At 72.8% G+C, this 110467-nt stretch carries 112 protein-coding genes, 1 tRNA gene, 1 pseudogene and 1 riboswitch (1 of these 115 only partly in view); of the genes and pseudogenes, 67 read left to right on the plus strand and 47 right to left on the minus strand.

Going from position 1 to position 110467, the window contains the following annotated elements; genetic code table 11:
- Window positions 1–1177, minus strand: partial view of an ROK family protein gene (locus ACFOVU_RS20965; RefSeq protein ID WP_378536219.1) — the 5' portion only. 86 nt of this gene lie to the left of the window's left edge; only the first 1177 of its 1263 coding nucleotides appear in the window; its start codon is at window positions 1175–1177; its stop codon lies beyond the left edge, outside the window.
- Between the two features lie 405 nt (window positions 1178–1582).
- Here ACFOVU_RS20965 and ACFOVU_RS20970 point away from each other — a divergent pair, with 405 nt between their 5' ends.
- From ACFOVU_RS20970 to ACFOVU_RS20980, 3 genes are all read left to right on the plus strand, one after another.
- Window positions 1583–2377, plus strand: a complete 795-nt coding sequence (locus tag ACFOVU_RS20970; RefSeq protein ID WP_378536478.1) for an ABC transporter permease — start codon at window positions 1583–1585, stop codon at window positions 2375–2377.
- A 178-nt stretch (window positions 2378–2555) separates the two neighbouring features.
- Window positions 2556–3437 (plus strand): ATP-binding cassette domain-containing protein, encoded by an 882-nt coding sequence (locus ACFOVU_RS20975; RefSeq protein ID WP_378536220.1) that lies wholly within the window; start codon window positions 2556–2558, stop codon window positions 3435–3437.
- Window positions 3434–4174: an ABC transporter ATP-binding protein gene (locus ACFOVU_RS20980; protein WP_378536223.1), complete on the plus strand. Its 741-nt coding sequence runs from the start codon at window positions 3434–3436 to the stop codon at window positions 4172–4174. The genes ACFOVU_RS20975 and ACFOVU_RS20980 overlap by 4 nt, the downstream gene beginning before the upstream one ends.
- A gap of 268 nt (window positions 4175–4442) precedes the next feature.
- On the opposite strand, the gene bldC is transcribed toward ACFOVU_RS20980, so the two are convergent.
- Together bldC and ACFOVU_RS20990 are read right to left on the minus strand one after the other, a co-directional pair.
- Window positions 4443–4646, minus strand: a complete 204-nt coding sequence (gene bldC, locus ACFOVU_RS20985; protein ID WP_017621302.1) for a developmental transcriptional regulator BldC — start codon at window positions 4644–4646, stop codon at window positions 4443–4445.
- A gap of 775 nt (window positions 4647–5421) precedes the next feature.
- A complete protein-coding gene (locus ACFOVU_RS20990; protein WP_378536225.1) occupies window positions 5422–6333 on the minus strand; it encodes a hypothetical protein in 912 nt (303 codons plus the stop codon).
- Window positions 6334–6591: 258 nt separating this feature from the next.
- On the opposite strand from ACFOVU_RS20990, the gene ACFOVU_RS20995 reads away from it, so the two are divergent.
- The gene (locus ACFOVU_RS20995; RefSeq protein ID WP_378536227.1) at window positions 6592–6858 is read left to right on the plus strand and encodes a DUF3073 domain-containing protein; all 267 of its coding nucleotides are present in this window, start codon (window positions 6592–6594) and stop codon (window positions 6856–6858) included.
- Between the two features lie 158 nt (window positions 6859–7016).
- Here the strand turns inward: ACFOVU_RS20995 and purM are convergent, their stop codons facing one another.
- The 3 genes from purM to ACFOVU_RS21010 all read right to left on the minus strand — a co-directional run bounded on the left by purM (window position 7017) and on the right by ACFOVU_RS21010 (window position 10184).
- Complete coding sequence (purM, locus tag ACFOVU_RS21000) at window positions 7017–8075, minus strand: phosphoribosylformylglycinamidine cyclo-ligase (RefSeq protein WP_378536228.1); 1059 nt, start codon at window positions 8073–8075, stop codon at window positions 7017–7019.
- Between the two features lie 95 nt (window positions 8076–8170).
- A complete protein-coding gene (gene purF, locus ACFOVU_RS21005) occupies window positions 8171–9619 on the minus strand; it encodes an amidophosphoribosyltransferase (RefSeq protein ID WP_378536480.1) in 1449 nt (482 codons plus the stop codon).
- A gap of 97 nt (window positions 9620–9716) precedes the next feature.
- Entirely contained in the window at window positions 9717–10184 is a 468-nt protein-coding gene (locus ACFOVU_RS21010) for a sterol carrier family protein (RefSeq protein WP_378536230.1), read from the minus strand.
- A gap of 565 nt (window positions 10185–10749) precedes the next feature.
- On the opposite strand from ACFOVU_RS21010, the gene ACFOVU_RS21015 reads away from it, so the two are divergent.
- Both ACFOVU_RS21015 and ACFOVU_RS21020 read left to right on the plus strand, forming a co-directional pair.
- Entirely contained in the window at window positions 10750–11367 is a 618-nt protein-coding gene (locus tag ACFOVU_RS21015) for a DUF47 domain-containing protein (protein WP_378536232.1), read from the plus strand.
- Between the two features lie 24 nt (window positions 11368–11391).
- Complete coding sequence (locus ACFOVU_RS21020) at window positions 11392–12393, plus strand: inorganic phosphate transporter (RefSeq protein WP_378536234.1); 1002 nt, start codon at window positions 11392–11394, stop codon at window positions 12391–12393.
- Window positions 12394–12487: 94 nt separating this feature from the next.
- On the opposite strand, the gene pstB is transcribed toward ACFOVU_RS21020, so the two are convergent.
- From pstB to ACFOVU_RS21055, 7 genes are all read right to left on the minus strand, one after another.
- Window positions 12488–13267, minus strand: coding sequence for a phosphate ABC transporter ATP-binding protein PstB (gene pstB / locus ACFOVU_RS21025; RefSeq protein WP_378536236.1), 780 nt, complete (start codon window positions 13265–13267; stop codon window positions 12488–12490).
- Window positions 13268–13319: 52 nt separating this feature from the next.
- Entirely contained in the window at window positions 13320–14429 is a 1110-nt protein-coding gene (pstA, locus tag ACFOVU_RS21030) for a phosphate ABC transporter permease PstA (protein WP_378536238.1), read from the minus strand.
- On the minus strand, window positions 14430–15392 hold the full coding sequence (pstC, locus tag ACFOVU_RS21035; protein WP_378536240.1) for a phosphate ABC transporter permease subunit PstC: 963 nt from the start codon (window positions 15390–15392) through the stop codon (window positions 14430–14432).
- Window positions 15393–15657: 265 nt separating this feature from the next.
- Window positions 15658–16770, minus strand: coding sequence for a phosphate ABC transporter substrate-binding protein PstS (gene pstS, locus ACFOVU_RS21040; RefSeq protein WP_378536242.1), 1113 nt, complete (start codon window positions 16768–16770; stop codon window positions 15658–15660).
- Between the two features lie 243 nt (window positions 16771–17013).
- Entirely contained in the window at window positions 17014–18000 is a 987-nt protein-coding gene (gene mshD / locus ACFOVU_RS21045; protein ID WP_378536244.1) for a mycothiol synthase, read from the minus strand.
- A gap of 66 nt (window positions 18001–18066) precedes the next feature.
- Window positions 18067–19119 carry a hypothetical protein gene (locus tag ACFOVU_RS21050; protein ID WP_378536245.1) on the minus strand — a complete coding sequence of 351 codons (1053 nt, stop codon included), beginning with the start codon at window positions 19117–19119 and terminating at the stop codon, window positions 18067–18069.
- Window positions 19120–19307: 188 nt separating this feature from the next.
- Window positions 19308–20075, minus strand: a complete 768-nt coding sequence (locus ACFOVU_RS21055; protein ID WP_378536247.1) for a winged helix-turn-helix transcriptional regulator — start codon at window positions 20073–20075, stop codon at window positions 19308–19310.
- 108 nt (window positions 20076–20183) lie between these two features.
- Between ACFOVU_RS21055 and ACFOVU_RS21060 the strand changes: the two genes are divergently transcribed.
- From ACFOVU_RS21060 to ACFOVU_RS21095, 8 genes are all read left to right on the plus strand, one after another.
- Complete coding sequence (locus tag ACFOVU_RS21060) at window positions 20184–20444, plus strand: MoaD/ThiS family protein (protein ID WP_378536249.1); 261 nt, start codon at window positions 20184–20186, stop codon at window positions 20442–20444.
- 190 nt (window positions 20445–20634) lie between these two features.
- Window positions 20635–20859 (plus strand): glutaredoxin family protein, encoded by a 225-nt coding sequence (locus tag ACFOVU_RS21065; RefSeq protein WP_378536482.1) that lies wholly within the window; start codon window positions 20635–20637, stop codon window positions 20857–20859.
- A 299-nt stretch (window positions 20860–21158) separates the two neighbouring features.
- On the plus strand, window positions 21159–21857 hold the full coding sequence (locus tag ACFOVU_RS21070) for a redox-sensing transcriptional repressor Rex (RefSeq protein ID WP_378536251.1): 699 nt from the start codon (window positions 21159–21161) through the stop codon (window positions 21855–21857).
- A 106-nt stretch (window positions 21858–21963) separates the two neighbouring features.
- Window positions 21964–23493, plus strand: coding sequence for a glutamyl-tRNA reductase (locus ACFOVU_RS21075; RefSeq protein ID WP_378536253.1), 1530 nt, complete (start codon window positions 21964–21966; stop codon window positions 23491–23493).
- On the plus strand, window positions 23490–24467 hold the full coding sequence (gene hemC / locus ACFOVU_RS21080; protein ID WP_378536255.1) for a hydroxymethylbilane synthase: 978 nt from the start codon (window positions 23490–23492) through the stop codon (window positions 24465–24467). Before ACFOVU_RS21075 ends, hemC begins: the two co-directional genes overlap by 4 nt.
- Window positions 24468–24571: 104 nt before the next feature.
- Window positions 24572–26257 (plus strand): bifunctional uroporphyrinogen-III C-methyltransferase/uroporphyrinogen-III synthase, encoded by a 1686-nt coding sequence (locus ACFOVU_RS21085; RefSeq protein WP_378536257.1) that lies wholly within the window; start codon window positions 24572–24574, stop codon window positions 26255–26257.
- A gap of 106 nt (window positions 26258–26363) precedes the next feature.
- Entirely contained in the window at window positions 26364–27347 is a 984-nt protein-coding gene (gene hemB / locus ACFOVU_RS21090) for a porphobilinogen synthase (protein WP_378536259.1), read from the plus strand.
- A gap of 85 nt (window positions 27348–27432) precedes the next feature.
- Entirely contained in the window at window positions 27433–28095 is a 663-nt protein-coding gene (locus tag ACFOVU_RS21095; protein WP_378536261.1) for a bifunctional DNA primase/polymerase, read from the plus strand.
- Window positions 28096–28114: 19 nt separating this feature from the next.
- Here ACFOVU_RS21095 and rraA read toward each other — a convergent pair whose 3' ends face one another.
- On the minus strand, window positions 28115–28606 hold the full coding sequence (gene rraA, locus ACFOVU_RS21100) for a ribonuclease E activity regulator RraA (protein ID WP_378536263.1): 492 nt from the start codon (window positions 28604–28606) through the stop codon (window positions 28115–28117).
- Window positions 28607–28783: 177 nt separating this feature from the next.
- On the opposite strand from rraA, the gene hemL reads away from it, so the two are divergent.
- From hemL to ACFOVU_RS21120, 4 genes are all read left to right on the plus strand, one after another.
- Window positions 28784–30085, plus strand: a complete 1302-nt coding sequence (gene hemL / locus ACFOVU_RS21105; protein ID WP_378536265.1) for a glutamate-1-semialdehyde 2,1-aminomutase — start codon at window positions 28784–28786, stop codon at window positions 30083–30085.
- A gap of 190 nt (window positions 30086–30275) precedes the next feature.
- Window positions 30276–30911 (plus strand): histidine phosphatase family protein, encoded by a 636-nt coding sequence (locus tag ACFOVU_RS21110; protein WP_378536267.1) that lies wholly within the window; start codon window positions 30276–30278, stop codon window positions 30909–30911.
- A gap of 251 nt (window positions 30912–31162) precedes the next feature.
- Window positions 31163–31261 (plus strand): 30S ribosomal protein bS22, encoded by a 99-nt coding sequence (locus tag ACFOVU_RS21115; RefSeq protein ID WP_017621272.1) that lies wholly within the window; start codon window positions 31163–31165, stop codon window positions 31259–31261.
- Window positions 31262–31359: 98 nt separating this feature from the next.
- Window positions 31360–32379: an NAD-dependent epimerase/dehydratase family protein gene (locus ACFOVU_RS21120; RefSeq protein WP_378536269.1), complete on the plus strand. Its 1020-nt coding sequence runs from the start codon at window positions 31360–31362 to the stop codon at window positions 32377–32379.
- Between the two features lie 231 nt (window positions 32380–32610).
- Here ACFOVU_RS21120 and ACFOVU_RS21125 read toward each other — a convergent pair whose 3' ends face one another.
- Window positions 32611–33561: an HAD family hydrolase gene (locus ACFOVU_RS21125; RefSeq protein WP_378536271.1), complete on the minus strand. Its 951-nt coding sequence runs from the start codon at window positions 33559–33561 to the stop codon at window positions 32611–32613.
- 185 nt (window positions 33562–33746) lie between these two features.
- Between ACFOVU_RS21125 and ACFOVU_RS21130 the strand changes: the two genes are divergently transcribed.
- The 10 genes from ACFOVU_RS21130 to ACFOVU_RS21175 all read left to right on the plus strand — a co-directional run bounded on the left by ACFOVU_RS21130 (window position 33747) and on the right by ACFOVU_RS21175 (window position 43953).
- A complete protein-coding gene (locus ACFOVU_RS21130; RefSeq protein ID WP_378536273.1) occupies window positions 33747–34928 on the plus strand; it encodes a putative quinol monooxygenase in 1182 nt (393 codons plus the stop codon).
- Window positions 34929–35130: 202 nt separating this feature from the next.
- Window positions 35131–35823 carry an LmeA family phospholipid-binding protein gene (locus ACFOVU_RS21135; protein WP_378536275.1) on the plus strand — a complete coding sequence of 231 codons (693 nt, stop codon included), beginning with the start codon at window positions 35131–35133 and terminating at the stop codon, window positions 35821–35823.
- A 189-nt stretch (window positions 35824–36012) separates the two neighbouring features.
- A complete protein-coding gene (locus ACFOVU_RS21140) occupies window positions 36013–36366 on the plus strand; it encodes a TlpA family protein disulfide reductase (protein ID WP_378536484.1) in 354 nt (117 codons plus the stop codon).
- Window positions 36367–36691: 325 nt separating this feature from the next.
- Complete coding sequence (locus ACFOVU_RS21145) at window positions 36692–37114, plus strand: DUF4395 domain-containing protein (RefSeq protein WP_378536276.1); 423 nt, start codon at window positions 36692–36694, stop codon at window positions 37112–37114.
- A gap of 82 nt (window positions 37115–37196) precedes the next feature.
- Window positions 37197–38036, plus strand: coding sequence for a sulfurtransferase (locus ACFOVU_RS21150; RefSeq protein WP_378536278.1), 840 nt, complete (start codon window positions 37197–37199; stop codon window positions 38034–38036).
- Window positions 38033–38341 (plus strand): DUF1416 domain-containing protein, encoded by a 309-nt coding sequence (locus ACFOVU_RS21155; protein ID WP_378536280.1) that lies wholly within the window; start codon window positions 38033–38035, stop codon window positions 38339–38341. Before ACFOVU_RS21150 ends, ACFOVU_RS21155 begins: the two co-directional genes overlap by 4 nt.
- A gap of 223 nt (window positions 38342–38564) precedes the next feature.
- Window positions 38565–39404 (plus strand): EamA family transporter, encoded by an 840-nt coding sequence (locus ACFOVU_RS21160; RefSeq protein WP_378536282.1) that lies wholly within the window; start codon window positions 38565–38567, stop codon window positions 39402–39404.
- Window positions 39405–39579: 175 nt separating this feature from the next.
- Window positions 39580–41529 carry a hypothetical protein gene (locus tag ACFOVU_RS21165; protein ID WP_378536283.1) on the plus strand — a complete coding sequence of 650 codons (1950 nt, stop codon included), beginning with the start codon at window positions 39580–39582 and terminating at the stop codon, window positions 41527–41529.
- A gap of 443 nt (window positions 41530–41972) precedes the next feature.
- On the plus strand, window positions 41973–43229 hold the full coding sequence (locus ACFOVU_RS21170; protein ID WP_378536284.1) for a MurT ligase domain-containing protein: 1257 nt from the start codon (window positions 41973–41975) through the stop codon (window positions 43227–43229).
- Window positions 43230–43242: 13 nt separating this feature from the next.
- Window positions 43243–43953 carry a type 1 glutamine amidotransferase gene (locus ACFOVU_RS21175; protein WP_378536285.1) on the plus strand — a complete coding sequence of 237 codons (711 nt, stop codon included), beginning with the start codon at window positions 43243–43245 and terminating at the stop codon, window positions 43951–43953.
- 80 nt (window positions 43954–44033) lie between these two features.
- Here the strand turns inward: ACFOVU_RS21175 and ACFOVU_RS21180 are convergent, their stop codons facing one another.
- The 4 genes from ACFOVU_RS21180 to ACFOVU_RS21195 form a co-directional block, all read right to left on the minus strand.
- The gene (locus ACFOVU_RS21180; RefSeq protein WP_378536287.1) at window positions 44034–45503 is read right to left on the minus strand and encodes an AAA family ATPase; all 1470 of its coding nucleotides are present in this window, start codon (window positions 45501–45503) and stop codon (window positions 44034–44036) included.
- A 58-nt stretch (window positions 45504–45561) separates the two neighbouring features.
- Complete coding sequence (gene ygfZ, locus ACFOVU_RS21185; RefSeq protein WP_378536289.1) at window positions 45562–46629, minus strand: CAF17-like 4Fe-4S cluster assembly/insertion protein YgfZ; 1068 nt, start codon at window positions 46627–46629, stop codon at window positions 45562–45564.
- A gap of 102 nt (window positions 46630–46731) precedes the next feature.
- Complete coding sequence (locus tag ACFOVU_RS21190; protein WP_378536291.1) at window positions 46732–47151, minus strand: Fur family transcriptional regulator; 420 nt, start codon at window positions 47149–47151, stop codon at window positions 46732–46734.
- Between the two features lie 514 nt (window positions 47152–47665).
- Entirely contained in the window at window positions 47666–48214 is a 549-nt protein-coding gene (locus tag ACFOVU_RS21195; protein WP_378536293.1) for a nitrobindin family protein, read from the minus strand.
- Window positions 48215–48552: 338 nt separating this feature from the next.
- Here ACFOVU_RS21195 and ACFOVU_RS21200 point away from each other — a divergent pair, with 338 nt between their 5' ends.
- The 3 genes from ACFOVU_RS21200 to ACFOVU_RS21210 all read left to right on the plus strand — a co-directional run bounded on the left by ACFOVU_RS21200 (window position 48553) and on the right by ACFOVU_RS21210 (window position 50533).
- A complete protein-coding gene (locus ACFOVU_RS21200; protein WP_378536295.1) occupies window positions 48553–49332 on the plus strand; it encodes a GIDE domain-containing protein in 780 nt (259 codons plus the stop codon).
- Window positions 49333–49467: 135 nt separating this feature from the next.
- Window positions 49468–49830, plus strand: a complete 363-nt coding sequence (locus ACFOVU_RS21205; RefSeq protein ID WP_378536297.1) for a DsrE family protein — start codon at window positions 49468–49470, stop codon at window positions 49828–49830.
- Window positions 49831–49897: 67 nt separating this feature from the next.
- Window positions 49898–50533 (plus strand): SMI1/KNR4 family protein, encoded by a 636-nt coding sequence (locus tag ACFOVU_RS21210; protein ID WP_378536298.1) that lies wholly within the window; start codon window positions 49898–49900, stop codon window positions 50531–50533.
- A 71-nt stretch (window positions 50534–50604) separates the two neighbouring features.
- Here ACFOVU_RS21210 and ACFOVU_RS21215 read toward each other — a convergent pair whose 3' ends face one another.
- The 5 genes from ACFOVU_RS21215 to ACFOVU_RS21235 form a co-directional block, all read right to left on the minus strand.
- On the minus strand, window positions 50605–51351 hold the full coding sequence (locus ACFOVU_RS21215) for a phosphoglyceromutase (RefSeq protein ID WP_378536300.1): 747 nt from the start codon (window positions 51349–51351) through the stop codon (window positions 50605–50607).
- 102 nt (window positions 51352–51453) lie between these two features.
- On the minus strand, window positions 51454–52065 hold the full coding sequence (locus ACFOVU_RS21220) for a type III secretion system chaperone family protein (RefSeq protein WP_378536302.1): 612 nt from the start codon (window positions 52063–52065) through the stop codon (window positions 51454–51456).
- A gap of 53 nt (window positions 52066–52118) precedes the next feature.
- Window positions 52119–53420 carry a D-inositol-3-phosphate glycosyltransferase gene (mshA, locus tag ACFOVU_RS21225; protein ID WP_378536486.1) on the minus strand — a complete coding sequence of 434 codons (1302 nt, stop codon included), beginning with the start codon at window positions 53418–53420 and terminating at the stop codon, window positions 52119–52121.
- Window positions 53421–53672: 252 nt separating this feature from the next.
- Window positions 53673–54674: an alpha/beta hydrolase gene (locus tag ACFOVU_RS21230; RefSeq protein ID WP_378536304.1), complete on the minus strand. Its 1002-nt coding sequence runs from the start codon at window positions 54672–54674 to the stop codon at window positions 53673–53675.
- 15 nt (window positions 54675–54689) lie between these two features.
- Window positions 54690–55220, minus strand: a complete 531-nt coding sequence (locus tag ACFOVU_RS21235; RefSeq protein WP_378536306.1) for an O-acetyl-ADP-ribose deacetylase — start codon at window positions 55218–55220, stop codon at window positions 54690–54692.
- 185 nt (window positions 55221–55405) lie between these two features.
- Here ACFOVU_RS21235 and ACFOVU_RS21240 point away from each other — a divergent pair, with 185 nt between their 5' ends.
- The 4 genes from ACFOVU_RS21240 to ACFOVU_RS21255 all read left to right on the plus strand — a co-directional run bounded on the left by ACFOVU_RS21240 (window position 55406) and on the right by ACFOVU_RS21255 (window position 57567).
- Window positions 55406–55750: a hypothetical protein gene (locus ACFOVU_RS21240; protein WP_378536307.1), complete on the plus strand. Its 345-nt coding sequence runs from the start codon at window positions 55406–55408 to the stop codon at window positions 55748–55750.
- 98 nt (window positions 55751–55848) lie between these two features.
- The gene (locus ACFOVU_RS21245; RefSeq protein ID WP_378536309.1) at window positions 55849–56211 is read left to right on the plus strand and encodes a BlaI/MecI/CopY family transcriptional regulator; all 363 of its coding nucleotides are present in this window, start codon (window positions 55849–55851) and stop codon (window positions 56209–56211) included.
- A 4-nt stretch (window positions 56212–56215) separates the two neighbouring features.
- On the plus strand, window positions 56216–57160 hold the full coding sequence (locus ACFOVU_RS21250; protein WP_378536311.1) for a M56 family metallopeptidase: 945 nt from the start codon (window positions 56216–56218) through the stop codon (window positions 57158–57160).
- 116 nt (window positions 57161–57276) lie between these two features.
- On the plus strand, window positions 57277–57567 hold the full coding sequence (locus ACFOVU_RS21255; protein ID WP_378536488.1) for a DUF2516 family protein: 291 nt from the start codon (window positions 57277–57279) through the stop codon (window positions 57565–57567).
- 549 nt (window positions 57568–58116) lie between these two features.
- Here the strand turns inward: ACFOVU_RS21255 and ACFOVU_RS21260 are convergent.
- From ACFOVU_RS21260 to ACFOVU_RS21270, 3 genes and pseudogenes are all read right to left on the minus strand, one after another.
- Window positions 58117–60372: pseudogene (locus tag ACFOVU_RS21260) on the minus strand (hypothetical protein); the annotation flags it as partial.
- 166 nt (window positions 60373–60538) lie between these two features.
- Window positions 60539–61531 (minus strand): neutral zinc metallopeptidase, encoded by a 993-nt coding sequence (locus tag ACFOVU_RS21265; protein ID WP_378536313.1) that lies wholly within the window; start codon window positions 61529–61531, stop codon window positions 60539–60541.
- 57 nt (window positions 61532–61588) lie between these two features.
- Window positions 61589–62572, minus strand: a complete 984-nt coding sequence (locus ACFOVU_RS21270) for a neutral zinc metallopeptidase (protein WP_378536315.1) — start codon at window positions 62570–62572, stop codon at window positions 61589–61591.
- A 205-nt stretch (window positions 62573–62777) separates the two neighbouring features.
- On the opposite strand from ACFOVU_RS21270, the gene ACFOVU_RS21275 reads away from it, so the two are divergent.
- The gene (locus tag ACFOVU_RS21275; protein ID WP_378536317.1) at window positions 62778–64547 is read left to right on the plus strand and encodes a DUF2207 domain-containing protein; all 1770 of its coding nucleotides are present in this window, start codon (window positions 62778–62780) and stop codon (window positions 64545–64547) included.
- Window positions 64548–64568: 21 nt separating this feature from the next.
- Window positions 64569–64994, plus strand: coding sequence for a D-aminoacyl-tRNA deacylase (gene dtd, locus ACFOVU_RS21280; RefSeq protein WP_378536319.1), 426 nt, complete (start codon window positions 64569–64571; stop codon window positions 64992–64994).
- 60 nt (window positions 64995–65054) lie between these two features.
- Here dtd and ACFOVU_RS21285 read toward each other — a convergent pair whose 3' ends face one another.
- Together ACFOVU_RS21285 and ACFOVU_RS21290 are read right to left on the minus strand one after the other, a co-directional pair.
- Window positions 65055–65747: a response regulator gene (locus tag ACFOVU_RS21285; RefSeq protein ID WP_378536321.1), complete on the minus strand. Its 693-nt coding sequence runs from the start codon at window positions 65745–65747 to the stop codon at window positions 65055–65057.
- Entirely contained in the window at window positions 65744–66925 is a 1182-nt protein-coding gene (locus tag ACFOVU_RS21290) for a sensor histidine kinase (protein WP_378536323.1), read from the minus strand. The genes ACFOVU_RS21285 and ACFOVU_RS21290 overlap by 4 nt, the downstream gene beginning before the upstream one ends.
- 123 nt (window positions 66926–67048) lie before the next feature.
- Here ACFOVU_RS21290 and phoU point away from each other — a divergent pair, with 123 nt between their 5' ends.
- From phoU to ispF, 3 genes are all read left to right on the plus strand, one after another.
- Entirely contained in the window at window positions 67049–67711 is a 663-nt protein-coding gene (gene phoU / locus ACFOVU_RS21295; RefSeq protein WP_378536325.1) for a phosphate signaling complex protein PhoU, read from the plus strand.
- 330 nt (window positions 67712–68041) lie between these two features.
- Window positions 68042–68524: a CarD family transcriptional regulator gene (locus ACFOVU_RS21300; RefSeq protein WP_378536327.1), complete on the plus strand. Its 483-nt coding sequence runs from the start codon at window positions 68042–68044 to the stop codon at window positions 68522–68524.
- A gap of 27 nt (window positions 68525–68551) precedes the next feature.
- Window positions 68552–69052 carry a 2-C-methyl-D-erythritol 2,4-cyclodiphosphate synthase gene (ispF, locus tag ACFOVU_RS21305; RefSeq protein WP_378536328.1) on the plus strand — a complete coding sequence of 167 codons (501 nt, stop codon included), beginning with the start codon at window positions 68552–68554 and terminating at the stop codon, window positions 69050–69052.
- 85 nt (window positions 69053–69137) lie between these two features.
- On the opposite strand, the gene ACFOVU_RS21310 is transcribed toward ispF, so the two are convergent.
- Complete coding sequence (locus ACFOVU_RS21310; RefSeq protein ID WP_378536329.1) at window positions 69138–70958, minus strand: DUF2637 domain-containing protein; 1821 nt, start codon at window positions 70956–70958, stop codon at window positions 69138–69140.
- A gap of 329 nt (window positions 70959–71287) precedes the next feature.
- Here ACFOVU_RS21310 and cysS point away from each other — a divergent pair, with 329 nt between their 5' ends.
- The 3 genes from cysS to ACFOVU_RS21325 all read left to right on the plus strand — a co-directional run bounded on the left by cysS (window position 71288) and on the right by ACFOVU_RS21325 (window position 73920).
- Window positions 71288–72691 (plus strand): cysteine--tRNA ligase, encoded by a 1404-nt coding sequence (gene cysS, locus ACFOVU_RS21315; protein ID WP_378536330.1) that lies wholly within the window; start codon window positions 71288–71290, stop codon window positions 72689–72691.
- A gap of 141 nt (window positions 72692–72832) precedes the next feature.
- On the plus strand, window positions 72833–73807 hold the full coding sequence (gene rlmB / locus ACFOVU_RS21320) for a 23S rRNA (guanosine(2251)-2'-O)-methyltransferase RlmB (protein WP_378536331.1): 975 nt from the start codon (window positions 72833–72835) through the stop codon (window positions 73805–73807).
- Window positions 73808–73847: 40 nt separating this feature from the next.
- A tRNA-Thr gene (locus tag ACFOVU_RS21325) sits at window positions 73848–73920 on the plus strand.
- 99 nt (window positions 73921–74019) lie between these two features.
- Here ACFOVU_RS21325 and ACFOVU_RS21330 read toward each other — a convergent pair.
- Window positions 74020–74481 carry a hypothetical protein gene (locus ACFOVU_RS21330; RefSeq protein ID WP_378536333.1) on the minus strand — a complete coding sequence of 154 codons (462 nt, stop codon included), beginning with the start codon at window positions 74479–74481 and terminating at the stop codon, window positions 74020–74022.
- Between the two features lie 17 nt (window positions 74482–74498).
- Between ACFOVU_RS21330 and ACFOVU_RS21335 the strand changes: the two genes are divergently transcribed.
- Complete coding sequence (locus ACFOVU_RS21335; RefSeq protein ID WP_378536335.1) at window positions 74499–75164, plus strand: TetR/AcrR family transcriptional regulator; 666 nt, start codon at window positions 74499–74501, stop codon at window positions 75162–75164.
- Window positions 75165–75397: 233 nt separating this feature from the next.
- Entirely contained in the window at window positions 75398–75982 is a 585-nt protein-coding gene (locus ACFOVU_RS21340; RefSeq protein WP_378536336.1) for a hypothetical protein, read from the plus strand.
- Window positions 75983–76061: 79 nt separating this feature from the next.
- On the opposite strand, the gene ACFOVU_RS21345 is transcribed toward ACFOVU_RS21340, so the two are convergent.
- Together ACFOVU_RS21345 and ACFOVU_RS21350 are read right to left on the minus strand one after the other, a co-directional pair.
- Window positions 76062–76298: a hypothetical protein gene (locus ACFOVU_RS21345; RefSeq protein WP_378536338.1), complete on the minus strand. Its 237-nt coding sequence runs from the start codon at window positions 76296–76298 to the stop codon at window positions 76062–76064.
- A gap of 130 nt (window positions 76299–76428) precedes the next feature.
- On the minus strand, window positions 76429–77214 hold the full coding sequence (locus tag ACFOVU_RS21350) for a GntR family transcriptional regulator (protein WP_378536340.1): 786 nt from the start codon (window positions 77212–77214) through the stop codon (window positions 76429–76431).
- A 132-nt stretch (window positions 77215–77346) separates the two neighbouring features.
- Between ACFOVU_RS21350 and ACFOVU_RS21355 the strand changes: the two genes are divergently transcribed.
- The 5 genes from ACFOVU_RS21355 (at window position 77347) to ACFOVU_RS21375 (ending at window position 81152) form a co-directional block, all read left to right on the plus strand.
- Window positions 77347–78030, plus strand: a complete 684-nt coding sequence (locus tag ACFOVU_RS21355) for a phytanoyl-CoA dioxygenase family protein (RefSeq protein ID WP_378536342.1) — start codon at window positions 77347–77349, stop codon at window positions 78028–78030.
- 487 nt (window positions 78031–78517) lie between these two features.
- Entirely contained in the window at window positions 78518–78784 is a 267-nt protein-coding gene (locus ACFOVU_RS21360; RefSeq protein ID WP_378536344.1) for a hypothetical protein, read from the plus strand.
- A 245-nt stretch (window positions 78785–79029) separates the two neighbouring features.
- On the plus strand, window positions 79030–79380 hold the full coding sequence (locus ACFOVU_RS21365) for a hypothetical protein (RefSeq protein ID WP_378536346.1): 351 nt from the start codon (window positions 79030–79032) through the stop codon (window positions 79378–79380).
- 122 nt (window positions 79381–79502) lie between these two features.
- The gene (locus ACFOVU_RS21370; RefSeq protein WP_378536348.1) at window positions 79503–79970 is read left to right on the plus strand and encodes a hypothetical protein; all 468 of its coding nucleotides are present in this window, start codon (window positions 79503–79505) and stop codon (window positions 79968–79970) included.
- A 153-nt stretch (window positions 79971–80123) separates the two neighbouring features.
- Entirely contained in the window at window positions 80124–81152 is a 1029-nt protein-coding gene (locus ACFOVU_RS21375; RefSeq protein ID WP_378536350.1) for a serine hydrolase domain-containing protein, read from the plus strand.
- Here ACFOVU_RS21375 and otsB read toward each other — a convergent pair.
- Window positions 81149–81973: a trehalose-phosphatase gene (gene otsB / locus ACFOVU_RS21380; protein WP_378536352.1), complete on the minus strand. Its 825-nt coding sequence runs from the start codon at window positions 81971–81973 to the stop codon at window positions 81149–81151. The two genes, ACFOVU_RS21375 and otsB, sit on opposite strands and share 4 nt — an antisense overlap.
- A 101-nt stretch (window positions 81974–82074) precedes the next feature.
- Window positions 82075–82398, minus strand: a complete 324-nt coding sequence (locus ACFOVU_RS21385) for a DUF3263 domain-containing protein (RefSeq protein WP_378536354.1) — start codon at window positions 82396–82398, stop codon at window positions 82075–82077.
- A gap of 254 nt (window positions 82399–82652) precedes the next feature.
- On the opposite strand from ACFOVU_RS21385, the gene ACFOVU_RS21390 reads away from it, so the two are divergent.
- Entirely contained in the window at window positions 82653–83942 is a 1290-nt protein-coding gene (locus ACFOVU_RS21390; protein WP_378536356.1) for a S8 family serine peptidase, read from the plus strand.
- A 120-nt stretch (window positions 83943–84062) separates the two neighbouring features.
- The gene (locus ACFOVU_RS21395; protein ID WP_378536358.1) at window positions 84063–84629 is read left to right on the plus strand and encodes a GrpB family protein; all 567 of its coding nucleotides are present in this window, start codon (window positions 84063–84065) and stop codon (window positions 84627–84629) included.
- 85 nt (window positions 84630–84714) lie between these two features.
- Here the strand turns inward: ACFOVU_RS21395 and ACFOVU_RS21400 are convergent, their stop codons facing one another.
- Complete coding sequence (locus tag ACFOVU_RS21400) at window positions 84715–86154, minus strand: alpha,alpha-trehalose-phosphate synthase (UDP-forming) (protein WP_378536489.1); 1440 nt, start codon at window positions 86152–86154, stop codon at window positions 84715–84717.
- 371 nt (window positions 86155–86525) lie between these two features.
- Window positions 86526–86667: riboswitch (SAM riboswitch) on the plus strand.
- A 12-nt stretch (window positions 86668–86679) separates the two neighbouring features.
- On the opposite strand from ACFOVU_RS21400, the gene thrC reads away from it, so the two are divergent.
- From thrC to ACFOVU_RS21430, 6 genes are all read left to right on the plus strand, one after another.
- Window positions 86680–87945, plus strand: coding sequence for a threonine synthase (gene thrC / locus ACFOVU_RS21405; RefSeq protein ID WP_378536360.1), 1266 nt, complete (start codon window positions 86680–86682; stop codon window positions 87943–87945).
- A 94-nt stretch (window positions 87946–88039) separates the two neighbouring features.
- Window positions 88040–88315 carry a ubiquitin-like small modifier protein 1 gene (locus ACFOVU_RS21410; protein ID WP_378536362.1) on the plus strand — a complete coding sequence of 92 codons (276 nt, stop codon included), beginning with the start codon at window positions 88040–88042 and terminating at the stop codon, window positions 88313–88315.
- 331 nt (window positions 88316–88646) lie between these two features.
- A complete protein-coding gene (groL, locus tag ACFOVU_RS21415) occupies window positions 88647–90272 on the plus strand; it encodes a chaperonin GroEL (protein WP_378536364.1) in 1626 nt (541 codons plus the stop codon).
- Window positions 90273–90899: 627 nt separating this feature from the next.
- Window positions 90900–91421: a septum formation family protein gene (locus ACFOVU_RS21420; RefSeq protein ID WP_378536366.1), complete on the plus strand. Its 522-nt coding sequence runs from the start codon at window positions 90900–90902 to the stop codon at window positions 91419–91421.
- Between the two features lie 176 nt (window positions 91422–91597).
- The gene (locus ACFOVU_RS21425) at window positions 91598–92161 is read left to right on the plus strand and encodes a septum formation family protein (protein ID WP_378536368.1); all 564 of its coding nucleotides are present in this window, start codon (window positions 91598–91600) and stop codon (window positions 92159–92161) included.
- A gap of 130 nt (window positions 92162–92291) precedes the next feature.
- Window positions 92292–93335, plus strand: a complete 1044-nt coding sequence (locus ACFOVU_RS21430; protein WP_378536370.1) for an MsnO8 family LLM class oxidoreductase — start codon at window positions 92292–92294, stop codon at window positions 93333–93335.
- A 15-nt stretch (window positions 93336–93350) separates the two neighbouring features.
- On the opposite strand, the gene ACFOVU_RS21435 is transcribed toward ACFOVU_RS21430, so the two are convergent.
- Window positions 93351–93773, minus strand: a complete 423-nt coding sequence (locus ACFOVU_RS21435; protein WP_378536372.1) for an NUDIX hydrolase — start codon at window positions 93771–93773, stop codon at window positions 93351–93353.
- A 34-nt stretch (window positions 93774–93807) separates the two neighbouring features.
- Complete coding sequence (locus ACFOVU_RS21440) at window positions 93808–94794, minus strand: R2-like ligand-binding oxidase (protein WP_378536374.1); 987 nt, start codon at window positions 94792–94794, stop codon at window positions 93808–93810.
- Window positions 94795–95043: 249 nt separating this feature from the next.
- Between ACFOVU_RS21440 and ACFOVU_RS21445 the strand changes: the two genes are divergently transcribed.
- Both ACFOVU_RS21445 and ACFOVU_RS21450 read left to right on the plus strand, forming a co-directional pair.
- Window positions 95044–95280, plus strand: coding sequence for a hypothetical protein (locus ACFOVU_RS21445; protein WP_378536376.1), 237 nt, complete (start codon window positions 95044–95046; stop codon window positions 95278–95280).
- A 77-nt stretch (window positions 95281–95357) separates the two neighbouring features.
- Window positions 95358–95771 carry a TIGR03667 family PPOX class F420-dependent oxidoreductase gene (locus ACFOVU_RS21450; protein WP_378536378.1) on the plus strand — a complete coding sequence of 138 codons (414 nt, stop codon included), beginning with the start codon at window positions 95358–95360 and terminating at the stop codon, window positions 95769–95771.
- A 67-nt stretch (window positions 95772–95838) separates the two neighbouring features.
- On the opposite strand, the gene ACFOVU_RS21455 is transcribed toward ACFOVU_RS21450, so the two are convergent.
- Window positions 95839–97485, minus strand: coding sequence for a DNA repair helicase XPB (locus ACFOVU_RS21455; protein WP_378536380.1), 1647 nt, complete (start codon window positions 97483–97485; stop codon window positions 95839–95841).
- Window positions 97486–97797: 312 nt separating this feature from the next.
- On the opposite strand from ACFOVU_RS21455, the gene ACFOVU_RS21460 reads away from it, so the two are divergent.
- The 3 genes from ACFOVU_RS21460 to ACFOVU_RS21470 are packed head-to-tail and all read left to right on the plus strand — an operon-like array spanning window position 97798 to window position 101506.
- The gene (locus ACFOVU_RS21460; protein ID WP_378536382.1) at window positions 97798–99036 is read left to right on the plus strand and encodes an acyl-CoA dehydrogenase family protein; all 1239 of its coding nucleotides are present in this window, start codon (window positions 97798–97800) and stop codon (window positions 99034–99036) included.
- On the plus strand, window positions 99033–100301 hold the full coding sequence (locus tag ACFOVU_RS21465; protein ID WP_378536384.1) for a beta-ketoacyl-[acyl-carrier-protein] synthase family protein: 1269 nt from the start codon (window positions 99033–99035) through the stop codon (window positions 100299–100301). The genes ACFOVU_RS21460 and ACFOVU_RS21465 overlap by 4 nt, the downstream gene beginning before the upstream one ends.
- Window positions 100298–101506 carry a ketosynthase chain-length factor gene (locus ACFOVU_RS21470; protein ID WP_378536386.1) on the plus strand — a complete coding sequence of 403 codons (1209 nt, stop codon included), beginning with the start codon at window positions 100298–100300 and terminating at the stop codon, window positions 101504–101506. Before ACFOVU_RS21465 ends, ACFOVU_RS21470 begins: the two co-directional genes overlap by 4 nt.
- A gap of 14 nt (window positions 101507–101520) precedes the next feature.
- Here the strand turns inward: ACFOVU_RS21470 and ACFOVU_RS21475 are convergent, their stop codons facing one another.
- Genes ACFOVU_RS21475 through ACFOVU_RS21485 form a run of 3 tightly spaced genes read right to left on the minus strand, consistent with a single transcriptional unit; the run spans window position 101521 to window position 103153 of the window.
- The gene (locus ACFOVU_RS21475; RefSeq protein WP_378536388.1) at window positions 101521–102090 is read right to left on the minus strand and encodes a GntR family transcriptional regulator; all 570 of its coding nucleotides are present in this window, start codon (window positions 102088–102090) and stop codon (window positions 101521–101523) included.
- Window positions 102091–102294, minus strand: a complete 204-nt coding sequence (locus tag ACFOVU_RS21480; RefSeq protein WP_378536390.1) for a DUF397 domain-containing protein — start codon at window positions 102292–102294, stop codon at window positions 102091–102093.
- A 16-nt stretch (window positions 102295–102310) separates the two neighbouring features.
- A complete protein-coding gene (locus ACFOVU_RS21485) occupies window positions 102311–103153 on the minus strand; it encodes a helix-turn-helix domain-containing protein (protein WP_378536392.1) in 843 nt (280 codons plus the stop codon).
- A 318-nt stretch (window positions 103154–103471) separates the two neighbouring features.
- Here ACFOVU_RS21485 and ACFOVU_RS21490 point away from each other — a divergent pair, with 318 nt between their 5' ends.
- Window positions 103472–103897: an ATP-binding protein gene (locus ACFOVU_RS21490; protein WP_378536394.1), complete on the plus strand. Its 426-nt coding sequence runs from the start codon at window positions 103472–103474 to the stop codon at window positions 103895–103897.
- 84 nt (window positions 103898–103981) lie between these two features.
- Here ACFOVU_RS21490 and ACFOVU_RS21495 read toward each other — a convergent pair whose 3' ends face one another.
- Together ACFOVU_RS21495 and ACFOVU_RS21500 are read right to left on the minus strand one after the other, a co-directional pair.
- Window positions 103982–104266, minus strand: a complete 285-nt coding sequence (locus ACFOVU_RS21495) for an antibiotic biosynthesis monooxygenase family protein (protein ID WP_378536396.1) — start codon at window positions 104264–104266, stop codon at window positions 103982–103984.
- 142 nt (window positions 104267–104408) lie between these two features.
- Window positions 104409–104852 (minus strand): nuclear transport factor 2 family protein, encoded by a 444-nt coding sequence (locus ACFOVU_RS21500; protein WP_378536398.1) that lies wholly within the window; start codon window positions 104850–104852, stop codon window positions 104409–104411.
- A gap of 254 nt (window positions 104853–105106) precedes the next feature.
- Here ACFOVU_RS21500 and ACFOVU_RS21505 point away from each other — a divergent pair, with 254 nt between their 5' ends.
- The 3 genes from ACFOVU_RS21505 to ACFOVU_RS21515 all read left to right on the plus strand — a co-directional run bounded on the left by ACFOVU_RS21505 (window position 105107) and on the right by ACFOVU_RS21515 (window position 107789).
- On the plus strand, window positions 105107–105898 hold the full coding sequence (locus ACFOVU_RS21505; RefSeq protein ID WP_378536400.1) for an SDR family NAD(P)-dependent oxidoreductase: 792 nt from the start codon (window positions 105107–105109) through the stop codon (window positions 105896–105898).
- Window positions 105899–105940: 42 nt separating this feature from the next.
- Window positions 105941–106879, plus strand: a complete 939-nt coding sequence (locus ACFOVU_RS21510; protein WP_378536402.1) for an aromatase/cyclase — start codon at window positions 105941–105943, stop codon at window positions 106877–106879.
- A gap of 133 nt (window positions 106880–107012) precedes the next feature.
- Window positions 107013–107789, plus strand: coding sequence for a cyclase family protein (locus tag ACFOVU_RS21515; RefSeq protein WP_378536404.1), 777 nt, complete (start codon window positions 107013–107015; stop codon window positions 107787–107789).
- A gap of 77 nt (window positions 107790–107866) precedes the next feature.
- Here ACFOVU_RS21515 and ACFOVU_RS21520 read toward each other — a convergent pair whose 3' ends face one another.
- The 3 genes from ACFOVU_RS21520 to ACFOVU_RS21530 form a co-directional block, all read right to left on the minus strand.
- Window positions 107867–108847 carry a dTDP-glucose 4,6-dehydratase gene (locus ACFOVU_RS21520; protein ID WP_378536406.1) on the minus strand — a complete coding sequence of 327 codons (981 nt, stop codon included), beginning with the start codon at window positions 108845–108847 and terminating at the stop codon, window positions 107867–107869.
- Window positions 108848–108892: 45 nt separating this feature from the next.
- On the minus strand, window positions 108893–109150 hold the full coding sequence (locus ACFOVU_RS21525) for an acyl carrier protein (protein WP_378536408.1): 258 nt from the start codon (window positions 109148–109150) through the stop codon (window positions 108893–108895).
- A 428-nt stretch (window positions 109151–109578) separates the two neighbouring features.
- Entirely contained in the window at window positions 109579–110373 is a 795-nt protein-coding gene (locus ACFOVU_RS21530; RefSeq protein ID WP_378536410.1) for an AfsR/SARP family transcriptional regulator, read from the minus strand.
- Between the last annotated feature and the right edge of the window lie 94 nt (window positions 110374–110467).

Raw genomic sequence — 110467 nt, forward strand, 5'->3', positions numbered from 1 at the left:
GGGCCGCGGCGCCGAGGCCCAGCTCGGAGGCCTCCACCCGGCAGCCGCCCGACTCTGCGGCGAACGCGTCCTCGGCCAGCGCCGCACGGCAGGCCGGCAGCAGCCAGGGGGACAGCGGGACGAAGTGGCCGCCCAGCACCACCGCGCGGGGCGCCACGATGTTGACCAGGACCGCCGCCCCGCGCCCAAGGTGGGTGCCCGCGTCCTCCAGGGCCGCCACCGCGACGGGGTCGTCCGCCTCGGCGCGGCCGGCGGCGGCCGCCACCAGCTCACCGATGGCGGCACCCGACAGCGGGCCGGACGGCACCAGGTCCGGGACGGCGCCGCGCAGAACGGCGCCGAGCCCGGCCACCGCCTCCAGGCAGCCCCGGCGCCCGCACGCGCACTCCGGGCCGTCGGCGACCACACGGATGTGGCCGATCTCCCCGGCGAAGCCGGTCGCGCCCCGCACCGGGGCGCCGCCCATCAGCACGCCCGCGCCGATGCCGACCTCCCCGGTGATGTACACGAGGTCGGGGGTCCCGCGCAGGTGGCCGCTCCGGTACTCGGCGACGGCGCCGAGGTTGGCGTCGTTGTCGACGAGGACCGGCATCGGTACGGCGCCCGCCTCGGCCAGCAGTGCGGTGAGGCGGTCGCGCAGCGGGACGTCGCGCCAGCCCAGGTTGGGGGCGCGGATGACGGTGCCGCTCGGCGCGTCGACGAGCCCGGGGACGGCCGTGCCGGCGCCGATGACCGTGCGGCCGCGCAGCTCAGGGGTGTCGAGGACGGTCGTGAGCGTGTCGGCGATGCGGCGGGCGCAGGCGTCGGGCCCGGCCGCGCGCGCGTCGAAGGGGACGTGGGTGCGCAGCAGCTCCCGCTCGACCAGGTCGACGGCCGCCACCGCCAGGTAGTCGACGTTGACCTCCACCCCGACGGCGGCGATCGCGCGGTCGTCCAGCGCGAGCATGACCCCGGGGCGGCCCACCCGGCGCTCGGCGGCCCCCTCGCCGGTCTCGCGCACCAGCCGCCGGGCGATGAGGTCGGCGACCAGGCTGGAGACGGTGGACTTGTTGAGCCCGGTCGCGGCGGCCACTGCTGCACGCGAGCACGGGGCGAGCTCGCGCACGGCGCGCAGCACCACCCCGAGGTTGGTCTCCCGCACCGCCTGGAACCCGGCGGGCCCCGAATGGGCGCTCACCGCGTCGTCTCCCCCTCGTCCCTCGCTCGGCCCCTCCACCGGGCCCGCAGCGGAGCGCCGCCCGCCGTGGCCGCCGCCATCGCCGCCGCCCGCCACCCGGCCCCGGCGACACTCCACGGGCCGCGCGGTCCGAGCCCACGCAACGGCCCTGCACCCCGCGCCCCCGCCCGTCCACAGTAGGCGATCCCACCGAACCCACCGCGCAGCCCAGCAGCGCACCCCCGTGGCCGGGGCTCGCTCTGGCCGAGGGCGGGGCTGCCGGTGCGAAGGGGCGGAGCTTAAGCTACGCAGATGCGAATGATTCGCAGTAGGGTGCCTTCTCTCCGGCGGCTCCGGTGGGGGCGACCGGGCGATGCCGCGGGTGGTCCCCCTGACCTTCCGGATCGCGGGGCCCGCGGAGCGGCCATCGCGGGTGGGGTGCTCGTCGTCATGGGGGCGGCGGCCCTGGGGGCGCCTTGGCTGGCGCCGTACGATCCGGTGGCCACCGACACCGCAGCGATCTCGTTGCCGCCGGGGTCGCCGGGGCACGTGCTGGGCACCGATTCCCTTGGGCGTGACCTCTTCTCCCGGATGCTGCACGGTGCGCGGCTGTCCTTGCTGGTCGGGCTCGGGGCCGCGGCCCTCACGGTGGCGGCCGGGACGGCGCTCGGGGCGGTGGCGGCAGTCGGGCCGCGCTGGCTGGACGCGCTCATCACCCGGACCGCCGACGCGCTCTTGGCGCTGCCGATGGTGCTGATGGCGCTCACCCTCGCCGCTGTCGCGGGGCCCTCGGTGGCCACCGTCGTGGGGGCCATCGCCATCACCGCCTGGATGCCGGTCGCGCTGGTCGCCCGCGCCGAGGTCGCCGCGCTCCGAGAGCGCCCCTTCGTGCGCGCCGCCACCTCGCTCGGCCTCTCGCGCACCCGCGTGTTCGTGCGCCACCTGGTGCCCAACGCCCTGCCGCCGATCGCGGCCATCGCGGCGTTCGAGGCCGGCCACGCGATCCTGACGGAGTCGACGCTGAGCTTCCTCGGCGTCGGCATCCCGGTCAACCGGCCCAGCTGGGGCAACCTGCTCACCGACGCGCGCGCCCACCTGCTCACCGGCCAGTGGTACACCGTCGCGTTCCCGGCGGCGGCGATCGTGGCCACCATCGTCGCGCTCAACGCCGTCGCCGCCGGGTTGGACCGCCGCGGCCCGGTCGAGGGGCGGACCTGGTGACCTCCGGCGCTCACGGCGCCCGGGTTCCGGTCATGCCGCGCGACTCGTTGCGGGCCGGTCGGCGATGGGGGGTTGCGGGCCAGGAGACCGCCTCCGGACGTCCTGGCCCTCGCGGGTCTCGGGTTCCGGTCATGCCGCGTGCCGTGTCCCGGGCTGCTCGGGGATCGGGGGCGGACCGGTGACCGGCCCGGAACGCGCGGGGCCCGTTCTCGACGTGGCCGGGCTCGGCGTGCGGGTCGGCGGGCGGGACGTCGTCGCCGGGCTCGGCCTCCGGCTGGCCGCCGGGGAGGTCACCGCGCTGGTCGGGCGCAGCGGCAGCGGGAAGAGCCTCACCGCGCGGGCGCTGATCGGCCTGCTGCCCGACGGCGCCCGCGCCCGGGGCAGCGCGCTGCTGGACACCGGCGCGGGCGTCCACGACCTGCTCGGCCTGCCCGCGCATCGGCTGCGCACGCTGCGCGGGAGCGGAATCGGCTACGTCTTCCAGGAGGCGCAGGCGAGCCTGAACCCCACGGTGACCGTCGGCACCCACGTGCGCGAGACGCTCGCGGCCCACGGGGTCCCGCGGGCGCTGCGGCGCGGGCGCGGGCTCGCGGCGCTGAGCGAGGCCGGGATCGCCGGGCCCGAGCGGATATGGGCCGCCCGCCCCTTCGAGCTGTCGGGCGGCCAGGCCCAACGGGTGGCGCTCGCACTGGCGTGCGTGCTGGACCCGCGGCTGCTGATCGCCGACGAGGTCACCTCGGCCCTCGATCCCGTGACCCAGGCCCGGGTGCTCGACCTGCTCCGCGACCGGACCGCGGGCACCGGCCGGGCGCTGCTGCTCATCACGCACGACCTCGCGGTCGCCGGGCGCTGGGCGGACCGGGTGGCGGTGCTCGACGGCGGCCGGATCGTCGAGAACGGGCCCGCGGACGCGGTCCTCGGCGCCCCCGCCCACCCGTTCACCGCGGCACTGGTGCGCGCCGCAGGCGGCCTCGGCCGGCCCGGGGACGGGGGAGAGGCGTGCGACGAGGGACGCCGCCGCCTCGAAGCCGCCCCGCAGGCCGAGCGGGGTGCGTCGTGAGCGCCGTGGTCGCCTGCCGCGGGGTGGGCCGGACTTTGGGGCGGCGGGGCCGGTGGGTCGAGGCGTTGCGCGGGGTGGACCTCGACATCGGTGCCGGGGAGTCGGTGGCGGTGGTGGGCGCCAGCGGGTCGGGGAAGTCGACGCTGCTCGGGGTGCTGGCGGCCCTGGACCGGCCGCAGGAGGGGCGGCTGATCGTCGGCGGGGTGGACGTGTGGGCGGCGCCCGAACGCGCGCGCAGAGCGGTCAGGCGCCGTTTCGGGTGGATCCCCCAGGACGCGCTGACGTCGTTCGACCCCCGCTACCGGGCGGGCGACGTCGTGGCCGAGGCGCTGCCGCGCGGGACCGCCGACCCCCGCGGGGCGGTCGCCGGGCTATTGGAGCACGTGGGGCTGCCCGCTCACCTGGCGGACCGGCGTCCCGCCACGCTCTCGGGCGGGGAGCGGCAGAGGGTGGCCGTGGCCCGGGCTCTGGCCGTGCAGCCCGATGTGCTGCTGGCCGACGAGCCCACCGCCGGCCTCGACGCCCCTGCTCAGGAGCGCGTGCTCGACGCGATCGCCTCGGCCGGCCGGGACCGCGCCCTCGTCCTGGTCACCCACGATCTCCGGGTGGCCCGCCGGATGGCCGGGCGGGTGGTGGTCCTCGATGCCGGCCGGGTGGTCGACGACGTGCGGGCGGACGGCCTGGAATCGGGCGGCCCGGTGCTCGCCCGGCTGCTGGCGGCGACGCCGTCGCTGTGATCGGGCACCGCCCGGTGGGGGCGCTCGGGCGCAGGGCGCCGCGGTGAGTCCCGGGTTCAGGCCTGTCGGTGCAAAGGGACCGTCACGCCGGGGTAAGGGGTCGGTGCAGGCAACAGCCCCTGTGGGCGCGGCCCTGTGGCGGTGTGGTCGCGGGGTGTGATGGGTACAGCCCGAGGGCGGGCCGCCGGCACAGGCGACCCGCCCTCATGGAACGGGGTTGTGAACTTCCCCCGGTCTATCCCCCCGGATACGGCACGTGCCGGGGAGATCACTCCGAGCGCTGGTTGGGGATACCGGCCAGCAGAGCGCGGACCTCGGTCTCGCGGTAGCGGCGGTGGCCACCCAGGGTCCGGATCGAGGTCAGCTTGCCCGCCTTCGCCCAGCGCGTGACGGTCTTGGGGTCCACGCGGAACATGGTGGCAACCTCGGCAGGGGTCAACAGGGGCTCCGCCTCGGGCGTGCGAGTTGACATGTGTACGGCCTCTCCTCCTGGATCTGTGTGCCGATCCTGAGCCTTATCCTGGCACTTGGCCCGGATGTCCAATATTGCCCTCTAGGTCTATATTGGCATCACCCGAGGTGATTACGCGACCACTTAACGCGACTTTGTCGGATGGGAGGTCGCAAAGTCGCCCATGGTGCGCGTCACGCTGAGTGATTCTAGCGACACGTTTAGTGGCATGTGGCGTATTCGGTCAAAACTTCGTTCTCCGGCCCTGTTTTTCTCGATCCGGCGGGCCGAAAGTGCTACGGGGGATCGGGCTGAAACGGGTCCGGAAGCCCGGTGCCGCGACGGTCGTCACCGCCATGGCCAGGTCTTTCGCGAAGCGGGGCGGCCGCGCGAGGTCGCCGGTCCCATCTTGTCGGCTGCTGGCCCCGTTCGCGCGGAACCGCGGCGGGGCATGGGGTTTCGATTACGCAGAGTGCGCTCTGTGACGGCACGAACACAGTCTATGTCGATGTCTATGCACTGGTATGCCCAGTTTCGACAAAGTTGATGCGAACTGTGAAGGTCGTCCAAACCTATCCCGCTCTGACGTGCGACGGATTCGGCGCCCCCCGTGAAGAAACCTGGTACACCAGGTTGGCGCCCGGCGTGGCGTACACCCGCAGAACGTGACAGGGCTTCACATTCGGCCCCAGAGAACGGTCACACTCGGTCGACATCGGGACCCACCGGGCCACCCGGATCAGCCGGGCCGGCCGCCGCCCCTGCCCGGGCCCCGGCCGGACCGCGGGCCCCACCCTCAGTTGGCGTGCTCCAGCGCCTGGACGTCCTTCCACCGCCGGGTCACCCGGCGGTACATGGCGACGGCCACCTCTTCCTGCCCGGTCTCCAGGCCGGCGATCGCGGCGGCGACCTCGGCCACCGACTCGTCCTCGCGCAGCCGGTCGTCGCCGAGCAGGTGGACCAGGCCCCCGTAGTCCAGTTCGAGCAGCGCATCGGGGTGGGCGACCCCGGAGAGCCAGTCGTCCAGGCGCTCGGCCGCGATCAGCGCCGTGCTCTCGCCCACGTGCTCCTGGAGGACCTGGATCGCGCGGTCGAGCCGCTCGCGCGCGAGCGCCATCTCGGTCACGTACAGCAGGGTGCGGGTGGGCGCCTGCTCCGGCGGCCCCGCCGCCGCGGCGCCGCCCGCCGGGTGGTCGGCGCGCGCGGCGTCGTCGGCCGCCGGATCGGTGACACCGAGGATGAGGCACCGCTCCTTGGCCTCGAAGGGCGCGAACCAGGGCAGCGGGACGGTCCAGGTGCTGGTGAGGATCTGGGTGCGCAACGGCTCCCCGCGGTCGCGCCACGCCTCGAACTCGCGCTCGGCGGCGTCGGCCACGGAGTCGGGCAGGTAGACCGGTGCGAGGGCGGCGGGGGTGGCGGCGTGGAAGTCGCGCAGCCCCAGCCACGACCGCAGCCGGGTCTGCCACGGGCAGATGTAGAGCTCACCGCCCATGCGGCGGACATAGGCGTCGCGGCTCTCCTGCTCGGGCGCGGGGATCGGCGGGGTCGCGACGAGCCGGCGCAGGCTCTCGGCGTGCTCGGCCGCGACGGCGTGCACCCGGCGCGGACGGTCCGCGGACTCCGCGTAGGCCCTCCAGTAGCGGCGCTCCGGAAGGGAAAACGCGGCAATGGGCTGGTAAACGCGGAGATAGGCGGTGTAGGGCAGCACGCTCGCATCGTGGCATATATTGCGGCGTGCGGCACCCACCCCGGCCGCGTGCCGCGGCGCCATGACACGCCCGGGCGAGGGGCACACCGACCGGTTAGGCATGGGCGGCGTAGGCAGGTCGGGTCCAAACCGGGTACGGTTGTATCCGTACGTAAGCTGGCGCCTGTCGTCAGTGCGGTGACGGCCGTCAGCCCGGTATTGCGGTTTCGCTAGTGATCTGGGGTTTCTCCAAACCCAATCGTTGAGGGGGTCGAGCCAATGGGGCGCGGCCGAGCCAAGGCCAAGCAGCAGAAGGTCGCTCGGAGGCTGAAGTACAGCTCCGGCGGTACCGACCTTGAGCGGCTGCGGGCAGAGCTGGGTGTCGCTGAGGAAGACGTGTCGCCGACGGAGCCGTCGGACGACACCTATGAAGACCCTTACGACGACCTGGTCGACCGTTATGCGGATCTCGCCGACAACAAGTATCCCAACAGCGGCGACGCTCCGGCGGAGCCAGAGTCCGGTCGTCCGGACCGGCATCGCTGATCCGTCGCCTCGCGCCGTCGGCGGCGCGCATCATCCGCATAACCGGGTCCGCTGATCCACAGGCACGCATAGCCGGTTCACCCCCCGCTCGTGGGGTGAACCGGCTATGCCTGTTCTGGGAGTAGGTTCCCCCCATCAGCGCCCAACCGCCCCCGCTGTCACGGGTGCTCGCCATCGAGCCGCACCCCTTCCGCCCCTGCTGTCACCGTCCCCGCGACCCAGGCGTCCAGGCCGCGCTGCGCGAGCAGGGCCAGGGCGCGGTCGGCGGAGTCGGCGGCGGTGATCGCGGCCATGCCCACGCCCATGTTGAACGTGGCCTCCATGTCGGCGCGGCTGAGGCCGCCGCGCCCGGCCAGGAAGCCGAAGACCGGCGCGGGGGTCCAGGTGCGGCGGTCCAGGACCGCCCCGGTGCCTTCGGGCAGCGAGCGCGCCAGGTTGGCGGCCAGGCCGCCCCCGGTGATGTGCGCGAAGGCGTGCACCTCGACCTCGTCGGCCAGCGCGAGGCAGTCCTTGGCGTAGACGCGGGTGGGCGTGAGCAGCACTTCGCCGAGGTCGGCGCCCAGCTCCGGGACGCGGGTGTCGAACTCCAGGCCGGCCTGGTCCACCACGCGGCGCACCAGCGAGTAGCCGTTGGAGTGCAGCCCCGATGACGCGATCGCGATGACGGCGTCGCCCTCGCGCACGCGGTCGGGCCCCAGGATGCGGTCGGCCTCGACGATCCCGGTCCCTGCGCCGGCGAGGTCGTACTCGTCGGGGCGCATGGCGCCGGGGTGCTCGGCGGTCTCGCCGCCGATCAGCGCGCATCCGGCCTGGGCGCAGCCTTCGGCGATGCCGCCGACGATCTCGGCGATGCGCTCGGGGACCACGGCCCCGCAGGCGATGTAGTCGGTCATGAACAGCGGCTCGGCGCCGCTGACCACGAGGTCGTCGACCACCATGCCGACCAGGTCGATGCCGATGGTGTCGTGCACGTCCATGCGCTGGGCCAGCAGCACCTTGGTGCCCACGCCGTCGGTGGAGGTGGCCAGGACGGGCGCCCGGTACTTGGCGGTGTCGAGGCGGAACAGCCCGGCGAAGCCGCTGGCGTCGGTGACGAGCTCGGGCCGGCGGGTGCGCGCCACGTGCCGCTTCATCAGGTCGACCGCGCGCTCGCCGGCGGCGATGTCGACCCCGGCCGCCGCGTAGGCGGCCTGTGTGGTGTTGGCACCCTCTGCCACGTGGAAAACCTCTCAAGCGATCGTGCCCGTGCCCCGCGGCCGCGGGGACGCCGGACGCGCCCCGGGCCGGAAGGCGGCCCCGGGGCGTGCGGAAACTACGGTCGTCCGGCGACCAGTGGCCCGTTGTCGGGGGTGCCGCAGTTCTTCTCCAGGAGGTACTTGCCCCGGGAGTCCTCGTCGACCTCTATGGGGTAGACGCCGTCGAAGCAGGCGCGGCACAGCCGGTCCTTGGGCACCTCGGTGGCCGACACCAGCTCGTCGAGCGGGATGTAGGCCAGGGAGTCGGCGCCGATGGAGTCGCGGATCTCGTCGGTCGAGAGGTTGCCCGCGATCAGCTCCGCCCGGGTGGCGAAGTCGATGCCGTAGTAGCAGGGCCACATGACGGGCGGGCTGGAGATGCGCACGTGCACCTCGGCCGCGCCGGCCTCGCGCAGCATGCGCACCAGCGCCCGCTGGGTGTTGCCCCGGACGATGGAGTCGTCGACGACGACCAGCCGCTTGCCGGCGATCACCTCGCGCAGCGGGTTCAGCTTCAGCCGGATGCCGAGCTGGCGCAGGGTCTGGCTGGGCTGGATGAAGGTCCGCCCGACGTAGGAGTTCTTCACCAGGCCCTGGGCGAACGGGATGCCGCTGCCCTCGGCGTAGCCCACCGCGGCGGGGGTGCCGGACTCGGGCACCGGGATCACGAGGTCGGCGTCGGCCGGGTGCTCCTTGGCCAGGCGGCGCCCGACCTCGACCCGGGTGGTGTTGACGTTGCGGCCCGCGATGGTGGTGTCGGGGCGGGCCAGGTAGACGTACTCGAAGAGGCAGCCCTTGGGCGCGGCCGGCGCGAAGCGGCGCGAGCGCACCCCGCGCTCGTCGATGGTGAGCAGCTCGCCGGGCTCGATCTCGCGCACGAAGACGGCGCCGACGATGTCGAGGGCCGCGGTCTCGCTGGCCACCACCCAGCCGCCGCCGAGGCGGCCCAGGACGAGCGGGCGGATGCCCTGGGGGTCGCGGGCCGCGTACAGCGTGGTCTCGTCCATGAAGGTGAGCGAGAACGCCCCCTGCACGCGCGGCAGCAGCTCCATGGCCGCTTCCTCGGTGCTGCGGTCGGGGTTGTCGGCCAGCAGGCTGGTCAGGACCTCGGTGTCCGTGGTGGCACCGCGCCGGTCGCCGGGCAGCATCGCCGCGAGCTCGGGGGTGTTGATGAGGTTGCCGTTGTGGCCGAGGGCGAGGCCGCCGTCACGCGCCGTGTAGAAGGTGGGCTGCGCGTTCTCCCACACCGGCGAACCGGTGGTGGAGTAGCGGCAGTGGCCGATGGCCAGGTGCCCGCGCAGGGAGTCGAGGATGGCCTCGTTGAAGACCTGGGAGACGAGTCCCATGTCCTTGTAGACGACGATGCGCTCGCCATCGCTCAGGGCGATGCCCGCGGACTCCTGGCCGCGGTGCTGGAGCGCGTACAGGCCGAAATAGGTGAGCTTGCTGACTTCTTCGCCGGGAGCCCAGACCCCGAACACCCCGCAGGCGTCCTGCGGTCCGCGTTCGAGTGGATCGATGTCCATGGTGAGCCGGCCGTCGGGTTGCGACACACGTTCAGCTTAGTGCCTGGACGTGGGCAACGGGTCAGGAGGGGCCCGCCCGCGGGGGCGGGCCGGGGCCTCAAGGCAATGGCCACAGGGGAAGCAGCGGTTCCAAGTCGGCCCGGATCCCGCTGGCCGCGACCTCGTGCGCGGCGACGGCGTCGCGCCATTGCCGCCGTCCCCCCGCCAGCGCCAGCCAGGTGATCGGGTCGGTCTCGACGACGCCCGGCGGGGTACCGCGGGTGTGCCGGGGGCCCTCGATGACCTGGACGGCGCCGTACGGCGGCACGCGCACCTCCAGGCTGTGCCCGGGGGCGCGCTCCGCGAGCTCGGCGAGGGTGCCCCGGACCGCGGCGCGCACTGCCGCCCGCTCGGGGTCGAGGCCGCGCTCGCGGGCGCGCAGGACGGCGCCCGTGCACGCGGAGAGGACGAGCGAGGGCCGGTCCGGGCCCGCGTAGGCGGGCTCGCCCAGGGCGGTGAGCTGGGCGTCGAGTGCGGCGCGCAGGGCCGCGTGCCGCCGCTGGGCTGGGGTCGTCTTGGCCGGCATGCCCCGACCCTACCGGCGCCGCCCTCAGGACCCCTGCTTCAGGCGGTGAGCTGCGGATACGGTCCGGTGTCAGTCGCCACGGGGAGGTTGCCCCGAGGGCCACACGGAGGGAAACTGTCGCGGGAGGCAACATGTCCGGACACGGGGGTGAACGCCCGATGTCGATCGCAGGCAGGGCCGGGACCGGCCGCGTTCACGCGTACCCGGAGCCGCCGTCTCCCGGGTCACCTGGGGGGAGATCCGGAGGGCGGATGCGCCGGGCAGGGCGCGGTACCCCGGGTACTACTGTGATCCGCGCCGCGGTCCGCGCGCCCGCGGTGGCCGGTGCGGCCGGGCGGATCCCGGATCCGGCCATGGCGGCCGGGCCCGGCCTGGTTAGGATGAATATCCCGCTGCGTCGGCATTGCCATGCCGCCGGGCGGTGCACGTGGACAAGGAGTGAAACGCCACCGGGGTCGCGGCGCCGGGGTGCCGCAGGGCACGTCCATGCCCACACAGCGACCCTTTTGCCCGATTTGTGCCCATAACATCCTCACGGACGATCACCGCACTTCGGGAGATAGATGTGCGCCTGCGCCTGACCCCGCGTGATGACACCTACTACGAGATGTTCGCCGACTCCGCGAACAATCTGGTCATCGCCGCACGCCTGCTGGTGGAGCTCATCAGCGAGGGCGCCGACCGCGATGCCATCACCGAGAAGATGCGCGCCTGCGAGCACGCCGGCGATGAGCGGACCCACGCCATCATGCGGCGGCTCAACGAGAGCTTCATCACCCCATTCGACCGCGAGGACATCTACCGCCTGGCCTCCTGTCTCGACGACGTCATGGACTCCATGGAGGCCGCGGTCGACCTCATCGGCCTCTACGGGCTGGAGCGGCTGCCGAAGGGCATCATCGACCAGGTGGAGGTCCTGGAGCGCGCCGCGGAGCTGACCGCCCAGGCGATGCCGCGGCTGCGCTCGATGAAGGACCTCACCCGCTACTGGATCGAGATCAACCAGCTGGAGAACCAGGCCGACCAGATCTACCGGCGGCTGCTCGCCCACCTGTTCAGCGGCGAGTACGACGCCCTCACCGTGCTCAAGCTCAAGGACGTCATCGAGGAGCTGGAGACCGCCGCCGACGCCTTCGAGCACGTCGCGAACACGGTCGAGAGCATCGCGGTGAAGGAATCCTGACCCTCACGGAACCCGACCCCCACCGTGCCCCCTGAGACCGCGACCCTCGCCGCCGTTGTGCTGGCGGCGCTGGTGTTCGCGTTCACCAACGGCTTCCACGACGCGGCCAACTCCCTGGCCACGGCCGTGTCGACCCGCGCCCTCACCCCCCGCGCCGCCGTGACCATGGCCGCCTCCATGAACCTGGTCGGCGCCTTCCTCGGCGAAGGGGTGGCCCGCACCATCGGGCGCGACATCATCGCCCCGCCGCACGGCACGGACGGCCTGGCGGTGCTGCTGGCCGCCCTCATCGGCGCCATCGCCTGGAACGTGGCCACCTGGTACAAGGGCATGCCGTCCTCGTCGTCCCACGCCCTGGTCGGCGGCATGATCGGCGCCGCCCTGGCCTCGGCGACCACCGTCGAGTGGCGGGGCGTCGCGATCGACTTCGCGGTGCCGATGGTCGTGTCGCCGCTGATCGGCGGGGTGGTCGGCTACCTGGTGATGCTCGCCATCCTGTGGGGGTGCCGCAACACCACCCCGCGGCGCGTGAGCCGCAAGTTCCGCATCGCCCAGAGCGTGTCCGCCGCGGCCATGGCGCTCGGCAACGGGCTCCAGGACGCCCAGAAGACCATGGGCGTGCTGGTGCTGGCCCTGATCACCACCGGCTACCAGAGCACCTACGACCTGCCGCCGTGGGTGGTGGTGTCGGCGGCCGTGGCGATGTCGCTGGGCACCCTGACGGGCGGCGGCCGGATCATGCGCACCCTGGGCCGGCGGGTGATCCGGCTCGACGCCACCCGGGGGTTCGCCGCCGAGAGCACCGTCGCGGTGGTCTCCTACGCGACCGCGTTCATCTGGCAGGTGCCGATCTCCAGCACCCACACCGTCACCTCGGCGATCATCGGCGCGGGCGCCACCCGCCGCCTGTCGGCCGTGCGCTGGGGCGTGGCCGGCGACATCATGGGCGTCTGGCTCATGACCCTGCCGGGGTCGGCCGCGGTCGCGGCGGGCGTCTACGGCGCGCTGGTCCTGCTGATGCGCTGACCCGTCCCAGGTCCCAGCCTTTTGGTCACGCCCCGAACGCGCAACGGCGCGCGCCCCCGGACAGAGACGCGCGCCGCGCAGGCGCGGGACCACATCAGCCGAAGCGGCCGGTGATGTAGTTCTCCGTCTCCTTCTTCTCGGGCTTGGTGAAGATCTTGTTGGTCTCGTCCATCTCGATCAGCCGGCCGGGCTTGCCGGTGCCCGCGAGGTTGAAGAACGCCGTCTGGTCGCTCACCCGGGCGGCCTGCTGCATGTTGTGGGTGACGATGACGATCGTGAAGCTCTCCTTGAGCTTGGAGATCAGGTCCTCGATCGCCAGCGTGGAGATCGGGTCCAGCGCCGAGCAGGGCTCGTCCATCAGCAGCACGGCCGGCTCCACGGCGATGGCGCGGGCGATGCACAGGCGCTGCTGCTGCCCGCCCGACAGGCCCGCCCCGGGCTTGTTGAGCCGGTCCTTGACCTCTTCCCACAGGTTGGCGCCGCGCAGCGACCGCTCGACGACCTCGTCGGCCGCCCGCTTGGCCATGCGCTGGTTGTTCAGCCTGGCCCCGGCGATCACGTTGTCGTAGATCGACATGGTGGGGAACGGGTTGGGGCGCTGGAAGACCATCCCGATCTCCCGGCGGACCGCGACCGGGTCCACATCGGGGCCGTAGATGTCCATGTCGTCGAGGAGCACCTTGCCCTGCACGCGGGCGCCGGGCGTCACCTCGTGCATGCGGTTGAGGGTGCGCAGGAAGGTCGACTTGCCGCAGCCCGAGGAGCCGATGAACGCGGTCACCGACCGGGGCTCGATGGTCATCGAGACGTCCTCGACGGCCATGAAGTCGCCGTAGTACACGTGGAGTCCGGAGACGTCGATGCGTTTGGCCACTGGAAGTCCTAGGTGAGTCGGAGAGAAGCGGGCGTGCGGGTGCGGCGGGCGCTCATCGGCCCGCCTTCGGGGCGAAGAACCGCGAGACCAGCCGGGCGGCGAGGAACAGCAGCATCACCACGAGGATCAGGGTGAGGGCCGCGGCCCAGGCGCGCTCTTCGGCGTAGACGCCGGCGTCGCCCGAGGAGCCCATGGCCCGCACCTGCTGATAGATGAACACCGGAAGGCTCATCATTTGTCCCTCGAAGAGGTTGCCGTTGATCCGGGTCGACGCGATGCCCGCGGTGAGGATCAGCGGGGCGGTCTCGCCGATGACCCGCGCCAGGGCCAGCATGATCCCGGTCGTGATCCCGGCGATCGCGGTCGGCAGCACCACCTTCACGATGGTCAGCCACTTGGGCACGCCCAGCGCGTAGGCGGCCTCGCGCAGCTCGTTGGGGACCAGCCGGAGCATCTCCTCGCTGGAGCGCACGACGACCGGGATCATCAGCACCGACAGGGCGATCGCGCCCGCCGCGCCGTTGGTGTTGCCGGGCCCGAAGAGCATGATCCACAGGGCCACGACGAACAGGCCCGCCACGATCGAGGGGATGCCGGTCATGACGTCCACGAAGAACGTGATGGCCGTCTTGAGCCGGCCCTTGCCGTACTCCACCAGGTAGATCGCCGTCATCAGGCCGATGGGCACCGAGATCAGCGCCGCGAACCCGGTGATCGCCAGCGTTCCCACGATCGCGTGGTAGACGCCCCCGGCGTCCATGCTGGGGATCACGCCGTTCATGGACACGCTGAGGAAGTAGCCGTCGAACCGGCGCATCCCGTTGACCAGGACCGTCCACAGCAGCGACACCAGCGGCACCATGGCGATGGCGAAGCAGCAGTAGACGACCCCGGTGACCAGGCGGTCGACGGCCTTGCGGCGGTTCTCGACGACCGTCGACGCGATGCCGATCCCGGCCAGGTAGACCAGCGCCGTCAGGACGGCGAGCGCGGCCGGGTGGAAGGCGCCCACGGCGAACAGCAGGCCGGCCACGACGGCGGCGGAGACCGTGAGCAGCGCCGCGGGGAAGAACCGCGGCAGCGAGCCGGTGAGCAGCCGCGCCGCGTCGGGGCGCGGGGAGCCGGAGGGGCCCGCCGGCGGGGTGGTGGTCGTGGTGGTCATCTAGGAGAACTCCTTGCGCCGCGCGACGATGAAGCGCGCACCCATGTTGACGGCCAGGGTGATCGCGAAGAGCACCAGCCCGGCGGCGATCAGCGCGGACACGCCGTAGCCGGTGGCCTCGGGGTATTGCAGCGCGATGTGCGCCGCGATGGTCTGGTTGCCGCTCTGGAGCAGGAAGGGGGAGATCACCAGGGCGGGGGAGAGGATCATCGCGACCGCCATGGTCTCGCCCAGCGCGCGGCCGAGGCCGAGCATCGCGCCGCCGATGACGCCGGGGCGCCCGAACGGCAGCACCGCCGTGCGGATCATCTCCCAGCGGGTGGCCCCCAGGGCGAGGGCGGCCTCGCGGTGGGACTGCGGCACCTGGTGGAACACGTCGCGCGACATCGCGGTGATGATCGGCAGGATCATCACGGCCAGGACGATGCCGGCGCTGAGCATGGTCCGCCCGGTCGCCGACACCGGCCCGGCGAACAGCGGGATCCACCCGAGGTAGGTCTCCAGCAGCCCGTAGAACGGCCGGAGCTGGCCGACCAGGTAGACGACGCCCCACAGGCCGTAGACGACGCTGGGGATGGCCGCCAGCAGGTCCACGATGTAGCCGAGCAGCGAGGCCACGCGGCGGGGCGCGTAGTAGACGATGAACAGCGCGATGCCGATGGCGACCGGGGTCGCCAGGACCAGCGCGATCGCCGCGGCCAGCACCGTGCCGAACGCCAGCGCCGCGACGCCGAACGCGGGCGCCTCACGGGTACTGGCGTCCCATTCGGTGGTGGTGAAGAAGTTCGCCGTGTTGGCGCGCAGCGAGTCCACCGACTGGATGATGAGGAACGCTGCGACGCCCGCCAGGATCACCAGGATCAGGATGCCCGCGCCGCGGGCACTGTTGGTGAAGACGACGTCGCCCATCCGGCGCTTGCCCTTGGGGATGCGGGCCGTCGCGGACGAGTCCGTGGTGGTCATGTTCAGCGGCTCCGGTCGAAATCGGTCAGGATCAGGGTGTGCCCGCGGGAGGCTGTGCCGACCGCGCCGGCGGCGACGGGTGCCGCCCGCCCGCTCGGCGTGGCTGACGTGCGGTGACGGCGCCCCGTACATTCTGAAGTCTGCCCGGGGTCGGCGCCGCCATGCCGGGCGGGCCCAGGGGTGTGGACCCCCGAAACGCCGCTAAGGGCGGGGCCTGCACCCTTCGGTGCGGACCCCACCCGAGCGGAGATCGGTGGCGCGGAGATCAGGCGCCGGCCGAGATCTGGTCGATGGTGGCCTGGATGGCGTCCCGCGTCTCCTGGGAGAGAGGGGCGGAGCCGGCCTCGTCGGCCGCGGCCTGCTGGCCGCTCTCGCTGTTCACGTAGCTCAGGAAGCTGCGGACCAGGTCGGCGTCGGCCTGCTCGGCGTACTCCAGGCAGGCGACCTCGTAGGACACCAGGACGATCGGGTACACCCCGGCTTCGTCGGTGGTGTAGTCGAGCTCGACCGCGTGGTCGTTCTCCGTGTTGCCCTCACGGGCCGGGGAGGCGTCCACGATCGCGGCGGCGGCCTCGGGGCTGTACTCGACGAACTCGTCGCCGACGCCCACGGCCGCGGTGCCCAGCTCACCCACGTGGGAGGCGTCCACGTAGCCGATGGTGCCCTCGCCGCCCTCGATGGCGCTCACGACGCCGGAGGAGCCCTGCGCGGCCTCGACGGGGTCGATCGGCCAGTCGCCGCTGACCTCGTGCGGCCAGGCGTCGGGGGCGGCGGCGGCGAGGTAGGCCGCGAAGTTCTCGGTGGTGCCGGACTCGTCGGAGCGGTTCACCGGGACGATGTCGCTGTCGGGCAGCTCGACGTCGGGGTTGTCCGCGGCGATGGCCTCGTCGTTCCACTTGGTGATCTCCTGGTTGAAGATCCCCGCGATCACCTCGGGCTTGAGGTTGAGGGAGTCGACGCCCTCCAGGTTGAACGTCACCGCGATCGGGGCGACGTAACCCGGGAGGTTGACGACCTCGGAACCGGCGCAGCGCTCGGTCGCCTGGGCGGTCTCCTCCTCGTCCAGCGCGGCATCGGAGCCGGCGAAGGCCACCGCACCGTCGATGAACTGGGAGCGCCCGGAGCCGGAGCCCACGGAGTCGTACTCGAGAACGGCGCCCTCGCAGGCGCCCTCCCACGCGGCCTTCCAGGCCGCCATGGCGTTCTCCTGGGAGCTGGCGCCGGCGCCGGAGAGGGTGCCGCCGCCCTCGGCACACTCGACGTCGGCGGCTGCCGCGCCGTCGGCGGGGTCGACCGCCTGGTCACTGCCGCAGGCCGAGAGCGCAAGGGTGCCGGCGAGGGCCACCCCTGCGAACGTGCCGTACTTGGAGAGCTTCACAGCCCCTTTGTCCTTCCTCTGGACTTCGTCACCTTTGGGCGAGTCCATCCGATGACCTCGCCGAATGCGACGGTAGGTAGGGGAAGTGACCAGCTCTCCCGAAGAGGGTGAACACAAGGTGAACGACGGTGAGGGTACGGCGGAAGGGAAGGCGGCCCGGTGATGGATGTGAGGTGAACCACGCGAAAGTCACGCCGACACGCCGTTCGCCACCTGCCCGCGTGACTCGCGATGTGCGATCCGCTACGCCGTGTGTGCGAATCCGCTGGTCGCGTGGGGTGTGGCGGATGATGTCGCGTACATCACGTCGGTGGCGAACACCCGGAATCCCAGCGACTCGTAGAGCCGCACCGCCGAGCGGTTCTCCTCGTCGGTGTACAGCAGGACCCACGGCAGCCCGCGGTCGCGCAGGTAGCGCAGGCCCGCCACCGTGAGGGCCCGCCCCAGTCCCGTTCCCTGCCAGGCCGGGTCCACACCCACCACGTAGACCTCGCCGACCGGGACATCGGCCAGCCCGGCGCCGTCGGCGTGCACCTTGGTCCAGTGGAAGCCCGCCAGCGCGCCCGACCCGGCGTCCTCGGCCAGGAAGAACCCCTCAGGGTCGAACCAGTCCTCGGCCTCGCGCTCCAGCAGGTCGGTACGCGTCAGCGCGCCCTGCTCGGGGTGGTCGGCGAAGGCGGCGCCGTTGACCCGCAGCCAGGCGTCCTCGTCGGCACCGGGCACGAAGGTCCGCAGCCGCACCCGGTCGCGCACCTCGGGGCGCAGCACCGGCTCCGGGAGCTCCGCGGGCGCCTCGCCGTCGAGCCGCAGCCGCATCTTGAACAGCCCGCGCACCTGCCGCCAGCCCGCCGACCGGGCCAGCGCCACGGCGCCGTCGAGGCGCCCGTGCGCCCACACCCGCAGCCCCGAGGGGGAGGTGTCGGCGGCCAGCGATCCGAGCAGCGCCGCGCCGTGGCCGCGTCGGCGGCGGGCGGGCGCGACGACCAGCTCGCCGGAGTCGGGCTCGCCGGGGGTGCGCTGGGCGAAGGCGAACCCGGCCGGCCGCGCGCCGGGCTCGTCATAGAGCAGGTGGAAGCGGGCCGAACCGTCGGCGGCGCCGTGCCGGACGCGCAGCAGCGTCTGCTCCGACAACGGCGCGACGCCGTCGTGCCGCTGCGCCTCCTCGGCCAGCGCGACCACCCCGTCCGCCTCGCGCTCGTCCAGCCGTCCGGTGATTCGCACGTTGTTCATGGGACGACCCTAAATGGCGGGCACCGTCGGCCCAGGTACCGGGCGGCCCCGGTACCTGGGAGGCGGTCAGGTCCTGCGGCGGCGGCCCTTGTAGGCGGCGCCGATGCGCACCCGGCGCGTGGGCGAGAGCGGCGCGGAGAGCAGCAGCAGGAGCAGCAGGAACAGCAGCAGCACGGCCGGGGTGACGGCGGGCGAGACCGCAGGTTCGCTCGCCGACGCCGCGGCGGTGTCGCCGTTGCCGTCGCCGCGGTCGCCCGGCTCAACGGTGGGCAGGTCGGCGAGGCCGCCGTCGCCGAGACCGGGGCCCGGCGGGTCGAGCGGCGGCAGCTCGGCGGCGCCGGAGGGCAGCTCGGGGCGGTCGCGGTCGTCGGCCTCGCGGTCGTCGGGATCGCGGGTGGTCACCGGGCTGTGCGGCGGCGCAGGGGGGCGGCTGGCCGTGGCCGTGGAGGACGGCCGGCCGTCCTCGGACGGGCCGGCGGACGGGGAGGAGGACGAGGGCGGCGCCGAGGGGCTGCCGGAGGGTTCTTCCTCGGGGGGTGACGGCGTGGGGGCGGGCGATGTCGGTGACGGGGTGGGCTCCGGCGTGGGCTCGGGAGCGGGGTCGGACGGCTCGGGGTCGGGGTCGGGGGACGGCTCGGGAGACCCCTCTTCCTCCACGGTCACGCGCACCGGCGCGGTCTGCACGGCGACGGCTTCGGCGGCGACGTCGGCGCATTCGGTGTCGCCCGTTGCCGGGGCGTACTTGAGGGTGGCGGTGACGTCGACGGTCTCCTCGGGCTCGCCCGTGACCTCGGCCGAGGCGGGCGAGGAGCCGGCCGCTCCGCTGGAGGTGAGCTCGCCCACCGTGAAGCCGTTGTCGGCCGCGGGGTCGAACAGGCAGAACCGGGTGTCGGGGTCGTCGGGCTCGCCGGTGACGCCGAGGGTCAGGCTGGCGGTCTCGCCCGCGGCGACCTCGGCGTCGTGGGCGATGAGCGTGACGGTCGGGGTGGTGTCGGCCCAGGACGGAGCGCCGAGGGCGACGAGGGTCGAGCCGATGAACAGGGTGCCGAGGGGGACCGCGGCGATCCGCCGCAGGGGCGGGCGCGGGTGGGCAGCGGAGGGCTCCGTGCCGCTCTGCATGGGTGTGGCCTCCTCGGTCGGTCACTCTCCATGGCCGCGCAGCGGATGACCGGGGTCAGGCGGTCACCTCGCCGACAGTGCGCCATCCTAAACGGTGCGTTCCGAAATTCCGAGACCTTTCGGGCCACGCGCCGATGCCGGCCACGCCGGCGGGGGCCGGGCCCCTGGAACGGGGCCCGGTCCGGATATCAGCCGACGGTGGGCGCCGGGTGCGGCACCGCGGGCGCCTCGTGCTCCCCCTCCATGGCGGTGTCGCCGGTCTTGGCCACGGGGTCCGGGACGAACCGGTAGCCGACGTTGCGCACGGTCCCGATCAGCGACTCGTGCTCGCTGCCGAGCTTGGCGCGCAGCCGCCGCACGTGGACGTCGATCGTGCGGGTGCCGCCGAAGTAGTCGTAGCCCCACACCTCCTGGAGCAGCTGGGCCCGGGTGAACACTCTGCCGGGGTGCTGGGCCAGGAACTTGAGCAGCTCGAACTCCTTGAACGTGAGGTCGAGGATGCGGCCGCGCAGCCGCGCGATGTAGGTGGCCTCGTCGATGACGAGGTCGCCGCGGCGGATCTCGTCGGGGTCGTCGGTGCCGGCGTCGGCCTGGCCGATGGCCAGCCGCAGCCGCGCCTCGACCTCAGCGGGACCGGCGGTGGTCAGCAGGAAGTCGTCGACCTGCCAGTCCGGTGTGAGTGCGGCGACCCCGCCCTCGGTCAGGATCGCGATCAAAGGGCAGTCGAGCCCGGTGGTGTCGAGTAGGCGGCAGAAGTTGCGCACCGCGGCCAGATCGGTACGGGCGTCGACCAGAATGGCGTCCACGGGCGTGCTCGCGGCGCGGTCGCCGCCCGAAGCGAGCAGCGCACCGGCCTCCGCGGGCGCGACCCGCACCGAGTGCAGGAGCAGTCCGAGGGCGGGCAGCACGTGGTCCGACGGTTCGTTGGAGTTCGTCAGTAGCAGCAGATGGCTCATGCGTTTCTTCCCGTCACCCCGCATGTCGCGGTCGAACGAAGGCGCCATTGCCCCCGGTGGAGAATATTTCGAGTACGTGCCTCCGACGTGTACAAGGATAAACAATCGATGGCGAGCGGAACCATCCGGTACTGGGCGGCGGCCAAGGAAGCCGCGGGGACCGGCGAAGAACAGGTCGAGGGGAACACCCTCGCTGACGTGCTGGAATCGGTACTGGCTCGGCGATCCGGCGACGACCGGCTCGCGCGGGTGCTGGCCCGGTCATCGTTTCTGATCGATGACCGGCCGGTCGGGACACGCGCGCATTCCGGCGTGGAATTGACCGACGGGTGCGTTGTCGAGGTGCTGCCCCCGTTCGCCGGCGGGTGAGCCCCGAGGTGAGCTGTCAGTGGATGGAGCGAGCGGAGAACCGGAGGCGGGCATGTGGCTGAGCCGGCGGAACGCGGTGTGGGCGCCGGGACGAGCGGCGGACGCCAAGGCGCAGGCGCGACGCACGGAGGGTGAGGGGGACGGCGTGACCGGTACCGGACGCGATGAGCGGCCCGGGCCCAGGATCGTCATGCTCGGCAAGCCCGGCTGCCACCTGTGCGACGACGCGCTCGCGGTGATCGAGCGCGTGGCCGCCGACCTGGGGGTCGGCCACGACGTGCGCGACATCACGCAGTCCTCCGCCGAGGAGCGCGACGAGTACTGGGACAAGATCCCCGTGACGTTCGTCGACGGCGAGCGGCACGACTTCTGGCGGGTCAGCGAGCAGCGGCTGCGCGCCGCCCTCGAGACTTAGATTCCCGGTACCGGGCGGGGCCGGGTCCCACCACCGCCCTCGGGTCCCGGGAACCCCGCGAGGAACGGTGATTCACGCCGGGACATCCGCTCGGAGCACGCCGCCGGCCTGTTACGCAGTGGAGTTCTCCCTTCGGCCACCCCACTTTGTGCGTGCTTTCACAAGGGCGTAACCTAAGGTCCGAATCACTCCCGGCCGGGGTCTTGACAGGTGGGCAGCGAGCCCGTTAGGGGGCGCCGGACCCGCGTCGGCCCGGACGACGACCACGCACCGCCGATCCCGCCCAGGAGCGTACGCCAGTGACCCCCCGTACACCACGGCCCCGCGAGAGGGGCATCCCGGAGGCGACGGTCGCCCGGCTCCCGGTGTATCTGCGCGCGCTCCAGGCCCTCAACGAGCGGGGCACCCCCACAGTGTCATCGGAGGACTTGGCCTCGGTCGCCGGGGTCAACTCCGCCAAGCTGCGCAAGGACCTCTCGCACCTGGGCTCCTACGGCACCCGGGGCGTGGGCTACGACGTCGACTACCTGATCTACCAGATCTCCCGTGAACTTGGTCTCACCCAGGACTGGTCGGTGGCCATCGTCGGGATCGGCAACCTGGGCCGCGCGCTGGCCAACTACGGGGGCTTCGGCACCCGCGGATTCCGCATCGCGGCCCTGCTCGACGCCGATGCCACGGTCGTCGGCGACAAGGTGGCCGGGCTGTCGGTGGGGCACATCGACACGCTGGAGGCGGTCGTCGGCGAGGAGGCGGTGTCGATCGGCGTCATCGCCACGCCCGCCGCGGCCGCGCAGGGGGTGTGCGACCGCTTCGTCGAGGCGGGCGTCACCAGTGTGCTGAACTTCGCGCCGGTGGTGCTCAATGTGCCACCGGGCGTCGATGTGCGTAAGGTCGATTTGTCGATCGAACTCCAGATTCTCGCGTTCCACGAGCAGCGGAAGTCCGATGGACACGCCGGCCCCGAGTGGGCGGGCCCGGTGGAGGGCCCCGCATGACCCGCCGCCGGAGCCACGCCGGCCGGGGGCAGCGCGGGTGCGCGGTCCCGGCGGCAGCAGCGCAAGAGGTACGGAACACCGCGATTCCGCCCGCATTGGAGTGCAGATGAGTGTCCTCGCCGTCGGTCTGAGCCACCGCAGCTCGCCCGTGGCGCTTCTGGAGCGGGTCGCCCTCGACGGGCCGACCCGCCTGGAGGTCATGTCGGAGATGGTGCAGGCGCCGTCGGTCAACGAGGTGCTGATGGTCTCCACGTGCAACCGCACCGAGGTCTACGCCGACGTCGACAAGTTCCACCCCGCCGTGGCCGCGATCACCGAACTCCTGTCCTGGCGCACCGGCGTCCCCCTCAGCGAGCTGTCGCAGCACGCCTACGTGCACTACGAGGAGCGCGCGGTCCAGCACCTGTTCTCGGTCACCTGCGGGCTCGACTCCATGGTCGTCGGCGAGGGCCAGATCCTCGGCCAGGTGCGCAACGCCCTCAAGGACGCCCAGGCCGGCGGTGCGCTGGGCCGGGTCCTCAACGACCTGGGGCAGCGCGCCCTGCGCGTGGGCAAGCGCGCCCACACCGAGACCCACCTCGACCACGCCGGCGCCGACATGGTCGGCCTGGGCCTGGCCGTCGCCGGAACCCGGCTGGAGCGCGGCCGGAGTGCCGGGGCCGCCGGGCCGCGCGCGGCGTCCGCGCCCGGCGCCGCCGCGGCGCCCGCCGGCTGCCCGGTCGGCGGCGGAGTCGCCGGCTCCGGCCACGCGGCGGCCGACGTCGCCGCCGCCGTTCCCGAGCCGCAGCCCCTCACCGGGCTGCGCGTCCTCGTCCTGGGCGCCGGGTCGATGAGCGCGCTGGCCGCCAACACCGTCGCGCGGCAGGGCGCCGGGTCGGTCATCGTCGCCAACCGCACCTTCGACCGCGCCGCCCGGCTGGCCGAGTGCCTGACCGAGGCCTACGAGCCCATCCGCAGCCGGGCGATCCCCGCCGGCGACGCCCCGGTGGTGCTGCCCGAAGTCGACCTCGTCATCTCGTGCACCGGGGCGCAGGGGCTCGTGCTCACCCGCGACCAGGTCCTCGGCGCCGTGGGCGCCGACCGCCGCCGCCCCCTCGTCTTCCTCGACCTCGCGCTGCCCCGCGACATCGACCCGGCCGTGCGGAAGCTGCCCGGCGTGCACCTGGTCGACATCGAGGACCTCCGCCAGGCCGCCGCCGAGGGCGCCGACGACACCGCCGGGCGCGCCGGCGCCATCTCCGTCGTGCGCGAGATCGTCGACGAAGAGGTCGCCGAGTACCGGTCGGTGCGCCGCGCCGAGCAGGTCGCCCCCACCGTCGTGGCACTGCGCAGCAAGGCCCGCACGGTGGTCGACACCGAGTTGCAGCGGCTGAACGGCCGCCTGCCCGACCTCGACGACAAGACCCGCGGCGAGGTCACCCACGCCATGCGGCGCGTCGTCGACAAGCTGCTGCACCAGCCCACGGTCCGCGTCAAGGAGCTGGCCGCCCGTCCCGACGGCGGCTCCTACGAGGCGGCCCTGCGCGAACTCTTCGATCTGGACCCGGCCGCACCCGAGGCCGTGACCCGCGCCGAACCCGTCCAGCAGCCCGCCCCGCTCGACCGCGCGGGCGGCCCTCAGGAGACCCGACCATGACCACCGCCGCCGCACCGGCGCGACTCGGCACCCGCCGCAGCACCATGGCCACCACCCAGTCGCGGATGGTGGCCGACCTCATCACCGCCCGCACCGGGGTGCCGATCGAGCTGGAGCCGATCACCAGCTTCGGCGACGTCACCAAGGCGCACCTCACCCAGCTCGGCGGCACCGGCGTGTTCGTCACCGCGCTGCGCGACGAGCTGGCCGCCGGGACCGTCGACTTCGCCGTGCACTCGCTCAAGGACCTGCCCACGGCCCCCGCCGACGGCCTGGTCCTCGCCGCCATCCCCGAGCGCGACGACCCGCGCGACGCCCTGTGCGCCCGCGACGGCCTGAAGTTCGCCGACCTGCCCGCCGGCGCGACCGTGGGCACCGGGTCGCCGCGCCGGGTCGCCCAGCTGGCCGCCCTCCGCCCCGACCTCGCCTACGTGCCCATCCGCGGCAACGCCGAGACCCGGCTGGGCAAGGTGACCTCCGGCGAACTCGACGCCGTGGTGCTCGCCTACGCCGGGCTGGTCCGGGTGGGCCGGGTCGACGACGTCACCGACGTGTTCGAGCCCGAGCAGGTGCTGCCCGCCCCCGGCCAGGGGGCGCTGGCGGTCGAGTGCCGCACCGAGCGGGCCGCCGCCGACCTCGGCTACCTGGCGTCGGTCGACCACGCCGCCACCCGCGCCGCGGTCACCGCCGAGCGCACCGTCCTGGCCGAGCTGGAGGCGGGCTGCGCCGCCCCGGTCGGGGCGCACGCCCAAGTGCTGGCCGACGGCGGGCTGATGCTGCGGGCCGCCGTGGTCGCCACCGACGGCACGGCCGCGGTGCGGCGGGCGCGCGCGGCCGCGGTCGACCCTGATGACGCCGGCGCGGTCGCCGCGGCCGAGGGGCTGGGCCGCGCGCTGGCGCGCGAGATGATCGCCGCGGGCGCCGACCGGATCGTGGCGGCCGCCGAGGCAGAGGCGCAGGGCGCCCGGCCGTGAGCCGGGCCGCCGCGGGCGCGGCGGCCGGGTGGGGGAGCGGCGTCCCGCCATCATCGAACAGGGACGGGGACGCCGGAGCAGAGGAAGCAAGGAGCGAGCGCACAGTGAATCCGCAGAGTGAGACCCAGGAGTCCGAGCCGATGGCGCAGGCCGCGCCCGCGGCCGGGCACGTCGGCCTGGTCGGGGCCGGGCCCGGCGCCCCGGAGCTGCTGACCCTGCGTGGCGCCGCCCTGCTGGAGCGGGCCGATGTCGTCATCCTCGTCCGCGAGCCCGGCCCCGAGCTCGCCCGGTTCCGCCGGGAGCTGCTCGTCCACTGCCGTGAGGACGTCCAGGTGGTCGAGCCCGCCGAGTGCGGCGGCGAGATCGACGCGCTCGCCGTCGGCCACGCCCGCGAGGGGCGGCGCGTGGTGCGGCTCTACAGCGGCGACCCGCTGTTCGGCTGCCGCGGCGCCGATCTCGCCGCGGCCTGCCTGCGGGCGGGCGTGGAGTTCGAGATCGTGCCGGGGCTGTCCTCGGTGACCGCGGTCCCCGCCTTCGCCGGCATCCCGCTGCTGCCCAAGGGCACCGGGGAGCTGCGCGTGGCCGACGGCCGCCAGGCCGACCTCGACTGGGGGCGCCTCGCCGACGGCGACGCCACGCTGGTCGTGCTCTTCCCCGACATCGACGAGGACGACGACGGCCACCGGCCCGCCCTGGGCTACGACCGCCTGTGCAAGTCGCTCATCGCCGCGGGCCGGCCGGGCACGACCCCGGTCGCCGTCACGCGCATGGGCAGCACCACCGAGCAGAGCACCGTCCTCAGCTCCCTCTCGCGGCTCACCGCCGACCTGAAGACTGCCGACGCCAAGGGCAACAACATCACCGCACCCGCCATGTTCGTCATGGGGCCCGGTGTCGGCGGGCAGAAGGACCTGTCGTGGTTCGAGGGACGCCCGCTGTTCGGCTGGCGCGTCCTGGTGCCGCGCACCAAGGAGCAGGCGGCGCACCTGTCCGAGCAGCTCCGCGGCTACGGCGCGGTGCCCGAGGAGGTCCCCACCATCTCGGTGGAGCCGCCCCGCACCCCGCAGCAGATGGAGCGCGCCGTGCGCGGCCTGGTCACCGGCCGCTACCAGTGGGTGGCGTTCACCTCGGTCAACGCCGTCAAGGCGATCCGCGAGCGGTTCGAGGAGTACGGCCTGGACGCCCGCGCGTTCGCGGGGGTGAAGGTCGCCGCCGTGGGCGAGCAGACCGCCGCCTCCCTGCGCGAGTTCGGCATCCAGCCCGACCTCCTGCCCCCGCCCGACCGCCAGTCGGGGGCGGGGCTGGTCGAGGTGTGGCCGCCCTACGACGCCGAGCTGGACCCCATCGAGCGGGTGCTGCTGCCGCGCGCCGACATCGCCACCGAGGCGCTCGCGGCGGGGCTCGCGGACCTCGGCTGGGAGGTCGACGACGTCACCGCCTACCGCACCGTGCGCGCCGCGCCGCCGCCCGCGCCCATCCGCGAGGCGATCAAGGGCGGCGGGTTCGACGCGGTGCTGTTCACGTCGTCCTCCACCGTGCGCAACCTCGTGGGGATCGCGGGCAAGCCGCACAACACCACGGTGATCGCGGTGATCGGCCCCGAGACCGCCAAGACGGCGGCGGAGTTCGGTCTGCGCGTCGATGTGGTCGCGCCCAAAACCTCGGTTTCCGCCCTAGCGGAGGCGCTTTCGGAGTACGGTGCGGCTCAGCGGGCCGAGGCCGTCGCCGCCGGGAAGCCCGTCCTCAAGCCCAGCCAGAAGCGGCGCGGCAGGCGGCGCAAGACCGTCTGACCGCCCGCGCCACCCGCCCTGTTCGACCGTCCATCCGTCCGGCGCCCGGCCGCCCCGCCGCACGGCGGCCCGGGCGCCCCGCAGACCCAGGGGGTCCGACCCACCCATGAGCGCCCGTTTTCCCGTGGTACGTCCCCGCCGGCTGCGCCGCACGCCCGCGCTGCGCCGGCTGGTGGCCGAGTCCCGGGTGCGCCCCGAAGACCTGATCCTGCCGATGTTCGTCAAGGAGGGCATCGGCGAGCCGAACCCGGTGGGCTCGATGCCGGGCGTCGTCCAGCACACCCGCGACAGCCTGCGCGCGGCGGCGAAGGAGGCCGCCGAGGCCGGGGTCGGCGCGATCATGCTGTTCGGCATCCCCGAGTTCAAGGACGAGCGCGGATCGGCGGCCGACGACCCGGGCGGCATCGTGCAGCAGGCGCTGCGCGACCTGTCGTCGGACCTGGGCGACGACATCGTGCTCATGGCCGACCTGTGCCTGGACGAGTACACCTCCCACGGGCACTGCGGGCTGCTCACGCCCACCGGCGAGGTCGACAACGACGCCACCCTGGAGCGCTACGCCGCGATCGCGGTCGCGCAGGCCGCGGCGGGCGTGCAGGTCGTGGGGCCCAGCGGCATGATGGACGGCCAGGTCGGGGCGATCCGCACCGCGCTGGACGGCGCCGGCTACACCGACGTCGTGATCCTCGCCTACGCGGTCAAGTACGCCTCGGCGTTCTACGGGCCCTTCCGCGAAGCGGCGGAGGGCGCCCCCCGGTTCGGCGACCGCACCGGCTACCAGCAGGACCCCGCCAACGTCCGCGAGTCGCTGCGCGAGGTCGAGCTCGACATCGCCGAGGGCGCCGACATGGTCATGGTCAAACCGGGCCTGGCCTACCTCGACGTCGTGGCCAAGGTCGCCGAGCACGTCCGGGTGCCCGTGTCGGCCTACCAGGTCAGCGGCGAGTACGCGATGGTGGAGGCCGCAGCCGAGCGGGGCTGGATCGACCGCGAGCGCGCCATCCTGGAGACGCTCACCGCCTTCCGGCGGGCCGGGGCCGGGCAGATCCTGACCTATTGGGCCACAGAAGCGGCGCGCATGCTCCGCTGACGGGAAGAACCGCTTCCCGGCCGGATCGGGTCCCGGGAGCGCAACGGGACACGGGACACGGATCCGAGACGGGAACGGGGCATCGATGGCAGAGGTCATCTACCGTCGGCGGCGGCGCCGGCAGCCGGTGGTCAGCATGGTGGACGCGGCGCTGGAGTACGCGGCCCTGGGCTGGCCGGTGTGCCGCGGCGCGGCCCCCGCCACGGGCGGCGGGCGCGCGTGCGGCTGCGACCGCATGGGGTGTCCTGACCCCGGCGCGCATCCGATGTCGGCGGCGTGGGGGCTGGAGGCCACCACCGACCCCGACACCATCCGGCGCTGGTGGTCGGCCACCCCCGAGGCCAACGTGATCCTGCCGACGGGCCGCGTCTTCGACGTCTTCGACGTCCCGGCCGGTGCCGGGGTCATGGCCCTGGCCCGCATGGGCCGAGCCGGGGTGCACGCCGGCCCGGTCGCGGCGGTCGACGCCCAGCGCTACCTGTTCTACGTCGCCACCCGCTCCCCGGCCGACGAGGACGAGTGGTGGTCCTGCCACCTCGACTGCGTCCCCGAGACCATCACCGACACCCCGGGCCTGCGCTGGCACTGCCGCGACAGCTACGTCCTGGCCCCGCCGTCCCCCCTCCCATCAGGCAACACCGTCGCCTGGATCCGCGCCCCCCGCACCGGCGAGGCCCAGAACGACCTCCCCGACCCCATCGCCGCCCTCGACATCCTCTCCGACGCCTGCGAGGAGTTCATGTCGTAGCCGCCCGCTCGGGCGCGGCCTACGGCAGCTCCAGCTGTTCGTCGCTGATGAGGATGCCGTCGTCGTCGCTGTAGAGCCAGGCTTCCGGGGTGAAGACCGCGTTGCCGAAGGCGACCGTGGTGTCGAGGACCCCCGCGCCGGTCTTGGCGGACTTGCGGGGGTTGGAGCCGAGGGCCTTGATGCCGAGGTCGATCGTGGCGAGTTCGGCGACGTCGCGGACGGCTCCGTGGATGATGACCCCGGCCCATCCGTTCTCGGTGGCGGCGCGGGCGATCATGTCGCCCATCAGGGCGGTGCGCAGCGATCCGCCGCCGTCCACGACCAGGACCCAGCCCTCGCCCGGCTGGTTGAGCTGCTCCCGGACCAGGGCGTTGTCCTCGTGGCACCGGATCGTGGCGATCGGGCCGTGGAACGCCCGGCGCGCGCCGAACTGGCGGAACTGCGTCTCGCAGCTGGCGAGCGCGTCCCCGTGCGCGTCGATCAGGTCGGCGGTGGCGTAGACCTCGGTCATCGTGCTCCCTCAGCGGATGGTGCGTGCGGTGGCCCCCAACCTACGAGATCCCTGGTACTGCGTGCCGCCCGGGTGAGCGGCCCGCTGACGGCGGTCCCGTGCGGCCGCTCCCGGGCCGGTCGCGGGGCGACCCCGGGCCGGTCCCGGACGGATGACCACCGGTGCCACACTGGACGGGTGGGTACACAGAAGACTTCAGTTGAGCTGTTCGAACGCGCGAGCGCCGTCGTCCCCGGCGGGGTGAACTCGCCCGTACGCGCCTTCGGCGCGGTCGGCGGGACCCCGCCGTTCATGGTGGCGGGCGAGGGCCCGTACCTGACCGACGCCGACGGCCGCAGCTACGTCGACCTCATCTGCTCCTGGGGGCCGCTGATCCTGGGCCACGCGCACCCCGCCGTCGTCGGCGCGCTGCGCGAGGCGGCCGGGCGCGGCACCTCCTACGGGGCGCCGACCCCCGGCGAGGTCGAGCTCGCCGAGGAGATCGTGGCGCGCACCCCGGCCGAGAAGGTCCGCCTGGTCAACTCCGGGACCGAGGCCACCATGTCGGCGATCCGGCTCGCCCGCGGCGCCACCGGGCGCAGCAAGGTGGTGAAGTTCGCCGGGAACTACCACGGCCACGTCGACGCCCTGCTGGCCGCCGCCGGCTCCGGGGTGGCGACCTTCGCCCTGCCCGACTCCCCGGGCGTCACCGGGGCGAGCGCCGCCGACACGATCGTGCTGCCCTACAACGACATCGAGGCCGTGGAGCGCGCGTTCGCGGAGTCCGGCGGCGACATCGCCTGCGTGATCGCCGAGGCGTGCCCGGCGAACATGGGCGTCGTCCCGCCCCGCGACGGCTTCAACGCCCGGCTCAAGGAGATCACCGCCGCGCACGGCGCCCTGCTCGTGCTCGACGAGGTCCTCACCGGCTTCCGCGTCGGCCCCTCGGGCTGGTACGGCCTGGAGGGCGTGACCCCCGACCTCACCACGTTCGGCAAGGTCATGGGCGGCGGCCTGCCCGCTGCGGCCTTCGGCGGCCGGGCCGACCTCATGAACCAGCTCGCCCCCCAGGGCCCGGTGTACCAGGCCGGCACCCTGTCGGGGAACCCGCTGGCCACCGCGGCGGGGCTGGCCACGCTGCGCAACGCCACCCCCGAGGCCTACGCGCACATCGACCGCGTGTCCGCGCAGGTGGCCGCCGAGGTCGGCGCCGCGCTCGGCGCCGCCGGGGTGCCCCACCGCATCCAGCACGGCGGCAGCCTGTTCACGGTGTTCTTCACCGACGCCGAGGTCACCGACTTCGACGGCGCGCGCGCCCAGGACACCGGCGCCTTCGCGGCGTTCTTCCACGCCATGCTGGACCAGGGCGTCTACCTGCCGCCGGCCGCGTTCGAGGCGTGGTTCTTCTCGGCCGCCCACGACGACACCGCCATCGACCGCGTGGTGTCGGCCCTGCCGAGGGCGGCCCGTGCGGCGGCCGAGGCCGGCACCGGATCCTGACCCGGGTGCCCGGCCGCAGGCGCGCCGGGGCCCGCAACGGCGCGCCCGCGATGGCGGCGGGGCGGGCGGAGATCGATAAGTTGGACCCGACGCCGCCCGCCGGCGCCCCCTGTGCCCAGTCCCCGCAGGTGGGGCGGGTCCGGAGCCGCGCCGCCGCATGATGACAACCGACAAGGAACGGCCGCCCGACATGACCACGACCACCGTCGTCCACCTCCTCAGACACGGCGAAGTGCACAACCCCGAGGGGATCCTCTACGGGCGGCTGCCGGAGTTCCATCTGAGCGAGACCGGCGTCCGCATGGCCGAGCACGCCGCCGCCTGGTTCGCCGGGCGCGACATCGCGGCCCTGTACTCCTCGCCGCTGGAGCGTGCCAAGGAGACCGCGGCGCCGGTGGCCGACGAGTTCGGGCTGGCCATCCGGCTCGACGACCGGCTGATCGAGGCGGCCAACCGGTTCCAGGGGATGGCGCTGTCGAGCCGGTCGCTGACCGACGTCCAGGTGATGCGGCGGCTGTACAACCCGTTCCTGCCGTCGTGGGGCGAGCCCTACAGCGAGATCGTCGCGCGCATGGTCGATGTCATCAAGCTCGTCCGCAAGGAGGCGTGGGGGCGCGAGGCCGTCTGCGTCAGCCACCAGCTGCCGATCTGGATGGCGCGCCGGGCCGCCGAGCGCAAGCGGCTCTGGCACCGGCCCGACCGCCGCCAGTGCAACCTGGCCAGCGTCACGTCGCTGACCTTCGAGGAGCACCGGCTGGTCAGCGTGGGCTACAGCGAGCCGGCCGCAGAGCTGTACAGCGCAGGGCGCACGGTCCCCGGCGCCTGAGGCCCCGCGCCTCACGGCGGCGGGCCTGTGCCGTCCGGCGCGCTCGCGTGCCGGCCTGCTCCTCCAGTGGATGCCTGGACATCTTGGCGGAGAGGGTAGGCTGGTTCGTCGGGTGCGGCGTTGGTTTATGGCGCGCCACGCGCGCCGTGTCCCTCTGGGCGACGCGCCGCCGCATTCTTCCGATGGCACTCCGTGCCCTTAGCGCGGGCAGTGCCGTCGTGTCTCTTTTGTCGTTTGCGAGAGGTGATCCCATGGGTTCCGTCATCAAGAAGCGCCGCAAGCGCATGGCGAAGAAGAAGCACCGCAAGCTGCTCAAGAGGACTCGCATCGCGCGTCGCAACAAGAAGTAGGCTGGTTCGTCGCTCCGCGGACGCCCCCGCTGCGCGGCCGAGGCCGACGCGGAGACACCCCCTTCATCGCGAACCCCCTACGTCGGAGGCGTGTCGTCATGGGCCGTGTCGTCCTGGTCACCGGTGCCTCCCGCTACCTGGGCTCCCAGGTCGCGGAGGCACTCGCGCGCGAGCCCGGCGTCGACCGGGTGATCGGTGTCGACCCCGCCCCGCCCCGCCATCCGCTGGGGCGGGCGGAGTTCGTCCTCACGGGCCTGCACGACGACGGCGTGAGCCGGGTGGTCCGCGAGTCCGGGGCCGACACCGTCCTGCACCTGGGCCTCACCGCGGCCCTCGCGGGCACGGGCAGCCGGGCGGCGGTGCGGGAGAACAACGTCCTGGGGACCATGCAGCTGCTCTCGGCCTGCCAGCGGTCCACCACCGTCCGTCGGCTGGTCGTGCGCTCCAGCGCGGCCGTCTACGGCTTCTCGCGCCGCGACCCCGGGCCCTCCACCGAGGACCTGGAGGCGCGGCCGCCGCCGCGCTCGGCCCACGCCCAGGACGCGGCAGAGATCGAGCTGCACACCCGCGGGCTGGCCCGGCGCCGGCCCGACATGTCGATCGCGGTGCTGCGCTTCGCCAACGTCATCGGCCCGGCCACCGAGACCCCGCTGACCCGGTACTTCGGGCTGCGGTTCGTCCCCACCGTGCGCGGCTACGACCCCCGGATGCAGTTCATCCACGAGGACGACGGCGCCGAGGCCGTCCGCCGCATGGCGCTGGGCGACCGCGACGGCGTGTTCAACGTCGCGGCCCCCGGGTCGCTGCCCCTGTCGCAGTGCCTGCGCCGGGTGCGCGGGCACGGGCTGGCGGTGCCCGAGCGGGGGCTGAAGGTGTTCGGCGGCCTGGCCCGCCGCACCCGGCTGGGCTACTCCCCGGAGCAGCTGCGCGTGCTGTGCAATGACCGCGTCCTCGATGTCACCAAGCTCGAACGCGCCATCGGCTGGACGCCCGCCTACAGCTCCCAGGAGGCGTTCGAGTCGTTCCTGGCCGCCGGAGCGGCACCGGGCGGACCCGCCCGCGGGCGCCGGGGCGGCCACCACCAGGCGCCGCGCGTGCCCGCGGCAGTGGGACGCTGACCGCCGCTCCACAGCGGGCACCCTGCCCCGTGCGCGACGGCCGAAGCGGCCCCGCAGGCGCGGAAGGGCCTAGGCCCTGTTTTTCGGATCATTCCGGGCTCGCGACCACCAGACGCCGCCTCGCTGCGCCGATTTCGCTCGAACAGCCAACCAGGCTGACCTTCGCGAATCGTCTTGCGACGCGACGCCTGGAGGCCGCTCGCTTATCCGAAAGCATCCAAAAAACAGGGCCTAGAACGGTCTGCGGCGCCGCATCATCCCCACCGCCACGCCGCCCGCCACCGCACCCGCGACCGCGGCGGGCAGCCCCACGCGCAGCGTCGTGCGGTGCCGACGGAACTCGTGCACCGGCCACCCGTGCTTCTTCGCGTACTCGCGCAGCGAGTCGTCGGGGTTGACGGCGTTGGGGTGGCCCACCACCGACAGCAGCGGCAGGTCGTTGCTGGAGTCGCTGTAGGCCGTGCAGGTGGACAGGTCGAGCCCTTCGGCGCGCGCCAGCGCCCGGATCGCGGTGGCCTTGGCGGGGCCGTGCAGCAGGTCGCCGACGAGCCGGCCGGTGTAGGTGCCGTCGACGGTCTCGGCGACCGTGCCCAGCGCGCCGTCGAGGCCCAGCCGCCGCTTGATGATGTCGGCGAGCTCGAACGGGGTCGCGGTCACGAGCCACACCCGCTGCCCGGCCTCGATGTGGCGGCGGATCAGCCGGTGCGCGCCCTCCCAGATGCGGTCGGCCATGGTGTCGTCGTAGATGTCCTCGCACAGCGACACGAGGTCCTTGACGTCGTGCCCGGCCACGAACGCGAGCGCCGCCTCGCGGGCGGCGTTGATGTGCTCGGGGCGCTCCTGCCCGCTGATGCGGAACACCATCTGCCCCCACGCGAACCGCAGGAGGTCGCGCGTCGTGAAGAGGTCGCGCGCGGCCAGGCCGCGGGCGAAGTGGTAGATCGACGCGCCGCGCATCAGCGTGTTGTCGACATCGAAGAATGCGATCGGTGCGGAGGGCGCGGCGGATACGGTGGGCGCTGAGGCCTGGACGGGCAGGCCGGAGCCTTCGGCGCGTGCGGCGGCGGGCGCGGCCCCGGCTGAGGGGCCCTCGTTCCCGCGCTCGTCGTCGGCAGCGGCGGTGGCGGCTTCCCCGGCGAGGGCGGCACGGCCGTTGTCGTCTCGTCGGAGATGGCGCGGCATGATTCGAGACTACGGCCCGCCGGTGGTCGCCCATGCGTCCTGGCGGAGGCGGGACGATGTCTCGTGAGGTAACTCACAACTCAATCAGCGGATTACGCCCAACGTGCCGGTAAATGCTCATTTCGGGTGGATGAATCCCGCTCTGAGTTCACGTCGAGTACCCAACGTGCACCATGATTAGCGGGATGGTCGAGGTAGGACTGGCATTCGTCTGCGCGTTGGTGGCCTGGAGCGCCGCCGCCGCGCTGATCGCGCGTAGTTACCGGAGCCCCCGCCTGCACACGGCGGCCTGGGTGGCCTCCGGCGTGTCCATGGCGATCGCGCTGAGCGCCGCATTCCCCGGAGCGCTGCTGGACTTCTCCAGCCTCACGTTCCGCGTGTTCCAGATAGGCATCGGGCTGCTCGGCCCGCTGCTGCTGGCGTGGGGCGTGGTGGAGTACGCGGTGGAGTCGCCGCGCGTGCGCTTCGGCACCCGGCTGGTCGTGACCACCCTGACCATCGTGCCGCTGGTGGTCCTCAGCATGGACCGGCTCCGCGGCCAGTTCGACGGCGGATACCCGCCCATGGCCGACCACTACGACATCATCCCCCGCGGGGCACTGATGCTCGTGCACGTCTTCGCCGCCGTGGCGGTGGTGGGCGGCGCGATCCTGGTCTGGACATCACTTCGCGACCGGCCCCGGATCGCCGGCCACCGGCTGTCGGTGATCGGCCTGATCGGGCTCGCGATCCTGCTGGAGATCGTGGCCAGCCGCTTCGGCCTGGGCTCGTTCGGCCAAGTGATGCTGCTCGGCGCGGTGGCCAGCCTGTGGGGGGCGTTCACACGCTCCCAGAACCCGCCCCAGGAGCGATCCGGCAGGCGGCGGGGTGGCCGGCGCCGTTCGGGTGACGGCACCGTCGGCCACGATGACGATTCCGAGGCGGAGGACAACGTGTGGGGCAGGCGCCGCAAGGCCGACGATTACGACGACTACGACGATGACGGCTACGACTACGACGACGAGCCCGCGGCGCCCGCGCCCCGGGTGGCGTCGCGGCTGCGCGGAATCATCACGATCTACACGCTCTACGACGGCCGCGGCGACACGTTCGACGACCTCGCCGACGACGTCGTCGACGAGGTGTCCCGCCGCGAGCCCGACACCCTGCTCTTCGCGTGCCACACGGTGCCCAGCGCGCCGCAGCAGCGCATCGTCTACGCGATCTACCGCGACGAGCTGGCGCACGAGGAGCACGAGCAGCAGCCGCACGTCGTGGAGTTCGTCCGGCGCAGCGCCAACTGCGTCGTTGCGACGAATGTGATCGAATTGGCGCTTTCGGGGGCTTCGGCGGCCGACAACCTTCCGGGTATGTTGATGCCGCGCTGACCAGCGGAGAAGCCCGTTCCTGAGCGATCGGTCAGAGTTGGCTGGGAATCCGCCCCGGAGAGCGGAGGTAAGAGGCGCGTGAAGTACCCTTCCTTAGACCATTGAGTTCGGCGCCGGTCGGCGCCGTCGTGGTGCGGCCCCCGATCCCCCGTGCAGGAGGCGGGCCGAGCCCCGGAAACAACGGGAGCGTGCTGGAACCCCGATGCGTAAGTTCCTCGTCTTTCTGGTATTTCTGCTGATCATGGTGGCCGTCGCCGATCGCGGACTGCACTACGCCGCGCAGAGCGAGATCGCCACCCGCGTCGGTCAGCAGTACGAGATGGCTTCGGAGCCCGAAGTCACCATCGGCGGTTTCCCCTTCCTGACCCAGGCCATCGGCGGGGAGTACTCCGAGATCCACATCGTCACCGGGGCGATCACGGTCGAGGACATCCAGCTGGAGCGGGTCGACGTCACCGCGCGCGAGGTGCGGGCGCCCCTCGCCGACCTGCTGACCGAGCCCAACGTCGTCGCCGGCAGCGCCGAGGCCAAGGTGATGCTGCCCTACAGCGAGCTCCAGCGGCGGCTGCCCGAGGGCATCGTCATCGAGAACGAGAACGGCAGCCCGCGCATGACCGGCGACCTCGCCGAGGGCGGCTTCAGCGTGCCGGTGTCGGCCGACCTGGAGGTCGCGATCGAGGACGACACGATCACGGTGACCCCCACCGACCTCCAGGTCGGCGAGTCCCAGTTCGACATCGCCTCGGTCGCCCAGGAGCGGCTGACGCTCTCCTTCCCCGTCCCCCAGCTGCCGTTCGGCCTCCAGGTGACCGGCATCGAGGCGCTGCCCAACGGTGTCGAGGTCTCCGCCGAGGGCACCGACGTCCCGCTGGTCGGCGGCGACCCCCAGGCCTAGCCCGTGGAGCCCGGGCAGCTCACGGGGGCGGCGGTCGCCCTCACCACACTGCTGGCGGCCCTGTGCGCCGGCCTGGTGTGGCGCCGCGCCAACGGACGCTTCCGGCCCACGGCCGCGGCCCGGGACGCCCGCCCGGGCGCAGCGGCGGACCCTGCGGGCACCACCGGCGGAGCGGAGAACGGGGGCGGCGTGCACGAGGCGGACACCGCGCAGAACACGGCCCTGACCGCCGAGGACATCGGCGCCCCCCTGGGCGGGCGCGCCACCCTCGTCCAGTTCTCGTCGGCCTTCTGCCAGCCCTGCCGCGCCACCCGCCGGGTGCTGGCCGACGTGGGGGCGATGGTCGAGGGCGTCGCCCACGTCGAGATCGACGCCGAATCGCGGCTCGACCTGGTCCGGCGGCTGAACATCCTGCGCACCCCCACCGTCCTCGTCCTCGACGCCGGCGGGAACGTGGTCCGCCGCGCCTCTGGCCAGCCGCGCAAGGCCGACGTGATCGCGGCCCTGGGAGCGGCGGTCGACCGGGGCGCCCCGCCCGCCTGAGGCCCCCGCCGGCCCTCGCCCGGCCTCCTGCCGGAGCCCGGCCCGTGCCCCGCCCCCGCCACCCTGCGTGGCCCCGCGGTGCCTGTGAGGGGACCCACCCGTGACATCCGCGCCCCCACCCCGTACGATCGTGATCGTGACTTCTCCGACGGGCGCGTTCCTGACCAAGCGTCGCGCGGTCGACTTCTGCCACGTCGCCACCGCGCTCTGTCGCGCTGCCCGCTAGAGCGGAGCCCCGCGGCGCACTCCGCGCCCGTCCCGGATCCGGCCGCACCTCCGTGCCGCCACTCGACCCCCTCCCGCTCACCCATCTGGGAAGCCACACATGCAGGTCGACCCTCGGGGGCAGCGATTCGCCGCAGCCCTCACCACCGTCGTACTCGCCCTCGTCCTGATCACTCAGAACGCCTGGCCGCTGGCCGCGCAGGCGCTGGTGTTCGCGATCGCGGTCGCCGCCGGCGTCCGCTACTCGCCCTACGCCCTCGTCTTCGCATCGCTGATCCGCCCGCGGATCGGCCCCCCGGCCGAGACCGAGGACGCCGCACCGCCGCGCTTCGCGCAGGGGGTCGGCCTGGCCTTCGCGCTGGCGGGGCTGGCGGGCTTCGCCTTCGGCCTGCCCTGGCTCGCGCTGACGGCCACCGCGTTCGCCCTGTTCGCCGCCTTCCTCAACGCCGCCTTCGGCTTCTGCCTGGGCTGCGAGATGTATCTGCTGGTCCGCCGGCTGCCCCTCCCGGGTAGGGCCTCCTAGGAGACCCGCCGTCCGGGGCCCGGTCACCGGCCCGCCGACGTTCCGACACCGCCTACTGCACAACGATCAATGGAGGTTCCCCATGAGCCGCTCCGACGTCCTCGTGGACGCCGAATGGGTGGAGGCCCACCTCGACGACGACAACGTGGTGCTCGTCGAGGTCGACGAGGACACCTCGGCCTACGACAAGGGCCACATCCGCAACGCCGTCAAGATCGACTGGAAGAAGGACCTCCAGGACCCGGTCCGCCGCGACTTCGTCGACAAGACCGGCTTCGAGAAACTGCTCTCCGAGCGCGGCATCTCCAACGACGACACCGTTGTGCTCTACGGCGGGAACAACAACTGGTTCGCGGCCTACGCCTACTGGTACTTCCGGCTCTACGGCCACCAGAGCGTGAAGCTGCTCGACGGCGGCCGCAAGAAGTGGGAGCTCGACTCCCGCGAGCTGGTCGAGGCGGTGCCCGAGCGCGCCGCCGCCACCTACACCGCCCAGGACCAGGACACCGCGATCCGCGCCTTCCGCGACGAGGTCGTCGCCGCGATCGGCACCAAGGACCTGGTCGACGTGCGCTCGCCCGACGAGTTCGTCGGCAAGCTGCTGGCCCCCGCGCACCTGCCGCAGGAGACCTCGCAGCGCCCGGGCCACATCCCGACCGCGCGCAACATCCCGTGGGCGAAGACCGCCAACGAGGACGGCACGTTCAAGAGCGACGACGAGCTGCGCGAGCTCTACACCGAGGCCGGCGTCGACCTGGACAAGGACATCATCGCCTACTGCCGCATCGGCGAGCGCTCGTCGCACACCTGGTTCGCCCTGCACGAGCTGCTGGGCCTGCCCAACGTGAAGAACTACGACGGCTCGTGGACCGAGTACGGTTCGCTGGTCGGCGTCCCGGTGGAGCTGGGGGAGGCCAAGTGAGCGCCGACAGCTGCGGAGCGCCCGTCGGGGGCGTCGCCCTCGCCGACGTCGACGCGGGCGACCAGGCGGTCATCCAGGGCGTGGTGCGCCGCGACGGCGCCCCGCTCAGCGGGGCCTACGCGCGCCTGCTCAACGCCTCCGACGACTTCGTCGGAGAGGTCGCCACGGGCGGCGAGGGGACCTTCCGGTTCTTCGCGGCCGACGGCGAGTGGAAGGTTCGCGTTCTGGCGTCCAAGGGCTTCACCGCCGAGTACACGGTGACGGCCGAGACCGGGAAGGTGATCGACCTCCAGGTCGACGCCTGAGCCGACTTCACAGGCCACACTCGGCGCCGGGGCCGCGGGACACGTCCCCCCGCGGCCCCGGCGCCGAGCGCTGTCCCGGGGCGTTCGGTGCCTGCCGGTACGGCCTGACCGGGTGGGCTCCGCCGGCCTGAGGGCCGGGAGCGCGGGGGATCGGGCCGGACGGTGGCCCGCCGGATGCGCCCGGTATGTTCGGGGGGTCGCGGCAAGGAGGCCACCACCCCTCATGAACGCCCTCGTCGTCGCCGCCGTTCTGGCGTCCGCGCTGCTGCACGCCGTGTGGAACGCCATCGCCCACGCCATCACCGACCGGCTGCTGGGGTTCGCGCTCATCGGCGCCTCCGGGGCGGCCTGCGGGGTCGTCCTGGCCGTGTTCTCGGGCCCCGTGGCCCCCGCAGCCTGGCCGGCGCTGCTCATCTCGGTCGTCCTGCACGTGGCCTACATGGGCTTTCTGATGCTGTCCTACCGGACCGGGGACTTCGGCCAGGTGTACCCGCTGGCCCGCGGCACCTCCCCGTGGGTGGTGGCGCTGGGGGCCGCGCTGCTGCTGGACGAGGAGCTGTCGCCGCTCCACCTGTGCGGGGTGCTCGTGGTCTCGGCCGGGCTGACGGCCCTCGTGTTCGCCTCAGGGCGTCCCGGACGGGCTCAGGCCCCGGCGCTGGCCGCCGCGGTCGTCACCGGGCTGCTCATCGCCTCCTACACCATCGTGGACGGCTACGGGGTGCGCGCCTCGGGTGACCCGCTGGCCTACATCGCCTGGCTCATGATCCTCGAAGGGCCGTACTTCATGATCGCCGCGGCCCTGCTGCGGCGCGGCCGGCTCGCCGCCCAGCTGCGCCCCGTGTGGTGGATCGGGGCGCTGGGCGGGGTCGTGTCCGTGACCGCCTACGGGCTGGTGCTGTGGGCGCAGACCATCGGGACCCTCGCGAGCATCGCCGCCCTGCGCGAGACGAGCGTCGTCTTCGCGGCCGTCATCGGCGCGCTCTTCTTCAAGGAGCGCTTCGGCCGCGTCCGCATCGCCGCGGCCGCCGCCGTGGCCTCCGGCATCGTGCTCCTCAACCTTTGAGTACCGATTGTGACCGGCGAAAACGCACGATGACCGCCCGAACGGCGACAGATAACGGGCAATGCCTGCGAGTTCGGCCAACTCCGTGACAAGCGCGCGGCCTCCTGGCACGATTCGCTCGTATCCGAGCGGACGCGGACCCGGCTCCCCTGCGCCGGGTGGGAGGTGCGGCACGGTGGGCGACTCCCCGGCTGGAGTGCACGGCGGCCCGACCTATCTGGGGTGGCGGCACGAGATCCTCATCCCCGAGCCGGGGCCGCCGCCCCGGAGACCCGCCCCCGCGGACCCCGAACCGGTCCGCGAGGAGTGGATGCTGGTCCAGCGCGAGACCGAGGTGCGCACCAACCGCCCGCTGCTGATCGCGCTGGCGGGCCTGTGCGCGCTGGCCCTGCTGTGCGTCCTGCTATGGCCCCTGCGGGTGCTGCCGGGGGTGATCGCCCTCGGCGGGGTCCTCGCCTGCGTGCTCGTGGCGGCCCCCGTCTCGGTGGCGCTGCTCCAGGGGCGCCGGGTCGCCCGGGACCGGTCCCGGCGCGAGCAGGAGCGCATCGACGCCGAGCGCCGCGCCCGCGAGCAGGAACTGCGCGAGCGGCAGGAGGAGCACGCCGCCCTCTACAACGCCTGGCACGACGAAAAGCGCGCTTTCGAGGCGCAGCCCCGCTGGTACGCCGTCGCGGTGCCCGCCGGCGTCGCCGTCGTCGCCGTTGCCGGCGGCACCGACGCCGGATGGTCGGCCCTGCTGACCACGGTCGGCGCGTCCCGCCTGCGCGGCGGCGGCGACCTCACCGTGGTCGACCTGTCCGGCCGGGCGGTCGCCGGCGACCTGGCGTCGCTGGTCAAGCGGTCCGGTGTGGCCCCCAGGATCTGGGTGCTGCCCGCCGACCTGCCGCGGATGAGCCTCGGCACCAACCTCCCTGCGGCGCAGCGGGCACGCATCCTCGCCTCCGTCGCCCGCGCCTCCCGCGGATCCGGCGACCCCGAGGCCGACCGGGCGCTGCTCCTGCGGCTGTTCGACGTGCTCGGCCCGGACGCCAATGTCACCGCGCTCATCGGCGGCCTGCGCGCCCTCGCCGCCCCCGATGACTCCGCCGCCCCCGCCGACGACCCCGCCCTGCGGCTCCTCACCCCCGCCCAGCGCGCGGAGGTGCGCGCCCGATGCGGCGACGACCGCGCCGTCCTGGAGCAGGCGTGGGAGCTCGAACACCACCTCGCCCCGTTCGAGGGCGTCGGGACCCGCTCGGCCGAGGAGCCCTACGCCCAGGTCAAGGTCATCGCGACCGACCGCGCATCCGGCGACGCCGCCGCCCGCGCCTACGGCACCTACACCGTGGCGTCGCTGAGCGAGCTCCTGGAGCTGCGGGCGGCCCGCTACAGCGGCGCGACGGCGCCCGCCGCACCGGGGTCGTGGGCGCACACGATCGTCGTCTGCGGCGCCGACGCGCTGCCCGGCGACGAGGTGGACCGGCTGTCCCGCGCGGCCCGCGGCGCGGGCACCGGGCTCGTCCTGCTGTTCCGCGAACCCGGCGGGGCATGGGAGCGGCACAGCGGCGCCGAGGGGAGCCTGCCCGTGCTCATGCGCCAGCCCGACGCCGACGCTGCGGTGCGCGCCGCCGACGCGGCCCTGCCCTCCGGCGGCACGGTCGGGCTGCACCCGCTCACCGAGGTCATCGGCGAGGCGCTGAGCAGCGCCGTCGCCGACAGCTATGTGGAGGACCCGGCCGAGGGCGTCACCGCCCCGGTGGCCATGCGCAACGCGGCGACGTCGGTCGCGCCGCTGGACCTCGTGCGCCACGTCCGCGCGGCGTCGGCCTGGGGGCGCGCCACCGCCCAGGCGGAGGGAATCGACGACCATGCGGCAGCGGGGCGGCTGCGCCCCCTGCGGGTCGACGCCCACGGACTGCGCACCCTGCCTCCGACGGCGCTGCTGCTGCCGGGCGCGGACGGGCCCGTGCTCGCGGACGCGAACCCCGGCATCCTCACGCTTCCGGCGACGACCCTGGGCACGGTCGAGGCGGCCCGTGCCGCGGGCCGCCCCTCCGGCCTCGTCGCGGGGCCGGCCGACGGCGACGACGAGCCCCCGGCCAACCTCGGCCCGCCCCCGGAGCGCCTCGACTGGCGCTCGGCCTGAGGGCGCCCGCTCCCGCCGGTGCGGACAGCGGTGACAGGGGGACCCGTGCGACGGGCGTGTTCGGCGGTGGGCATCGGGTCCGGCCCTATCGCGCCCCCGTCTCGCAACGGTCTCGCTCCGGTCTCCGGGAGGGCACTGGAGCGGGCTGTAGCGCACGGTGAGGCGCCGGCGGATGCAGCGGCCCCGGTCCGCCAGGGTGCCCGTTCGCGGGCCGCTGGCAATAGGCTAGGGACGCGACCGCGACCCGCTCCGGGGCGGATGCACCGCCGACCCCGGCACGGAGGGGACCGCCCGGCGCGGTCCGGACCCTCCGCGTCCGGCTCCGGCGGTCCGGCCACCCGGCGGCGCGCCGCGGTCGGCGGCGCAGGAGCCACCGCCTGCTCCACCAGGCGCCTCGTACCGCACTCCAGCGGGTACGTTCAGCAACAACCGAGTTGGGGATCATGAGCGAACTTCCCTTGCGCGCCCAGCTTGCCTCGGTACTGGGCAAAGGCGCGGCGACCCTGTCCCGGGCCACCGGCCGCGGCGACGGCTCCGTCATCGGGGGCCGGATCGCGCTGAAGGTCGAACCGGACCTGCTCTCCAAGCTGTCCCGGGGCCGGCGGCTGGCGCTGGTGAGTGCCACCAACGGCAAGACCACCACCACCCGGCTGATCGCGGCGGCGCTGCGCGAGCTCGGCGAGATCGCCACCAACGAGCACGGCGCCAACATGCCCACCGGCCACATCACCGCGCTGTCCAACCACCCGCACGCCCGCAACGGCGTGCTGGAGGTCGACGAGAAGTACCTGCCGCAGGTGCTGCGCGCCACCAACCCGGCGGTCGTCGTGCTGATGAACCTCAGCCGGGACCAGATGGACCGCGCCTCCGAGATCAACCTGCTGGCGAAGAAGTGGCGCGACGCGCTCGGGCAGAGCGAGACCCACGTCATCGCCAACGCCGACGACCCCCTCGTCACGTGGGCGGGCCTGGGCGCCCGGCACGCGACGTGGGTGTCGGCGGGGCAGCGCTGGAAGGAGGACTCCTGGTGCTGCCCGGAGTGCGGCGGGCACCTCAAGCGGGAGCCCGACCCCCACTGGGAGTGCCCGGAGTGCGGCATGCACCGCCCCGACGCCACCTGGACGGTCGACAATCGCAGCGACGTGGTCGTCGACCCCAACGGTGTGCGGCTGCCCCTCCAGCTCAACCTGCCCGGTGACGCCAACCGCGCCAACGCCGCCATCGCGCTGGCCACGGCCGCCGCCTACGGGATCCACCCCAAGCAGGCGCTGCCGCGGCTGCGCGAGATCCACTCGGTGGCGGGGCGCTACACCTCCATCGTCACCAGCGGGGTCGAGGTCCGGCTGCTGCTTGCCAAGAACCCGGCCGGCTGGCTGGAGTCCTTCGCGGTCCTGGACCCGCCGCGGGTGCCGGTGATCCTCTCGGTCAACGCCCAGATCCCCGACGGCAAGGACACCTCCTGGCTGTGGGACGTCGACTACACCGTGCTGCGCGGACGCCGCGTGTTCGTGATGGGCGAGCGCCGCACCGACCTGGCGCTGCGGCTGGAGACCGACGAAGTGCCGTTCGAGATCGCCGACCGCGTCGACCAGGTCCTCGCGCAGCTCCGCAGCGAGCAGCCCGACATCACCAAGGTCGACGTCATCGCCAACTACACGGCGTTCCAGCAGATCCGCACGGCCTACGGCCGCGTGCAGTAGGAGGAGGCGACACATGAGCGACACCAGCAGCGTCCTGCGCATCGTCTGGATCTATCCCGACCTGCTCAGCACCTACGGCGACCAGGGCAACGCGCTGATCCTGCGCCGGCGGGCCGAGTTGCGCGGCATCCGGACCGAGATCGTCCACGTCCACTCCAGCGACGCGGTCCCGGTCGAGGGCGACATCTACCTGCTCGGCGGCGGCGAGGACCGCCCGCAGATCCTCGCGGCCGAGCGGCTGCGCGCCGACGGCGGCCTCAAGCGGGCGGCCGAGCGCGGAGCGGCGGTTTTCGCGGTCTGCGCCGGCTACCAGATCATCGGCGAGAGCTACGGCGACGACGCCGACAACCCGCTGCCCGGGGTGGGCATCATCGACATCCGCAGCGGGCGCGGCGAGACCCGCGCGGTGGGCGAGATCGTCGCCGACTGCGACCCGGCGCTCGGCGTCGGTCGCATCACCGGCTTCGAGAACCACCAGGGCCGCACGGCACTGGGTCCGTCGGCCCGCCCGCTGTCGCAGACGGTGAAGGGCATCGGCAACGACGGCCACACGGAGGGCGCCTACCAGGGCCAGGTCCTCGGCACCTACCTCCACGGCCCGGCACTGCCGCGTAACCCCGAGCTTGCCGACATGCTCCTCCGCTGGCGCGTGGGCCAGATCCAGCCCCTCCAGCCGTCCTGGGGCGAACAACTCCACGAGGAACGCCTCGCCGCGGCCCTCTGACGGCGGAGACCAGGTACAACGACGGCGGGACCGGCCCGGAATCGGGGCCGGTCCCGCCGTCGTTCAGCGGCGCTCCACTGTCAGTCGCCGTGGTAAAGGCGGAGTGGATCGATCAGCTGGATCCGGGGGTCGTCATCGGCGAGGCGCCGTAGTTCGTCCGTGAAGCCCGCGCTGCTGTAGCACTCCAGGCGGGTGGTGTCGGTGGCGGCGCCGCGTGCGGTGAGGAGGGTGCGGATATGCCGGAGGCGTTCGAGGTGGCCCATTCCCATGACGTCGTTCCATTTGGCCTCGCCGATGGCGAGCAGCGCCTCGCGGCCGTCGCCGTTCTCGCCGTGGACCGCGACGTCGACTTCATGTCTGGTCTTGGCGCTGGGGTCGTTGACGGTGCCGCCGGCGACCCGGGTGACCTGTCCGCCGTGGGTTTCGGGAGAGGCGTGCCAACGGGCCCACTCGCGGCAGATCCGTTTGAAGTGCGGGGCGACGACCCTACCGCGGAAGGTGGGCTGGGCGCGGTGCCAGACCTCGGGGGCGCGTCCGGGGCGTTCGAGGTCGCCCCAGGCGGGGCGCATGACCGCGTGGTAGAAGGCGACGAGGGGTTCGGCGATGCGGTACGCGGAGCGGTTGCGGCGGAAGGCGTCGGCTTCGTGGGCGATCATGCCGACGTCCTGGAGGACGCTGAGCGGGTGCGCTAGGTCGGTGGCTTTACGGCCCAGGTAGTCGGCGATGCCGCCCCGTGCGGCGTTTCCCGCGGCGATGGCGGCCAGGACGGAGTGGTAGAGCGCGGTGTCGTGGAGTTCGGGTTCTTCGGCGAGCAGGTAGCGGGCTTCTCGGAAGAGCAGGCGGGCGGGGTTGAGGACGGCGCGGGTGACCCAGGCGTCGAAGTCGCCGGGGCCGGTGGGGGTATCGCCCTGTGCGAACTCGCGGCGGTAGGCGGGGGTGCCGCCGACGATGGCGTTGGTGAGCAGCGCGGTGTGGGGGTCGGTGATCTCCCAGAACTCGGCGGCGAGGCGGAAGTCCAGGGTGGGGACGACGAGTTCGAGGCCGGCTCGGCCGCGCAGTGGGGCGTTGCCGGCGAGGAAGCGGCCCATGAAGGACAGGGCGGAGCCGCACAGTAGGAGTCGTACGGGGGTGTTGGTGTGCTGGGCAGTGGGGTCCAAGGCGCGCTGGATGATGGAGGGGAGGGCGGGGGATGCCTTGGCCAGGAAGGGGAATTCGTCGATGACCGCGACGGTCGGGCCGCCCGGGGATGCGATGCGCATCAGCTCGGTGACGGCCTCGTCCCAGTGGCCGAAGCGGAACGGGGTGGGCTGGCCGCGGTAGCGGGCCAGGGCCTCGCCGAACTGGCGCAGGGCGTCGGTCTCGGTGGTCTCGGTGGCGGTGAACATGAAGCCACCGCCGGCGCGGGTGAGAGCGTCGAGGAGGAAGGTCTTGCCTTGGCGGCGCCGGCCGGAGACCACGCCGAGGGTGGCCCGGGGTCCGGGCAGGGTGGCGAAGCGGGTCAGCTCGCCCCACTCGAAGTCACGGCCGAACATCTCGGCGGGCTTGTCCACCGCGCACCTCGCCTAGAAGTTGTATAGGTGCGCTTATTATAACTCGACCTATACAATCTCACGCTGGGCGGCGGCGCAGGGTGATGTCGGCGTTGGCGCCGGTGTCCGGTGGCACGATGACCTCCTGGGCGGCGGCGATGCCGTCGACCGTGAACTCGGCGTCGACGGGGACGTTGCGCTTGACCAGGCCCAAGGCGATCGGGCCCAGTTCGTGGTGGCGGGCCGATGAACCCACCGTTCCCACCTTGCGGCCGTCGAGTTCGATCGCCGCGTCGCGCTCCGGCAGGCGCTCGGCCGTGCCGTCGAGGTGCAGCAGGATCAGCCGCCGCGGCGGGCGGCCGAGGTTGTGCACCCGGGCCACGGTCTCCTGCCCCGGGTAGCAGCCCTTCTCCAGGTGGACCGCCGACCCCACCCAGCCCATCTCGTGGGGGATGGCGCGGTGGTCGGTGTCGAGTCCCAGCCGCGGCCGGTGCACGGCGATCCGGTGGGCCTCATACGCCCACAGGCCCACCGGGCGGACCCCCGCCGCGGTCAGGGCCTCGGCCACCGGGACGACGCAGTCAGCGGGCAGCAGGAGGTCGGTCTCGTCGTCGGCCTCGCGCACAAGGACGTCGGCGCCGCCGTCCGGCTCGGCTGAGGCGTTCCCCGCGGCCTTCGCCGCCTCCAGCGCCGTCGCGAGGGCGGCGGCGCGGTCGGGGCCGGCCAGGGTGAGGACGCGGCGTTCCGTGCTGAGGTCGGCCACCTCGACCCGCAGCATGAACCGCATGGAGTCGAGGAAGGCCGCCAGCTCCTCAGCGGCACCGGGCTCGGTGTGCGCCCACACGGCCGTGCCGTCCTCGATGATCGACAGGTGGAACCGGATGTGCCCCTTGGTGTCCAGCACCAGGGCCTCGGTCGACGTCCCCGGGGCGGTGCCGGTCAGGTACTGGCTGGTGAGGCTGTGCAGCCAGCTCAGCCGGTCGGGGCCGGTGACCCGCACGACGCCGCGGTTCCCGCGGTCGATCCAGCCAGCCCCGCGTTCGAGGGCGCGCCCCTCCTGCGCGGGCTCGCCGTAGTGGGCGGCGACATCGGCGTCGGGCGCCTCGGCGGGGACGGCTCCGGGACGGGACAGCAGCGGCGAAGTCATACCCCTCATGGTATTCATCCCACGGATCGGCGGTGCGGCCGGCCGGGTCCGTCCATCACGTGCATTCCTCGGCCGGTCCTCGCCGCCCCGCCCGCCCACCGCTCACTTCGCGCCGCAGGTCCGGCACTCTCCGAAGATCGTGAGGTGGCGCGCGTCGGCCTCGAAGCCCGAGTCGCGGCGGAGCCGCCGCACGAGGTCGTCGGCGAGGTCCAGCGGGGAGTCGGTGACCTCGCCGCAGGAGCGGCACACCACGTGCAGGTGGTCGGCCTCCTCGGCCAGGTGGTACGACGGCGAGCCCGCGCCCAGGTGGGTGTGGGTCACCAGGCCGATCCGCTCCAGCAGCTCCAGCGTGCGGTACACGGTCGACAGGTTGAGCCCCGACGCGGTCTGCTGCACCCGCGTGCAGATGGTGTCGGGCGTGGCGTGCTCCAGCTCGCGGACCGCTTCGAGGACGAGCTGCCGCTGCGGTGTCACGCGGTAGCCGCGAGAGCGCAGTTCCTCACGCCAGGTGTCGGGCGACATGCCCCGAGTCTACGAGCCGGCGGCGGCACCGCCCCGCCGGGCCGTCCGCCACCGCCCCGCCGGGCCGCCGATCGCCGATCCGTGGCGGGGCCACGCCCCCGAGCCGCCCTGTGGACCACCGGAGACGGAAAAGCCCAGCTCAGAGCCACTTTCGCGGGCATTCGCGACTCATCACAAAAAACATTTGCCCCGCCCGTGGCACCGCACGTACTGTCGGTCCCACGCAAGAAAGGAGGTGATCCGGGCTTTGAAGACGTCTCGGACATGCGAGGTGTCCGTCCGCTAGGACGACACGAGTGATCGGATCGCTCCGGCGAATCCACGACGGACACCGAGACCCCCGGGTCGCCGGACCTTGTCCATCCGGCACGGACGGCGCCGCTCAGCGGCACCGGCCAGCCCGGGGGTTTACCCATGCCTGCTTCCTGCTTCCTGCCCGCACCGGTTCCCCGAATACGGCCGATCAGGGCCCGACCCGGTGTGCGCCCCGGCGGGTACGCAGGTGCCCGGCCCTTCAGGCCTTCTGGCCGCCCACCTGCTTGAGCTGGGCCGACATGAACGACCTCAGCTCGTGGCCGTCCGCGGCGAGGTCCCAGGCGTAGCCGAGGGTCCCGCGGTCGTCGCCGAACAGGCCGTAGAGGCGGTGCCCCGCGGTCACCTTGCGGCCGGTCTCGGTGTGCAGCACGACGTCGGTGGACAGCTCCACCCGGTGCGCGAAGACCGTGCCCACGTAGACCTCGGTGTAGCCCTCCGGGTGGGAGATGAGCACCTCGGTGTGGATCGCGGGGGTGCCGGGGGCGGAGGTGTTCTCCGGCTCCGCCTCGGACGGGCGCACGCGCCAGTACCCGGACTCGGTCGTCCAGAGTTCACCGGGCGTGCCATCGGCCGTGAGCCGCCACACGCTGCTGCGGTAGTCCAGGTGGGGACCGCCACTGTGGGTGAACTCGATCTCCTGGCCGAACTGGAACTCCTCCAGGTCGGGGTAGCCGGCGACGCCGACTCCCTCCCAACGGCCGATCAGGAACGATATCTTCGCGAGATCGGGGTGTACCTCAGGCTGCATAATGTCCGAGGGTAGTGGCGCGGGACCACCGGCCCGTACACCCGCCGCGACCAGACCCGCCGGCCCACCGGCCGGACGGGCGGATCCATCGGCCCCCGCGATCCTCCCTGTTCTCCCCGCACGGTACGTTATCAATCTGTAATTCATGGTCCGGTCGCCCCGATCCGATATGACGGTGTTCCACGTCCGCGGGGGCGGAGTACGAGGCCCGGACCCCGCCGGACGCCCGCCGTGGCCGAAGCCACCGCGGCGGCTGGTAACGAGCATGCCGATCCGCGGTGCCCCTTTGGGCTACCCGCGGTGGGCACGGCGGATGAGACGAGAAGAGGCGGCCTCACATGCTGGCGATCGGGACGGCCCTGCTCATCGGTGCGGCGATCCTGGCCCCCTTGGCCATCCGCGCCGTGCGCCGGTGGTCTCTCCAGAAGGCCGTCGCCGACCTGCGCCCGCGGGCACTGGCGACCCTGGCCGGACAGAGGGTCGAGATCACCGGACTGGCCGCCCCCGGCCCCGACGGCGTCATCGAGTCGCGGCTCGCGCGCACCGACTGCGTCTGGAACGGGCACGAGGTCCTGCGGCACTACTGGTCGCTGACCCGCGACGCCGCCACCGGCGAGCGCGACCGCGAGCGGGCCTGCGACTCCATCGCCGACCACGGCTCCGATGAGCTCTTCGGCATCGTCGGCCGCGGCACCGCCGGGCGCGACACCGTCCCGCTGCTCATCGCGCCCGAGGACGCGGCGCTGTCCGGCCTGGACATGTGCCTGCAACGGGTCGTGGGGCGGCCGCAGAGGGGCGTCCCCGCCCCCGCGGACGACCTGCTGCCCCGCGTCAAGGGCCGTATCTCCGGGCTTTTCCGCGGCGAGACCATCGAGTTCGAGTACCGCGAGTGGGTCCTGCGGGCCGGCGACCCGATCACCGTGCACGGCACCGTGGAGCTGCGCGACGGCCACCCGGTCGTCACCGCCCCCGCCGACGGCCGGTTGCGCATAGAGCGGACCCCGGCGCCCGAGGCGCCGCAGAGTCGCCCCCGCGCCGCCGACGCCGTGCTCCTCAGCGGGGGCACGCTGGTCTCGGCGTGCGCGGGGCTGCTGTTCATGCTCGCGGGCGCCGCCTGAGCGGCCGCGGCCGGGGGCCGCGCCCGTCGGGGTTCCGGCCGGTCCCGGCCCCCTGCCTCGGACCGTTCTCCGGGTGGGCGCCACATCACACGGGGCCGCGCAGGGACGGCTCCGGCCGCGCATTACGCTGGCGGCATGAGTCGAGCTCTGGTGATGAAGGTCACGGCAGGTCAGGACGGTCCGGAGCGCTGCAACCAGGCGTTCACGGTGGCGGCCACGGCGGTGGCGAGCGGGGTCGATGTCTCCCTGTGGCTGACCGGTGAGGCGAGCTGGTTCGGCGTCCCGGGCCGCGCCGAGGAGTTCTCGCTGCCGCACGCCGCCCCGTTGACCGACCTCCTCGACATCGTGCTCAAGGGCGGCCGCGTCACCGTCTGCACCCAGTGCGCCGCCCGCCGCGAGCTGACCCAGGACGACCTGCTCCCGGGCGTCCGCATCGCGGGCGCCCCCACCTTCGTCGAAGAGGTCATGGCCCCCGGCGTCCAGGCGCTGGTGTACTGACCCCGGCCGGACCGCGCTGTCGGCGCACGTGGCTAGGGTGGGCGCCGATGCCGATCGAAGGAGCGCCGTGTCCGGCCAAGAAGAGTTGAAACCGCTGATCAGCCTCGTCCCGCCCGGTCACACGGAGGCCGGGCCGGTGGACTGGCGAGCGACGGAGGAGGCGCTCGGGACCGGCCTCCCGAGCGACTACAAGGCGTTCATGTCGGTCTATGGCGCGGGCAACATCGGAGATCTCGTGATCCTGGGCCCCCTGCCCGTCGACTATCCCCAATGGGATCCCGGGAGCATCCTGGACGACACACCTGAGTTCCGCCTCTTATGGGAGGAGGACGGTGGCGTCCCCGGGATCACAGCGGACAGCAGCGCCGTCCTGCCGTGGGGCGTCGGCTGCAACGCCAACCACCTGGGCTGGCTGACTCTTGCCCCGGATCCCGACGAGTGGCCCGTGGTGGCCTGGCGTCGGCAGGTGGCCTTCGGCGATTCCGAATGGAAACTCTTCGACTGCTCCATGGTCGGCTTCCTGACCAAGATGATGCGTGCCGAATTCGATGAGTGCCCCCTCGGTGACACCTCCCTATGGGGCAGGACGGCGCCTTTCGTGCACTGGCGCGAGCGGCAGCGACGCTGGCTCGCCGGCCGCAGCCCCAAGACGGGTGAGCCGGACCCCGTGGTGCAGGACTTTCTCACGCGGCCCGCGCCCTGATCCCCGGAACGAACCGAAAAGCCCCCTACTCGCGGAGAATCCGCGGGTAGGGGGCTCGCGGTCGGATCGGGCTACTTCTTGCCCTGGTTCTTGACGGCCTCGATGGCCGCGGCGGCGGCCTCGGGGTCGAGGTAGGTGCCGCCCGGGGTGCGGGGGCGGAAGGCGTCGTCGAGGTCGTAGACGAGCGGGATGCCGGTGGGGATGTTCAGCCCGGCGATGGTGGCGTCGTCGATGCCGTCGAGGTGCTTGACCAGCGCCCGCAGGGAGTTGCCGTGCGCGGTGACCAGCACGGTGCGGCCGGCCGCGAGGTCGGGGACGATCGAGTCGTACCAGTAGGGCAGCATCCGCTCGACAACGTCGGCCAGGCACTCGGTGCGCGGCATCAGCTCGGGCGGGAGGTCGGCGTAGCGGCGGTCGCCCACCTGGGAGTAGGCGTCGTCGTCGGCGATGGGCGGCGGCGGGGTGTCGTAGGAGCGGCGCCAGACCATGAACTGGTCGTCGCCGTACTCCTTGCGGGTCTGCGCCTTGTCCTTGCCCTGGAGCGCCCCGTAGTGGCGCTCGTTGAGCCGCCAGGACCGGTGCACCGGCAGCCAGTGCAGGTCGGCGGCGTTGAGCGCGATGTCGGCGGTGCGGATCGCTCGCCGCAGGACCGACGTGTGCACGATGTCGGGCCGGAGGTCGGCGTCGTACAGCAGCCGGCCGCCCTTGCGCGCTTCCTCCTCGCCGGTCGTGGACAGGTCGACGTCGACCCAGCCGGTGAACAGCCCTTCGGCGTTCCAGACACTCTCACCGTGTCGCAGTAGAACCAGAGTCCCCATGGGGGCCACCCTAGCGAGTCGCCCGGCCCGCCGGGGGACCGGGGGATGAACGATTGGTCTACGCCAATCCGCGCCCGGATTCCCGGGCGCCTTCGTCCCCGTTCACCCCGGTGACCCGGCCCGGTGGGCCGCCGTCTCCGGGGCGTCCCCTGCGTCCCCGTCGTCGGCCGCCTCCTCTATGTCCTCCCGCTCGGCCGCCGCCCTTCCCGGGGCGCCCTCCCCCTCCACCAGGTGCCGGAACGCCTCCAGGTGGCGCAGGCTGTGGCCGCCTTTGCGGCGCCACTCCCACTCGCGGCGGATCGAGGACGCGAAGCCCCGCTCCAAGGCGGGGTTGAAGTTGTCGTCGGAGTAGGTGAGCGCGCACCCCAGCAGCCGGTCGACCTCCTCGGGGGTGACCCCGGCCAGCGGCAGCCGCCCCGTCAGGTAGACGTCGCCGGCGTCGTCGGCGCTGAACGCCATCCCGAACATGTCCCGGTTCTTGCGCATGAGCCAGCGGTAGAACCCGCCGTGGTTCTCGTCGGGGCGGCGGCAGAAGAACGTGGTCAGCAGCAGGCTGTGCTCGCCCACGCCCAGCCAGACCACGGTCTTGAGCTTGCGCCGGCCGGGCAGCGTCACCAGGAACGCGTCGGGCCGCGGGCGCTCGTACTCCAGCTCCGCCTCGGTGACGGCCGCCTCGATCGCGGTGATGGCGTCCGCCCGCGCGTCCGTTGCCATGCGCTCGTCCCTCCCGGCCTGCGGTCGGGCCGTCGCCGCCCGCGCCGCCGTGGTCATTGGCCCGCCGCGATCGGCAGCGGCGCCCCCGTCAGCGTCCCACGGTAGACGCCCAGCAGCCCGTCGACCGTCGCCTCCCAGCTCAGCCCGGCCGCGTGGGCGACGGCGGCCGCGCCCATCCGCGCGCGCCACGCCGGCTCGGCGATGACCCGCTCCAGGACGCGGGCGTAGTCCTCGGGGTCGTGTCCGTCGATCAGCACGCCCGAGACGCCGTCGCGCACGGCCGTGGGCAGGCCGCCCACGCGCGCCGCGACCACCGGTGTCCCGCACGCCTGCGACTCCACCGCCACCAGCCCGAACGACTCCGAGTGCGACGGCACGACCGTTGCGGCGGCCGCGCGGTAGTAGTGGGCGAGCTCGCGTCGCGACCGCGGCGGCTCCATGCGCACGATCCCGGCGATCCCCAGCGACCGCGCCAGCTCGGCCAGGCGCCGCGGCTGGGCGGTGTCGCCGCCCGACAGCCCGCCGACCACCGCCACCACCAGCCGGCCGCGCAGCCACGGCGCGCGCTCCAGCAGGGCCGCGGCCGAGCGCAGCAGCACGTCGGGCGCCTTGAGCCGCTGCACGCGCCCCACGAACAGCAGCAGCTCGGTGTCCTCGGGCAGCCCGATGCGGCGAAGCGCCGCCCGGCGCGGGCCGGGGGTGAAGACGTCCAGGTCCACGCCGGGCGGGACCGTGCTGATCCGGCGCGGGTCGGCACCGTAGTGCTCGACCAGCTGGGCGGCCTCGACCGACGTGTTGGCCACCAGGTGGTCGGCGTGGCCGACCACCTGGTCCTCGCCGCGGATGCGCGACTCGGGCTCGGGGGCGTCGCCGTCGGCGAGCGCGAGGTTCTTCACCCGGGCCAGAGTGTGCATCGACTGCACCAGGGGCACCCCCCAGCGCTGCGCCGCGGCCAGCCCGGCCCGCCCGGAGAGCCAGTAGTGGCCGTGCACGAGGCCGTAGTGGCCCGGTTCGTTGCGCGCCTCGGCCTGGAGAACGCCGAAGATGAACGGGCACAGGTACCCGGCGAGCGCGTGCTTGTCGAGCTTGCCGAAGGGGCCCGCCGGGATGTGCCGCACCGTCACCCCCGGTGCCATCTCCACCACGGGCGGCTGGTCGGGCCGGGTGGCGCGGGTGAAGACGTCGCTGGCGACCCCGCGCCGGGCCAGCCGCGTGGCGACTTCGACCGCGTACACGTTGAGCCCGCCGGCGTCGCCCGTTCCGGGCTGGTCCAGCGGGGAAGTGTGGAGGCTGATCGAGGCGATCCGCCGGGGAAGTGGCGGGTTCCCGGTGGTCGCGGAGCCCTCCTCGGGCATGCCCGTGCTGTCCGGCACCACTGCTGTCGTCCCCTTCCCGGTGCACCGCCGCGGTCGGCGTCCGCGGCCTCGCGCGCACCTGCGCTTCTCAACAGCGGCGGCGGCGCACAGTGTTCCCATGATGACCGCCGGGCCGGGCGCGGCCCGCGCCAGGGGTGGGGGATCGGTGCCCCCACAGCACGCGCGCCCGCCCCGTGGTAGTCACCACAGGGCGGGCGGTGCGGACGTTGCGTGCGGCGGGCCCGCGCGCGGTCAGTGGCTGTCGGCCGCGGCGTCGGTCCATCCCTCGGTGAGGAAGTCCACGGACTCGCGGAAGGTGGGCCGCCAGGTGTCGAAGTTGTGCCCGCCTTCGGGGTACTCGGTGCGGACCTCGATGTCGCGCTCCTGGAGCAGCTTCTCGAAGCGCTCGGCTTCGCCGTTGATGCTGCCCTCCTGGAGCGGGGTGTGGTCCTCGGTGCCCTCGACGAGCATGAACCGGATGTCGCGCGCCTCGGGGTCGTCGAGCAGCTGGTCGGGTGCGTGGTCGTCCGGGTTCGGGCCGAAGGTGCCGCTGGGGTCGTCGACCTTGAAGTACCCGGCCCAGCTCACCGCCTGGGAGTAGAGCTCGGGGTTGCGCAGCGGGAGAGCCGCGGCGCCGTAGCCGCCCATGGAGAACCCGCCGATGGCGCGCAGGGAGCGCGGGCGCTCGTTGTCGCCCTCGACGGCCTTCACGGCCTTCTCGGTGACGAACGTCTCGATGTTGAACTCGCCGTCGACCTGGTCGCCCCACTCGGTGTCGCGGCCGCCGACCTCCTGGCCGAACGGGGCCGCGATCACGAACTCGACGCCGCTGCGGCACATCTGCTCGTCCATGGCCGGGCCGACATCGGCGTCCTTCACGGTCATGTGCGTGGTCGTGGAGCCGTGCAGCAGGTAGAGGACGGGCAGGTCGGCGCTGTCGGGGCCCGGGGGACGGCGCACCCAGACCGGGCGCTTGCCGTCGGGCGCCCCGGCGTCGGGCACCTCGATGATCTCGTCGGTTCCCGGCTGGTCGCACACGGCGACGTCCCCCGGGCGGGCATCCACAGCGGCCTGGCCGGAACGGTGGGCGTCGCCGGGGTCGGCGTCGCTCAGGGGCAGTGCCGCGGCGGAGCCGCGCTCGGTGGCCGCAGAGCGCTGCTCCTCGCTCTGGGCGGCGGCGAGCACGCCCGCCGTCGCGACCACGAGAGAGGACGCCACAAGGACGGAGGTTCTGCGAGAGAGTGTCGTGAACAAAGCCGGATCCTAAGGTCAGGACGGGGCTTGCGGTCGGATTCGGGTGACCGCGCGGTCGAATGCCGCGAATGCCTCCGTGGTGAAGAGTACGAACCTGATTTCACCCACTGTAGTCGAGGAAGCAAACGCGGTGCGTATCGCGACATCCGCGGCGTGCTGCATGGGCCACCCATAGGCACCTGCGGAAATGGCCGGGAAAGCGATGGATTGGGCGCCCAGTTCGTCCGCTATGGCAAGGGACTTTCGGTAACACGCTGCAAGCAGATCGGTTCGATCCTCGGTGGCGCTGTGGACGGGGCCGACCGTGTGGATCACCCAGCGTGACGGAAGGTCGCCCGCGGTCGTCGCCACCGCCTCGCCCGTGGGCAGGCCTTTGCCGTGGGTCGTGGCGCGCACCCGGCGGCAGGCGGCGAGGATCTCGGGCCCGCCTTTCCGGTGGATCGCGCCGTCGACACCCGAACCGCCCAGCAGCGACGAATTCGCGGCGTTGACGATCGCGTCGACGCGCTGGTCGGTGATGTCACCCTTGATGAGCCGGAGTTCCATTCGAGCAGCCTGTTTCCGTGCAGAATTGTCGAAATCATCGACGGGCGGCGCCCGTCCATGAGGCGAATATCACCACTCATTGTGTGGCATATACCATTCCGGCGGCGCTGTCGGCGGGCCGGTGGCGAATGGATCATCACTCTGTGAGATGTGTCAATATCTCAGGGTAATCAGGGAGGGGATTCATGTACACGGCCGCCCGGCGGGCACCCGCGAGCCCGGTCAACATCGTTCTCTCCGCCACCAATGCCGGCATGGGCGAGGCGGTCGTGGTCGTGGGGTTCGTCCGCGACCACCACCACAACGGCGGCCGTCTGGTCACCACCCTCCAGGGCATGGTCGACGACGGCTCGTTGCAGCGCCTGGTCGCCGACTACCGCGAGCGCGAGGCGCGCCGGGCCGAGATCCAGGACCTCCGCGGCCGCGGCGCCGAGGCCGAGCGCTCCTGTCCCCGCTGCGACGGCGCCGGAGGGCGCGGCGACGGCGACCCCCTCTGCTACTTCTGCCGCGGGACGGGATCCGTGTCATAGCCGTGGCGGCAATGGATCCGGCCCCGGCGGGGTATGCCTGTGACGTGCAACGGGCACCCTGCGACGTTGTGTAGTACTACGGGAAGTAGACTTGGCGCATGAATCGGCTCGGTGACCTGGAACGCGCGGTGATGGAGGTACTGTGGCAGAGGAACGAGCCGCTGACGGTCCGTGAAGTAGGGCGCGCCCTTTCCGAGCGCGACCTTGCCCACACGACCGTCATGACGGTGCTCGATCGACTCGCCAAGAAGGGGGTCGTCGCCAGGGCGCGCGAAGGGCGGGCGTGGCGCTACCGCCCGGCAGCCAGCCGGGAGAACTACGTGTCCGAACTGATGTTCGACGCCCTGGGGCAAACAGGCGACCGCGATGCCGCCTTGGCGGCTTTCGTTCGTTCGATGAGCGGGAATGAAGCCGAAACGCTTCGCCGCGCACTCGCGGAAATCGACGAGCCAAGGACGTAGCCGTATGGTCAGTGCCGCTCTGCTCACCACGATCGCAGTGGGCTGTTTCATCGCCGCGGCACGACTTCGCCGGGCCCACTGGCCCGTGCGCGGCCCCTATGTGGCCGTCATCGCCTGGCAGGCGCTGGGCCTGGCCTGGGGGATCTCGACCATCGGCGCGCTGCTGGCCTTCGGCCTGGCGCCCTACGGCAGGGGCGTCTTCGGGGGGCTGTTCGCCCTCTACACCGATGCCGTCTCCCACGACCTCTACCTCTCCGAACTCGCCGGCACCCCGTTCGGCGCCACCCAGGTCGGGGCCATCGTCGTGGCGTTCGGCCTGACCCTGCTGCTCTTCTCGGGGCTCATCGCCTCCTTCGTCCAGGTCGTCCGGGTCCGCCGGCGCCACCACGACCTCCTGGGGCTGGTCGCCCGCGACGACCCCGCGGTCCCCGGCGCCCGCATCCTCGACCACCCCGCCGCCGCGGCCTACTGCCTGCCCGGCGTGCTGCGCTCGCAGGTCGTCGTCAGCGCCGGCGCGCTCGAAGTGCTCGACCGCAGCGAGCTGGCCGCGGTCCTCGCCCACGAGCACGCCCACCTGCGCCAGCGGCACGACCTCGTGCTCCTGCCGTTCTCCTCGCTGAAGCGCGCGTTCCCGCACGTGCGGATGGTCGAGACCTACTACAGCGCGGTCGCCCTGCTGATCGAGATGTGCGCCGACGACCAGGCGCGCCGGGAGCGCTCCGCCAAGGAGCTCGCCATGGCGCTGCTGCGCTTCGGCACGAAGGGCGCCGCGACCGTCCCCGCCGGCGCGCTGGCCGTCACGGCAGGCCAGCAGCCCGATGTCGTCACCCGGGTGTCGCGCCTGCTCAACCCGGCCGAGGAGCTGTCGTACCCGCAGTCCGCGGCGGTGCTGCTGTCGGCGCTCACCCTGATGGCCACCACGGTGGCGCTCTGGCACCTGCCGATGTGAATCCGTGCCCCTGCGGGCACGATTCCGGCTTCCTGGGCGTTTACTGTGGGAGAGCCGGTGGAATGCCTCCGGCCGACCATCCGTCACACCAAGGTTCGGAGTTCCTCGTGGCCGGTATGTGGCTCGTGTACCAGATCATCTACATTGCGATCTTCGTCACGTCCCTCTACGCGTTCATCGAGGCCCTGCGCACGCCCGCACCGGCGTTCCCGGCCATGGACAAGCAGACCAAGAAGCTCTGGGTGGGCCTGCTCGGGGTCGCCACGGGCCTCTCACTGCTCGCGGTCGCCTCCGGGACCGGCATGCTCACCTTCCTCGCGCTGATCGCCGCCCTCATCTTCATCCTCGACGTCCGCCCCGCGGTCCGCAACGTCGGCCGTTCCGAGGGACCATACGGCCGCTGGTAGCCCCGCTCCCGCGCCCGCCGCGGCCCCGCGCGGCTTCAGCAGGGGCACGCCCCTGACCTCGCCCAGCTGTTCCAGCGTCGCCCCCGGGTCGCGCAGGAGCAGCGGGTGGCGGTCGAAGTGCTCCTCCTCCGCGCGCTCCATCGTGTGCACATCGAGCCGCCCGCCGGTCCGCACCACCAGCAGCGGCCCCACCCGCACCAGCGCCTCGGCCGCGGCCTCCAGCGCGCCCAGCAGCACCGACGCCGCCTCGGCGCGTTCGGCGTCGCGCCCGCCGAGCGGGCGCCCGCTCGGCCGCGCCTTCAGGGCGTGGTCCAGCTCCTCCAGCCGTGCCTCGACCTCCGCCCGGCTCGCGGGCCGGTCCGTGGTCACCCGCGACCGCCGGAACCACGGGTCGCGCTCGGCGGCCAGCCGGGTCGCGGTCCGCCACCCGAACGCCCGCAGCAGGCCCGTCACGGCCTCCTCCACGGCGCCGATGGCGGTGTCCTTGACGACGGTCACCTGCACCTCCAGGCCCGGGTGCAGGTCGATCCCCGGCCCCATCGCCGTGCGCAGCCGCGCGACGGCGGACTCGACCGCCGCGCGGTAAGCCGGGTCGTGGGTGTAGAAGGAGTGGCCCAGGATCTCGGGGGCCTGCGCCTCGCCCTTGCGCACGTCGTAGCTGCGGGGGTCGGGCAGCGGCTCGGCGTAGCCGACCTTCCCGCAGTCGGCGCGGATGGGGCCCCCGATGGCGTCGGTGGCCCGCCACAGGTTGCGCCAGCCCGACACGCGGTCGCGGACGTCGGCGAGCGCGCCGGGGCCGAAGTAGGCGGGGAAATAGCGGGCGTAGAGCCGGTACAGCGGCGAGCCGTGCGTGATCAGCGCGACGCCGTCGCGGCAGCGCGCGGGCAGCTGCCACACCGTCGCCGCGGCCAGCACCGAGCCCTGGGAGTGCCCCGACAGCACCACGCCGGTGCCGTCGTCGTTCATGACGGCCACTCGCGCCACCAGCTGCGGCACCGCGCGTTCGGCATAGGACGGCGGCGCCAGCGGGTGGGCCACGCGCGGCCAGAAGGTCCCGATGTCCCAGAGCACCCCGACCCCCTGGCGGGTGGGCCGGTTTCGGTAGGCGCTGCGGCCCAGCAGGACCAGCCCGACCAGGAACACCGCGCCCAGGAAGGACCCCACGGTCACCATCGCCGTGACCGCCTCCTGCGCGGGGCCGCCGCCGCCCATCCCGGCGGCGACGGGCGGGAGGTACTGATACCCCGCCGGCCCGGCGGTCAGCCGCCCCGTCCACACCGCGTACAGCACGAGGGCCACCAGCGCGACCACCGGGATCAGCAGCGCCGCCAGGCAGGCCGGGAGGGTCTCGGTGAGGCCGCCGATCGCCCGGCCGCGCGCGATCTCGCGGGTGCGCTCCGCGTCGCGCGGGCGCGCGTAGGTGGCGGCCACGGTGTCGAGCTCGTCCTCGGCGCGCCTCCTCAGCAGGATGAGCAGCACGGCGGCGATCACCAGGGCGATCACCGCCTCCATGGTGAAGGCGACCTGGAGCCAGGCGTAGGCGCTGGGCGGGCGCAGCGGGACGCAGCCGGCCGCCTCGGCGCCGGGGTAGAAGCAGCCGCCCAGCAGGCCGGCGGTCTGGTAGACGATCGCCGCGGAGAACACGCCGCCCAGCAGCGCACCGAACACCGCGGTGACGGGCCCGGCCATGCCGTCCAGCGCGGCGTCGTCGTGCGCCGGGTTGCCCCGGAACAGGACCAGGGCGGCGACCGCGAGGACCACGGCGAGCACGCACTGCACCGCGAACAGCGAGTTGAGGAAGCTCGCATAGCCCGGCAGGCGCCCCCCGGCCGCCCAGTCCGGCCGCGGGAGGAACACGTAGGCCAGCGCCAGGACGAGCAGCGCCAGTGACGCGTTGCGCAGCGCGGCGCAGGTGAAGTCGGCCCGCCGGTTCCAGCGCGGATCGGTGCCCGGGACCAGCACGCTCGCCGTGCTCAGCGCCAGGGCCAGGGCGAGCAGCCCCGCGAGGACGGTGCCCGCCGTGCGCGCCCCGGCCGTGCCCTCGGCGGCGTCGTGGATCAGGGCCGGCATCACCAGCAGCGCCGCGACCACACTCAGGGCCACGGCGATGTGCGCCGACCGCAGCCGGCCCATGGTCTCGCTGTTGCGCCAGAACCCGGGGTCGCTGAGCGGGGCGGTGTCGTGGGGGAGCGGCGCGTGGGGGGTGTCGGCGACCTCGTAGACCCCGCTCGTGCGCCGGGAGAGCCGCCACAGCACCGCCGTCACCGCCAGGGGCAGCAGCGCGCCGATCGCGAGGGCCGGGCCCGGCCGGGAGAACGGCGCGCCCGTGGCGGAGAGGAAGCCCAGCAGCGGGCGGTGCGCCGCGCAGCGGTCCCCCCACCCCGAGCACTGCCAGCCGATGAGGTCCATGCCCACCCCGGCGGCGGCCAGCACCAGCAGGCCGGTCAGGGTCAGCGCCAGCAGCCGCACCGACAGCCCGTACACCGCGCCCGCGCCGATGTGGGTGCGCGACCGGGGGCCGTCGAGCCGCCCCGGGCGCATCCAGTAGGCGATGTTCACGAGCATGAACGGCAGGAGCAGCAGCCACAGCGCCCGGGAGGAGCGGCCGGAGGTGAGGTTGCCCCACGCGAAGATCTCGCGGCGGACGCCGGGGACGGTCTCGGTGTCGCGCTTGTGCCGCCATCGGAAGAACGCGGCCAGCCCGTCGCCCGAGACCTGCATGGCCGGCTCGACGTCGAGGAGCTCTTCGGCCTGGCCGCCGCTCACTCCGTGAATCCGCAGCTCTACTATGCGCTCATCCGGCATGCGACGATTTTCACACGGGTGATCCCCTATTGCTCCCCGCGGGCCCCCGGCCGGATCCGGTCGCAACGCCTTTCACAGCCGGGGATGTCGCGAGTCCGGGCCGCTGTGCGGCCGGCGGCCGCAGGGTCCGGCCCCGCATCACAGCGGGTACGCCAGGTCGGCGCGGTCACTGCACCAGCGACTCGTCGGCGACCTGCCAGGTGTTGCACGCCCCCGCCGACTGGCGCTCCAGCCCGTGCTCCATCCACAGGATGCTGTTCTCCGCCGAACCGTGGGTCCGCTCGTCCTCGGGCCCGTCCTCGCGGTCGGCGGTCGACGACGCGTCGTCGATGACGCGGTCGATGGCGGCCTTGTCGAGCGGGTAGCTCACCCGCACCGAGCCCAGGAAGACCCCCGCCAGGCAGTTGGCCTGGAGCTCGCTGCGGCGGGTCCACGCGTTCTGGTCGGTGACCTCGGTCTCCAGCCGGCGCTGCTCGTGGTAGTACTCCAGCAGCCCGGACTCGCCCTGCACGTGGTGGCCGTACTCGTGGGCGAGCAGCGACGCGTAGACCGCGCTGGTCTGCACGCCGTTCCACTTCTCCACGACATCGGAGGTCCCGATGTAGATCCCGGCGTTGGCCCGGCAGTAGAACGCGCCGGCCGCCGAAGGGTAGTCGCGGCAGGGGCTGGTCCCCGGCTCGGTCCAGAAGATCCGCTCGGGCGGCTGGAAGGGGATCCCCGCCTTCGCGAACTGGGTGGCCCAAGCCTGGTCCAGGCAGTCGGCGACCGCGTTGAGGAACCGGTCGACGGAGCCGGGGTCGTCGACGTTCATATCGGGCGCCGGGCACGGCAGCGGCGACAGCCGGCCGGTGTCGTACAGCGGGTTGTCCACGAGGGCGGCCTCACCCGTGGGCCGCCGGGCGCCGGCCTCGTCGGCCGGGACCCCCGAGAGCCCTCCGGAGCCGCCCGCCCCGGGCCCCGGCGACGGCGCCTGCGACGGATCGGCCGCGGACTGCGGGCCGCCCGGGGTGTCGGCCCCCATGGTCACCCAGGTCAGCGACGCCAGCGCCAAGACGAGCGAGGCCAGCGCCGCATAGAGCGCCACCCGGCCCTCGGCGGGACGCCGCCGCCGGGCCGGCTGCTCGCCGGGGCCTCCCGGGCCGCCGGAAAGCCCGCTCATGCCCGAATCCACGATCGCCCCCCGGTCTCCGTCAGGCGGTCCCTCGGCGGATCGCGATCATTCGACCACGTCCTCCGGCGCCGCCCACGTGTTGCAGGCGGCAGGGTCCGCACGGTCCATGCCGTGGGCCGTCCACATCCGCCCGTTGCCGGGCGAACCGTGTGTGCGGTCCTCGGCGGAGTAGTCGCCGCGCAGTTCGGCATCTTCGAGGATATGCGCATGTTCCTCCCGGCCGATGGGGAAGGACTCCTCGGCCGCGCCGAGGAAGGCGCCGCCCAGGCAGTTGGCCTGGAGTTCGCTGCGGCGCGTCAGCAGGTCGCGCTCGTTCCCCGAGGCCGCGCCGCGGGCGGTGTGGAAGTAGCCGAGGATCCCGGCCTCGCCCTGCACGTGGTGGGCGTACTCGTGGCTGAGCAGGAAGGTGTAGGCCTCGGGGTACTCGCTGTCGCCGGAGTTGCGCACGATGTCCTCGACCCCCAGGTACAGGCCCTTGTTCGCCTGGCAGTAGAACGCCGCCGTGCCCTCGGTGGGGTAGGTGCCGCACGGGCTGCGGCCCGATGCGTACCAGTAGACCCGGTTGGGCGGCTCGAACTCCAGCCCGGTGCCGCCGAACTGCTCGCTCCACGCGGTGTCGAGGCAGTCGGACATCTCGTGCAGGAAGTTCTCCATCGACTCTTTGTCGTCGGCGTTCAGGTCCGGCGCCACGCAGGTGACCTCGGCCATCTCCCCGCTGTTGTAGAGGGCGCTCTCGGTGAGCACGGCCGGGTCGGACCCGGCCGCCGGGGCGTCACCGTCGGGGACGGGCGCCTCCGCGGCGGGCTCGGGCGCCGCCTCAGCGGGCGGGCCCGCCGGCGCGAACACGGCGGAGACCGCGAGGAACGCCGCCAGCCCGATCGCGCCCAGGCCGGTGGCCAGCACCAGCGATACCCCCAGGCCCGGCCGCTGCGGCGGCCGGCCGACGGGCGCCGGGCGCTCGTAGCCCTCCCGCACGCGGATACGGCCCGGAACCGTGGCGGTCCCCGTGTCAGTGCTGTGCCCGGCCATCGAGCCGAATCACCTCCTGGCTCCCCCCGTGTCCCCGGCCCCCCGGCCGGGCGGCCGTCGTGTGCCCGGCCACCACGATTATGGCGGTATCAGGTGACAGGTGACGTTGCGGCACAGTGTGCCGGGCGAGCCGGATGGGGCGCGCCCCCGAGCCCGCGCGCCCCCGGACCACGCCGGCCCGGCGGAGCGGATAGGCTCTGGCGCCATGAGGAGGGTGGGAATCGTGCGGCCCGTGTGCGCCGCGGCCGCTGCGGCCGTCGTCCTGTGCACCGCCGCCCCGGCCGCCGCGGCCGCCCCCGCCGGCTCCGCGGCCAGCCCGGAGACCCACTCCTCGGTCCCGCTCGCCGGCGACTCCACTATCAGCAACGCCATCCTGCTCGAACTCGGCGCCGACGGCGTCCTGCACGGCCAGGAGACCCTGAGCTTCGGCGACGGCGCCCCCGACGAGTTCACCCGCACCTTCACCGTGCGCGAGCCCTACGACACCGCCCACGACCGCGTCTTCGAGATCACCGGCATCACCGCCCGCGACGCCGACGGCGGCGAGGTCGACGTCGCCACCCGGGACCACGACACCACCCTGGACCTCACGATCGACACGGGCGGGGCCGAGGCCGTCGTCCTCGAATACCAGGTGCGCGGCGTCCTCGACCCCATCGGCGACGGGGTCGAACTCGAATGGGCCGCGGTCGGCGGCTACAGCGCCCCCGTCGCCGAGACCACCGTCGCCGTCGACGCCGGGGTGCCGCCCGTCGCGCTCTCCTGTACAGCGGGGGAGCCGCGCAGCTCCATCTACTGCACCTCCTCCGACATGGGCGGCCACCAGGGGCTGCTCGCGCGCTTCCTCCAGAACGACATGGACACCGGCGACCGCCTGGACATCGTCGTCGGCTACCCGCCCGGAACCGCCCCCGGCGAGCCCATCCTGGACCGCACCTGGTCGCTGACATCGGCGTTCGCGATCACCCCGGTCACCTCCGGGGTGTTCGGGCTGGTGCTGCTCGTCCTCGTGGGCGGCCTGGTGGCGCTGATCCGGCTGCGCGGGCGCGACGAGCGCGCGCTGAAGACCCAGGCGGCCGCCGGCGACAGCGCCCCGCTGCTGCCCGACGGCGCCCCCGGAGCGCTCCGCTTCCGTCCCCCCGACGGCGTCCACCCGGGCCAGATCGGCACGCTGATCGACGAGCAGGCCGACGTCGTGGACATCACCGCCACTGTGGTCGACCTCGCGGTGCGCGGCCACCTCACCATCCGCGAGCTGCCGCACGCCCGCTTCTCCGCCGTCGACTGGCGGCTGGACAAGTGCCCGGGCCCCGTCGACGACGAGCTGCTGCCCTACGAGCGCCTGCTGCTCGACGCGCTCTTCCACAACTGGCACCAGGTCAAGGTGTCGGAGCTGGGGCGCAGCGACTTCCCCGCGCGGCTCACCGAGGTCCGCGACGAGCTCTACCGCGACATGGTCCGGCTCCGCTGGTTCGCCAACCGCCCCAACCTGGAGCGCAACCGGTGGGTCGGCGCCGGGATCGCCCTCACCGTCGCCGGGGTCGCGCTCACTGTGGTGCTCGCCGTCTTCACCCAGGCGGCCTTCACGGGGCTCGCGGTCGTCATCGCCGGCGCGGCCGTCACGGTCGGGGCGCAGTACATGCCCGCCAAGACCCGGCAGGGCAGCGTGGTCTTCGCCCACACCCTGGGGTTCCGCGCCTACCTGCTCAGCCCCGAGGCCGAGCACGTCCCGCAGGGCAACCGGGTCCACCTGTTCTCCCGCTACCTGCCCTACGCGATCATCTTCGACAACGTCGACCGCTGGGCGGGCATCCTGTCCTCCGCGGGCCGCGACGAGCTGGAGGACGAAGAGCTCCCCTGGTACGTCGGGCCCGAGGAGTGGCGGCTCGAGGACTTCACCGACTCCATCAAGTCGTTCACCCTGACGCTCACCGGCGTCATCTCCAATACCCGGCAGTTCCGCACCCTCGCCTGAGGCCGCGGTGGAAAGGACGCGATGCGCGCGGTCGTGCAACGAGTCGCCCACGCCAGTGTGACCGTGGGCGGCGAGACCGTCGGCGAGATCAAGGGCCCCGGCCTGCTGGCGCTGGTCGGCGTCACCCACACCGACACCGCGTCCGAGGCGCGCCGCCTCGCCGAGAAGATGTGGCGGCTGCGCATCCTGGACGGCGAGCTGTCCTGCTCCGACATCGGCGCGCCCCTGCTGGTGGTCAGCCAGTTCACGCTCTACGGCGACGCCCGCAAGGGCCGCCGGCCCACCTGGCAGGCCGCCGCGCCCGGGCCCGTCGCCGAACCGGTGGTCGACGCGGTGGTGGACACCCTGCGGGGGCTGGGCGCGCACGTCGAGACCGGGGTGTTCGGCGCGGACATGTCGGTCGCGCTCACCAACGAGGGGCCGTTCACCGTCCTGCTGGAGGTATGACAACGGGCGCAGCGGCCCGCCGGAGCCCGCCGCCACGCCGCCGCCCGCCCGCTTCCGGGGCTACTCGGCGTGGCCCGGCTCGAACTTGTAGCCGAGCCCGCGAACGGTGACGATGAACCGGGGGTCGCCGGGGTCGCTCTCGATCTTCGCCCGCAACCGCTTCACGTGCACGTCCAGGGTCTTGGTGTCGCCCACGTAGTCGGCGCCCCAGACGCGGTCGATGAGCTGCATCCGGGTCAGCACCCGCCCGGCGTTGCGCAGCAGCACCTCCAGCAGCTCGAACTCCTTCAAGGGGAGCTGGATGCCCTCGCCGCGGACCGTGACGACGTGCCGCTCCACGTCCATGCGGACCGGCCCGGCCTCAAGGGCGCTGGGCAGCAGCGGCTCGTCCTCGCCGCGGCGGCGCAGGACGGCGCGGATGCGCGCGACCAGCTCCCGCGAGGAGAACGGCTTGGTGACGTAGTCGTCGGCGCCCAGTTCCAGGCCGACGACCTTGTCGATCTCGCTGTCCTTGGCGGTCAGCATGATGACGGGGACATTGGACTTCTGCCGCAGGGTCCGGCAGACCTCCGTGCCCGGCAGCCCGGGCAGCATCAGGTCCAGCAGCACCAGGTCGGCCCCGGTGCGGTCGAAGGTCTCCAGCGCCACTGTCCCGGTCGGTGCAACAGCGACCTCGAACCCCTCTTTGCGGAGCATGTACGACAGGGCATCGCTGTAGGATTCCTCGTCCTCGACGACGAGTACGCGTGTCACTGTGCCGCCTCCCGATCGGTGTTCTCCCCGGAGCGCTGTCGCTCCCGGGTCTCCGGGCGGGGCAGACGCAGTGTGAACGTCGACCCCGACCCCTCCTTGCTCCACACGGTGACTTCGCCACGGTGGTGGGTCATGATGTGCTTGACGATGGCCAGGCCGAGGCCGGTGCCCCCGGTCGCCCGGCTCCGGGCGGCGTCCACGCGGTAGAACCGCTCGAACACGCGTTCCAGGTCCTGCGGCGGGATACCGATCCCCTGGTCGGCGATGCTGATCTCCACCGCCTTGTCGGTCACCTCGACCGACACCGAGACGCGGGTGCGCTCGGGGCTGTAGGCCACGGCGTTGGCCACGAGGTTGCGCATGGCCGTCACAAGCAGGCTTTCGTCGCCCATGATGACGACGCCCTCGGTGCCGCTGGCCACCAGGGAGATCTGCTTGGCGTCGGCCGCCATGCGCACGGCGTCGAGCGCCTCCTCGACGACCTCGCCGATGACGACCTTGTCGGGCTCGGCCATAGGCTCGGCGCCCTGGATGCGGGAGAGCGTGATCAGGTCCTGGATGACGCTCGTCAGCCGCGCCGCCTCCTGCTGCATGCGCCCGGTGAAGCGGCGCACCGCTTCGGGGTCGTCACTGGCGTCGGCGACGGTCTCGGCGAGCAGGGAAAGCGCTCCCACGGGCGTCTTGAGCTCGTGGCTGATGTTGGCGACGAAGTCGCGGCGGACCGCCTCGACCCGGCGCCGCTCGGTCTGGTCCTCGGCGAGGACCAGGACCAGCCCGGTCCCGCCGAGCGGGGCGACCCGGACGGCGAAGGACGTGGCATCGGGGCCGAACTTGCGGACGGCCACCTCGATCTCGGTCTCACGGATCACGCCGTCGCGGCGCACCTGGCGGGCGAGGGCGAGCAGGTCGCTTATCACCAGCTCATCGCCGCGGACGATCCCGTAGGCGCGCGCCGCGGAGCTGGCCCGCAGGACGCGGTCGGCGGGGTCGAGCACCACCGCCGACGACGGCAGGGCCGCGAGGACCTCGGCGATCCCCGGCGGCAGCGCCGAGGGGCGCTGCGGCTCCTCGGGCGCGCGGTTGCGGCCCGTCTCGCTGATCCGGAAGGCGAGACCGGCCGCGACACCTGTCACGAGCCCGACGAGTCCCGCGATCGCGGCCAGCAGTTCTCCTTGCACGTTTCGATCGTAAGCGGGCGGAGCCCGGCTTTACCCGTCTGACCATGTGTTACAACCGAGGTTCCGCAGATATTCACCGATGCTTCCGAAGTGATTAAGCTACGACCTGGGACGATGTAAGCCATGCGCGACACTTATCATGAAGGTCTGGATTCGCTGAGTGACCGCCTGGTCGAGATGACCCGGCTGGCACGGCACGCGATCGCCCGCGCGACCACGGCCCTGCTCGATGCGGACCTCAACGCCGCCCAGGAGGTCATCTCGGGCGACGAAGAGCTCAACCGGCTCGACGAGGAGATCGAGACCACCGCCTTCGACCTGATGGCGCGCCAGCAGCCCGTCGCGACGGACCTGCGCACGATCATCACCTCACTGCACATGGCCGGCGACCTCGAACGCATGGGCGACCACGCCGTGCACATCGCCAAGATCGCCCGGCGCCGCCACCCCGACTCCGCCATCCCCGCCGAGCTCCGCTCCACCGTGCTGGAGATGGGCCACCAGGCCGAGCTGCTCGTCGTCAAGGCGGGCGACGTCGTCGGCAACCGCGACGCCGACACCGCACTGGAGCTCGACGCCGACGACGACCGCATGGACAAGCTGCGCAGCAAGCTGCTCAAGCGGATCCTCGACCCCGGGTGGTCGCACGGCGTCGAGGCGACCATGGACGTCACGCTGGCCGGCCGCTTCTACGAGCGTTTCGGCGACCACGCGGTGCACGTTGCGGACAACCTCGTGTACATGGTCACCGGCGAGAAGCCGAAGGACTACGAGCCCGAGGCGTAGCCCGGAGATCGGCGCTCCGTGGCGAACATCACGTGCGCAGGCGCCGCGACGGGGCGCCGGAGAGGCGTGGAACAAGGGGCGGAACCGCGGTTCCGCCCCTTTCGCGTGCGGGGGACCGCCCGCCGGGCGGTCACTCTGCGTGCCCGGTCGCGAGCGCGGCGACCGGTCGCAACCCTGTCCCCGGAGGCTTTCCGGGAGGTGCGGAAGCACCTCGTGTAAGCTTTGTCAAGACCTAAAATGCGCCTGTGACCTGCGTGGACGTAAACCGAATAGGTACGTTAAGTCACAGATTCGTGGTACCCTTGTGGTAGCGGAAGGGGTACTTGTCACATGACTTTCAAGGTCGGCGACACCGTTGTCTACCCCCATCATGGGGCTGCTCGCATTGAGGCGATCGAGACTCGCACCATTAAGGGTGAGGATAGGACCTACCTCGTCCTCCGGGTCGACAAGGGTGATCTTACGGTACGCGTGCCTGCCGAGAACGCCCAGGACGTCGGCGTGCGCGACGTAGTGGGCCAGGAGGGCCTGGACAAGGTCTTCGAGGTGCTGCGCGCGCCGCACACCGAGGAGCCCACGAACTGGTCGCGGCGCTACAAGGCGAACCTGGAGAAGCTCGCGTCGGGCGACGTCAACAAGGTGGCCGAGGTCGTCCGCGACCTCTGGCGGCGCGACAAGGAGCGTGGGCTCTCCGCCGGTGAGAAGCGCATGCTCGCCAAGGCGCGGCAGATCCTGGTGAGCGAACTCGCCCTTGCCGAAAAGACCAACGAGGACAAGGCCGAGGCGCTTCTCGATGAAGTCCTCACCAACTGACAAAGGCCGTAAAGAACCACTGCATTCATGGTGAAAATACCTCGGGTGGGCGTCGGAACCGACGTCCACCCATTCATGTCGGGGCGCATTCTTTTCCTCGCGGGCCTTCAATGGCCCGGGGAGGACGGCGTCAGCGGCCATTCCGACGGCGACGTCGCGGCGCACGCCGCGTGTGACGCTCTGTTCTCGGCCTGCGGGCTCGGCGATCTCGGTGCCCATTTCGGCACCTCGGAACCCCGCTGGAAGGGGGCTTCCGGCGTCGAGCTGCTGACCGAGACCGCCGCGCGCGTGCGCGCGGCCGGGTTCGAGATCGGCAACGTCGCGGTCCAGGTCATCAGCAACCGCCCGAAATTCGCCCCGCGGCGGGCCGAGGCCGAACGCGTCCTCTCCGCGGCCGTGGGGGCGCCGGTGAGCGTCTCGGCCACCACCACCGACGGACTCGGCCTGACCGGCCGCGGCGAGGGCATAGCCGCGGTGGCCACGGCTTTGTGCGTGCCGGTAGACGACGATAGGGCTGAGAAGGCCTGAGAACGGGGTCGGCGCAGGCGGGGCGGGCCCCCGGGGAACGCCCACGCCGGACGGGGGACAGGGGCGGGCGCGGTATGTGCGGGCCTCAGTCCTGCGGCGGCCGGGGCTCGCTGCGGACCCGGCGCGACGGCGGGTCGGGCGGCGGGAAGCCCGCCATGGGCATCCGCCGCGGCTTCAGCACCATGGGCCGCTTCTCGATCGGTGCGGCGGCGGGGAAGGCGGGGCCTGAGGGCGCGGGAACGGAGTCGGTTTCGCCGGACTCGGCCGCCTTCTCGGCCTTCCCGGTCGGCCGGACGCTTTCGGCCGGCTGTTCCGCCGGCCCGGGGGGTGCTGCGGGCCCGGACGGGGTCACGGGAGCGAGAGGCTCCGTCCGCGTCGAAGGCGCTGGGCCGCGGGTACCGGCCCCCACAGCCGCCGGCGACGCGGCGATCCGCGGAAGGGGCAGCCCCCGTGCCGGAACGGGGTCCGGCTCCGCTTCATCGTTCGTCGGGTCGCCCGCGGCGAGGTCGTGCACGAACCCCTCGTCGGCCGCGTCAGCCGTGGCGGGCTCCCCGGTCGCGTCCGGCCCGGCAGGGCGGGCGAAGGGGCGGCTGACGGGTCGCACCTCCGCGGCCCGCTTGATGGCGTTCACCCCACCGGCCGGGCTACGGCGGGGCAGCTCCGTGTCATCCGGCTCATCGGCCGCATCGGGGCCGCTCTCAGCGGCGGCGGCCGCCTTCGTGGGCCGGTCCTCAACAGCGATGGCAGGGGTGTTCGCGGCCGTGGCAGGGGCGTCCGAAGTCGTGCCGCGGGTGTCCGCGGCCGAGGCGTGGGCATCGGCGGTCGTGGCGTCGGCATCCGCGGCCGCGGTGTGGTCCTCCGTGCCCGTGGCGCGAGCATCCGCGGCCGTGGCGGCCGGGCGATCCGCGGCGGCCGACGGCAAGGGCTCGGGCGTATCGGGGAGGCGGCTTCCGCTGGGCGGGGTTCCGGGGTCGGGGTCGGTCAGGTCGGCCGGCTCGCGCTCGGCGGGCATCGGGGGTTCGGCGGGCACCCGAGGCGCCGGGGATGCGGTGGCCTCGTCGGGCTCCGGCGGTTCCGGGCGGCGCGACCGGTGGTGCCGCAGCTCATCCTCTTCCAGCACCCGCACGGGGGGCTCCGCCCCGCCCCGGCGCGCATCCTGAGGGCGCGGCCACAGCGGCGCCGGTCCGCGGCCGCGCCTGCGCGCGGGCCGTTCGCGGTCGTCAGCGGGCGGCGGCACGGGCGCGAGGCGCGCGGTGTCGGTCACGTCGTCGCCGCCGCGGCGGTCCTCTCGGCCGTCCCCTGCCCCTTCACCTTCACCGGGGTCATCGGCCGCCGCGGGTACCGGGTCGAGCACGTCGGTCGGGTCGTCGGGGCCGGGCTCCGGCCGGGGCGCGCGCGGCCGGGCCCGCCGGTTCCGTTCCGCGCGCTCATCGGGGAACTCGCCCCGCGCGTGCATCCACACCCACAGGAAGATCCGGAACGCCGCCAGCAGCGCCACCCACGGCGCCACGGCGGTCAGCACCACGGCGACCTGCGGCAGCAGGCGCTGGCCGGTGGTCTCCAGCGCGCTCGCCCCCGCGGCCAGCAGGATCATCGCCAGGATCAGCGCGTCGACCCACAGCCGGCGCGACCGCGGTGCTGCGCGCAGGACGTAGCCGGTCCAGAACGCCATGAGCAGCAGGAGCGTGAAGCCGCCGGGGTAGAGGTGGGCGGACCGGGCATCGACGCCGCCCTGGCGGGCGATCTGGTAGATGCCGTTGTAGGACAGCAGGACGGCGCAGGCCGCGATCACCACGACACCGAGCCCCGTCAGGGCGATGGCGGCGAAGCCGGGGCGGCCACCGGGCTCGGGCGGGTCCGGGACGCGGCGGGCACCAGGGGTTTTCGAAGAGGATTCAACGGCCATCGTGCGCAGAAGGGTAGCCCAGCAAACGGCGCGAACACGAGGATCCCCATGAAACTGACCGGAACTCGCGGCCCCCGCGAACAGATCGGAAAAGGAAATTCCTCCAGTTCGCGGGTGGGGGCTTCGCTCAGGGTCACGGAAGTGCGGCCGAGGGTGGCTCGACCTGCCGGATTCTTCACATGCCCGCGCCGCTAATTGCGGATGTCCATTTCGCCGCGTCTTTCCGCCCTGATGGCGCCGATGCGGGCACGCAGACCCCCTAATCCGGGGGCGACCGGCGTCTCGCCGCACGACCGTGGTAGGCGCGGGAAAGGGCTACCCTTGAGGGTGTGAGTCTGCGCTTCTACGACACCAGTGCCCGCCAGGTCCGCGACTTCACACCCCTGCACCAGGGGTGTGCCTCGCTGTACCTGTGTGGTGCCACGGTGCAGGCGCCTCCGCACATCGGGCACATCCGCTCGGGTGTGAACTTCGACATCCTCCGGCGCTGGCTCACCTACAAGGGCCTCGATGTCACGCTGTGCCGCAACGTCACCGACATCGACGACAAGATCATCCGTGTCGCCCAGGCCGAGGGCGTGCAGTGGTGGGCGGTCGCCGAGCGCAACCAGCGCGCCTTCACCGCCGCTTACGACTCCCTCGGCTGCCTGCCGCCCTCGGTGGAGCCGCGGGCCACGGGGCACGTCCCCGAGATGATCGAGCTGATGCGCCGGCTGATCGACCGCGGGCACGCCTACCCCGCGGCCGACGGCTCCGGCGACGTCTACTTCGACGTGCGGTCGTTCCCCACCTACGGTTCGCTGTCCAACCAGCGGGTCGACCAGATGCGCGCGTCCGCCGACTCCGACTCCGACCGCGCCAAGCGCGACCCCCGCGACTTCGCGCTGTGGAAGGGCGCCCGCCCGGGCGAGCCCAGCTGGGACACCCCGTGGGGCCGCGGGCGGCCGGGCTGGCACCTGGAGTGCTCGGCCATGTCCACCAAGTACCTGGGCGCCACCTTCGACATCCACGGGGGAGGGCTCGACCTCGTCTTCCCGCACCACGAGAACGAGCTCGCGCAGTCCTCCGCGGCCGGCGACGGCTTCGCCCGCTACTGGCTGCACAACGGCCTGCTCACCATGGGCGGCGAGAAGATGAGCAAGTCGCTCGGCAACTCGCTGCTGATCCCCGAGATCCTGCGCAAGGTCCGCCCGGTCGAGCTGCGCTACTACCTCGGCCAGGCCCACTACCGCTCGGTCATCGACTACTCCGACGACGCACTGCGCGAGGCGGCGTCGGCCTACCAGCGCATCGAGGGCTTCCTCACCCGCGCGACCGAGGTCATCGGCGCGGTCGAGCCCGCCTACCGGGTGCCCGACTCCTTCGCCTCCGCGCTCGACGACGACCTGGGGGTCTCCCAGGCGCTCGCCGTCGTGCACGGCCACGTCCGCGACGGCAACACCGCCCTCACCGAGGGCGCCAAGGAGCGGGTGGCCGACCACGCCGCCCAGGCCCGTGCGATGCTGTCGGTCCTGGGGCTCGACCCGTTGTCGCCGCAGTGGGCGGGCGGCGACGGCGCGGGGCTGCGCGACGTCGTCGACGCGCTGGTCGCGGTGGCCCTGGAGCAGCGCCAGTCGGCCAGGGCCCGCAAGGACTACGCCGCGGCCGACGGCATCCGCGACCGCCTCCTCGAGGCGGGGGTCGCCGTCGAGGACACCCCGCGCGGGCCGCGCTGGGAGCTGCGGCGCGGCTAGCGGGCCCGGGGGCGCCACCCCCGGCGGGCCGCAGCCCGCCGGGAGCCCGGACCTGCCCGCACGAACGACCACCACACAACGGGGCCGCCACCGGTTCCGGCATGCACGCGTGCGAAACGATCAAGGGGGAGGACGGCGCTCATGCCGGCGAAGAAGAGCAAGAAGGGCCCGACCAAGGGCAGCGGAGGCAAGGGGCGCCGGTCGCTCGAAGGCAAGAAGGGCACCCTGCCCGCTGAGGAGCGCCACTGGTACGGCGACCGCAAGCGCTCCCGCGCGGCCGCCCGGCCGCAGGCGCCGGGCGGCCCCGGTGCGCAGGACGGCGGGCGGCCCGGTGGCGCGGCTCCGCGCGGCGGGACCGGGCCCGAGCTGCTGATCGGCCGCAACCCGGTGGTCGAGGCGCTGCGCGCGGGCGTTCCGGCCGCGAAGTTCTTCCTCTGCAACAGCCTCGACCCGGACGCGCGCGTCACCGAGGCGGCCCGCCTCGCTGGCGCCGCGGGGATCGAGATCCTGGAGGTCACCCGCGCGGAGCTGGACCGCCGCTGCGAGAGCAACGGCCAGCCCGGCGCCGCCCACCAGGGGGTCGGCCTCCAGGTGCGGCCCTACCGCTACTGGGACCCGGCCGACCTGCTCGACGCCGCCCAGCGGGCCGACACCCCGGCGCTCATCGTCGCCCTCGACGGCGTGACCGACCCGCACAACCTCGGCGCGATCACCCGCTCGGCCGCCGCCTTCGGCGCCCACGGGCTGCTGATCCCCGAGCGCCGTTCGGCGGGCGTGAGCATGGCGGCGTGGAAGACGTCGGCCGGCACCCTGGCCCGGCTGCCGGTCGCCCAGGCCACGAACCTCACGCGCACCCTGGAGTCCTACAAGAGCGAGGGCCTGTTCGTCGTCGGCCTCGACGCCGGCGGCGACACCCCCCTGGACCGCCTCGACCTCGCGACGGGCCCGTTGGTGGTCGTGGTCGGCTCCGAGGGCAAGGGCCTCTCCCGCCTGGTCCGGGAGGCCTGCGACGCGGTCGCGAGCATCCCCATCACCGGCGCGGAATCCCTCAACGCCTCGGTGGCGGCCGGCGTCTCCCTCTACGAGGTCACCCGCCGCCGCTCGTCCACGCACTAGCCCGCAACCGGTAACATGCGACTGGGTGTCAACGACACCGGCCGACGTAGCTCAATTGGCAGAGCAATCGCCTTGTAAGCGATAGGTTAGGGGTTCAAGTCCCCTCGTCGGCTCCGAACCCGATGTACCTGGGCCAACGCCCCAACGACGGAATGTGTTCGTTGACCCGGGGCCGTCCGGACCTATCGCCTATGCCGGCCGGGGACGGCGGCTCAGCCGATTTCGAGCAGGACCACCAGGGACGGGCCGAAGGCGCCGCCCGGTTGGAAGCACAGGTTGAACAGGCCCATCGCCATGGGGCGTTGCGGCCCGGGTGCCGGTGCTGTGGCGAAGCGGACCAGGGTGGCCTGTGCCGATGATGACGCGAACACCGCCAGGGTGAGCACCCCCAGGAGCAGGGGAGCCGACTGCGCCAGCGCCGCCACCGCCACGGCCGACCCGCCCGCCGCGATCAGCGCGGCGGGGAGGGCCCGGGCGTCCAGCCGGGCCGCGACCGCCGCGAAGGCCGGCGCCAGTGCCGACCCCGCCAGCAGCGCGACGAGCTGGCCGGTGCCGATGGCGCCCGCCGCCCACCCCGCGTGGCGCTCCACGAGGGCGGGGACCGCATAGAGCAGCGCGAAGTACGACGTCGCCAGTGTGAAAGGGCGGTTCCCGGCCCATCGGCGGCGCGGCACGAAGAGAAAGAGGTCCGATGCAGGCCCAGGAGGCGACCACCACCGCGGAGCGGGCGTACCGCGGATCATCGGAGAAGCGCCGGTCCATCGTCGCCGCGGCCCGCGAGGTCTTCGGCCGCGACGGCTACACCCGGGCCAGTGTCGACGCCATCGCCGCCGCGGCCGGGGTGTCCAAGCGCACCATCTACAACCACTTCGGCGACAAGGAGCGGCTGTTCCTCTCCGTGGTGCTCGACGGCGCCGAGGGGGTCACCGCGGCGATCAACGACCTCATGGAACGCCATCTGCTCAAGATCGTGGACCTGGAGGAGGACCTCGTGGCCTTCGCCATGGACCGCGTCGCCGCGGTCACCCGGTTCCCCGACCACTACGCGCTGGTCCGCGCCCTGGAAGCCGAGGTCACCCGGATCCCCCCGGACGTGCTGCGCGCGTGGCGCGACGCCGGGCCGCACACGGCGCACCTGCGGCTGGCGCCCTATCTCGCCCGGATCGCCGACCGCGGGCTGCTGGAGTTCGACGACCCGGCGCAGGCCGCCAACCACTTCAACCTGCTCACCATCACCGACCTCAACCAGCGCACGTTCTACGGCGCGGTCCCCATGCCCGGCGACGAGGCCGAGGCGCTCGTCCGGAGCGGGGTGCGCACCTTCCTGCGGCTCTACGGCGCCGCGCCGTCCGTCTGACCCGCCGCGCAGGCAGGTCGCACAGCGAGGTCGCGGGGCCGCGCCCGGCGGCGGCGAGCTCGCCCCGATGGCCGCTCCCCCCGACAAGGGCTATCTTGATAGCCCCGACGGCCCCGCCGGACACGGCGATCGCCGCGAACAGGCCGTCGGCCGATAGGTGAACGCGGCTCGGGACACGACGGCCCCGGCGGCCGCTCGGGCGCGCGTCGGTGAGGGCTGCCGGGAGGCCTCTCGTGGACGGTGACCGGAAGAACACGGTCGAAGGCGTCGGGCTGGGCGTGGGACTCGTCCTCGCGTCCCTGGTCGCCCTCGCGCTCCCCGGGATCCTGCGTACGTCCGCCGTCTGGGAGACAGTGCTCTACTGCGCCGCCATCCTCCTGGGCGGTATCGGCATGTGCGGGGCGCTGCTGGACATCGGCAGGCTTCGCACGAGGCGGTCGATGGAGAGCTTCGGCGTCAGCGTGCTCTCCGCGATCGGTGCCGGGATCCCGCTGCTGATCCTGGTGCGCCATGAGCTCTGGCCGGTTCTGGACGTGGTGCTGATCGTGCTCGTGGCGGCCTTCGCGATCGTCTTTTTCGGGTTCTTCGGGATGGGCGTCTCCTCGGCGGTCGCGGAGAGCAATTCGTTTCTGGGGGGCGGGTCCCGCGGAGAGGACGTCGATCGGCGCGGCACGCGACCCGTCACCCCGGGCAGGCCCAGCCCGAACAGGCTGACCAAGGCCGAGAAGATCACCATCTTCGTCACCGTGATCGTCGGTATCGCATCGGCGGTCTCCCCGATCGTCGTCGCGATGGTGCAGGAGGGGCTGATCTTCTAGCGGTCCCTGGGCGACCGGATGGGCCCGCCCCGCCGGCGCAGCGGGCCGCCGCCCTCCTCCCGCCCGGGGGGCGGGGTGGTCAGGCGCGGGCCTCGGTGATGACCTTGTTGGCGATGATGTCGGGGTCGAGCGGTACGGCGTCGCGGGGGGTCCACGGGGCGCCGGGGGAGGTGACCTGGCCGTATTCGGGGAATGCGAGCGAGCGCCAGTGCCGGAAGAGCCGGTCCTGCTCGGGCTCGGTCTGGGCGGTGAACCAGTCGCGGTTCTCGCGGGTCAGCCGGGGCAGGAACGCGTTCAGCTCCTCTTCGTCGGGCATGCCGCCACCTCCCGGGTCCGCCGGACCGCCGGCTCCGCGCGTTCCATCTGTCACTACTCGTGGTCACACGAATTCACACGGTACCCGTTTTCGGATGTCCGATCACCCGCGCCGCGCATTCCGCGGGCGGTCATGCGGGAGGGCCGGAAGGGACGGGCGGGTTCCGCGGGGCGGCCGTGGGGTCGCGGTCGATCTCGTTGACGACCTCGAACCGCTCCGCCGACACCCGGGTGTCGTTCACCTCCAGGGCGCGGCCGTCGGCGCCGCGGGTGATGCGGGTGATGCGCAGGACGGGCACCCCCGGGGGCAGGGAGAGCCGCCGGGCCTCGTCGGGCGAGGGCATGCGGGCGGAGACCGCCTCCTCCCATCTGAGCGGGCCGTGGCCCGCCTCCTCCATCCGGTCGTAGATCCCGCCCGGCCCGGTGTCGGGCTCGGCGAGGACCGGCAGCTCGTCGACCGCCGCCGGTGCCAGGTAGGACGTCGCGAGCTGGGTGACGTCGCCGCTGCCGGGGTCGCCCATCACCCGTGAGCGGGTCACGACCTCGGTGGCGGCGGGCAGGCCCAGGAGGCGGGCGATGTCGGCGGGGGCCGGGACGCGGCCGATGGCCGGGGGCTCGAGCGGGCGCCAGCCCTGTGCCGCGGTGTCGAAGTAGTAGCCGATCCCGTCGCGGTGGACCCTGCGGGAACGGGGGATGCGCCGGCGGGTGGGCGGGCGCCGGACGACGGTCCCGCGCCGGCGCACCTTCTCGACCAGGCCTTCCTTCTCCAAAGCGGCGACGGCCTGGCGGACGGTGGTGCGCGAGGTGCGGTAGCGCTCCTGGAGGTCGGTCTCGCGGGGGAGGACGTCGCCGGGCGCGACGTCCCCGCCGGCGATGGCGGCCCGTAGCTCGTGGGCGATCTCGTGCCAGCGTGCCATGCGGATCCTCCTAGCGGGTGGGGGTTCGCCTGGTGTGGCCCACAGGGTAGGTCATGACCTATTGACGGATGTTCCGGGCTGGTTCACCCTGAATAGATCACTACCTAACAGTGAGTGAGTACATGGGTGATCATGGTGAGGATCGTCCGGCACGGCGCCGACCTTGACCGCTATGCCCGCGCCGGCGTAGCCGGGTTCGGCCCGTGGGCCGGGCCCGGCGAGCTCGGCCGGCTGCTCGCGGCGATCGGGCTCCGCCGCGGGGCCGTGGCCGACCCGCACCGAGAGCTTCCCGGTGTCGCGGCGGTCGCCGCCGACCCCGTCGTGGCCGGTGCGGCGCGCAGTGTCCTGGGCGCCGACCTCGACATCGAGTCCTCCCGGCTCATCGCCGTGCCGCCAGGCGGTGCAGGGGGCCCGCAGCACAGCGCCCTGGGCTCCGGTGCGGTAGAGCTCGACCCCCGTGGCACGGTCACGGTGTGGCTCGCGCTCACCCACGCCACCGCCCGGACCTGGTGCCCGCACATCGCCCCCGACTCCCACCGCGGTGCGCGCCCCCCGTCGGGCCGCGCGCAGCCCCGCGGTCCCGCCCGCCCGGCCGCGGTGCTCGACCCCCCGGCGCCCAGCCGGTGGCGGCCCGTCCCCGTGGCGGCCGGCCACGGCCTGCTCATCGACCCCCGCCTGGTGCGGCGCACCCCGCCCAACCGCGGCCCGGCGCCGGCGGTGGCGCTGGCCATCCGCTACACCGCGCCGGGCGCCTGCACTCTGCGCGACGGCACCGTCCCCGCCCACCTCGTCCCGGTCCCCTCCCCCTATCAGTGATCCGCGCCCCGGCCGGTGGCCGCCGCACCGCCCGCCGTCCGGTACGGCCCGCGGATTCCCTTACGTGCTCGCCGATGCAATGACGCCGTGGGTTTCGGTCCGCCGGGCGCCGGGTGCGGCCGGTCGGCGGGGCATGGGCTCGGTTCGAAGCGGGAAGAACCGGATGGAGGTCCGGCACCGCCGGGCGAAGCCGTGCCGGTCGTCCGGGGTGGTGGTGTGGTGGGGGGACCGGGCTGGTGTGGCCCCGGGGCCCGGATGTGTGCAATGGGAACCGGGAAACCTCCGATTTTCCTCTCGGAAGTCGATCACCTGCGAAGATGTGATCGTCTTCGGAGACGGAAGCGCACATTTCCCGGAGCGGGCGGGGCTCGACGGGGTAGTGTCGGACGTGTCGGTGGCCGATCGGTGGTGCCATGGTCCTGAGCAATTGCATGCTGGGTTTTGCATTCCACCGGTCGCGGTCAGTGGACAGCCATGGAGGTGGAGCATGCCCCGTCCCATCACCTATCCCGGCGATCAGTGCGAGGCGACCGACCGGTACCAGATCCGGCGGCAGCGGCTCGACACCCCGGTCGGGGACGTCGCCATCAGCATCATCACGGACCGGGAGGCCGACAGCGGCGGGGTCAGCGCCGCCGAGGCCGATCGGATGGTCGACGCCGCACTACGCAGCATCCGCACACAGACGGCGGTCTTCGCGCAGGTCGAGCTGGAGCGCGCGAACCGCTTCAGCGAGACGGTCGGCGGTTGGTAGCCGCGGGCGCCACGCCCGGACACAGAGCGGCGAGCCGACGAGTGAGCGGAGGCGGCGCTGCCTATGGCCGAAGGCCCGACTTGCGGGGCCGTTGGAGCAGAGCGAGGAGGCGAGCGCTCCCAAAAGACACAGAGCGGGGGCGCCGGCCCCCGCTCGGCACATACCCGCAGCGCGCGCACCGTGACAGCGACCGCCCCCCGTTCACGGTGACCGCTCCGCCACCCCATGCTCCCGGGAGGGGACCCGTGTCACACATCCGGCTGCAACGCTCGGCCTACTGGACGCCGCCCCTGTCGATCACCTTGGGGAACCTGCCGCGGAGCACCCCCTTCATCCTCGCCAAGCGGCCGGGCGGCTACCTCATCGTCATCAGCGAGGGCATCACCTTCGGTGAACTCGAACACGCCTACATGAGCACCCTGCGGGGTCCGGTGCGCGGCCTGCTGTACGCGGCGTGCGGGGTGCCCGACCCCTCGATCGACCGCGACGGCTACGAGAGCGCCCGGTGGTGGGACGTCGACCAGGTCGTCGACTGGGACACGATCGCCGGGCTCGAGGAACTCGGCCGGATCGCCCGGTGGCCGCACGGCTGCTGACCTCCCCTTCCGGCCTCCCCCCGGCATGGGCGCCCGCGATCCGGGAATTGACGCTGGAGGCGGCGCGGTATCGCGGCGCGCCGCCGCATCCCCCTGGACCGCGCTCACGGAAAGGCCGGACCATGGCCGTACGCGTGTGCTCCCTCATCGTCGACACCCCGCAGACCATCCCCGCCGACGGCGCCTACCACCTGCTGCGCTTCCCCTACTCCGGGGAGTCCGCCGACCCCCACCGCATGCACCAGCCCGGCCAGCCCGACGGCGCCGACTCCGAGTTCCCCGACCCCCGCTCCGGGCTGATCTGGCCCGCGGTCTCGGGCTGGGGGGAGCTGAAGGCGCTCGTCTACTGGGACGAGGGCGACTACACCGAGGTACGCGACCGGTTCGTGCGCGACCCGCTCTCCCTCTCCACCGGCTCCGACTCCACCTGCACCGAGGACCACCAGGCGACCACGGGCGGCCAGTACCGCGGGAAGGCGTGGGGCATCTTCGTGGAGCCCGAGACCCCGCTGGGGGTGATGGTGCGGCACAACGGCACCTCCCCGGCGACCGTCTCCCACGCCCAGTTCAAGCTCGCGATCCTGACCTGACGGACTTCCCGAACTCCCGGCCGGCCGACCCGTGATTTCGGTCCGGCGCGAGCCCGCTATCAGGCATGTCCGCAGACGGGGTGGGCGTGAGATCCCCCGTGCAGCGGGTATCCGCCGATGGGGAGTCCCGGCAGAGGCGCAGAGGAGGGGCATGTGCTGGACGGCGATTGGCTCGCGGAGACCGGATCGGAGATCCGCGGCGTCCTGAAGGTGATGGTCGACGCCGGCTGGCTCCCCGGGGGGACCGCCGTCGTCGGCACCGGGAGCATGTGGGAGTTCATCGCGGTGGGGCGGACCGGGGACGACCCCCGGTCGGGCCCGGCGGCTCCCGATGTGCACTACGACGTCGCCAGTCTCACCAAGGTGATGGCGACCTGGCCGCTGGTGGGCCGCGCGGTCGACGGCGGCCTGCTCGACCTCGACGCGCCCCTGGAAGAGTACGTTTCCGGCGGACCGTATCCCGGGGGCTCGGTCACCACACGGCAGATCCTCACCCACACCTCGCGGCTCAACCCCGTCACCTGGCTGGAGCGCTACGTCGGCACCGAGCAGGACCTCGCCGAGGCCATCCTCTCCGAACCGCTCGACGAGGAGGGCTACCGCTACATCGACCGCGGGTTCATCCTGCTCGGCCTGGTGATCGAGCGGCTGTTCGACGCCCCGCTGGACCGGCTGGCCGGCGACCTGTGGGCCGAGAGCGGCATGGCCGCCACCGCCTACGGCCCCCTGGCCCGGTCGCCGATGGTCGCGCCGACCGAGCGCCGCATCCCCGGCGCCGCGCCCGCTTGGGGCGTCGTGCACGACGAGGCGGCGGCGCTCATGGGCGGAGTCGCCGGCCACGCCGGGGTGTTCAGCACCGCCATCGACCTGGGCGTCTACGCGCGCGAGCTGATCCGCGCGCACGCCGAGGGCGAGGCCCTGGGGTTGTCGGCGGGTTTCATCCGGCAGAGCTGGACCGCCCAGGTGCCGGTCGAGGAGCGCTACGCGCGCGGCCTGGCCTGGCTGGTCACCGACGACGGGCTGGTGTACCACAACGGCTACACCGGGGTCAGCCTCTATATGCACCCGGAGACGGGCCGATATGTGGGCCTGCTGACCAACGCCGTGCATTTCGGCCGGCGCAGAACCGGGCTGTTCGATCTGCGCGCCGCCGTCCGCGCGTCGTTCGGCGGCGAAGGCTAAGCGCGCGACCGCAGCTCGGCGCGGAGCGACGCGAGCAGCCCGGCGACCCCCTCGGGGCCGTCGACCACGAGGTCGGCGCGCTCGGCGAGCTCTGCGACCTCGTCGGACCCGCTGCACACGGTCAGCCCCGGAACCCCGCGCTCGCGGAGCGAGGCGACGGCGTCGAACGCGGCGAGGTCGCCGAGGTCGTCGCCGGCGTAGAGCACCGCGGCGGCGCCGCGGTCGTCCGCCAGCGCCGTGAGGGCCGCCCCCTTGTCCATGCCCGGCGGCCGGAGCTCGATCACCATCCGCCCGGGCTCGACCACGAGCCCCGCCCGCTCGGCGAGGCCCGCCAGCGGGGCGCGCAGGGCGGCGAGCACGGTGTCGGGCGCGGGGGTGCGGCGGGTGTGCACGGCCACCGCGTGCTCCTTGTCCTCGATCCAGGTGCCCTCGGGCGCGCCGGCGCGGTCGAGGAGGCCGGGGAGCTCGGAGCGGACCAGATCGATGCCGGGCAGCGGGCCGGGCGCCGTGATCTCGCCGTCCTCCCAGCGCTCTCGGCCGTAGTGGCCCAGCACCACCACGCCGCCGATCCGGTCGAGCCCGCCGTACTCCACCGCCGCGGCGGCCGGCCGCCCGGTGATGACCGCCACCGTCCCGACCAGGGACGATAGCGCGGCGAGCTCATCGGTGACGCCCGGCAGGGCGCGGGCGTCGCGGGGGTCGGGGACGATCGGCGCCAGGGTGCCGTCGAAGTCGAAGGCCAGGAGCGCACCCGAAGGCCGCTCCACGATCCGGTCCAGCGCGGCCGAGGCCGCGCCGGACCGGGGGTGGGGCAGAGGCATGGATGGATGTCTCTCGCTCGGTATATCCGCTCGTGCGCGTATGTCTGTGCTATGCCCTCGGGGCGGGTCGCGGGGCGGCTGCTGCCGGATCCTGCGGCGCGCTACAGCTGGATACCCAGCCGGCGGGCGGTGCGCTGGCGTCGCCGCGCGGCGCGCAGGCGGCGGAGCCGTTTGACGGTCATGGGGTCGAAGGCGAGTGCTTCAGGACGGTCGACGAGACCGTTGAGCAGCTGGTAGTAGCGGGTGGGGGAGAGACCGAACTCGTCGCGGATGGCCTGCTCCTTGGAGCCCTCGAACTTCCACCATTGGCGTTCGAAGGCCAGGATGCGCTGTTCGCGATCTTCGAGGCCGGTTTCCTGTGCGGATGTCGCCGCATCCGCGGAGAAATCGGACGGTTCTCGATCAAATAGCCCGGGATCTGACACTGGGCGCCTCCTCGTCCGGATTGGCGCGACTCATGGTAGCGACTGGGTAGGGGCGCTGAGGAGAAGTAGCAGGAGGATCGCCCCCCGGGGTTAGAGTTACCTGTCCTCATGGCCCGTCGCCGGCGCGCGCCCCCGATTGCGGCTCACCCGATGCGGCGGTACATGCGAGAATGGCCCGCGTTCGCGCCTGGACGGCCTGGTCGGGGCCGCACTGAATGCGACAGTCCGACGATACGTCACGGGGGTCCACAGCCATGCGCACATCCGCAGCCGGGACGCGTTCGGCACGGGCCGCGGGGGCGGCCGCGGCGGCCACGGCCATCGCCGTGTCGCTCGCCCCGCCGGCGGCCGGCGACACCGGCGCCGAGCTGCGCGTCGACCAGTGGGGCATGGACGCGATCGGCGCCACCGACGCCGCCGTGGAGACCCCGGGCGACGGGATCACCGTCGCGGTCCTCGGCAGCGGCGTCGACGATGGCCACCCCGATCTACGCGACACCGTCACCATTGGTCGCGACTTCACCGGCCAGGACCTCGCCCCGGGCGACGACGGCTACGGCGGCTCCACCGGGGCGGCGGGCATCATCGCCGCCAGCGGGCACGGGCGCGAGTTCACGGGCGGCATCATCGGGGTAGCTCCGGCCGCCGACATCCTGTCGGTGCGCGTCGAGCCCGGCGACGGCGGCACCGGCGCCGGGTCGGTCGACACCGCCGCCGCGCTCGCCGACGGCATCCGCTACGCGGCGGCCGAGGGCGCGCAGATCCTCGCCCTCCCCGAAAGCGCCGCGGAGGGCGCCGTGTCCGACCCCGGCGTGCAGGAGGCGATCGACACCGTCGCCCACCGGGGGGTGCTGGTGGTCGTCCCCGCCGGCCCGGGCGCCACCGGCGCGGCCGGTACCACCGCCGATGCCGGGACCGGCGACGATTCCGGCCCCGGCCCCGTGCTGACCGTCGGCGCCTTCGGCGAGGACGGGGCGCTCACCGCTGACTCCCCGGGCGGCGACTCCGTGACGCTCGCCGCACCGGGCGCGGCCGTCGAGACGCTCGATGCGGGCGAGGGCTACACCACCGCCGACGGCACCGTCCCCGCCGCCGCGTTCGTGGCCGGGGCCGCGGCGCTCATCCGCGCCGAGCACCCCCAGCTGCTGCCCGGCCAGGTGGCCGACGCGCTGGTCGAGGGCGCGGCCGCGCCCGCCGGCGGCGGTGGCCCCGGGTACGGCGCCGGGCTGCTCGACGTGCCCGGTGCGCTCGACGCCGCCGGCACGGCGGCCGAGGACGTCCCCCTCTACGACGAGGACCTCGCCGCCGCGGCCGAGGACCCCTTCCTCCCGCCGTGGGCGCTGTGGACGGGCGCCGCCGTGCTGGCGCTGCTGCTGGCCGCGGTGGCGACCGTCCTGGTGCGCCGCTCGACCGCCAACCCCTACGGCCTGCCCTCGCGGAGCACCGCCGCGGCCACGGAGACCGCCGGCGCGGACTCCGGCCGCGCGCAGGCCGCCACCGCCCGCGGACGGCGCCGCCGCGGCGGGTCGCGGCGCAAGCGCTGACGCCCGCCTCCCGATCGCGGCCGGCATACCGCGCGGTCGGTATCGCCCCCGGTCAGCAGGGGAACCCGCGGGTGGGTCAGGGCTTGACGGAGCGCCCCCGGGGCGAAAAGCTTGTCCAATATGTCCCCCAGTGACCCCCTGCCCCTGCGCGGCCGGAACCCCGCCGATGCGCCGCCGGCCGGCCGGCGGCTGGTCGACGGCCGCGTCCCCGTCGCCGACTACGACGTCAAATGGCCCTACCTCTTCCACCGTGAAGCCGGGCGCATCCGCCAGGCCCTCGGCGACTCCGTGCTCGACCTCCAGCACGTCGGCTCCACCTCGGTACCCGGGCTCACCGCCACCCCGTGCGTGGACCTGCTGCTGCTGGTCGCCGACCCCGCCGACGAGGACGCCTACCTGCCGCCCCTGGCCGGCGCCGGGTACACGCTGGTCGACCGCGACCCCGGCGGCGACGGCCGCAGGCTCTTCAAGGGCCCCGACGTCAACATCGACCTGCACGTGCTCGGGGCCGGCTCGGGCGAGGCCGACCGCATGCTGCGCTTCCGCGACCACCTGCGCACCCACCCCGGCGACCACGAGCTCTACGCCAGCACCAAGCGCGGGCTCGCCGAGCGGCGGTGGGAGAGCCTCCAGGACTACGCCGACGCGAAGTCACCGGTCATCGACGAGATCATGTCGCGCTCCTGACACCCCGCTCACGGAGTCCGGGCGCACCGGGACACCGCCGCGCGGCGACCGCCGGAGCCGCCGCGGGCACGACCATCGGCGGCCGTCAGCCGAGCGCGCGCAGCTGGTCGCCGAACCAGCGCTGCGGCGACACCGCGGTGGCCTGCTCGGCCAGGTGGGCGCTGCGCTCGCGGCGCTCTTCGGCGGGCATCTCCAGCGCGGTGTGGAGCGCGCGCGCCGTCTCGCTGACGTCGTAGGGGTTGACCAGCAGGGCGTGGGCGCCGAGCTCGTCGGCGGCGCCCGCCTCGGTCGACAGCACCAGTGCGCAGCCGTCGTCGGAGAGCACCGGCCCCTCCTTGGCGACCAGGTTCATGCCGTCGCGGATCGGGTTCACCAGCAGCACGTCGGCCAGCCGGTAGGCGGCCAGCGAACGCGGGTAGTCGTCGTTGACCTCGAGGATCAGCGGGGTCCAGGAGTCGGTGCCGAACTCCTCGTTGATCTCCTTGGCGACCCGGAGCACCGATTCGGTGTACTCGCGGTACTCGGGGACGTCGCCCCGGCTGGGGTAGGCGAACGCGAGGTGGGTGACGCGGCCGTGCCACTCGGGGTGGTCGCGGAGCATCTCCCGGTAGGCCTCGAGGCCGCGCACGATGTTCTTGGACAGCTCGGTGCGGTCGACCCGGACGATGAGCCGGCGGTCGCCGACCCGCTCGCGCAGCGCCGCGCGGCGCTCGGCGACGTCGTCGGCCGCGGCCCGCTCGCGCAGCCCCTCGGCGTCGGCGCCCAGCGGGTACACGGCCACGCCGATCACCCGGCTGCCGTACTCGACGGTGCGCTTGTCCCAGTCGACATCGGCGCGCAGGAACGTCTCGCAGCAGCGCAGGAAGGCGTCGGCCCAGCGCCGGCTGAGGAAGCCCAGGCGGTCGGCGCCGAGCATGCCCTCGAGGAGCTCGCGCGCGATGTCGGTGGGCAGCATCCGGAAATACTCCGGCGGCGCCCACGGGGTGTGGGAGAAGTGCGAGATGCGCAGGTCGGGGCGGCGGCCGCGGAGCATCCGGGGCACCAGGGCCAGGTGGTAGTCCTGCACGGCGACCCGGGCGTTGTCGGCGGAGCCGGTGAGCAGGCCCTCGGCGAACGCGGTGTTGTAGGCGCGGTAGTCGGCCCACTCGGCGCGGAATTCGGCCCCGAAGCCGGGCTTGTTGGGGGTGTCGTAGAGCATGTGGTGGACGAACCACAGCGTGGAGTTGGCCACCGAGGTGTAGGCGTTGGCGAAGGTCGCCGGGGGGATGTCGAGCATCCGCACGCTGGTGCCGCCGACGTCGAACCCGGCCCGGTCGAGCCGGCCCTCGGGGGCGCGCGACGCCGCCTGGCGGTCGGCGTCGGACAGGGCGGCGCACACCCACAGCGTGTCGGCCTGGGCGGCGGCCGAGCTGAGGCCGGACACGAGCCCGCCGCCTCCGCGCCGGTGGCGGAGCGCACCGTCGTCATCGATCGAAAAGGACACCGGTCCCCTGTTGGAAGCGACGAGGATCTGTGCCTTGTCCACCTGATCGTCCACCTCTCGCATGACATCCGGGCCGGATTCCCATTTGACCACCCGGCCCCCGCCCGGCGGAGGGGCGGGTGGGTGTACGGGAAGGTGTCATAGGTCTCGCCCGTCACAGAGGAACCCAAACCTGCCGAGATGTCCGTCCCTCTCGGGGCGTGTCCGCCCGGATACGGAAGCGGAAGCGCGGGCACGCACCCCCTGCCGCACACAGGCTCCGGGCCCGAGCGAGGCCCGCGCGGCGGCCCTGGCCACGCCCCCGCTCGCCGCCGCCGACCCGCTGTCATCCCGGTCACCCCGGATGGCAGAGCCGAGGGGCGGTCGGTTACAGTGGCGAACGTATCCCGAGTGGATCACCGACAACTTCATATTGCTCATCCAGAGGGGTGGAGGGAACGGCCCTGCGAAGCCCCGGCAACCATCTCGGCGTGCGATTCCGCGGAAATTGCGGGGCGGCCGGGGCAGGTGCCAACTCCGTCCTGGAGCCAGATCGGCTCACAGGGAAGATGAGGGGAGACGCCTCGCATGGCGATGACCGCCACCGGCCCTGGTGCCACCACCGCCCGCCCTTTCGGCCCCGCAGTGGCCCTTTCCTGCCGCGAATGCGGCGAGCGCTACGAGCTCGGCCCGCGCTTCGCGTGTGAGTTCTGTTTCGGCCCCCTTGAGGTCGCCTACGAGTTCGGCGAGGTCAGCCACGCCTCCATCGCCGCCGGGCCCGCCAGCATCTGGCGCTACGCCGGGCTGCTGCCGGTACCCGCCAACGTCGCCGAGCTGCCCAACATGAACCCGGGCCTCACCCGCCTGGTCCGCGCCGACCGCCTCGCCGCCGAGCTGGGCATGCGCACACTGCACGTCAAGGACGACTCCGGCAACCCCACCCACTCCTTCAAGGACCGCGTGGTGGCCATCGCCGTCGAAGCCGCCCGCACCTTCGGGTTCCGCACCCTGTCCTGCTCCTCCACCGGCAACCTCGCCGGGGCGGTCGGCGCCGCCGCGGCGCGCGCCGGCTTCGGCTCGTGCGTGTTCATCCCGGCCGGGCTCGAAGAGGGCAAGGTCATCATGGCGGCCGTCTACGGCGGCCGCGTGGTCGCCATCGACGGCAACTACGACGACGTCAACCGGTTCTGCTCGGAACTGATCGGCGACCCCGCCGGCGAGGACTGGGGGTTCGTCAACGTCAACCTCCGGCCCTACTACGGCGAGGGCTCCAAGACGCTGGCCTACGAGATCGCCGAGCAGCTCGGCTGGCGGCTGCCGGAGCAGATCATCATCCCGATCGCCTCGGGCTCCCAGCTCACCAAGATCGACAAGGGCTTCCAGGAGCTGATCAAGCTGGGCCTGGTCGAGGACCGCCCCTACAAGATCTTCGGCGCCCAGGCCACCGGCTGCTCGCCGGTCGCCCGCGCCTGGGAGCAGGGCCACGACGTCATCCAGCCGGTCAAGCCCGACACCATCGCCAAGTCGCTGGCCATCGGCAACCCGGCCGACGGCCCCTACGTGCTCGACATCTGCCGGCGCACCGGCGGCGCGGTCGCCCACGTCAGCGACGCCGAGGTGGTCGACTCCATCGGCCTGCTGGCGCGCACCGAGGGCGTTTTCGCCGAGACCGCGGGCGGGGTGACCACCGGCGTGCTGCGCAAGCTGCTCGCCGAGGGCGCCCTCGACCCCGCCGCCGAGACCGTCGTGCTCAACACCGGCGACGGCCTCAAGACGCTCAACGCGGTCGAGGCCGGGGTGACCGCCACCATCAAGCCGTCCCTGAAGGCGTTCAAGGACGCCGGGCTGCTCTGACGCCGCCACCGGCGGCCCACCCGGCCGCCGCAGTCCCGGCCCGCGGACCTGCCCGGGCCGGCGCCGATCCCTGAAGACAAGGAGTTCACACGCCATGAGCGTCAGCGTTCGCGTCCCCACCATCCTGCGCACCTACACCAAGGACGCGGCCGAGGTCACCGCCGAAGGGGCCACCCTTCAGGACGTGCTCGACCACCTTGAGGCCGACCACCCCGGTATCCGGGCGCGGATCCTCGACGACAGCGGCAAGATCCGCCGCTTCGTCAACGTCTACGTCGGCGACGAGGACGTCCGCTTCGCCGACGGCCTGGCCACCGCGGTCGCCGACGGCACCGAGGTCTCGATCATCCCCGCGGTCGCCGGCGGCTGAGCCCCGCACGGCGCCCGCAGCGCCGCCGCCGAACACCCCCCGCCCGCATCCCCCGGCCCCGTTCCGGCGGGTGCGGGTTTCGGCGTTGAGGGCCGGGTTGACCTGCGGGTGATCGCTCGGCGAATTCGAGCGCAGGTCGTTTGCACTCGACCATCGAGAGTGCTAAAAATGGGACTCTTAGCACTCTGAGATGAGGAGTGCTAATTCCGGATCGAGACGATGAGGCCGCGGCCTCCGGCAGACGGGTTGCCGGGGCGAGCCGGGGCCGTCCGTCGCGGGCATCGGCTCGTTCCCACGCGTACCAGCCCGGTCTCGGGAGGACAAGAAGTCTATGGCAGCCAAACTGATCGCGTTCGACGAGGAAGCCCGGCGCGGCCTTGAGCGCGGCATGAACCAGCTCGCCGACGCCGTCAAGGTGACCCTCGGCCCCAAGGGCCGCAACGTCGTGCTGGAGAAGAAGTGGGGCGCCCCCACGATCACCAACGACGGTGTCTCCATCGCCAAGGAGATCGAGCTCGAGGACCCGTGGGAGAAGATCGGGGCCGAGCTCGTCAAGGAGGTCGCCAAGAAGACCGACGACGTCGCCGGTGACGGCACCACCACCGCCACCGTCCTCGCCCAGGCCCTGGTGCGCGAGGGCCTGCGCAACGTCGCCGCGGGCGCCAACCCCGTCGGCCTGAAGCGCGGCATCGAGGCCGCCGTCGCCCGTATCAGCGACGAGCTGGCCAACATCTCCAAGGACGTGGAGACCAAGGAGCAGATCGCCTCCACCGCCTCCATCTCCGCCAGCGACACCCAGATCGGCGACGCCATCGCCGAGGCGATGGACAAGGTCGGCAAGGAAGGCGTCATCACGGTCGAGGAGGGCCAGACCTTCGGTCTGGAGCTCGAACTCGCCGAGGGCATGCGCTTCGACAAGGGCTACATCTCGCCCTACTTCGCCACCGACCTCGAGCGCATGGAGACGGTCCTCGAGGACCCCTACATCCTCATCGTCAACTCCAAGATCTCCAACAACAACGAGCTCCTGCCCGTTGTCGAGAAGGTCCTTCAGGCCGGCCGCCCGCTGGTCCTGATCGCCGAGGACCTCGAGGGCGGCGCGCTCCAGACCCTCGTCCTCAACAAGATCCGCGGCACCTTCAAGTCCGTCGCCGTCAAGGCCCCGGGCTTCGGCGACCGCCGCAAGGCGCAGCTCGGCGACATCGCCGTGCTGACCGGCGGCCAGGTCATCACCGAAGAGGTCGGCCTCAAGCTCGAGAACACCGAGCTCGACATGCTCGGCCGCGCCCGCAAGGTCGTCGTCACCAAGGACGAGACCACCATCGTCGACGGCGCCGGCGACGCCACCGCCATCTCCGGCCGGGTCAACGAGATCCGCAACGAGATCGAGCGCACCGACTCCGACTACGACCGCGAGAAGCTCCAGGAGCGCCTGGCGCGCCTGGCCGGCGGTGTCGCGGTCATCAAGGCCGGTGCCGCCACCGAGGTGGAGCTCAAGGAGCGCAAGCACCGCATCGAGGACGCCGTCCGCAACGCCAAGGCCGCGGTCGAGGAGGGCATCCTGCCCGGCGGCGGTGTCGCGCTGCTCCAGGCCGGCGTCCCGGCGTTCGAGAAGCTCGAGCTCCAGGGCGACGAGGCCATCGGCGCCGACATCGTGCGCCGCGCCATCGAGGAGCCGCTGAAGCAGATCGCGATCAACGCCGGCCTTGAGGGCGGCGTCGTCGCGGAGAAGGTGAAGAGCCTGGACCCGGGTGTCGGCCTCAACGCCGCCACCGGTGAGTACACCGACCTGTTCAAGGACGGCGTCATCGACCCGACCAAGGTCACCCGCTCCGCGCTCCAGAACGCGGCCTCCATCGCCGCTCTGTTCCTGACCACCGAGGCCGTCATCGCCGAGAAGCCGGAGAAGGCCGCCCCGGCCGCCCCCGACGCCGGCATGGGCGGCATGGACTTCTAAGCCCTCCCTTCCGAGGTCTTCAGAGGTCCGGGTACGCGGACAGCAGCACCTGCGACGACAAGGGCGGTCCCCTGCGGGGCCGCCCTTGCTCGTGCCCGCGGCGGCCCACGGGCGGCCGAAACCCCGGCGGCGAATGGCGTCCCGCGTTCCGGAAAACGGGACGCGCACCGCCGCCCCGCAGCGTCATCGCGTCGACGCGCCCCGTTCTCCCGTTCGTCGGACGCCCTTTTCGCTTTCCCGGCCCGCCATTCCCGTTGCGGCCGGATGTGGCCTATCGAATGTGTGCTTCACCGCATGCAGAAGATGCATGGAACCGTTTAGGCGTTCCGTGCGTCACAGGTCTTTCGTTGATGGCGATTCTCACGATGTCACTGTGAGTGCGCTCTGAAGAAGGGTTGCGATACGGCAACGGAAACGCAACCGTCCGGTGGCGCGGGTGCGCAAAACCTGAGCGCACAGGCATTCCCGCTCGGGAATCCGCGTTGTGTTCGTAGCGTTACCGAAAAACTTCCCCCGCCCTGACCTGGACATAAACCTCATCCGTGGGGCAAAATGTTCGAGCTGCGGATACCTGCTGATACGTTCTCTGATATCCCCATTCCCGCGTTCGTCAATGGAGTTTCCCCGATGTCCAAGGCTTTTCACATCCGCATGCTGATCGGCCTCGCCGCCGTCGGAGCCACTGTCTCTCTCAGTGGCTGCGGCGCCGCCCTCCAGGAGACGCTCGACGCCGCCGAGGACGCCCAGGCATCGGCCGAAGCCGAACTCGACGACCCCATGGCCGGGGAAGCGGAAACGGACGTCTTCGACATCGCCGTCGGCGACTGCCTCAACGACGGGGCCGCCACCGGCGAGGTGACGGAGGTGCCCACCATCGGGTGCGACCAGCCGCACGACTCGGAGGTCTACCACGAGTTCGAGTCGACCGCAGCGGCGTTCGACCAGACCGCGATCGACACCGAGGCCGAAGAGGGCTGCCAGGCGGCCTTCGAGCCGTTCGTCGGCTTCCCCTACGAGACCTCGGTTCTGTACTTCTCGTGGTACGCGCCGACCCAGGAGTCCTGGGACTCCGGCGACCGCGAGATCGACTGCCTCATCTATGAGGAGGGCGTCCAGACCACGGGCACCCTCGCGGGCGCCGCGCGCTAGCCGGTGCCCTCTGCTGTAACCAACCCACCCCCTCCGCCCGAAATGCGGAACGACGAGGTTCCGTCGTCCGTCTGATCCGGGAGTGCCCCACCCGGGTCGGGAGGGCCGCGGAGTTCCGCCCGGACGCCCCCGGCGCCCGATACCGGTGTCATATCACCCAGGATGGAGTGTTCCTGATGTCCAAGTCCTTGACCGTCCGCACGCTGATCGGCCTGGCCGCCGTCGGCGCGACCGTTTCCCTGAGCGGCTGCGGCGCCCTCGTCCAGCAGCTCGCCGGTGGTGGCGCGCCGCCCGCCGGGGAATCGTCGGCCCCCGCCCCCGCCACGGACGGCGGCGGTGGCGAGTCCGCGCCCCCGGCCGGTGACACCGGCAGCGGCGAATCGAACACCGACATCTTCGACCTGTCGGTCGGCGACTGCGTCAACGACAGCACCACCACCGGCGAGGTCACCGAGATCCCGACGATCGACTGCGCCGAGCCGCACGACTCCGAGGTCTACCACGAGATCCAGTCGACCGCGACGACGTTCGACCAGGCCTCGATCGACTCTGAGGCCGAATCCGGCTGCCAGGCCGCCTTCGAGTCCTTCGCCGGCATCGACTACGGCTCCTCGGTCCTGTACTTCTCGTGGTACGCGCCCACCCAGGAGTCCTGGGACTCCGGCGACCGTGAGATCGACTGCCTGATCTACGAGCCCGACGTGCAGACCACCGGCACTCTCGCCGGCGCCGCGCGCTAGTCCGCACCCTCTTCCCTACCCACCCCTCCGCCCGCAGCGCGGAACGACGATGTGCCGACCGATCCGGGGTGCCCCGCCCGGGTCGGGAAGGGCAGCGGAATTCCGGCCGCCCAGTGGTGTTGTCACAGGTGTGACCCGGCAATCGACACGCCTGTCCGTCCTCGACCGGTCCAGCGTCCGGGAGGGACGGGACCACGCGGGCGCACTGCGCGAAACCCTCACCTTCGCCGGCCAGGCCGAATCTCTCGGCTACCACCGGTTCTGGGTCTCTGAGCACCACAGCGTCCCCGGTGTGGCGGGGTCGGCGCCCACCGTCCTGGCGGCGTCCCTCGCAGCGGCCACCCACCGCATCCGCATCGGCACCGGCGGCGTGATGCTGCCCAACCACCGGCCCCTGATCGTGGCCGAGCAGTTCGGCGTCCTCGCCGCGCTGCACCCCGGACGCATCGACATGGGCCTGGGCCGTTCCGTCGCCTTCACCGGCGGCATCCGGCGCGCCCTGGGCCGCGGCCCCGAAGCGGCCGACGCGTTCCCCGACCAGGTGGGCGAGCTCCTCGGCTACTTCACCGGCGACCAGCGGGTCCACCCCGGTGTGCGCGCCATCCCCGGCGAAGGGCTCGACCCCGCCCCGTTCATCCTGGCCACCGGAGAGGGCTCCGCCTTCGCCGCCGACGCCGGGCTGCCCCTGGTGATCGCCCCAGTCCGGGGCGTCGACGAGATGCTCCGGCTCATCGAGCGCTACCGCGCGCGGTTCCGGCCCTCGGCGTGGTCGGCCCGGCCCTATGTGGTGGTCTCCATGAACGTCGCCGTGGCCGCCACCCCCGATGCCGCCCGCATGCTGCTGGTGTCCGAGGCGTGGGCCAACGCCCACGCCCGCACACGCGGCGTCTTCCCTCCGCTGTCCCCGCCCGAGGCGGTGGCCGCGCAGGAGATGACGGCGCGCGAGCGCGACCGCTTCGACGAGGCGATGCGCGGGCACGTCCACGGCACCGAGGACCAGGTGGCGGCCGAACTCGACGCGCTCCTGGCCCGCGCCGCCGCCGACGAACTGCTCGTCACCCTGAGCGCTTTCGACCGCGACCGCATGCTGGACTCCTACCGCCGGCTCGCCGGGATCGCCGGGCTCAACGGCGGCGAACGCGACGGTCGCGCCGGGGCTCCCGGGACGGCGTGACCCGCTCCGCCCCGTTCAGTCGATCAGACCATCGGCGCGGAGCAGGTCCAGCAGCCGCCGTACAGCGGGGGCGCAGCGCGCCCGGTCGGCGGAGCCGAACCAGGCCAGCTCGGCGACCTCGTTGCGCGCCGCCGGCTCGCCGTCGTGCTCGGCCGTGAAGCAGGCCAGGCGCACCCGGGTGCCTTCGGGGTAGCCGTGTGCCGCCTCGTCGATGACCGCGTACGGGGTGATGGTCGCGGGCCGCAGCACCACGCCCACTTCCTCGGCCGCCTCGCGGGTGACGGCCTCGGCGTCGCTCTCGCCTGGTTCGCGCTTGCCGCCGGGCAGGTAGAACAGCTCGTGCTCGCGGGTGCGGACGCACAGCAGCCGGCGGCCGCTCAGCCGCACCCAGGCCAGGGCGTCGACCACCGGAGCGGGGGTGGCGGGTGAAGGGCTCATGGCCGCAAGCCTAGGGCTCCCCGGCAGGGACGTGTCAGTCGGCCTGAGCGAGTGTGGCCCGGTCCTCCTCCCCGAACCTCTCCTCCAGTTCCTCGGGCGAGGAGTCCACGTCGATCTGCTCCACCGGCACCCCCCGTGCGGTCTCGATGGCGCCGAGCCGGCGCATGGCGCGGTCGCTCGCGTACTTCAGCAGCTCGCCGTGGGGGATCTGGTACTGCCGCGCCTCGGGGTCCTCCAGGGGCTCGTCGTTGCGCTCCACGGTCGCCATGAGGTGCGGCATCAGCTCCTGCAACCGGTCGGAGATCACCGTCCAGTTGGCGTCGTCGGCCGCGACGTGGCGCCGGCAGGTGAAGGTCCCCCACGCCATGTGGCGGCGCTCATCGTCGCCGATGTGCTTGATGATCCGGCGCATGCCCGGGAAGATGCCCCGCACCGTGCAGATGTGGTTCCACGCGTAGTAGCCGGTCAGGGCCAGCGACCCCTCGATGACGTGGTTGTAGGTGACCGACGCGCGCACCTGGTTGCGCGGCCCGGGGTCGTCGTCGAGCGCCTTGAGGGCGGCGGGCAGCTCCTCGTAGAACAGGGCGCGGTAGCCGGGGTTCGTGGCGACGTGGTCGTGGAGGTCGGCGTCGATGCCCAGGGCGTCCAGCCAGATCCGGAACGCCTGGACGTGCTTGGCCTCCTCGAATGCGAACTGGGTCAGGTACATCTCGTCGCCGATCCGGCCCTCGGCGGCCATCGCCCGGATGAACGGCTGGATGTCCTCGGTGACGGCCTCCTCGCCGGCGACGAACTGGGCGCACAGGCGGAGGATGCGGCCGCGCACCTCTTCGCTCAGCCCGGCCCAGTCCTCGGCGTCGCGGGTCATGTCGATGTCGCGGGGGTCCCAGAAGCGGGCGTTGCCCTTGGCGAAGAGCCGCAGGGGGAAGGATTCCCAGTTGAGGCCCCCGGAGCGCAGGGAGTGGAAGCCGTCGCGGCGGGGGGAGGGGGAGCGGGTCGGGGGAGCGGCGGGCTCTGGCATCGTCTTCCTCCGTGTAGTCCGTGCCCCCATGATTTGACATATGTTGCCCGTATGTAAAGCGGGTGCCGGATTTTTCCGCCCCGCCCGCGCAGCGCCGGTCCGCCGGCGCACGGTGGGGCGCCGCGGAGCGGTAACGTCGTGGTGCGCCCCGCCGCGGACGCCCTCGACCACAGGGCACCGCGCCGCCGCCGGCCCGCCCGGCCGCCGCCGGGGCCCCGTTCCGCCGACCCCTCTGATGTGGGAGACAACGTGTTCTGTGGGGACCCGAGCAGACCCGGCTACGCCTCCTGCGCCGAGCAGGAAGGGCTGTTCGCGATCGCGTCGCTGATCCCCGCGATGCTCGCCCTGGTGCTGATGGTCGCCGCGTTCGCCACCCCGGCCATCCGCCAGAACGCCTCCCTGCGCACGCGGACCCTGCTCTACTCCCTGATCGCCTGGGCCATCGCGGGCTTCACCTACGTACTGGGGGCGCTGCCCTCGGTGTAGGCGGTGGTGGCGGGGCGTTTCCGGCGCGGCCGGTGGGGGCGCTGGCCCCCGGGGCCGCCGCAGGTGAAGATGGTCCCGTGACCTTCGAACCGAGCGCGCAGCTGCGCCGCCGCATCGCCGACGACCGCATCGTCTGGCTGACCACGGTCTCGCCCACCGGGCGGCCCTCGCCGCGACCCGTCTGGTTCGCCTGGGACGACGCGGCGTCGGTGTTCGTCGTCCGCTCCCAGCCCGGCACCGCCAAGCTGCGCCACATCGCCGCCAACCCCAACGTGGCGCTGAACTTCAACAGCTCCTCCGGCGGCGGCGACGTGCTGGTCGTGCACGGCACCGCGGAAATCGCCGGCGAACCCCACCCGCTGTCGGGCGTGCCGGGCTACATCGAGAGGTACGGCGACGGGATGACCGGCCTGGGCCTGACCCCCGACACCTTCGAGGCCACCTACAGCGAGCAGGTCCGGATCACACCGCAGCGCACCTGGGGGTTCTGACCGGGCCGGGCCGGCCCGGCAGGGTCAGCGGGGTCAGCGGGGCTGGCCGGTCAGCGTGGCCGGCGGGTCACTTCTCCTCACCGGCGAGCACGTCGCCGGCGTCGGCGATGCGGTAGGCGTAGCCCTGCTCGGCGAGGAAACGCTGCCGGTGCGCGGCGAAGTCCTGGTCGATGGTGTCGCGGGCGACCACTGCGTAGAACCGGGCGGTGCGGGAGTCGGACTTGGGGCGCAGCAGTCGGCCGAGGCGCTGGGCCTCCTCCTGCCGCGACCCGAACGACCCCGACACCTGGATGGCGACCCCGGCCTCGGGCAGGTCGATCGAGAAGTTCGCGACCTTGGAGACGACCAGGGTCGACACCTCCCCGGCGCGGAACGCGTCGAACAGCCGCTCGCGCTCCTTGAGCCGGGTCTCGCCCTTGACCACCGGGGCGCCCAGCGCCGCGCCCAGCTCGTCGAGCTGGTCGATGTAGGAGCCGATGATCAGCGTCTGCTCCCCGTCGTGCCGCCGGACCAGCTCGCGCACGACCTCGGTCTTGGCGCCCGAGGACGCGCAGAAGCGGTAGCGGTCCTCGGGCTCGGCGGTGGCGTAGGCCAGCCGCTCGGACTCCGACAGGTCGACCCGGACCTCCACGCAGTCGGCGGGGGCGATCCAGCCCTGGTTCTCCATCTCCTTCCACGGCGCGTCGTAGCGCTTGGGGCCGATCAGCGAGAACACGTCGCCCTCGCGGCCGTCCTCGCGCACCAGCGTCGCGGTCAGCCCCAGGCGGCGGCGGGCCTGGAGGTCGGCGGTCATCCGGAAGATCGGGGCGGGCAGCAGGTGCACCTCGTCGTAGATCACCAGGCCCCAGTCGCGCGCGTCGAACAGCTCCAGGTGGCTGTAGACGCCCTTCCGCCGCGCCGCCATGACCTGGTAGGTCGCGATGGTGACGGGGCGGATCTCCTTGCGGCTGCCGGAGTATTCGCCGATCTCGTCCTCGGTCAGCGAGGTCCGGCGCAGCAGCTCGGAGCGCCACTGGTGGACCGAGAGCGTGTTGGTCACCAGGATCAGCGTCGTGGCCTTGGCCAGCGACATCGCGGCGGCGCCCACGATGGTCTTGCCCGCGCCGCAGGGCAGGACGACCACGCTCGAACCGCCCGCGTAGAAGCTGTCGGCGGCCTCGCGCTGGTAGCCGCGCAGCTCCCACCCGGCCTCGGCGAGGTCGATGGCGTGCGCCTCCCCGTCGACGTAGCCCGCCAGGTCCTCGGCCGGCCAGCCCAGCTTGAGCAGCGCCTGCTTGAGGTTGCCCCGCTCACTGGGGTGCACCGTGACGATGTCGGGCTCGACCCGGTCGCCGATCATGCCCTTGACCCGCTTGGCGCGGACGACCTCCTCCAGCACCGGCCGGTCCAGCGCCTGGAGCACCAGCCCGTGGACGGGGTGCTGGTGCAGCCGCAGCCGGCCATAGCGGCCCATGGTCTCGGCGACGTCGACCAGCAGGGCGTGCGGGACCGGGAAGCGGGAGTAGGTGATCAGCGCGTCGACGACCTGCTCGGCGTCGTGCCCGGCGGCGCGCGCGTTCCACAGCGCCAGCGGGGTCACGCGGTAGGTGTGCATGTGCTCGGGGGCCCGTTCCAGTTCGGCGAACGGGGCGATGGCGCGGCGGCACTCGCCGGCCAGCTCGTGGTCGACCTCGAGCAGCAGCGTCTTGTCGGACTGGACGATCAGGCAGGACACACGTACCTCGCATCGGGGTGACAACGGGGCGCACGCGTTGCCCCAGGTCCCCGGGGGTATGCGCCCACAGGTGCAACGCCCGGGGCCACCCCTCTATGCCCGGGCCCGCGGCGGCATCGACCCCCCACTCTATGTCGGCCGCGCCTTGAGACCCCCTCGAACGGCGCGGCAGATGCTGGCGTGCGGCGCGCCGGCCGGGCGCCGCGGGCACCGGCGCGGGGCGGCCGACCCCACGGCGCGGCCGGGAAACACCCTCCCGGCGGCGCCCACGGACATGCGGGCCGTTCACGGGCCGCGGAAAGGACGCCGCACATGTCGGAACCCGCTCCCCCTGTGGTGCACGCGCCTCCGGTGGCGGCCGGGATCACCCGGCTCTCCGCCGAGGCGGCGCGCGCCACCGCCGCCGGGCACGCCGCAGCGGCCGACCGCGAACGCCGCCTCACCGGCGACGTCGTGTCGGCGATCACCGACGCCGGGTTCGCCCGGCACTTCGCGCCCCGGGAGTTCGGCGGCGCCGAGGGCACGTTCACCGACTACCTGCACGGAACGGCGGCACTGGCGCAGGGGTGCGCATCGGCCGCCTGGTGCGCGTCGGTGATCGGCTCGGCGTGCCGCGCCGCCGCCTACCTGCCCGCCGAGGGCCGGAGCGAGGTCTGGGCCGACGGCCCCGACACCATCGTCTGCGTGGGCGTGGTCCCCTCGCCCTCCGTCGAGGTCGAGCGCATCGAGGGCGGCTGGGCGCTGTCCGGGGCCTGGCACTTCGTCAGCGGCGTCGACTTCGCCGACTGGCTGCTGCTGGCCGGCCGCGAGCCCGGCCCCGAGGTCCGGGTGCGCTGGTTCGCCGTGCCGCGCACGGCCATCGGGGTCGAGGACACGTGGTTCACCGCGGGCATGCGGGGCACGGGGAGCAAGACCGTCCACGCCGACACCGTCTTCGTGCCGGAGCACCGGTCCTTCGACCAGGAGGTGCTGCTGTCGGGCGCGGCACCCCTCCCCTCCGGGCCCGGTGCCCGTGGGCGGGCCCCGTGCCACTCCGCGCCGTTCCGGCTGATCAACGGGCTCACGATGATCGGCCCCGCCCTGGGGGCGGCCCGAGCGGGGGTCGACTCGTGGGCGGGGTGGGTCGCGCAGAAGACCGAGCCCGCCATGGGCCGGCGGGTCCGCGCCGCCGACCGGGGCAGCGTGCAAGCGGCGCTCGCGCGGTCATCGGCGGCCGTCGACGCCGTGGAGCTGCTGATCGGGCGGACCGCCGCCCTGGCCGACTCCGGAACCCCCGTGCCCGACGCCGACATCGCCCGCAGCCACCGCGACTACGCCGTGGCCGCCGAATACCTCGCCGACGCCGTCGAGGGGGTGTTCCGGGCCAGCGGCGCCAACGGCCAGGCCGACGACAACCCCGTCCAGCGGGCATGGCGCGACGTCCACGCCGCGGTCTCCCACGCGGCGCTCCGCTTCGACACCGGGGCGGCGGCCTATGCCCGCTCCGCCCTGGGAACGGGCGCCCGGCCCGGCCCCGGCAGCAACCGATCTTCTGAGGAGAGTCCTCGATGAACCGCCGTGTCGCCATCACCGGGCTGGGCGTGGTCGCGCCCGGCGAACCGGGTGTGAAACCCTTCTGGGCGCGCATCACCGAGGGCCGCCCCGCCACCCGGACCCCCACCTTCTTCGACCCCGCGCCGTTCCGGTCGCGCGTCGCCGCCGAATGCGACTTCGACCCCGTCCGCGAAGGGCTCTCGCCCCAGGAGATCCGGCGCATGGACCGGTCCGCCCAGTTCGCCGTGGTCTCCGCCCGCGAGGCCATCGCCGACAGCGGGCTCGGCACCGGCGGCATGCCACCCGACCGCACCGGTGTGAGCATCGGGACCGCGGTCGGCGGCACCATGAACCTCGACGAGGAGTACCGCGTCCTCAGCGACAACGGCCGCAAGTGGGTCCTCGATCCCGAGTACGCGGTCCCCCACATGTACGACTACACCGTGCCCAGCTCACTGGCGGCCGAGGTCGCCTGGGCGGCCGGCGCCGAAGGCCCGGCCGCGGTCATCTCCACCGGGTGCACCTCGGGCATCGACTCCGTCGCCCACGCCTTCGACCTCGTCGCCGAGGGCTCCGCCGACATCATGGTCGCCGGGGCCTCCGACGCCCCGCTGTCGCCCATCACCTTCGCCTGCTTCGACGCCATCAAGGCCACCTCCAACCGCAACGACGACCCCGAGCACGCGCTGCGGCCCTTCGACCGCAACCGCAACGGCTTCGTCCTCGGCGAGGGCGGCGCGGTCCTCATCCTGGAGGAGTTCGGCCACGCGGCCGCCAGGGGGGCGCACATCTACGCCGAGATCCTCAGCGCCACGTCGCGGGCGAACGCCTACCACATGACCGGCCTGCGCCCCGACGGCCTTGAGCTCGCCGACGCCATCCGGGCCGCGCTGGAACAGGCCCGGATCGCCCCCGAGGACGTCGGCTACATCAACGCCCACGGGACCTCCACCAAGCAGAACGACCGCCACGAGACCGCGGCCATCAAGGCGGCCTTCGGTGAGGCCGCCCACGGCGTCCCGGTCTCGTCGATCAAGGCCGTGGTCGGGCACTCCCTCGGCGGGATCGGCTCGATCGAGGTCGCGGCGTCCGCCCTGGCCATCGAGCACGGGGTGATACCGCCCACCGCCAATCTCACCGACCCCGACCCCGATCTCGGGCTCGACTACGTGCCGCTGACCGCGCGCGAGGCCCGGCTCGACACCGTCCTGACCATCGGCAGCGGGTTCGGCGGCTTCCAGAGCGCCATGGTCCTGGCCAAGCCCCGTAAGGAGGAGCGATGAGCGCGGTCGTGACCGGGGTGGGCGTGGTGGCGCCGAACGGGATCGGGACCCGGGAGTACTGGGAGCACACGGTCAGCGGAACCCGCGCCATCGGTCCCATCACCAACTTCGACGCGTCGGGATACCCCGTGCGCCTGGCGGGGGAGGCCACCGGCTTCGACCCTGCCGACCACATCCCCAACCGGCTGCTGCCGCAGACCGACCGCGTCACCCAGTTCGCGCTGGCCGCGGCCGAATGGGCGCTGGCCGACGCCCGGGTCGACCCCGGACGGCTCGACCCCTTCGACATGGGGGTGGTCACCGCCAACTCCACCGGGGGGTTCGAGTTCGGCCAGCGCGAGCTGGAGAACCTGTGGGGGCGGGGGCCGCAGTACGTGAGCGCCTACCAGTCCTTCGCCTGGTTCTACGCCGTCAACACCGGCCAGATCTCCATCCGGCACGGCATGCGCGGGCCCACGGGCGTGGTCGTGAGCGACCAGGCCGGGGGGCTCGACGCCCTCGCCCAGGCCCGTCGGCGGGTCCGCAGCGGCACCCGGCTGCTGGTCAGCGGCGGCATGGAGGCGCCGCTGTGCCCGTGGGCGGTGGCGGCGCAGTCGCCCAACCGGGGGATCAGCCGCAGCACCGACCCGGAGCGGGCCTACCGCCCCTTCGCGGCGGGCGCATCGGGCTACGTCCTCGGCGAGGGCGGCGCGATCCTGATCGTCGAGGACCCCGTGGCCGCCCGCAGGCGCGGCGCCCAGGTCTACGGCGAGATCGCCGGCTACCGCGCCACGTTCGACCCCCGCCCGGGCAGCGGCCGCCCGCCGAGCCTGGAGGCGGCCGTACGCGGGGCACTGGAGGACGCCGGGACCCTCGCGGCCGACGTCGACGCCGTGTTCGCCGACGCCGCAGGGGTCGCCGACCTCGACCTCGTCGAGTCCCGCGCGATCACAGCGGTCTTCGGAGCCGGAACGGTCCCCGTGACGGCGCCCAAGACCATGACCGGCCGCCTCAACGCCGGCGGAGCGGCCCTGGACGTCGCCACGGCCCTGCTGTCCATCCGCGACGGAATCATCCCGCCCACGGTCAACCACACCGGCCTCGCAGGAGGCTGCCACATCGACCTGGTAACCGAGCCCCGGGCCGCCCGGGTCCGCACCACCCTCGTGATCGCCCGGGGCCACGGCGGCTTCAACGCGGCAATGGTCCTCCGCGCCCCGAGGTGATGCGGGTCAGAGATTTAGAACTGGTCGGTGCCGTCGGGCTGGCCGATCGGGAACACGTGCCGGGACGCCGCGCAGATCGTCTCCAAGGCGTGGATGGGGACGTCATCAGTGCTGATGCTCACTCGAAGGATCTGCACGACCCATTCGCCGGGGATATCCAGCAGGTCGGCTTCACCCGGCGTCGCCGGGCGCGCGGTCAGGGTCTCGGTGGCGCCGCCGAAGGTGTGGCCGAGGTCTTCGATCGCCGCTTGGAGAGTGGGCAGGACGAACCCCTCGCCGTCGAGGCGCGTGTTCTCGCCGACGTCGACCCGGAAGTAGCTGGTGGCGATGCGCACCGGCACGCCATCGGCCCAGAACTGTTTGCGCCGGGCGATGACGGCGTCGCGCGGCTTCACGCGCAGGGCCGCCGCCACGTGCTCGCTGGCGGGTTCCTGACCGACGAAGAGCATCTTCCGTTCCGGGGTGATCCCCTGCCGGGTGGCCTCGGTGAGGTAGAGCGAGGCTGAGCCGCGAACCGCCGGAGGGGTGGGAAGATGCCGCTCGACCAGCACCCGGGGGCGGGTGGGTGTGGAGTCGTCCGGCATCTACAGTCCCGCCCGCTTCACGGCTTCGAGGAACGCCACCCATTCGGTCGCGGGGAGCGAGAGGTGGCCTTGCCCGGGGTTCATGGAGTCGCGCACGGCGGCACCAACGTGGAATTCGGCCACCTCAACGCAGTTCTGGGGGTTGCTATACGAACTCTTGCGGAACACGAGAGGCCGCGAGTCAGACTGGGGTGGTGAGTACACGGTCGTTGAGGTCCTTCTAGAGCAGATTTCTCAGGTAGGCGGGCACGTCGTCGGGGTCCGTTGCCTTGGCGGTGAGCCGCCCGAAGAGCTTCCGGTATCGCTCGATCTGTGGCTGTTGGTAGAGGTAGATCCCGTCTATATCCGCTTCGACGAAGACGAGGGGGTCACCGTCGACGTAGTCCAGAATGACGAACGGCCCGACCATCCCACTATGCAACCCGGCCGAAGTCGGTAGCACTTGAATTGTGATGGTGTTCGCCGCCTCGGCGACGTCGATCAAGTGGCCTATCTGTTCCGCTGCGATGTCGGCATCGTGGGCAACCAGCAGCTCCAAGGCGTGCTGATCGATCACCGCCCACACATCGGGCGGATTGTCGCCGATGAGTAGCTCTTGGCGTCGCAGGCGCGCGGCCACCATCATTTCGATCTGGCTTGCGTCGCGGATGAGCGTTGCCTGCGCGATGGCAGTCGCATAGCGCGGAGTCTGCAAGAGTCCGGGGATGTACTGCGGTTCGTAGACCCGCACGTCGGCCGCGTCAGTCTCATACGTGGCGTAGGCGCCGCTGAGAACGTCCCGATACTCGTCCAGCGCCTGCTTCTTCTTCGACTTGGTCCGTGAAGTGCGCGCCAGTTCGAGCACCGCTTCACGAGTCGCGGCTCCCGTGACGCCGTAGTTGGTGAGCAGCAGCCCGATGTCGCTCGTCGCGGGGTACTTCGATCGTCCGGTCTCGATGTTGGAGATCTTGGTGGGGGACCACTCCATCTCCTCCGCGACCTGGCCGAGAGTCTTGCCGGCCTCGATCCGCAGACGCCGCATCTGCATGGACAGTTGGCGTCGAGCCGCCGAAGGCGTGGACACGTCTACCTCCCCGAATACAGGCGTCGATCGTACCGGGAACGAACCCGAATCAGACATATCGTAACTTTCAATCTTGGAATCTTCAATCAAAAATTTCGAATAGAGCTTGCGATTCGAAAATTTTAGATCCATCCTAACGGTGACTCATCCAGGAGGTCGCCCTCATCCGGTGACCCGAGAGCCCCTTGGAGAGACCATGAAAACGACGTACCCCCTCCACATGGCGACGGCTCCGTCCGTCCCCTCGCAAGCGCCGCGGCGCCAGCGCGCCCGGGTCCGGCCCTACCTCTTCCGCCCCGCTCGGGGGTGGTGACGGTGGTGAAGTACTTCCGGGGTTTCCCCGGGTGGGCCGAGCAGGTGCGGGAAGTGCGGGTGTGGACCGATCAGGTCCTGGGCGCGCACTCCGGGTTCGAGATCCCTGACGACACCGTCGCCTCGGCCGTGCTGCTGGTGTCGGAGGCGGCCACGAATTCGATCCGCTACACCGCGTCGGGGCGTGGCGGGACGTTCGGGGTGACGCTGTTCGTCGACCTCGGGCGTATCACCGTCGAGGTCGAGGACGAAGGGCGTCCCGCCGGCGGGACACTGCCCTTCCTGCGGCCCACCACCCCCATGACGCAGTTCGGGCGGGGCATGGCCCTTGTCGACCACTTCGCCGACTCCTGGGGCCCGCTCGCCGAGCCCCGCACCGGCGTGACCTTCACCCTCACCTGGGAAACCGACCGCGGCACCGCCGCGGCCTGACCAAAGCGTGGCGGAGGGGCGGGGCAGGCCACGCCGCTTCGTGTGGGCCGCCCGCCCCCAGGTCGGGCGGCCCGGCGGTGGTGGTCAGTGCGGGGCGAGGGCTTCGAAGCGGTCCGATGCGGCGGTCGCGTGCTCGCCCATTTCGCCGAGGAGCAGCCGGAAATCAGGGTCGGCCACCGCTGCCCGGTGGGTGTCGGCGTCAGCCCACTCCACGACCTCGACATAGACGTTGGGGTCGGTGAGCGAGCGGTGGAGACGCGAGCCGCCGAACCCCGGGAGCCGTGACGCGTGGGCGATCACCGCGCTCTGCGCCGTGCGGAACTTCTCCGGATCGCCGGTGACCGTGAACGTGATGATGAGGGTGAGCACAGGCGCGTCTCCTTCGGTGGGTGTCCGGGCGGGGTGCGCCGCCCGCCGCGCCGCCCGGCACCCTCGGCGCGTGGCGCGGCGGACGCCGCCCCGAAATCTGCGCCGCCGGGATCGGGCGGCGGTCAAGCGGGGATCGAGCAGGTCACGGCTGGTCGTCGCGGCTGATCCGGCGGTGCCGGACCTTCAGCTCACCGTCCTCGCGCACGAGCAGGTCCTCGACGGCGCAGCTGGACTTGATCGCGGCCGGCCCCCCATTGGGGGTGAAGACGATCAGCGCGTAGGAGCGCACCAGGATGCCGCCGTCGGGCCGGGACTCGGCGTGGAGCATGCCGAGCCAGTGCCGGCGCTGGATGCCCTCGTCGGCGTACTTCCGCGTGACCTCCCACGCGGCGGATTCGATCGCCGCCCGGTTCTCGGCGACGGGCGGGCCCGCGGCGTCGAAGACCCCGTCCTCGGTGAACGTCGCCGCCCATTCGGCGACCTTGCCGTTGTCGAGCCAGTGCATCTGGCGGGCGTAGAAGTGCTGGAGTTCCAGGTACACGTCGTTGTCAGCGAACGCGCTGACCTGCTCGTCCACGGAAGTCATGGCGGGCCGTCCCCTTCTGGCGTCGGACTCGGCGGCGCGGCCGGCGCGGCACGGCCGGCACGGCGGTCGCGAGCCTGGCACGCCGGTTTCGAGCGGCGGTCGACCCGCGCCCCTCCCGCCGCGCTCCGGCCGTGCTCCATCGGTGGTCGTTCCGTCCTCGACCGCGGATCGGCACGCTGCCAGCGGATCGGGTGGCCTGCGCAGCGCCGGTCCCCCTATGGAGAGCGCAGGCCGGGAAGCCGGAGGAGAAGACGATGCACGGAGCAAGAATCCCCGATGTCGCCCTGGTCACCGGCGCCACGAGCGGGATCGGCCTCGCCGTGGCCAGGCGGCTGGCCACGCGCGGGGTCCGGGTATTCATCTGCGCGCGGACCGCCGACACCGTGGCCACGACCGTCAAGTCCCTTCAGGGCGAGGGCCACGACATCGACGGCCTCGACGCCGATGTGCGCTCACGCGCCTCGGTGGAGCGCCTGGTCCGCGGTGCCGTGGAGCGCTATGGCCCGATCACCGTGCTGGTCAACAACGCCGGCCGCAGCGGCGGCGGTCCCATCGCCGGCATCACCGACGAACTGTGGGACGACGTGATCGACACCAACCTGCACGGCACCTTCCGGGTCACCCGCGAGGCCCTGACCACCGGCAGGCTCGGCGAAGCCGGCGCACAGGGCCGGATCATCAACATCGCCTCGACCGGCGGCAAGCAGGGCGTCGCGCTGGGCACCCCGTACTCCGCATCGAAGGGCGGCGTCATCGGCTTCACCAAGGCGCTCGCCAAAGAGCTGGCCGAAACCGGGGTGACGGTCAACGCGGTCTGCCCCGGCTACGTCGAGACCCCCATGGCCGTGCGCATCCGGCGCTCCTACGCGGCCGTGTGGGACACCACCGAGGAGAACGTGCACGACGGCTTCCGGCAGAAGATCCCGCTCGGACGCTACTCCACGCCCGACGAGGTCGCCGGCCTGGTCGACTACCTCGCCACGGACACCGCGGCGTCGATCACCGCGCAGGCGATGAACGTCTGCGGCGGCCTCGGGATCTACTGACCCCCCCACCCGCCGGCCCGCCGGCGAGGAAGGACCACAGGAGTGCCCACCGGTTCCCGAACAACCGTGCACCACGTCGACATCGACGCGCCGCCCGATGTCGTCTACTCCATCATCGCCGACGCCACCCAGTGGCCTCTGTACTTCACCCCCACCGTCCACGTCGAGCGCTCCGCCATCGACGGCGCGACCGAGCGGCTGCACATCTGGGCCACCGCCAACGGCGAGGTCAAGTCGTGGACCTCGCGGCGGCAGCTCGACCCGGCCCGCCGCACGATCGCCTTCCGGCAGGAGAAGTCGTCCCCGCCCGTCACCTCGATGGGCGGGAGGTGGACCGCCGACGAAGCCGTCGGCGGCGGCACGGTGCTCACCCTCGCCCACGACTTCACGGCCGAGGACGACGCCGGCCTCGACTGGCTGACCCGCGCGACCGACCGCAACAGCGACGCCGAACTCCGGGGCATCAAGGCCCTGGCGGAGCGGTGGGAGCGGCGCTCGCGCACCTGCCGCACCTTCGAGGACTCCGTCGTGATCGAGGCCCCCCTCGACACGGTCTACGAGTTCCTCTACGAGGCCGGGAAGTGGACCGACCGGCTCCCGCACGTGTCGGCCATGGACCTGCGCGAGGACGTCGAGAACGTCCAGGTCATGACCATGCGCACCACCACGGCCGACGGCTCGTCGCACACCACCGAATCGGTCCGGGTGTGCTTCGCGCCCACCCGGATCGCCTACAAGCAGGTCGTCACGCCCGCGCTGATGTCGGCGCACACCGGCGAATGGACGCTGCGCGCGGTCCCCGAGGGCGTCCGCGCGGTCTCGCGCCATTCCGTCGTCATCGAGGAGTCCGCGGTCACGCGCATCCTCGGGGCCGACGCCACGGTCGACACCGCGCTGGACTTCGTGCGCGGCGCCCTCGGGCGCAACAGCACGGCCACCCTCGGCCTGGCCAAGGAGTACGCCGAGGCGGGCCGTGGCTGAGCCGGTACACCGGCCGTGCTGCACCGATGTCCGGCCCCGTCCGTGATCAGGGCGGGGCCGGACGCGGCACGCGTGCCCGCCGACCGGCCGCCGCGCCATGTGGCGGCCGGTTCCCGTGAGGAAGGTGGAACGGATGCGCATCATCGACCTGTCGACGCCGGTGGACGCCGGCGGCTGGGAGCCCGACCCGATCACCCACAAGGTGCTGACCCCCGCCGAGGGGGCCGCGCACATGGCCGAGGGGATGCGCGAGCGGTTCGGGGTCGAGTTCGACACCTCGGTCCTGCCCGGCGGCGAGCTGCTGTCCCTCGACACGCTCACGCTGACCACGCACACCGGCACGCACGTGGACGCGCCGTCCCACTACGGGTCGCGTGCCCGCTACGGGACCCCGCGGCACATCGACCAGATGCCCTTGGACTGGTTCATCCGCCCGGGCATGGTCCTCGACCTGTCGAAGGAGCCGGTCGGCGCGGTCGGGCCCAAGGTGCTCCGGCGCGCGTTCGAGCGGGCCGGCCGGCCGCCGCAGCCGATGGAGATCGTGCTGCTGCGCACCGGAGCCGATGAGCGGGCCGGCACCCCGGAGTACTTCACCACCTTCACCGGCCTCGACGGCGCGGCCACCCGGCTGCTGCTGAACCTGGGGGTGCGGGTCATCGGCACCGACGCCTTCAGCCTCGATGCGCCGTTCGGCCACATGATCGAGGAGTACCGGCGCACCGGCGACCGCGGCGTGCTCTGGCCCGCGCACTTCGTGGGGCGTGAGCGCGAGTACTGTCAGATCGAGCGGCTGGCCAACCTGGCCGCGCTGCCGGCGGCCACGGGCTTCACCGTGGCCTGCCCGCCGGTCAAGATCGCCGGGGCGGGCGCGGGCTGGTGCCGCGCGGTCGCACTGATCGACGAGGACTGACTGACCGGCGCCCGGGGCGGCCCGCGGGTGACCGCGGGCCGCAGTTTCCTGCGGTCCGCAGTGTTTCCTGGGCACGGCTACAGAACCGATTCCCGCAGCAGCGGCTCCCACCAGCCCGGGTGGGTCCGGTACCAGTGGACGGCTCCTGCGATCCCCTGGTCGAAGAGGACGAGGTTGCGGAAGCCGAGCTCCGCGCGGATCCTGCGGTCGTCGAGTGCGCGTCCCGGGGACTCCCCGCGAGCGTCCGCGGGCGGCCGGACGGCGGTGTCGAGGGAGCCGTCGCAGAGGCCCGCCAGGATCCGGGTGAGCCGTGCCCGGGTGAGCACTGTGCCGCTGCCGACGTTGTAGACCCCGCCGGCGCGGCCCCGGGTGAGGACGAGGTGGATCGCCCGGCAGTGGTCGTCGACGTGCATCCACTCGCGGGGATCGCGGCCGTCGTCGCAGTCGGGGGGCCGAGCGCCGCCGAGCAGGCCGGTGACGGCGGCCGGGACGGGCCGCTCGACGTGCTGGAAGGGGCCGTAGGTGTCGCAGCCGCGGGTGACGCGGACGTCGACCCCGTGGGTATGGGCGTAGGCGCGCGCCACCAGGTCGCCCGCGGCCTTGGACGCCGCGTAGGGGGAGTCCGGCAGCAGCGGGTGGTCCTCGCCGCGCGGGCCGGGCCCTATGGGGCCGTAGACCTCATCGGCGGAGACCACGACCACCGGGCCCACCCCGTGCACCCGGCACGCCTCCAGCAGGGTGTGCGTGCCGAGGATGTTGGTGCGGATGAACTCGGCGGCGCCGTTCAGCGGGCGGTCGGCCTGCGACTCCGCGGCGCAGTGGACCACGGCGTCGTGGCCGGGCACGATCCGGCGCAGCAGCGCGGAGTCGCAGACGTCGCCGTGGACGAAGCGCAGCCGGGGGTGGTTCATCGGCAGGCATCGGGTATCGCCGGCGTAGGTGAGCCGGTCGAGCACGGTGACCCGGGCGTCCGCATACCCCGGGTACCCGCCGGCCAGCATCGTGCGGGCATAGTGCGAGCCGATGAACCCGGCCCCACCGGTGACCAGGACCCTCATGGGTCGACCTCCTGCACGGGCCGCGGGGCGCGCGGCGGGCCGGCGCTAGGCCGGCTGCTCCAGGTGCTGGTTGACCTCGGCGATGAGCTCCTGCGGGGTGAGGAGCTCGCTGACGACGTCCTCGGGCAGGCTGATCGCGTAGTCGCGTTCGATCCGCCCCACCGTGTTGAACAACGCGAGCGAGTCGTAGCCGAGGTCGTCGAACGTGACGCTCTGGATGTCGCCGTTGAGGTCGACGGATTCGTCCTCGCCCGCGCATTCGCGCAGCAGCCGGACGAGGTCGGCGATGGTGAACTCCGGCATTCGCCTGTCCCTTCTCGTGGAGGGGCGCCGGTCCGGGCGGGAAGGCACCGTGACCCGAGCGCCGCACGCGGCCAGGGTGGTCCCGCGGTCTCGAAACCGTTTCAAGGGGTGTTCGACCGCCGGCGTGGCGGGCGGTGGGGCCGCGCTCCGGGAGACCTTCGGGAGACCGGTGCGGCGCTGAGAAGAAGAAGGGGCTCTGTCCCGCCGGCGGGACAGAGCCCGTGCCTGAGCTGCCGGCCGATCGGCGTGATCGCGCCGGTCACCCTGTCGGGGTGGACATGCGGCGAGCGAGGTGCGGGGTGGTGCGGGTCGTGGCGGGCCGATGGCGTCGGAGCGGCGGGCACCGTACCAATGGAGGGCCGGGGGATCGGTGACGGATCGTCATCCGCCGGCGGGTGCAGGCCGCGTTCCGGGCCGGAGGCCGCGGATCAGGCGCGTGAGACCGCCAGTTCCGAGGCGCGTTCGGGCGCGCGGTCGGAGGTCAGCACGGCCTGGTGGATGCGCTGGAGCTCCGCCGAGGGGTCGAGGCCCAGCTCGCGGTTGAGCAGTGCGCGGAGCTCCTGGTAGGCGCGCAGCGCCTCGCCCCGGCGGCCGGTGGTGTTGAGCGCGATGATGAGCTGGGCGTGCAGCCATTCGTTCAGCGGGTGCACCGACACCAGCGACTTCAGCTCGGGGATCAGCTCGCGGTGGCGGCCGATCCGGATATCGGCCGAGATCCGCAGCTCCAGGGCGGTGATCCGGCGTTCTTCGAGGTGGGCCGCGTACCCGCGCAGCAGCGGCCCGCAGGACACGTTGGCGAGCACCGGGCCCGACCACAGGGCGAGGGCGTCGCGCAGGATGTCGGCGGCGCGGTGGGAGTCGCCCTCTTCGAGGAGGGACTGGCCGGTGTCGAGCAGCCGGTCGAACTCCGAGGCGTCGAGCGTGCTCCCGCCCAGTTCGAGCGTGTAGCCCGGGGGGCGGGTGAACAGCAGCGGGTCGTCGGGGCCGCCGCCGGCGAGCGCGTCGAAGCCCTTGCGGAGCTGGTAGACGTAGGTCTGGGCGGTGGTCACCGCGCTGCGCGGCGGTGACTCGTTCCACAGCTCTTCGATCAGGGCGTCAAGGCTGACCACCTGACGCGCTCGCAGGGCCAGCAGGGCGAGGACCTGCCGGACCTTCGGCGCGCTGGGGGTACAGGGTTGGCCGTTGTGCGAAATTTCGAATGAGCCGAGTACAGTGAACTTCATAATGCCCTCCGATCGGCATTCCGCCGGTGTGATCCGGCGTAGGAGTCAACGTAACGATGCCGGTCGGCCCATTCAAGAGGATATGCCTAAGGTG

This window comes from Nocardiopsis sediminis (assembly GCF_042650565.1).
GTDB classification, from domain to species: Bacteria; Actinomycetota; Actinomycetes; order Streptosporangiales; family Streptosporangiaceae; genus Nocardiopsis_B; species Nocardiopsis_B sediminis.

Coding starts and splice junctions, on each gene's coding strand:
- bldC (WP_017621302.1), bottom strand. CDS start 4,646: ATGTCAACTCGCACGCCCGAGGCGGAGCCCCTGTTGACCCCTGCCGAG.
- ACFOVU_RS20995 (WP_378536227.1), top strand. CDS start 6,592: ATGGGGCGCGGCCGAGCCAAGGCCAAGCAGCAGAAGGTCGCTCGGAGG.
- purF (WP_378536480.1), bottom strand. CDS start 9,619: ATGGACATCGATCCACTCGAACGCGGACCGCAGGACGCCTGCGGGGTG.
- ACFOVU_RS21010 (WP_378536230.1), bottom strand. CDS start 10,184: ATGCCGGCCAAGACGACCCCAGCCCAGCGGCGGCACGCGGCCCTGCGC.
- pstA (WP_378536238.1), bottom strand. CDS start 14,429: ATGACCACCACGACCACCACCCCGCCGGCGGGCCCCTCCGGCTCCCCG.
- pstC (WP_378536240.1), bottom strand. CDS start 15,392: ATGACCACCACGGACTCGTCCGCGACGGCCCGCATCCCCAAGGGCAAG.
- mshD (WP_378536244.1), bottom strand. CDS start 18,000: ATGAACAACGTGCGAATCACCGGACGGCTGGACGAGCGCGAGGCGGAC.
- ACFOVU_RS21050 (WP_378536245.1), bottom strand. CDS start 19,119: ATGCAGAGCGGCACGGAGCCCTCCGCTGCCCACCCGCGCCCGCCCCTG.
- ACFOVU_RS21055 (WP_378536247.1), bottom strand. CDS start 20,075: ATGAGCCATCTGCTGCTACTGACGAACTCCAACGAACCGTCGGACCAC.
- ACFOVU_RS21060 (WP_378536249.1), top strand. CDS start 20,184: ATGGCGAGCGGAACCATCCGGTACTGGGCGGCGGCCAAGGAAGCCGCG.
- ACFOVU_RS21065 (WP_378536482.1), top strand. CDS start 20,635: ATGCTCGGCAAGCCCGGCTGCCACCTGTGCGACGACGCGCTCGCGGTG.
- ACFOVU_RS21075 (WP_378536253.1), top strand. CDS start 21,964: ATGAGTGTCCTCGCCGTCGGTCTGAGCCACCGCAGCTCGCCCGTGGCG.
- hemC (WP_378536255.1), top strand. CDS start 23,490: ATGACCACCGCCGCCGCACCGGCGCGACTCGGCACCCGCCGCAGCACC.
- hemB (WP_378536259.1), top strand. CDS start 26,364: ATGAGCGCCCGTTTTCCCGTGGTACGTCCCCGCCGGCTGCGCCGCACG.
- ACFOVU_RS21095 (WP_378536261.1), top strand. CDS start 27,433: ATGGCAGAGGTCATCTACCGTCGGCGGCGGCGCCGGCAGCCGGTGGTC.
- rraA (WP_378536263.1), bottom strand. CDS start 28,606: ATGACCGAGGTCTACGCCACCGCCGACCTGATCGACGCGCACGGGGAC.
- ACFOVU_RS21110 (WP_378536267.1), top strand. CDS start 30,276: ATGACCACGACCACCGTCGTCCACCTCCTCAGACACGGCGAAGTGCAC.
- ACFOVU_RS21115 (WP_017621272.1), top strand. CDS start 31,163: ATGGGTTCCGTCATCAAGAAGCGCCGCAAGCGCATGGCGAAGAAGAAG.
- ACFOVU_RS21120 (WP_378536269.1), top strand. CDS start 31,360: ATGGGCCGTGTCGTCCTGGTCACCGGTGCCTCCCGCTACCTGGGCTCC.
- ACFOVU_RS21125 (WP_378536271.1), bottom strand. CDS start 33,561: ATGCCGCGCCATCTCCGACGAGACGACAACGGCCGTGCCGCCCTCGCC.
- ACFOVU_RS21130 (WP_378536273.1), top strand. CDS start 33,747: ATGGTCGAGGTAGGACTGGCATTCGTCTGCGCGTTGGTGGCCTGGAGC.
- ACFOVU_RS21135 (WP_378536275.1), top strand. CDS start 35,131: ATGCGTAAGTTCCTCGTCTTTCTGGTATTTCTGCTGATCATGGTGGCC.
- ACFOVU_RS21145 (WP_378536276.1), top strand. CDS start 36,692: ATGCAGGTCGACCCTCGGGGGCAGCGATTCGCCGCAGCCCTCACCACC.
- ACFOVU_RS21150 (WP_378536278.1), top strand. CDS start 37,197: ATGAGCCGCTCCGACGTCCTCGTGGACGCCGAATGGGTGGAGGCCCAC.
- ACFOVU_RS21160 (WP_378536282.1), top strand. CDS start 38,565: ATGAACGCCCTCGTCGTCGCCGCCGTTCTGGCGTCCGCGCTGCTGCAC.
- ACFOVU_RS21170 (WP_378536284.1), top strand. CDS start 41,973: ATGAGCGAACTTCCCTTGCGCGCCCAGCTTGCCTCGGTACTGGGCAAA.
- ACFOVU_RS21175 (WP_378536285.1), top strand. CDS start 43,243: ATGAGCGACACCAGCAGCGTCCTGCGCATCGTCTGGATCTATCCCGAC.
- ygfZ (WP_378536289.1), bottom strand. CDS start 46,629: ATGACTTCGCCGCTGCTGTCCCGTCCCGGAGCCGTCCCCGCCGAGGCG.
- ACFOVU_RS21190 (WP_378536291.1), bottom strand. CDS start 47,151: ATGTCGCCCGACACCTGGCGTGAGGAACTGCGCTCTCGCGGCTACCGC.
- ACFOVU_RS21195 (WP_378536293.1), bottom strand. CDS start 48,214: ATGCAGCCTGAGGTACACCCCGATCTCGCGAAGATATCGTTCCTGATC.
- ACFOVU_RS21200 (WP_378536295.1), top strand. CDS start 48,553: ATGCTGGCGATCGGGACGGCCCTGCTCATCGGTGCGGCGATCCTGGCC.
- ACFOVU_RS21205 (WP_378536297.1), top strand. CDS start 49,468: ATGAGTCGAGCTCTGGTGATGAAGGTCACGGCAGGTCAGGACGGTCCG.
- ACFOVU_RS21215 (WP_378536300.1), bottom strand. CDS start 51,351: ATGGGGACTCTGGTTCTACTGCGACACGGTGAGAGTGTCTGGAACGCC.
- ACFOVU_RS21220 (WP_378536302.1), bottom strand. CDS start 52,065: ATGGCAACGGACGCGCGGGCGGACGCCATCACCGCGATCGAGGCGGCC.
- mshA (WP_378536486.1), bottom strand. CDS start 53,420: ATGCCCGAGGAGGGCTCCGCGACCACCGGGAACCCGCCACTTCCCCGG.
- ACFOVU_RS21235 (WP_378536306.1), bottom strand. CDS start 55,220: ATGGAACTCCGGCTCATCAAGGGTGACATCACCGACCAGCGCGTCGAC.
- ACFOVU_RS21240 (WP_378536307.1), top strand. CDS start 55,406: ATGTACACGGCCGCCCGGCGGGCACCCGCGAGCCCGGTCAACATCGTT.
- ACFOVU_RS21245 (WP_378536309.1), top strand. CDS start 55,849: ATGAATCGGCTCGGTGACCTGGAACGCGCGGTGATGGAGGTACTGTGG.
- ACFOVU_RS21250 (WP_378536311.1), top strand. CDS start 56,216: ATGGTCAGTGCCGCTCTGCTCACCACGATCGCAGTGGGCTGTTTCATC.
- ACFOVU_RS21255 (WP_378536488.1), top strand. CDS start 57,277: ATGTGGCTCGTGTACCAGATCATCTACATTGCGATCTTCGTCACGTCC.
- ACFOVU_RS21265 (WP_378536313.1), bottom strand. CDS start 61,531: ATGAGCGGGCTTTCCGGCGGCCCGGGAGGCCCCGGCGAGCAGCCGGCC.
- ACFOVU_RS21270 (WP_378536315.1), bottom strand. CDS start 62,572: ATGGCCGGGCACAGCACTGACACGGGGACCGCCACGGTTCCGGGCCGT.
- ACFOVU_RS21275 (WP_378536317.1), top strand. CDS start 62,778: ATGAGGAGGGTGGGAATCGTGCGGCCCGTGTGCGCCGCGGCCGCTGCG.
- dtd (WP_378536319.1), top strand. CDS start 64,569: ATGCGCGCGGTCGTGCAACGAGTCGCCCACGCCAGTGTGACCGTGGGC.
- phoU (WP_378536325.1), top strand. CDS start 67,049: ATGCGCGACACTTATCATGAAGGTCTGGATTCGCTGAGTGACCGCCTG.
- ACFOVU_RS21300 (WP_378536327.1), top strand. CDS start 68,042: ATGACTTTCAAGGTCGGCGACACCGTTGTCTACCCCCATCATGGGGCT.
- ispF (WP_378536328.1), top strand. CDS start 68,552: ATGGTGAAAATACCTCGGGTGGGCGTCGGAACCGACGTCCACCCATTC.
- ACFOVU_RS21310 (WP_378536329.1), bottom strand. CDS start 70,958: ATGGCCGTTGAATCCTCTTCGAAAACCCCTGGTGCCCGCCGCGTCCCG.
- rlmB (WP_378536331.1), top strand. CDS start 72,833: ATGCCGGCGAAGAAGAGCAAGAAGGGCCCGACCAAGGGCAGCGGAGGC.
- ACFOVU_RS21335 (WP_378536335.1), top strand. CDS start 74,499: ATGCAGGCCCAGGAGGCGACCACCACCGCGGAGCGGGCGTACCGCGGA.
- ACFOVU_RS21345 (WP_378536338.1), bottom strand. CDS start 76,298: ATGCCCGACGAAGAGGAGCTGAACGCGTTCCTGCCCCGGCTGACCCGC.
- ACFOVU_RS21350 (WP_378536340.1), bottom strand. CDS start 77,214: ATGGCACGCTGGCACGAGATCGCCCACGAGCTACGGGCCGCCATCGCC.
- ACFOVU_RS21355 (WP_378536342.1), top strand. CDS start 77,347: ATGGTGAGGATCGTCCGGCACGGCGCCGACCTTGACCGCTATGCCCGC.
- ACFOVU_RS21360 (WP_378536344.1), top strand. CDS start 78,518: ATGCCCCGTCCCATCACCTATCCCGGCGATCAGTGCGAGGCGACCGAC.
- ACFOVU_RS21370 (WP_378536348.1), top strand. CDS start 79,503: ATGGCCGTACGCGTGTGCTCCCTCATCGTCGACACCCCGCAGACCATC.
- otsB (WP_378536352.1), bottom strand. CDS start 81,973: ATGCCTCTGCCCCACCCCCGGTCCGGCGCGGCCTCGGCCGCGCTGGAC.
- ACFOVU_RS21390 (WP_378536356.1), top strand. CDS start 82,653: ATGCGCACATCCGCAGCCGGGACGCGTTCGGCACGGGCCGCGGGGGCG.
- ACFOVU_RS21395 (WP_378536358.1), top strand. CDS start 84,063: ATGTCCCCCAGTGACCCCCTGCCCCTGCGCGGCCGGAACCCCGCCGAT.
- thrC (WP_378536360.1), top strand. CDS start 86,680: ATGGCGATGACCGCCACCGGCCCTGGTGCCACCACCGCCCGCCCTTTC.
- ACFOVU_RS21410 (WP_378536362.1), top strand. CDS start 88,040: ATGAGCGTCAGCGTTCGCGTCCCCACCATCCTGCGCACCTACACCAAG.
- groL (WP_378536364.1), top strand. CDS start 88,647: ATGGCAGCCAAACTGATCGCGTTCGACGAGGAAGCCCGGCGCGGCCTT.
- ACFOVU_RS21420 (WP_378536366.1), top strand. CDS start 90,900: ATGTCCAAGGCTTTTCACATCCGCATGCTGATCGGCCTCGCCGCCGTC.
- ACFOVU_RS21425 (WP_378536368.1), top strand. CDS start 91,598: ATGTCCAAGTCCTTGACCGTCCGCACGCTGATCGGCCTGGCCGCCGTC.
- ACFOVU_RS21435 (WP_378536372.1), bottom strand. CDS start 93,773: ATGAGCCCTTCACCCGCCACCCCCGCTCCGGTGGTCGACGCCCTGGCC.
- ACFOVU_RS21440 (WP_378536374.1), bottom strand. CDS start 94,794: ATGCCAGAGCCCGCCGCTCCCCCGACCCGCTCCCCCTCCCCCCGCCGC.
- ACFOVU_RS21460 (WP_378536382.1), top strand. CDS start 97,798: ATGTCGGAACCCGCTCCCCCTGTGGTGCACGCGCCTCCGGTGGCGGCC.
- ACFOVU_RS21465 (WP_378536384.1), top strand. CDS start 99,033: ATGAACCGCCGTGTCGCCATCACCGGGCTGGGCGTGGTCGCGCCCGGC.
- ACFOVU_RS21470 (WP_378536386.1), top strand. CDS start 100,298: ATGAGCGCGGTCGTGACCGGGGTGGGCGTGGTGGCGCCGAACGGGATC.
- ACFOVU_RS21475 (WP_378536388.1), bottom strand. CDS start 102,090: ATGCCGGACGACTCCACACCCACCCGCCCCCGGGTGCTGGTCGAGCGG.
- ACFOVU_RS21500 (WP_378536398.1), bottom strand. CDS start 104,852: ATGACTTCCGTGGACGAGCAGGTCAGCGCGTTCGCTGACAACGACGTG.
- ACFOVU_RS21505 (WP_378536400.1), top strand. CDS start 105,107: ATGCACGGAGCAAGAATCCCCGATGTCGCCCTGGTCACCGGCGCCACG.
- ACFOVU_RS21515 (WP_378536404.1), top strand. CDS start 107,013: ATGCGCATCATCGACCTGTCGACGCCGGTGGACGCCGGCGGCTGGGAG.
- ACFOVU_RS21520 (WP_378536406.1), bottom strand. CDS start 108,847: ATGAGGGTCCTGGTCACCGGTGGGGCCGGGTTCATCGGCTCGCACTAT.
- ACFOVU_RS21525 (WP_378536408.1), bottom strand. CDS start 109,150: ATGCCGGAGTTCACCATCGCCGACCTCGTCCGGCTGCTGCGCGAATGC.
- ACFOVU_RS21530 (WP_378536410.1), bottom strand. CDS start 110,373: ATGAAGTTCACTGTACTCGGCTCATTCGAAATTTCGCACAACGGCCAA.